Annotated in this window: 88 protein-coding genes and 1 pseudogene (2 of these 89 running past the window's edge); 29 read left to right on the forward strand and 60 right to left on the reverse strand. The window is 73.3% G+C overall.

From position 1 onward, the window contains the following. The 5 genes from GA0070623_RS18695 to GA0070623_RS18715 form a co-directional block, all read right to left on the reverse strand. Window positions 1-698: the 5' end (the start) of a UvrD-helicase domain-containing protein gene (locus GA0070623_RS18695; RefSeq protein ID WP_067301199.1), read on the reverse strand. Its footprint begins 2,497 nt before the window's first position; only the first 698 of its 3,195 coding nucleotides appear in the window; its start codon is at window positions 696-698; its stop codon lies beyond the left edge, outside the window. 127 nt (window positions 699-825) lie between these two features. Then, window positions 826-2,073 carry a metallophosphoesterase gene (locus GA0070623_RS18700; RefSeq protein ID WP_067301196.1) on the reverse strand — a complete coding sequence of 416 codons (1,248 nt, stop codon included), beginning with the start codon at window positions 2,071-2,073 and terminating at the stop codon, window positions 826-828. Window positions 2,074-2,085: 12 nt separating this feature from the next. Beyond that, window positions 2,086-2,331, reverse strand: coding sequence for a MoaD/ThiS family protein (locus GA0070623_RS18705; RefSeq protein ID WP_067301193.1), 246 nt, complete (start codon window positions 2,329-2,331; stop codon window positions 2,086-2,088). A gap of 1 nt (window position 2,332) precedes the next feature. Then, window positions 2,333-3,346 carry a GTP 3',8-cyclase MoaA gene (gene moaA / locus GA0070623_RS18710; RefSeq protein ID WP_067301190.1) on the reverse strand — a complete coding sequence of 338 codons (1,014 nt, stop codon included), beginning with the start codon at window positions 3,344-3,346 and terminating at the stop codon, window positions 2,333-2,335. Continuing rightward, the gene (locus GA0070623_RS18715) at window positions 3,343-4,257 is read right to left on the reverse strand and encodes a fructosamine kinase family protein (RefSeq protein WP_067301187.1); all 915 of its coding nucleotides are present in this window, start codon (window positions 4,255-4,257) and stop codon (window positions 3,343-3,345) included. The genes moaA and GA0070623_RS18715 overlap by 4 nt, the downstream gene beginning before the upstream one ends. Before the next feature lie 153 nt (window positions 4,258-4,410). On the opposite strand from GA0070623_RS18715, the gene GA0070623_RS18720 reads away from it, so the two are divergent. Then, window positions 4,411-5,457, forward strand: coding sequence for a DUF4192 domain-containing protein (locus GA0070623_RS18720; protein ID WP_067301184.1), 1,047 nt, complete (start codon window positions 4,411-4,413; stop codon window positions 5,455-5,457). 559 nt (window positions 5,458-6,016) lie between these two features. On the opposite strand, the gene GA0070623_RS18725 is transcribed toward GA0070623_RS18720, so the two are convergent. The 4 genes from GA0070623_RS18725 to GA0070623_RS18740 all read right to left on the reverse strand — a co-directional run bounded on the left by GA0070623_RS18725 (window position 6,017) and on the right by GA0070623_RS18740 (window position 8,155). After that, on the reverse strand, window positions 6,017-6,718 hold the full coding sequence (locus GA0070623_RS18725; protein ID WP_231932467.1) for an Abi family protein: 702 nt from the start codon (window positions 6,716-6,718) through the stop codon (window positions 6,017-6,019). A 305-nt stretch (window positions 6,719-7,023) separates the two neighbouring features. Further along, window positions 7,024-7,215: a DUF397 domain-containing protein gene (locus GA0070623_RS18730; protein WP_084260998.1), complete on the reverse strand. Its 192-nt coding sequence runs from the start codon at window positions 7,213-7,215 to the stop codon at window positions 7,024-7,026. An 11-nt stretch (window positions 7,216-7,226) separates the two neighbouring features. Continuing rightward, window positions 7,227-7,421 (reverse strand): DUF397 domain-containing protein, encoded by a 195-nt coding sequence (locus GA0070623_RS18735; protein WP_084260997.1) that lies wholly within the window; start codon window positions 7,419-7,421, stop codon window positions 7,227-7,229. After that, complete coding sequence (locus GA0070623_RS18740; protein WP_067301182.1) at window positions 7,409-8,155, reverse strand: helix-turn-helix domain-containing protein; 747 nt, start codon at window positions 8,153-8,155, stop codon at window positions 7,409-7,411. The genes GA0070623_RS18735 and GA0070623_RS18740 overlap by 13 nt, the downstream gene beginning before the upstream one ends. Before the next feature lie 381 nt (window positions 8,156-8,536). Between GA0070623_RS18740 and GA0070623_RS18745 the strand changes: the two are divergent. Then, a pseudogene (locus GA0070623_RS18745) lies at window positions 8,537-8,824 on the forward strand (hypothetical protein); the annotation flags it as partial. A 143-nt stretch (window positions 8,825-8,967) separates the two neighbouring features. Then, window positions 8,968-9,222 (forward strand): flavin reductase, encoded by a 255-nt coding sequence (locus GA0070623_RS18750; RefSeq protein ID WP_089004334.1) that lies wholly within the window; start codon window positions 8,968-8,970, stop codon window positions 9,220-9,222. A 199-nt stretch (window positions 9,223-9,421) separates the two neighbouring features. Here GA0070623_RS18750 and fdhD read toward each other — a convergent pair whose 3' ends face one another. Further along, window positions 9,422-10,276, reverse strand: a complete 855-nt coding sequence (gene fdhD / locus GA0070623_RS18755) for a formate dehydrogenase accessory sulfurtransferase FdhD (RefSeq protein ID WP_067301179.1) — start codon at window positions 10,274-10,276, stop codon at window positions 9,422-9,424. Window positions 10,277-10,523: 247 nt separating this feature from the next. Here fdhD and mobA point away from each other — a divergent pair, with 247 nt between their 5' ends. The 3 genes from mobA to GA0070623_RS18770 all read left to right on the forward strand — a co-directional run bounded on the left by mobA (window position 10,524) and on the right by GA0070623_RS18770 (window position 12,645). Next, window positions 10,524-11,141, forward strand: coding sequence for a molybdenum cofactor guanylyltransferase (mobA, locus tag GA0070623_RS18760; RefSeq protein WP_067301176.1), 618 nt, complete (start codon window positions 10,524-10,526; stop codon window positions 11,139-11,141). Further along, complete coding sequence (locus GA0070623_RS18765; RefSeq protein WP_067301270.1) at window positions 11,138-11,398, forward strand: DUF6457 domain-containing protein; 261 nt, start codon at window positions 11,138-11,140, stop codon at window positions 11,396-11,398. Before mobA ends, GA0070623_RS18765 begins: the two co-directional genes overlap by 4 nt. Window positions 11,399-11,532: 134 nt before the next feature. After that, the gene (locus GA0070623_RS18770) at window positions 11,533-12,645 is read left to right on the forward strand and encodes a T3SS (YopN, CesT) and YbjN peptide-binding chaperone 1 (protein WP_067301173.1); all 1,113 of its coding nucleotides are present in this window, start codon (window positions 11,533-11,535) and stop codon (window positions 12,643-12,645) included. Between the two features lie 54 nt (window positions 12,646-12,699). Here GA0070623_RS18770 and GA0070623_RS18775 read toward each other — a convergent pair whose 3' ends face one another. After that, the gene (locus GA0070623_RS18775) at window positions 12,700-13,158 is read right to left on the reverse strand and encodes an Lrp/AsnC family transcriptional regulator (RefSeq protein ID WP_067301170.1); all 459 of its coding nucleotides are present in this window, start codon (window positions 13,156-13,158) and stop codon (window positions 12,700-12,702) included. 107 nt (window positions 13,159-13,265) lie between these two features. Here GA0070623_RS18775 and ddaH point away from each other — a divergent pair, with 107 nt between their 5' ends. Continuing rightward, on the forward strand, window positions 13,266-14,051 hold the full coding sequence (gene ddaH, locus GA0070623_RS18780) for a dimethylargininase (RefSeq protein ID WP_067301167.1): 786 nt from the start codon (window positions 13,266-13,268) through the stop codon (window positions 14,049-14,051). Window positions 14,052-14,087: 36 nt separating this feature from the next. On the opposite strand, the gene GA0070623_RS18785 is transcribed toward ddaH, so the two are convergent. Both GA0070623_RS18785 and GA0070623_RS18790 read right to left on the reverse strand, forming a co-directional pair. Next, the gene (locus GA0070623_RS18785) at window positions 14,088-15,302 is read right to left on the reverse strand and encodes an ABC transporter substrate-binding protein (protein WP_067301164.1); all 1,215 of its coding nucleotides are present in this window, start codon (window positions 15,300-15,302) and stop codon (window positions 14,088-14,090) included. A 30-nt stretch (window positions 15,303-15,332) separates the two neighbouring features. Continuing rightward, on the reverse strand, window positions 15,333-16,178 hold the full coding sequence (locus GA0070623_RS18790; RefSeq protein WP_067301161.1) for an alpha/beta hydrolase family protein: 846 nt from the start codon (window positions 16,176-16,178) through the stop codon (window positions 15,333-15,335). Between the two features lie 147 nt (window positions 16,179-16,325). Between GA0070623_RS18790 and GA0070623_RS18795 the strand changes: the two genes are divergently transcribed. Beyond that, window positions 16,326-16,925 carry a bacterial proteasome activator family protein gene (locus GA0070623_RS18795; RefSeq protein ID WP_067301158.1) on the forward strand — a complete coding sequence of 200 codons (600 nt, stop codon included), beginning with the start codon at window positions 16,326-16,328 and terminating at the stop codon, window positions 16,923-16,925. Between the two features lie 93 nt (window positions 16,926-17,018). Here GA0070623_RS18795 and GA0070623_RS18800 read toward each other — a convergent pair whose 3' ends face one another. The 3 genes from GA0070623_RS18800 to GA0070623_RS18810 all read right to left on the reverse strand — a co-directional run bounded on the left by GA0070623_RS18800 (window position 17,019) and on the right by GA0070623_RS18810 (window position 19,511). Continuing rightward, the gene (locus GA0070623_RS18800; protein ID WP_067301156.1) at window positions 17,019-17,831 is read right to left on the reverse strand and encodes an HAD family hydrolase; all 813 of its coding nucleotides are present in this window, start codon (window positions 17,829-17,831) and stop codon (window positions 17,019-17,021) included. Next, window positions 17,831-18,652 (reverse strand): HAD-IIB family hydrolase, encoded by an 822-nt coding sequence (locus GA0070623_RS18805; protein ID WP_067301153.1) that lies wholly within the window; start codon window positions 18,650-18,652, stop codon window positions 17,831-17,833. Before GA0070623_RS18805 ends, GA0070623_RS18800 begins: the two co-directional genes overlap by 1 nt. A gap of 163 nt (window positions 18,653-18,815) precedes the next feature. Continuing rightward, window positions 18,816-19,511, reverse strand: a complete 696-nt coding sequence (locus GA0070623_RS18810) for a hypothetical protein (RefSeq protein WP_067301150.1) — start codon at window positions 19,509-19,511, stop codon at window positions 18,816-18,818. Window positions 19,512-19,742: 231 nt separating this feature from the next. Between GA0070623_RS18810 and GA0070623_RS18815 the strand changes: the two genes are divergently transcribed. The 3 genes from GA0070623_RS18815 (at window position 19,743) to GA0070623_RS18825 (ending at window position 21,551) form a co-directional block, all read left to right on the forward strand. Then, on the forward strand, window positions 19,743-20,174 hold the full coding sequence (locus GA0070623_RS18815; RefSeq protein WP_067301147.1) for an OsmC family protein: 432 nt from the start codon (window positions 19,743-19,745) through the stop codon (window positions 20,172-20,174). A 151-nt stretch (window positions 20,175-20,325) separates the two neighbouring features. After that, entirely contained in the window at window positions 20,326-20,670 is a 345-nt protein-coding gene (locus GA0070623_RS18820) for a metallopeptidase family protein (RefSeq protein ID WP_172898531.1), read from the forward strand. 161 nt (window positions 20,671-20,831) lie between these two features. Further along, complete coding sequence (locus GA0070623_RS18825; protein ID WP_067301144.1) at window positions 20,832-21,551, forward strand: AIM24 family protein; 720 nt, start codon at window positions 20,832-20,834, stop codon at window positions 21,549-21,551. 80 nt (window positions 21,552-21,631) lie between these two features. On the opposite strand, the gene pheA is transcribed toward GA0070623_RS18825, so the two are convergent. The 4 genes from pheA to GA0070623_RS18845 form a co-directional block, all read right to left on the reverse strand. Beyond that, window positions 21,632-22,588 (reverse strand): prephenate dehydratase, encoded by a 957-nt coding sequence (pheA, locus tag GA0070623_RS18830; protein WP_067301140.1) that lies wholly within the window; start codon window positions 22,586-22,588, stop codon window positions 21,632-21,634. Between the two features lie 10 nt (window positions 22,589-22,598). Further along, entirely contained in the window at window positions 22,599-23,153 is a 555-nt protein-coding gene (locus GA0070623_RS18835; RefSeq protein WP_067301137.1) for a hypothetical protein, read from the reverse strand. A gap of 29 nt (window positions 23,154-23,182) precedes the next feature. Then, window positions 23,183-23,641, reverse strand: coding sequence for a hypothetical protein (locus GA0070623_RS18840; RefSeq protein WP_067301134.1), 459 nt, complete (start codon window positions 23,639-23,641; stop codon window positions 23,183-23,185). Between the two features lie 178 nt (window positions 23,642-23,819). Then, window positions 23,820-24,557 (reverse strand): hypothetical protein, encoded by a 738-nt coding sequence (locus GA0070623_RS18845; protein ID WP_067301264.1) that lies wholly within the window; start codon window positions 24,555-24,557, stop codon window positions 23,820-23,822. 164 nt (window positions 24,558-24,721) lie between these two features. On the opposite strand from GA0070623_RS18845, the gene GA0070623_RS18850 reads away from it, so the two are divergent. Further along, on the forward strand, window positions 24,722-25,939 hold the full coding sequence (locus GA0070623_RS18850; protein WP_067301131.1) for an arginine deiminase: 1,218 nt from the start codon (window positions 24,722-24,724) through the stop codon (window positions 25,937-25,939). 39 nt (window positions 25,940-25,978) lie between these two features. On the opposite strand, the gene GA0070623_RS18855 is transcribed toward GA0070623_RS18850, so the two are convergent. The 12 genes from GA0070623_RS18855 to GA0070623_RS18910 all read right to left on the reverse strand — a co-directional run bounded on the left by GA0070623_RS18855 (window position 25,979) and on the right by GA0070623_RS18910 (window position 38,246). After that, the gene (locus GA0070623_RS18855) at window positions 25,979-26,860 is read right to left on the reverse strand and encodes a DUF5926 family protein (protein WP_067301128.1); all 882 of its coding nucleotides are present in this window, start codon (window positions 26,858-26,860) and stop codon (window positions 25,979-25,981) included. A 197-nt stretch (window positions 26,861-27,057) separates the two neighbouring features. After that, a complete protein-coding gene (locus GA0070623_RS18860; RefSeq protein ID WP_231932847.1) occupies window positions 27,058-27,471 on the reverse strand; it encodes an ATP-binding protein in 414 nt (137 codons plus the stop codon). An 89-nt stretch (window positions 27,472-27,560) separates the two neighbouring features. Then, on the reverse strand, window positions 27,561-29,018 hold the full coding sequence (locus GA0070623_RS18865; protein ID WP_067301260.1) for an ATP-binding protein: 1,458 nt from the start codon (window positions 29,016-29,018) through the stop codon (window positions 27,561-27,563). A 116-nt stretch (window positions 29,019-29,134) separates the two neighbouring features. Then, window positions 29,135-29,926 carry a glycerophosphodiester phosphodiesterase gene (locus tag GA0070623_RS18870; RefSeq protein ID WP_067301122.1) on the reverse strand — a complete coding sequence of 264 codons (792 nt, stop codon included), beginning with the start codon at window positions 29,924-29,926 and terminating at the stop codon, window positions 29,135-29,137. Between the two features lie 10 nt (window positions 29,927-29,936). Continuing rightward, window positions 29,937-30,272, reverse strand: a complete 336-nt coding sequence (locus tag GA0070623_RS18875) for a rhodanese-like domain-containing protein (RefSeq protein WP_067301257.1) — start codon at window positions 30,270-30,272, stop codon at window positions 29,937-29,939. A gap of 148 nt (window positions 30,273-30,420) precedes the next feature. Continuing rightward, window positions 30,421-31,389, reverse strand: a complete 969-nt coding sequence (locus tag GA0070623_RS18880; protein WP_456320054.1) for an LCP family protein — start codon at window positions 31,387-31,389, stop codon at window positions 30,421-30,423. Window positions 31,390-31,564: 175 nt separating this feature from the next. Then, on the reverse strand, window positions 31,565-32,773 hold the full coding sequence (locus tag GA0070623_RS18885) for an LCP family protein (RefSeq protein ID WP_067301119.1): 1,209 nt from the start codon (window positions 32,771-32,773) through the stop codon (window positions 31,565-31,567). 290 nt (window positions 32,774-33,063) lie between these two features. After that, entirely contained in the window at window positions 33,064-34,299 is a 1,236-nt protein-coding gene (locus tag GA0070623_RS18890; RefSeq protein WP_067301116.1) for an LCP family protein, read from the reverse strand. 77 nt (window positions 34,300-34,376) lie between these two features. Next, window positions 34,377-35,354 carry an NAD-dependent epimerase/dehydratase family protein gene (locus tag GA0070623_RS18895; protein ID WP_067301113.1) on the reverse strand — a complete coding sequence of 326 codons (978 nt, stop codon included), beginning with the start codon at window positions 35,352-35,354 and terminating at the stop codon, window positions 34,377-34,379. Between the two features lie 73 nt (window positions 35,355-35,427). After that, a complete protein-coding gene (locus tag GA0070623_RS18900) occupies window positions 35,428-37,101 on the reverse strand; it encodes a solute symporter family protein (RefSeq protein WP_067301110.1) in 1,674 nt (557 codons plus the stop codon). Next, a complete protein-coding gene (locus GA0070623_RS18905; protein WP_067301107.1) occupies window positions 37,079-37,450 on the reverse strand; it encodes a DUF485 domain-containing protein in 372 nt (123 codons plus the stop codon). Before GA0070623_RS18905 ends, GA0070623_RS18900 begins: the two co-directional genes overlap by 23 nt. A gap of 265 nt (window positions 37,451-37,715) precedes the next feature. Beyond that, window positions 37,716-38,246, reverse strand: a complete 531-nt coding sequence (locus tag GA0070623_RS18910) for a flavin reductase family protein (RefSeq protein ID WP_067301104.1) — start codon at window positions 38,244-38,246, stop codon at window positions 37,716-37,718. Between the two features lie 259 nt (window positions 38,247-38,505). On the opposite strand from GA0070623_RS18910, the gene queC reads away from it, so the two are divergent. The 4 genes from queC (at window position 38,506) to GA0070623_RS18930 (ending at window position 41,808) form a co-directional block, all read left to right on the forward strand. After that, complete coding sequence (gene queC / locus GA0070623_RS18915; protein ID WP_067301100.1) at window positions 38,506-39,210, forward strand: 7-cyano-7-deazaguanine synthase QueC; 705 nt, start codon at window positions 38,506-38,508, stop codon at window positions 39,208-39,210. Between the two features lie 5 nt (window positions 39,211-39,215). Then, window positions 39,216-39,854 carry a 7-carboxy-7-deazaguanine synthase gene (gene queE / locus GA0070623_RS18920; RefSeq protein WP_067301252.1) on the forward strand — a complete coding sequence of 213 codons (639 nt, stop codon included), beginning with the start codon at window positions 39,216-39,218 and terminating at the stop codon, window positions 39,852-39,854. After that, window positions 39,854-40,210: a 6-carboxytetrahydropterin synthase QueD gene (queD, locus tag GA0070623_RS18925; RefSeq protein ID WP_067301097.1), complete on the forward strand. Its 357-nt coding sequence runs from the start codon at window positions 39,854-39,856 to the stop codon at window positions 40,208-40,210. Before queE ends, queD begins: the two co-directional genes overlap by 1 nt. Before the next feature lie 275 nt (window positions 40,211-40,485). Then, a complete protein-coding gene (locus GA0070623_RS18930) occupies window positions 40,486-41,808 on the forward strand; it encodes an ATP-grasp domain-containing protein (RefSeq protein WP_067301093.1) in 1,323 nt (440 codons plus the stop codon). Between the two features lie 46 nt (window positions 41,809-41,854). Here GA0070623_RS18930 and GA0070623_RS18935 read toward each other — a convergent pair whose 3' ends face one another. Then, the gene (locus GA0070623_RS18935; protein ID WP_067301089.1) at window positions 41,855-42,637 is read right to left on the reverse strand and encodes a thioesterase II family protein; all 783 of its coding nucleotides are present in this window, start codon (window positions 42,635-42,637) and stop codon (window positions 41,855-41,857) included. Between the two features lie 497 nt (window positions 42,638-43,134). On the opposite strand from GA0070623_RS18935, the gene GA0070623_RS18940 reads away from it, so the two are divergent. The 9 genes from GA0070623_RS18940 (at window position 43,135) to GA0070623_RS18980 (ending at window position 55,545) form a co-directional block, all read left to right on the forward strand. Further along, complete coding sequence (locus GA0070623_RS18940) at window positions 43,135-46,224, forward strand: non-ribosomal peptide synthetase (protein WP_172898425.1); 3,090 nt, start codon at window positions 43,135-43,137, stop codon at window positions 46,222-46,224. Continuing rightward, window positions 46,211-48,004 (forward strand): 2-isopropylmalate synthase, encoded by a 1,794-nt coding sequence (locus tag GA0070623_RS18945; RefSeq protein ID WP_084260993.1) that lies wholly within the window; start codon window positions 46,211-46,213, stop codon window positions 48,002-48,004. The genes GA0070623_RS18940 and GA0070623_RS18945 overlap by 14 nt, the downstream gene beginning before the upstream one ends. A 119-nt stretch (window positions 48,005-48,123) precedes the next feature. Next, window positions 48,124-48,357, forward strand: coding sequence for a phosphopantetheine-binding protein (locus GA0070623_RS30410; RefSeq protein ID WP_067301082.1), 234 nt, complete (start codon window positions 48,124-48,126; stop codon window positions 48,355-48,357). Further along, window positions 48,354-49,571, forward strand: coding sequence for a class-II aminoacyl-tRNA synthetase family protein (locus GA0070623_RS30415; protein ID WP_067301078.1), 1,218 nt, complete (start codon window positions 48,354-48,356; stop codon window positions 49,569-49,571). The genes GA0070623_RS30410 and GA0070623_RS30415 overlap by 4 nt, the downstream gene beginning before the upstream one ends. Further along, a complete protein-coding gene (locus tag GA0070623_RS30050) occupies window positions 49,568-50,752 on the forward strand; it encodes an acyl-CoA dehydrogenase family protein (RefSeq protein WP_067301075.1) in 1,185 nt (394 codons plus the stop codon). Before GA0070623_RS30415 ends, GA0070623_RS30050 begins: the two co-directional genes overlap by 4 nt. A 5-nt stretch (window positions 50,753-50,757) precedes the next feature. Continuing rightward, on the forward strand, window positions 50,758-51,888 hold the full coding sequence (locus GA0070623_RS18965) for an arginine deiminase family protein (RefSeq protein ID WP_067301071.1): 1,131 nt from the start codon (window positions 50,758-50,760) through the stop codon (window positions 51,886-51,888). A gap of 4 nt (window positions 51,889-51,892) precedes the next feature. Further along, on the forward strand, window positions 51,893-53,599 hold the full coding sequence (locus GA0070623_RS18970) for a carbamoyltransferase family protein (protein ID WP_067301068.1): 1,707 nt from the start codon (window positions 51,893-51,895) through the stop codon (window positions 53,597-53,599). Between the two features lie 19 nt (window positions 53,600-53,618). Next, on the forward strand, window positions 53,619-54,644 hold the full coding sequence (locus GA0070623_RS18975; RefSeq protein ID WP_197699997.1) for a tRNA-guanine transglycosylase: 1,026 nt from the start codon (window positions 53,619-53,621) through the stop codon (window positions 54,642-54,644). Beyond that, window positions 54,637-55,545, forward strand: coding sequence for a hypothetical protein (locus GA0070623_RS18980; protein WP_067301062.1), 909 nt, complete (start codon window positions 54,637-54,639; stop codon window positions 55,543-55,545). The genes GA0070623_RS18975 and GA0070623_RS18980 overlap by 8 nt, the downstream gene beginning before the upstream one ends. 24 nt (window positions 55,546-55,569) lie before the next feature. Here GA0070623_RS18980 and GA0070623_RS18985 read toward each other — a convergent pair whose 3' ends face one another. The 12 genes from GA0070623_RS18985 to GA0070623_RS19040 all read right to left on the reverse strand — a co-directional run bounded on the left by GA0070623_RS18985 (window position 55,570) and on the right by GA0070623_RS19040 (window position 88,330). Then, window positions 55,570-56,436, reverse strand: coding sequence for a 3-hydroxyacyl-CoA dehydrogenase family protein (locus GA0070623_RS18985; RefSeq protein ID WP_067301058.1), 867 nt, complete (start codon window positions 56,434-56,436; stop codon window positions 55,570-55,572). Next, on the reverse strand, window positions 56,436-57,443 hold the full coding sequence (locus tag GA0070623_RS18990) for an isopenicillin N synthase family dioxygenase (RefSeq protein ID WP_067301055.1): 1,008 nt from the start codon (window positions 57,441-57,443) through the stop codon (window positions 56,436-56,438). The genes GA0070623_RS18985 and GA0070623_RS18990 overlap by 1 nt, the downstream gene beginning before the upstream one ends. Beyond that, the gene (locus tag GA0070623_RS18995) at window positions 57,440-58,468 is read right to left on the reverse strand and encodes a 2-oxoglutarate and iron-dependent oxygenase domain-containing protein (RefSeq protein WP_067301052.1); all 1,029 of its coding nucleotides are present in this window, start codon (window positions 58,466-58,468) and stop codon (window positions 57,440-57,442) included. Before GA0070623_RS18995 ends, GA0070623_RS18990 begins: the two co-directional genes overlap by 4 nt. Beyond that, window positions 58,465-64,515 carry a type I polyketide synthase gene (locus GA0070623_RS19000; RefSeq protein ID WP_067301049.1) on the reverse strand — a complete coding sequence of 2,017 codons (6,051 nt, stop codon included), beginning with the start codon at window positions 64,513-64,515 and terminating at the stop codon, window positions 58,465-58,467. Before GA0070623_RS19000 ends, GA0070623_RS18995 begins: the two co-directional genes overlap by 4 nt. Before the next feature lies 1 nt (window position 64,516). Next, entirely contained in the window at window positions 64,517-70,687 is a 6,171-nt protein-coding gene (locus GA0070623_RS19005) for a type I polyketide synthase (protein ID WP_067301046.1), read from the reverse strand. A gap of 57 nt (window positions 70,688-70,744) precedes the next feature. After that, the gene (locus GA0070623_RS19010; protein ID WP_067301042.1) at window positions 70,745-75,175 is read right to left on the reverse strand and encodes a type I polyketide synthase; all 4,431 of its coding nucleotides are present in this window, start codon (window positions 75,173-75,175) and stop codon (window positions 70,745-70,747) included. Further along, entirely contained in the window at window positions 75,172-82,485 is a 7,314-nt protein-coding gene (locus GA0070623_RS19015; protein ID WP_084260989.1) for a type I polyketide synthase, read from the reverse strand. The genes GA0070623_RS19010 and GA0070623_RS19015 overlap by 4 nt, the downstream gene beginning before the upstream one ends. 39 nt (window positions 82,486-82,524) lie before the next feature. Next, window positions 82,525-83,688: a YqcI/YcgG family protein gene (locus GA0070623_RS19020; RefSeq protein ID WP_089004116.1), complete on the reverse strand. Its 1,164-nt coding sequence runs from the start codon at window positions 83,686-83,688 to the stop codon at window positions 82,525-82,527. Window positions 83,689-83,746: 58 nt separating this feature from the next. Next, window positions 83,747-84,589 carry an ABC transporter permease gene (locus GA0070623_RS19025; protein ID WP_067301031.1) on the reverse strand — a complete coding sequence of 281 codons (843 nt, stop codon included), beginning with the start codon at window positions 84,587-84,589 and terminating at the stop codon, window positions 83,747-83,749. Further along, window positions 84,586-85,407: an ABC transporter permease gene (locus GA0070623_RS19030; protein WP_089004117.1), complete on the reverse strand. Its 822-nt coding sequence runs from the start codon at window positions 85,405-85,407 to the stop codon at window positions 84,586-84,588. Before GA0070623_RS19030 ends, GA0070623_RS19025 begins: the two co-directional genes overlap by 4 nt. 2 nt (window positions 85,408-85,409) lie before the next feature. Beyond that, a complete protein-coding gene (locus GA0070623_RS19035) occupies window positions 85,410-86,351 on the reverse strand; it encodes an ABC transporter ATP-binding protein (protein ID WP_067301024.1) in 942 nt (313 codons plus the stop codon). 494 nt (window positions 86,352-86,845) lie between these two features. Beyond that, window positions 86,846-88,330 (reverse strand): endo-1,4-beta-xylanase, encoded by a 1,485-nt coding sequence (locus GA0070623_RS19040; protein ID WP_089004118.1) that lies wholly within the window; start codon window positions 88,328-88,330, stop codon window positions 86,846-86,848. A gap of 367 nt (window positions 88,331-88,697) precedes the next feature. On the opposite strand from GA0070623_RS19040, the gene GA0070623_RS19045 reads away from it, so the two are divergent. After that, entirely contained in the window at window positions 88,698-90,611 is a 1,914-nt protein-coding gene (locus tag GA0070623_RS19045; RefSeq protein ID WP_067304544.1) for a glycosyl hydrolase, read from the forward strand. Between the two features lie 91 nt (window positions 90,612-90,702). On the opposite strand, the gene GA0070623_RS19050 is transcribed toward GA0070623_RS19045, so the two are convergent. Both GA0070623_RS19050 and GA0070623_RS19055 read right to left on the reverse strand, forming a co-directional pair. Then, the gene (locus tag GA0070623_RS19050) at window positions 90,703-91,266 is read right to left on the reverse strand and encodes an SWIM zinc finger family protein (RefSeq protein WP_067304542.1); all 564 of its coding nucleotides are present in this window, start codon (window positions 91,264-91,266) and stop codon (window positions 90,703-90,705) included. Then, complete coding sequence (locus GA0070623_RS19055) at window positions 91,263-93,116, reverse strand: DEAD/DEAH box helicase (protein ID WP_084261150.1); 1,854 nt, start codon at window positions 93,114-93,116, stop codon at window positions 91,263-91,265. Before GA0070623_RS19055 ends, GA0070623_RS19050 begins: the two co-directional genes overlap by 4 nt. Before the next feature lie 179 nt (window positions 93,117-93,295). Between GA0070623_RS19055 and GA0070623_RS19060 the strand changes: the two genes are divergently transcribed. Beyond that, window positions 93,296-93,799: a MarR family winged helix-turn-helix transcriptional regulator gene (locus GA0070623_RS19060; RefSeq protein WP_067304539.1), complete on the forward strand. Its 504-nt coding sequence runs from the start codon at window positions 93,296-93,298 to the stop codon at window positions 93,797-93,799. Between the two features lie 132 nt (window positions 93,800-93,931). Continuing rightward, window positions 93,932-95,089, forward strand: a complete 1,158-nt coding sequence (locus GA0070623_RS19065) for a cytochrome P450 (RefSeq protein WP_157746983.1) — start codon at window positions 93,932-93,934, stop codon at window positions 95,087-95,089. A gap of 493 nt (window positions 95,090-95,582) precedes the next feature. On the opposite strand, the gene GA0070623_RS19075 is transcribed toward GA0070623_RS19065, so the two are convergent. The 13 genes from GA0070623_RS19075 to GA0070623_RS19135 all read right to left on the reverse strand — a co-directional run bounded on the left by GA0070623_RS19075 (window position 95,583) and on the right by GA0070623_RS19135 (window position 113,406). After that, window positions 95,583-96,239 carry a 4Fe-4S single cluster domain-containing protein gene (locus GA0070623_RS19075; protein WP_067304528.1) on the reverse strand — a complete coding sequence of 219 codons (657 nt, stop codon included), beginning with the start codon at window positions 96,237-96,239 and terminating at the stop codon, window positions 95,583-95,585. Next, window positions 96,236-97,435 (reverse strand): hypothetical protein, encoded by a 1,200-nt coding sequence (locus tag GA0070623_RS19080; RefSeq protein WP_067304524.1) that lies wholly within the window; start codon window positions 97,433-97,435, stop codon window positions 96,236-96,238. The genes GA0070623_RS19075 and GA0070623_RS19080 overlap by 4 nt, the downstream gene beginning before the upstream one ends. Continuing rightward, the gene (locus GA0070623_RS19085; protein ID WP_067304521.1) at window positions 97,432-98,046 is read right to left on the reverse strand and encodes an FHA domain-containing protein; all 615 of its coding nucleotides are present in this window, start codon (window positions 98,044-98,046) and stop codon (window positions 97,432-97,434) included. The genes GA0070623_RS19080 and GA0070623_RS19085 overlap by 4 nt, the downstream gene beginning before the upstream one ends. Continuing rightward, window positions 98,043-99,989 carry an AAA family ATPase gene (locus GA0070623_RS19090; RefSeq protein WP_067304517.1) on the reverse strand — a complete coding sequence of 649 codons (1,947 nt, stop codon included), beginning with the start codon at window positions 99,987-99,989 and terminating at the stop codon, window positions 98,043-98,045. Before GA0070623_RS19090 ends, GA0070623_RS19085 begins: the two co-directional genes overlap by 4 nt. Then, window positions 99,986-101,329 (reverse strand): hypothetical protein, encoded by a 1,344-nt coding sequence (locus GA0070623_RS19095; RefSeq protein WP_067304514.1) that lies wholly within the window; start codon window positions 101,327-101,329, stop codon window positions 99,986-99,988. Before GA0070623_RS19095 ends, GA0070623_RS19090 begins: the two co-directional genes overlap by 4 nt. A 45-nt stretch (window positions 101,330-101,374) precedes the next feature. Then, complete coding sequence (locus GA0070623_RS19100) at window positions 101,375-103,678, reverse strand: serine/threonine protein kinase (protein WP_067304511.1); 2,304 nt, start codon at window positions 103,676-103,678, stop codon at window positions 101,375-101,377. Continuing rightward, a complete protein-coding gene (locus tag GA0070623_RS19105; RefSeq protein WP_067304508.1) occupies window positions 103,675-104,871 on the reverse strand; it encodes an OmpA family protein in 1,197 nt (398 codons plus the stop codon). Before GA0070623_RS19105 ends, GA0070623_RS19100 begins: the two co-directional genes overlap by 4 nt. After that, window positions 104,871-105,698, reverse strand: coding sequence for a hypothetical protein (locus tag GA0070623_RS19110; RefSeq protein ID WP_067304505.1), 828 nt, complete (start codon window positions 105,696-105,698; stop codon window positions 104,871-104,873). The genes GA0070623_RS19105 and GA0070623_RS19110 overlap by 1 nt, the downstream gene beginning before the upstream one ends. Before the next feature lie 2 nt (window positions 105,699-105,700). Then, window positions 105,701-106,132, reverse strand: a complete 432-nt coding sequence (locus GA0070623_RS19115; RefSeq protein ID WP_067304502.1) for a hypothetical protein — start codon at window positions 106,130-106,132, stop codon at window positions 105,701-105,703. After that, window positions 106,116-106,904, reverse strand: a complete 789-nt coding sequence (locus GA0070623_RS19120) for a hypothetical protein (protein WP_067304499.1) — start codon at window positions 106,902-106,904, stop codon at window positions 106,116-106,118. The genes GA0070623_RS19115 and GA0070623_RS19120 overlap by 17 nt, the downstream gene beginning before the upstream one ends. Before the next feature lie 156 nt (window positions 106,905-107,060). Beyond that, the gene (locus GA0070623_RS19125) at window positions 107,061-110,144 is read right to left on the reverse strand and encodes a CHAT domain-containing protein (RefSeq protein WP_157517481.1); all 3,084 of its coding nucleotides are present in this window, start codon (window positions 110,142-110,144) and stop codon (window positions 107,061-107,063) included. 20 nt (window positions 110,145-110,164) lie between these two features. Continuing rightward, complete coding sequence (locus GA0070623_RS19130; RefSeq protein ID WP_067304492.1) at window positions 110,165-113,083, reverse strand: CHAT domain-containing protein; 2,919 nt, start codon at window positions 113,081-113,083, stop codon at window positions 110,165-110,167. Between the two features lie 128 nt (window positions 113,084-113,211). Beyond that, the gene (locus GA0070623_RS19135) at window positions 113,212-113,406 is read right to left on the reverse strand and encodes a hypothetical protein (RefSeq protein ID WP_067304489.1); all 195 of its coding nucleotides are present in this window, start codon (window positions 113,404-113,406) and stop codon (window positions 113,212-113,214) included. Window positions 113,407-113,802: 396 nt separating this feature from the next. On the opposite strand from GA0070623_RS19135, the gene GA0070623_RS19140 reads away from it, so the two are divergent. Next, window positions 113,803-115,343 carry the 5' portion of a helix-turn-helix transcriptional regulator gene (locus GA0070623_RS19140; RefSeq protein ID WP_172898426.1) on the forward strand. Its footprint extends 1,390 nt past the window's final position, so only the first 1,541 of its 2,931 coding nucleotides appear in the window; its start codon is at window positions 113,803-113,805; its stop codon lies beyond the right edge, outside the window.

Genomic DNA, 115,343 nt, shown 5'->3' on the forward strand with positions numbered 1-115,343 from the left:
TAGCGGTCCAGGCTGCCGACCCGCCAGTTCATCGCCGGGTCGGAGGAGAGCCCGGTCTCCACCGCGAAGACGTGCCCGGCCAGGTCGGCGTAGCAGTCGGCGATCGCGTCGAAGCCGGACTTCGAGCCGAGCGCGGAGAACCACGGCGTCCAGATGTGCGCCGGCACCAGGTAGCCGTCTTCGCTGGCGTCGAGGGTGATCTCCAGCAGGTCCCGGGAGTCCAGGCCGAGGATCGGCCGGCCGTCCGAGCCGAGGTTGCCGATCCGGCCCAGCGCGGTGTTGAACCGGGCCACCGCGTCCAGGTCGGGCAGGTAGATCAGGTGGTGCACCTTGCGGGTCCGGTCGTCCCGCTTGTAGATGGTGGAGATCTCCACGCTCAGCATGAACCGGACCGGGTCGGCCTCCGCGGCGTCGGCCAGCCGGGGCGGCAGCCGCCGGGCGATGTCCGCCTCGGCCTCCGGGCCGAGCCGGTACAGGCCGGGCTCGGCCGGTTGCAGGGTCTCCCGCAGGTGGTCGTACCAGGCGGGATGGGTGAAGTCCCCGGTGCCGAGCACGCCGATGCCCTTGCGTCTGGCCCACCAACCGAGGTTGGGCAGGGTGAGATCGCGGCTGCACGCGCGGGAGTACTTCGAGTGGATGTGCAGGTCCGCGACGAACGGCGGGACGCCACCAGGGGGAGCGGCGTTGAACGGAGGCACGCCGCATCCTGTCACGGCCGGTCCACTACCCGCCTGCCGCCACGCGTACGCGTGAGGAGGGCAATCCGGTGCTGGACTCCACCCGCCGGACGCGCTATAAGTCGGGCTCTGCACCCGCCGGGGCAGGTCACGGGGCGCGCAGCTCGACCAGGGTCACCTGCGGCGGTGCGCCGACGCGGACCGGTGGCCCCCAGAAACCGGCCCCGTTGGTGACGTAGACCTTGGTGCCGTCGACCTCGCCGAGCCCGGAGACCACCGGCTGCTGGAGCTTGACGGCCAGGTTGAACGGGGCGAGCTGACCGCCGTGGGTGTGCCCGGACAGTTGCAGGTCGACGCCGAACGTGGCCGCCTCGCGGGCGGCGATCGGCTGGTGGGCGAGCAGCACCACCGGGCGGCTGACGTCCCGGCCGCCGAGCGCGGCGGTGAAGTCGGCGGGGCCGGCGATGCCGGTGCCGTCGGCGGTGACGTCGTTGATCCCGGCCAGGTCGAGCACCCCGCCCCGGGCCCGGATCTCCTGCCGCTCGTTCTGCAGCACCCGCAGGCCGAGCCGGTCGACCTCGGCCACCCACTCCTCGACCCCGGAGTAGTACTCGTGGTTGCCGGTGACGAAGAAGTTGCCGTACCGGGAACGCAGGTCACGCAGCGGCTCGGCGGCCTCGCCCAACTCGGCGACCGAGCCGTCGACCAGGTCACCGACGACGGCCACCAGGTCGGCGTCCAGCCGGTTGATCATCGCGACGATCCGCTCGGTGTGCCCCCGACCGCGCAGCGGGCCGAGGTGGATGTCCGAGACGGTGGCGATGCGCAGGCCGTCCATGCTGCGGGGGAGCTTCGCCAGCGGGATACGTACCCGGTCGAGCTGTGGCGGACCGAGTGCGGTGCGGACCCCGTACCCGGTGATGCCGGCGGCGGTGAGCCCGGCGAAGATCGCCGCCCCCCGGGCGAGCAGCAACCGGCGGGACTCGTCGTGGTCGGGACGGTCCACCGCCTCGGCGGCCGGCGGGTCGGCGCTGCCGGCCGCACCGACCAGCGCCGGTTCCGGGGCGGCGGCGGTCGCCTCGGCGGCGGCGCTGCGGCGACGCAGCACCAGCCGGGTCACCGCCATCGGCACCTCCAGCGCCAGCAGCACGATCAGCAGGTAGAACATCACCGCGAGCCAGAGGTAACCGGGCCAGGCCAGCCAGAACGCCCCGGCGACCTGGGTGCCGGCCATCGTCGCCGGGACGAGCACCGCCAGCACCAGCGCGACGACCGTGCCGACCCGCCGCCACCGGCCCGGGCCGGTGGTGTCCTTGACCAGCCGCTTCCACAGGTAGAAGTGGATCAGCCCGGTGATCAGCGCGAGCGTGCCCACGAAACCCAGAATCGCCAACACGGCAGCCCTCTCTCAGCCGCCCGCGAAGGGAGGCAGCACGTCGATCGTGGCCCCGGCCGGCAACGGTGTCTGACGATCATGGCAGGCCACCCCGTCGACCAGGAAACTCGCCACCTGGAGCACCGCGGCCAGCCGGGGGCCGTGCCGGTGCGCGAGTTCGCCGAGGAGTTCGTCCAGCGGGCGACCGGCGGATGCGGTCTCCTCGCTGCGGCCGGCGGCGGCCCGCGCCCCGGCGAAGTACCGGACGGTGAGGTGCACCTCAGCCTCCGATCGCCGACATGGGCCGGACGGGTTGCAGGAAGGTCGGGTCGTCGATGCCGTGGCCGGCCCGTTTGACCACCGTGGCGGCCTGCCAGCGGCGGGCGAGTTCGGCGTCGTCCGCGCCGGCCCGTAGCGCGCCGCGCAGGTCGGACTCCTCAGTGGCGAACAGGCAGTTGCGGAGCTGCCCGTCGGCGGTGAGCCGGGTCCGGTCGCAGTCGCCGCAGAACGGCCGGGTCACCGTGCCGATCACGCCGACCCGGGCCGGGCCGCCGCCGACCAGCCAGGTCTCGGCCGGGGCCGCACCCCGCTCGGCCGGGTCGGGGGTGAGCGGGAACTCGGCGGCCAGCGACGCCAGGATCTCGTCGGCGGTGACCATCGTGGCCCGGTCCCAACCGTGCTGGGCGTCCAGCGGCATCTGCTCGATGAACCGCAGCTCGTAGCCGTGGTCGAGGGCGAACCGCAGCAGCGCCGGTGCCTCGTCGTCGTTCACCCCGCGCATCAGCACCGCGTTGACCTTGATCGGGGTGAGCCCGGCGGCGGCGGCCCCGGCCAGCCCGGCGAGCACGTCGGGCAGCCGGTCCCGCCGGGTCAGCGCGGCGAACCGGGCCGGGTCCAGGGTGTCCAGCGACACGTTCACCCGGTCCAGCCCGGCGTCGCGCAGCGCCGGGGCGAGCCGGTCCAGCCCGAGACCGTTGGTGGTCAGCGAGATCCGGGGTCGGGGGGTGAGGGCGGCCACGGCGGCGACGATGCCGACCAGCCCCGGCCGGATCAGCGGCTCGCCACCGGTGAACCGCACCTCGGTCACCCCGAGCCGCTGCACCGCGACCCGGACCAGCCGGACGATCTCCGCGTCGGTGAGCAGTTGCGGCCCGGCCAGCCAGGGCAGCCCCTCGGCCGGCATGCAGTAGGTGCAGCGCAGGTTGCACTTGTCGGTCAGCGACACGCGTAGGTCCCGGGCGATCCGGCCGTACCGGTCGACGAGGACGCCGGCGGTCGTCGGGGCGGCGGTCACTCGTCGACCGTAGCGCGGCCGACGCCCCGCAGCGCCGCTCGGGCGGCACCGACGACCGCATCGCGGTACGCCCCACCGAACAGGGCGGTGTGCACCAGCAGGAGCTGGAGCTGGTGCAGCGGCACCCGTTCCCGCCAGCCGTCGGCCAGCGGCCACGCCTCCCGGTAGCCGGCCATGATCCGCTCGTGGTGCGGCGGGCCGCCGAAGAGCGCCAGCTGGGCCAGGTCGGTCTCCCGGTGCCCGCCGTGCGCCGCCGGGTCGACCAGCCACACCCGCTCGTCCGCGCCCCAGAGCAGGTTGCCCGGCCACAGGTCGCCGTGCAGCCGGGCCGCCGGCTCGTCGCCGCCGAACTCGTCGATCCGCGCGACCACCTGCTCGACCAGCGTGGCGTCCGCGCCGTCGAGCGCCCCGCCGTCGACCGACATCCGCAGGTACGGCAGGAGCCGCCGCCGGGCGAACCACTGCGGCCACGGTCCCTCGTCGGGCGTGTTGTCCTGGTCGAGCGTGCCGATGAACCCGGGCCAGGCCGCCCCGAACCCGGCAGCGCCGGCCCGGTGGGTGTCGGCCAGCTCCCGACCGAACCGCTCGGCCGCCCCGGGCGTCGGCTCGCCCGGGTCCACCCAGTCGAGCGCCAACAGCCCGGGCAGCGCCACCACCACCTCCGGTACGGCCACCGCGCCGGCCTCGCGCAGCCAGCGCAGACCGGCGGCCTCGGTGGCGAAGAAGCCCGCCGGCACTGGGCGGCCGGCCCGCTCCGGCCAGGTCTTGGTGAAGACCGAGTGGCCGTCGTCCAGGGTCAGCCGGGAGGCCGCGCAGCTGTCCCCGCCCGCCACCGGGGTCTCCCGGATTCGCTGGTGGGTCAGGAAGGTGGGCAGGTGCTCCGGGTGCGCCCGCAGGTACGCCAGGTCCATGAGCGCAAGGTAGCCGCTCGGACCGACGCGGGTGGGGCGCCTCGGCTCCGGAAACGCGGCCACCTGCGCCAATACTCTCCGTATCTGTGGATAACCCGAGTGTCATCCACAGGGCCTGTCCCGGGTGTCCCGCCCGGCCGCAGGCTGCCGGACATGAACGCGACCGACCGCCCCCGGCTCACCGTCCGCTCTCCCGCCGACCTGATCGCCGCCGTGCCGTACCTGCTCGGTTTCCACCCCGTCGACAGCATCGTGGTGGTGGCGATGCGCGGCCGGCGGATCGTCTTCGCCGCCCGCGCCGACCTGCCCGAACCGGGCACCGACCCGCTGCTGCCGGCGGGACATCTCGGCGACGTCATCGCCCGGCAGCACGCCGACGCCGCCACCGTCGTCGGGTTCGGCCCGCCCGAACGGGTCACCCCGACGTTGGACGCCGTCCGTTCGGCGCTGGCGGACCTCGGCCTGCCCGTGCTCGACGCGCTGCGGGTCACCGGTCGCCGCTACTGGTCGTACCTCTGCGAAGCGCCGGACTGCTGCCCGCCCGACGGCACCCCGTACGACCCGGACGCCAGCCAGGTCGCCGCCGCCGCCGTCTACGCCGGTCAGGTGGCACTGCCCGACCGGGCGGCACTCACCGCCCAGGTCGCTCCGGCCGAGGGCATCGACGGGGCTGCGCTGCGCCTGGCCGGCGACCGGGCCGAACGACGCCTGCTGGAGCTGCTGGAAGCGGCCCCCGCCGACGACGAGTTCGGCGAGCGGACGATCCGCCGGGCCGGCGTGGCAGCGGTACGCCGGTCCCAGCGTCGGCACCGACACGGCGAACGGCTCACCGACGACGAGGTGGCCTGGCTGACCCTGCTCCTGACCCACCTACCGGTACGCGACCACGCGTGGGAGCACACCGACGGGCGGGAGGAGGACATCGCCCTGTGGGGCGAGGTGCTGCGCCGCGCCGAGGACGAGGTGGTCCCCGCCCCGGCCTGCCTGCTCGCCTTCGCCGCCTGGCGGGCCGGTCAGGGCGCGCTCGCCGCCGTGGCGCTGGAACGGGCGCTGACCCTCCGCCCCGACTACACCCTCGCCCTCATCCTCGACGACCTGTTGCGGCGTGGGGTGCCGCCGTCCGACCTGGACGGCTGGCCGACGGTGACCGACCCGCGAGTGCTGCGCCGTCGTCGTCGCCGGCCCCGACGCCCCCGCTGACCGGCTGTGCTGGCTTCCTTGACCTGCTCTGCGCCGATGCGCTTCCGGCCGGCCCGGGTCTGCCGCGCAGCCGGCTGCGCCGTCGCTGACCGGCTGCCTCTTCGAGCGCCACGTCGTCGCGTGGGCTGCGGGCTACGGCTTGGGGCTGCCTGCGGGCTGCGGCTCACGGCTGAGGCTGCGGCCTACGGCTGCGGGCTGCGCCTTCCGGGCTGCGCCTTCCGGGCTGCGCCTTCCGGGGAGTCGGGGCGCAGCGATCGGTCGGTGAAGAGAGCCACCGTGTGCGGGGTGACAGTCGGTCACGTTCGGGTTAAGGGGCGGGGGTATGTGTTCCCCGAGGTGAGTATGCCCAGCAGTCATATTCATGCCTGAGCGGCATAAGGCTGTCGGCGGAATGTTGTCAGGTCGACCTGCCGACGCGTCCTCAACGCGAGGTGCCTGCCCCCGAACCGGGGCAGGCGCTTCGTCGAGGCAGTTCGGTCAGGCGCGAGCGGCCAACCCGGTCGCGGCATCTGTCGCGTGTCTTTGCTGACCGCTCGCGGCGGGCGGCGGGCGGTGTAGGTCAGCGCTGGGCCGGACGGTGCTGTCCCCGCCGTTGCGGCGGCGCGAGAGCGGCACGCACGGTCCAGGGCCGGGCCTGTAGGACGGTGAGCACCTGGCATCGCGATCCGATCCAGTCTCCGGTGGCGGGACATGTCCAGTAGGCCAGGTCCAGCGCCTTGGTCTGCAACTCCTTGAGCGGTCGGTTGAAGATCGGCTCATGATGGCCGATCCGGTTGCGCAGCTCGTGTAGGTCGGCCAGGGGACCGTGGACATCTCGACGCAGCCGTCGGCTCGGCCAGACGCCGCGTAGATGCGGCCAGAGTGACCGGTCGTAGGCGCGGGTGAGCAGGAAGGGCCAGAACCCGAAGGTGAGTTCGGCGACGACCCGCCCAGGAGTCTCCTGCCGGCTGTCTCGGGTGGCCTGCTCGCGGGCCTTGGCGATCTGCTGATGGCGGCGCTCGTCCAGGACCCGACCAGGATCGAGGTACCAGCGGGGCTCTCGGTAGGTCCGGGTGGACCATTCGGTCAACTGCTGGTGCATGGCATTGCGGATCAGCACCTCGACATGGCCCAGCGTGATCCAGAAAGCGCCACTCATGGTGGCGTTCCACTCGTACAGCGCCACGGCCTGGTCAAGATCGCCGCCGACCGCAGCCTGGTAGGTGCCCAGCCGTTCTGCGGAGAACCGTTGTCGCAGTAGCTGTGCTGTCGCCTCAGACACGCATCCCACTCCACTGACGGGGGCCAGGTGCCCGAATTCTTGTGCTGCCGCAGCGTATGGCGTGGTGGACGGCCAGCGCGCCAGGCATGCCGGTGGGGCGAGGCGAAAAATGAATGGCACCCGCCCGATCCCCGGGTGGGTGCCATTCATGGGTGAAGCCAGAACTCTGGTGGCCCGAGGGCGCCCAGAGCGTTCATCGCCAACCCTACTACAGACGCCGCCTACGGCGGTGCGCGTAGTTCCGGGCAGCTGGCGTGAGGTGCCTGCCCCGGAACCCGGAGCAGACACCTCACCGGGCAGGTCGGTCAGGCGCGAGCGGCCAACCCGGCGACGAACGTGCGCCACGAGGTCGGGGCGAACATCAGGGCCGGCCCGTCCGGGTCCTTGGAGTCTCGTATAGCGACCGTGCCGGGAAGGTTGTCGGCAACCTCGACACAGTTTCCGTCGCTCGCACCACTGCGGGTGGACTTCCGCCAGCGCGCATCAGTCAGGTTCATTGTTCCGCCGGTCAAGCTTGATCGATCAGCCCGGCGACGAACATGTGCCACGATGTAGGTGTGAACGTCAGGGCTGGCCCATGAGGATCCTTTGAGTCACGGACCGCGACCGTTCCCGGAAGGTTGTCGGCGACCTCGACACAAGCTCCACCATTGGAACTGCTGCGGCTACTCTTGCGCCATCGCGCGCCGGTCAGCTCATCCATGATCGTGCCCTCAGGAATTCGATGGTCTGGTCGCGCGGCAGCGCTACCGACCTGACTGTATCCCAGACCTCCCAAAGGGAGGCAACGTCCTTGGTGATGCGTCCCGCGGCCTGATCGTCCAGGTAGCCGACCTCCTCACCGTCCGGTGTGCTCGCAATGATGAACGGTCCTGCCTGACCTGGGTGCAGCCCGGCGCGTAGCGGCAGGACATGGACCATCAGATTCGGTCGCTTGGCTAGCTCTACCAGGTGATCCAACTGGGGAGTCATGACGTCGGGGGTTCCCCGGTGCAGGGCTGCCTCGTCGATCACGAACACGAGCAACGGCGGCCGTGCTCGGTCGAGGACGGCCGCCTGCCGCTGTAGGCGGGATTCCACATGATCCTCTGCATCGGCGGCGAGCGGACCGCTGGCGATGATGGCGCGTGCGTAGTCGGGGGTCTGGAGTACGCCCGGCAGTACGGCGCTCTCGAACCATCGCAGACCGGATGCCTCCCGCTCGATCTCGGCCCACGGTCTGAACCATGCCGGCTCGCGCTTCTTCAGAATGTCCGGCCAAAGTTCCTCAATGTCCTTGCCCAGGATCTCGGCAACCTTGGCACGGTGGCGAGTTTGGGGAATCCGTCCCTGGTTCACCCACCGGGCCGCTGTCTTCGGATCAACTCCGATCTGAGATGCGAGGCTTTCGGCGGTCTCACCGATCGCAGCCATCGCTCTCTGAACTGCCCGATTCACCCACGCTCCTCCGAATGAACGTCCCGAATGTCTGCGGTACACAATGCTACGCGGTGTCACTGGTCCGCAACCCTGGGCAAGGTTTGCCTAGGGCGGCGCTGTCGGTAGTGGTCGAGAGCTGGCGACGGCGTCTGCCGGAGGGGCCGTCCGCGGAAGGGAGGTCGGCCCCTCCTCTACACCAACGCGGACACACCGATGCAGAGGAGACGCCGTGCCCAGGGAGAAGCCAAAGCCCGAGAAAAGCCCGAGGCCCGCGCCCAGTCCGGAGCCCGCCCCTGACCCCGGGCCGCCCGCGCGCCCGATCGTGCCCGGACCTATCGGGCCGTTCGTTCCGCCGTACCGCGGGCCGGGGCGGATGTTCGGCGTCGTGCCGGCGCATCGATGGGTGTCCAGCCGGAACCAGGGGCCACGGTGACCACGCCGCAGGTCAAGTCGGGAGAGGTGCTGTACCTGTCGCGCGCCGCCAGCGTGCAGTTCATCCGGCCGATCACGGTCCGGGTCATCCGGGTGCTGACCGACTGGCACACGTACGACGGGTGGGTGTGGATCGACGCGTACCAGCTGAATGCTGCCGGCGACGCGGTACGGCGGCGGACCCTCTTCCTGATGCCGGCGGGTGTGCGCCGGCCCGCCCCGCCGCCGGGACGCGTGGCCACCCGGCGAGCCCCGCCGCCGCCGGAACGCGTCGCCATCCGGGCCGTCCCGGCTGGCCCGGCCGGGCGGGGTGGGGCGACGATCCCACCGCGGGGGGCGGCCGTCCCGCTGGGCGTTCGGTCCGGTCGGGGGCGGGCGTGCAGGTCGGCGGGGACGCGGTGACCGGGCCGCTGCCGGGCCGGCACTCGCCGGTGCGGCCGATCTGGCTGTGCCGGGTCGATGCGAACCCGTGGCCGTGCGGGGAGGCGAAACTCGCCCTCCTCGCCAGGTACGACGGCGACCGGCCCGGACTGCTCGCCCTGCTGGCCAGCTTGTCGGCGGAGGCGACCGAACACCTGACGCAGCTCGACAACGGTCGTCGGATCGACCTGACCGACCGTTTCCTGGCCTGGGTCCGCCCGGCGGATCACTGATCTCCCAGCCCGGGCCGACGTGTCCCCGCTGGCCGCGGCAGTGCCTGCCGGTGGATTGTGGAGAGTTGTTGCCGTCAGGGCGGCAACAACTCTCCACAATCCACGCCGACTCTCCCGGTCCGGGCGGGCGTGGTCTCCACCATCCGCGCCGACCGTCCGGCGTCAGGACCAGGGTGCGGGGTCAGACTGGGGTGCGGGGTCAGGAGGTGACGCGCTGCGGGCGGGTGTAGACGTTCATGGTGCGGCCACGGAGGAAGCCGACCAGGGTCATTCCCGCCTCGTCGGCCAGGTCGGCGGCGAGGGTGCTCGGTGCGGAGACCGCCGCCAGCAGCGGCAGCCCGGCCATCCACGCCTTCTGGGTCAGCTCGAAGCTCGCCCGACCGGACACCAGCAGCAGGTGACCCGCAAGTGGCAGCCGTCGTTGCCGGACCGCCCAGCCGACCACCTTGTCCACCGCGTTGTGCCGGCCGACGTCCTCGCGCAGCACCACCAGTTCGCCGTCCGGGGTGAACAGGCCCGCCGCGTGCAGGCCGCCGGTGCGGTCGAAGGCGCGCTGCGCGACGCGCAGCCGGTCGGGTAGCTCGGCCAGCAGCTTCGCCGGTACGGTGAGCGGGTCGTCCGCGACGGTGAAGCGGGACCGGGTACGCACCGCGTCGATGCTGGCCTTGCCGCACACCCCGCAGGAACTGGTCGTGTAGAAGTTGCGCGCCGGATCGACCGCCGGTGCCGGCACGCCGGGTGCGAGCACCACGTCGACCACGTTGTACGTGTTCGGTGTCTCCGCCCCGGAACAGAGCTGGGCGGTCTGCACGTCGGCGTCGGTGCGGATCAGCCCCTCGGTCAGCAGGAAGCCGATGGCCAGGTCGAGGTCGTCACCGGGGGTACGCATGGTCACCGCCAGTGGCCGGCGTCGACCCGGGCCGCCCGGCCCGACCCGGATCTCCAGCGGCTCCTCCACGGCGAGCGTGTCCGGTCGGCGCAGCGCCACCCGGGCGTCGTCCGCCGCGTCGAGGTCGATCCGGAGCACGCTCCGCCGGTCAGTGGCCCGTCCCATCCCGCCATCCTGCCCCGCCCACCCGATCCCCCGCACGGTGACGGCCCCGCACGCTCGCTTCCCGCACGGTGACGGCCCCGCACGCCCGATCCCCCGCGCGGCGACGGCCCTGCGCGCTCGCTTCCCGCACGGTGACGGCCCCGCCCGCTCCCCGCACGTGGGGACCGGGCGTGACCGGGGCGCGGCGATGCCCGGCCCGGTCGGTTGACGGCCCCGCCCGGAGGGACCGGCCGGCTACCGTGACCGGATGACGGAGTACGCGGCGGTGGTGCTGGCCGGTGGGGCGGCCCGCCGGATGGGCGGGCGGGACAAGCCGGCGGTGCCGGTGCACGGGCGGCCGATGCGGGACCGGGTGCTCGCCGCCGTCGCCGACGCCGTGCCCCGGGTGCTGGTCGGGCCGGGCGGGTCGCTCCCGCCCGACGTGCTGGTGACCCGGGAGGAGCCGGCCGGTGGTGGTCCGGTGGCCGCCACGGCGGCCGGGCTGGCCCTGCTTCATCCTGATACGGCCGTCGTCGCCCTGCTCGCCGCCGACCTGCCGCTGCTCAGCCGCCCGGCCGTCGGCGTGCTGCTCGACGCGCTCGCCACCGGGGCCGGCCCGGGGGTTTCGGACGGCGTCTGCCTCCTCGACGACGGTGGGCGGCGGCAGCCGTTGTGCGGGGTGTGGCGGGTGCCGCCGTTGCGCGCCGCGCTGGACCGGGTGGCCGCCCGCCGGGCGGAAGGCACCGGGCTGGCCGGGGCGTCGATGCGGGAACTGCTGGGCGAGCTGAGCGTGCGCGAGCTGTCCTGGTCCGCTGCCGGTCCGCCACCGTGGTTCGACTGCGACACTGACTCCGACGTACGCCGGGCGGAGGAGTGGACGCGATGACCGTGCTGGACGACTGGGTGACGGCGGCCTGCGCCGAGCTGGGCCTCGATCCGGCCGAGGTGTCGGTGCCGACCGTGCTGGACCTGGCCCGGGACGTCGCCCACCAGGTGCTGCGACCGGGTGCGCCGGTCACCGCGTACCTGCTGGGGGTGGCGGTCGGGCGTGGGGCGGACCCGGCTGCGGCGGCGGCCCGGCTCAGCGGGCTGGCCGCCGGGTGGCCGGTCGAGCTGGGCGGTCCGCGCCCCGACGCCCCCTGATCGGCCGGGGTCCGGCGCGGGACATCGGATCGCCCTGTCGACCGTGCGGTGCCGCCACGGTGTCCGATGCCGGTCGTGGTGGATTCGTACGCCGGCCCGCCTGGGTAGGGTGACCTTGACGGACGGAGGCGATCATGACGGCGAAGCACCCCTCGAAGCCGACCGGTGATCGGCCCGGCACCTCGCCGGCGCACCACGATCACCACGATTCGGTCCTGCTGGACGAGCCGAGCACGGCCGACCTGCGGGCCAAGGTCACCGAGGCGTGGCGGGAGTTCGCGCGGGCACTGGCCGCCCGGCTGCGCGAGCTGCCCACCGGGGCGCAGCTCGAACTGACCCTGGACCCGACCGCCTCCGGAACGGGTGACGCGGTCTACTCGATCAGCGTGGCCGTTGGTGAGCAGGGCCGGATCTCCGCACGGGCGGTCGGCAACGCCACACTGCCGCAGGGCTTCCGGCTGGACCGCGCCGCGGTGGCCGACATGATCGCGCTCGGCTGGTCGCCGCCCGGCGTGGTGGCGGGTTCCGGCGAGCACTTCGGCCTGGACGGGTCGGCCGACGACGCCAGCAAGCTCGCCGGGCTGCTCTCCCGCACCCTGCGGGATGTGTACGGCGCCCCGCACCCGGCCTTCCTGGTCTACCTCAGCCAGGACGCCGAGGGCGAGTCGTTGCCGATCGAGGCGCTCGGCACCGCGCGTAGCGAGTTCGGCCCCGACCAGGACGTCGAGGCCGACCTGGACGAGGCGCTGGCCGCGGCGGCGAGCGCCCAGAACGGCGACCAGGAGGTGCTGGACCTGCCGGAACGGGTCCGGACGGTGGTGTCGACCATGCTGAAGTCGACCTCCGACCACCTTCAGATCGACTCTGACGGGGACATCAACATCCGGGCCGGGTCGGCGATGGTCTTCGTCCGTGTCCGGGACAATCCGCCGCTGGTCGACGTGTTCTCGCCGGTGTTGACCGAGGTCGAGCCGACGGAACGGTTGTACGTGAAGCTCTCCGAGCTGACCAACCGGATGCCGATCGGCCGGCTGTACTGCGCCGATGACACCGTCTGGGCGTCCATCCCGGTCTTCGGCCGCAACTTCCAGGCCACCCACCTGATGCTGGCGGTGCAGGTGATGACCGGGCTCGCCGACGAGTTGGACGACCGGTTGCACGGCGAGTTCGGCGGGAAGCGGTTCTTCGGCGAGGGCGACAAGCCGGGCCGGGGCGACAGTGGGCACCGCACCGGCATGTACCTCTGATCCACCGCCCGGAGGCCGGCACGGGGATCCACCGCCGTGGAGGCCGGCCCCGGATCAGGGGGTGGACGGGCCGACGCCGGGCGACTCGACCAGCCGGGAGAGCACGATGGTGCTCCGGCTGGAGGTGACGAACGGTTCCGCCCGGAGCCGTTCCAGCGCCTCCTCCAGGTGGGAGATGTCGGCGGCGCGCAGGTGCACGAGCGCGTCGGCCTCCCCGGAGACGGTGTAGGCACCGACCACCTCGGGGTGCCGCCGGGCGGCCAGCGCCAGCTGGGTGGGCGTGGTCCGGCCGGCGCAGAACAGCTCCACGAACGCCTCGGTGGTCCAGCCGACGGCGGCCGGGTCCACCACGGCGGTGAAGCCCCGGATCACCCCGGTGGCCCGGAGCCGGTCCACCCGGCGTTTGACCGCCGGCGCGGACAGTGACACCCGGGAGCCGATGTCGGCGTACGAGGTCCGGGCGTCCGCCACGAGCAACGCAATGATTCGCTGGTCTACCGCGTCTATCTGCAACGATCCGCCTCTGGGAAGCAATATTTCTGGCTGTTACCAAACTTCTACGCTACCTACCCTTGGTCACCGTGGACCAGCAGCGCTTGCCGCGAAAGCGGACATATCTCATGTGCTCCCCGGAGCACTTCGCGGTCGAGTACGCCATCAACCCGTGGATGGACGTCACCACCGACGTCGACACCGCGTTGGCGGTCGAGCAGTGGGACCGGCTGCGGGGCACGCTGGTGGGTCTCGGCCACGAGGTGCACCTGCTGACCCCGGCGGCGGGGCTGCCGGACATGGTATTCGCGGCCAACGGGGCCTTCGTGGTGGACGGGACGGTCTACGGCGCACAGTTCAAGCACGAGCAGCGGGCCGCCGAGGCCGCCGCGCACCGGACGTTCTACCAGGACCACGGCTGGCACGTCATCGCCCCGGGCGAGACCAACGAGGGCGAGGGTGACTTCGCCTACCTGCCGGAGGCGCACGGCGGGCTGATCCTGGCCGGGTACGGCTTCCGTACCGAGCTGTCGGCGCACGCCGAGGCGCAGGAGGCGCTGGGCCGGCCGGTGGTGTCGCTGCGCCTGGTCGACCCGCGCTTCTACCACCTGGACGTGGCGCTCGCCTCGATCGACGACGGCAACGTCGCGTACTTCCCGGGGGCCTTCTCGGCGGCCAGCCAGCGGGTGCTCGCCCAGCTCTTTCCGGACGCGGTGCTCGCCGACGACGAGGACGCGCTGGCCTTCGGCCTGAACCTGGTCAGCGACGGGGCGAACGTGGTGCTCAACAGCGACGCGACCCGGCTGGCCGGGAAGCTGAAGGCAGCCGGGTACACCCCGGTGCCGGTCGAGCTGGCCGAGCTGAAGAAGGGCGGCGGCAGCGTCAAGTGCTGCATCGCCGAGCTGCGCCCCTGACCGACCCGGAGCCCGCCACAAGCGAAGCGGGTGCCCTCAGCCGAGGGTGGCGATCTCGTTGATCAGGACGTTGGAGAGCAGTCGGCCGTCGAACTGCACCTTGCGCAGGTACCACTTCTGCTGCGGGGTACGCGGCTGGTTGAACTGCCACGGCCCGCGCGGGCTGTCGATCTGGCCGATCTTGCCCAGCGCCAGGTTGACCTGCTGCGGGGTGGGCTCCGCGCCGGCCAGTCGGATCGCCTTGTCGAGCACCTGCGCGGCGTCGTAGGAGGCCATCGCGTAGGTGCTGGGGGAGACGTTGTAGGTCTTGCGGTACGCCGAGGCGAACGTCCGGTTGGCGGTGTTGTTGAGGTCGGCCGAGTAGTTCAGCGCGGTCTGGATGGTGCCGGCCTTGAGGCTGTCGTCCGCGTTGACCAGGGTCGAGCGCAGGTCGGAGAGGATGTTGCCCTCGGTCAGGAAGCCGGGCGCGTAGATGTCACCGAACCAGCGGCTGCGGCGTAGCTGCCGAATGAACTGTTCGCCCGCGGCGCCGGAGTAGAAGCAGAAGATCCCGTCCGGCTGACGGCTGAGCGCCTCGCTGATCTGCGCGCCGTACTCGTTCTCGCCCGGGGCGGGGTTGGCGGTGGTGAGGATGGGCTCGCCGACGATCCGCGGGTCGTCGGTGCCGAAGCCGTCGCGGAACCCCTTGATCACGTCGAGGCTGGCGGTGCCCTCCGGCGCGACGATGGCGAGCCGGCTGTCGGTGGGCAGTGTTCGCCGCAGGTACGACCCGAGCGCCCGGCCCGGCTCGTCCAGCACGTACGACGTCCGCCAGATGTAGACGACGCTCTGCAGGCTGGGCGGGGAGGCGTTGGAGCCGATCAGCGGCACCCGGGCCTTCTCCACCGCGTCCCGGATGCCGGACATCACCGTCGAGTTGACCACGCCGGTCATGGCGAGCACGTTCTGGCCGAGCAGCTTGTCGACGGCGGCCTGGCCGCTCTTGGCGTTGTCGCCCTCGTCGACCGTCACCACGGTCGCCGGATGCCCGCCGAGCTGCTGCCCGTTCATCGCCAGGAAGAGCTGGAAGCCGTTCTCGATGTCCTCGCCGATCGCCTTGCCGTCACCGTTCTCCGGCCTGATCAGGCCGATCTTGACGGGGCTGCCGACGGGCGGCGTCTCGGTGTCGTCCGTGCCGCAGGCGGCGGCCAGTCCGGTGGTACCGAGCGCGGCCAGCAGCTGGAGGGCCCGCCTGCGGTTCATCTGCGACACCGAAAATCCTTCCGGGAGCATTGCCGGGCGTCACCGCCCCTCCGGCGTTCTACCTGGTGGGCGACGCTGCGTCAATGGATCTTGATCTTCAAGCAGGGACTGCAACGCAGCCCTTACCTGCGGCCAGGCCGCCGAGAGTGGATCGATCAACCCGAAGTGCTCGCATTCCGGCAGCTCAACGAGGGTGACCGGGGCTCCGGCGGCCTGTGCGGTGGCAGCATATGACCTGCTCAGCGACACCGGGACCTGCCGGTCCCGCCCACCGTGCACGATGACGGTGCGTGTCCGCGGTGACACCGATCTGCATGGATCAGCCACCGCGTAGCGGTCCGGGTGGTCGGCCGGGCCGCCGCCGAGCAACGCGGCCACCGCCCCCGAGTCCAGATCCAGCCGGTACGCCTCGGCGAGGTCGGCGACCGGCGCGAGCGCCAGCACCCCCGCCACGTGCTGCGGGGCGTGGGCCGCGACGTGCAGGGCGAGCTGCCCACCCGCCGAGTGCCCCAGCAGCACCGGCGGCCCCGGGGCGACCTGCCCCGGCAGGGCGTCCGCCGCCAACCCGGGCAGCGCCGCCACCCCCGCCCGGACGTCGGCGAGGGTGTTCGGCCAGCCCCCGCCCGGCTGACCGGTACGCCGGTACTCCAGCTGCGCCACCGGCCAGCCCAGGTCGGCCAGCGCGGCGGCGAGCGGGCCGGTGTGGGTGCGGTCGTACCCGGCCCGCCAGAAGCCGCCGTGCAGCACGGCGACCAGCGGACGGACCGGCCCGTCCCCGACCGGTCGGCGCAGGTCGACGAGCTGTTCCGGCTCCCCGCCGTAGCGCAGGGTCAGGTCCGGCGGCGGAGCGGGCCGGGTGAGCACCGCACGCGGGTCGACGGTCATGCCGGCGACGGTAGCGCGACCACGGCGGCGACGGCCGCCCCGCCGGTGGTCCGGCCTGCCGCTGATCCGGGCCGGCGGTGGTCCGGCCTGCCGCTGATCCGGGCCGGCGGTGGTCCGGGCGCGTGCGGCCGGAGCGGGTGGGTAAAGATGGGTGCCATGACCGAAGCGCACTCCACTGGACAAGATGACGAACCGGGCCGCGCGGACGGGCAGTCGGGCACCGTGGTGGTGGTCGGACCGGACGGCCGTCCGGTCGGCACCGTGCAGACCGACGAGGCCGGCGAGGACCCGACCCGGCTGGTCGAGCAGCCGGCCAAGGTGATGCGGATCGGCAGCATGATCAAGCAGCTGCTGGAGGAGGTCAAGGCCGCCCCGCTCGACGACGCCAGCCGGCACCGGATGCGGGAGATCCACGAGCGGTCGATCGTCGAGCTGAAGGACGGCCTCGCCCCCGAGCTGCGCGAGGAGCTGGAACGCCTCTCCCTGCCGTTCACCGAGGACCAGGCGCCCAGCGAGGGCGAGCTGCGGATCGCCCACGCCCAGCTGGTCGGCTGGCTGGAGGGGCTGTTCCACGGCATCCAGGCCACCCTGGTGGCCCAGCAGATGGCCGCCCGGATGCAGCTGGAGCAGATGCGCTCCGGTGGCCGCCCCGCCCTGCCCAGCGGCCCCGGCGCGATGATCCCCGGCATGCCCGGCATGGGCCAGCAGCCCGGCGGCGAGGGCCACAACACCGGCCAGTACCTCTGACCGCGCGCGGGCGCGGGCGGGCCACCCGGCCCGTCCGACCCACCCGCTGACCGACGGGTCCGGGCGTCGCCACACGGCGGCGCTCCGGGCCGCTCAGGCCACCCCGAAGACCTTCTCCAGGTACGCCGCCACCCCGTCGGCGGTGTTCGCCCCGGTCACCTCGTCGGCGATCTCCAGGACGGCGGGGTGCGCGTTGGCCACCGCCACCGCCCGCCCGGCCCAGGTCAGCATCGGCACGTCGTTGGGCATGTCACCGAAGGCGAGCACGTCGGCCTGCCGTACGCCGATCCGCTCCGCGTACCAGGCCAGCCCGGCCGCCTTGGTCACCCCGGCGGCGGAGATCTCCACCAGCCCGCTGTACGACGAGTGGGTCGCCTCGGCCAGCCCCTCCAGCGCCCCGGCCACCACCTGCACGAAGGCGTCCGGGTCCTGGGTGCCGGCGCGGGCCAGCAGCTTCACCGCCGGCACCGAGGCCAGCTCCTCCGGCGACTCGACGGCGCGGATGGCCTCGTGGTCGGCGTCCCAGCGCAGCGGATAGTGCGCCTCGTGGCGCATCTCCCGGCTGTCCACGATCTCCACCGCGAAGCTGACCTCCGGCACCGCCGCCCGCAGCCGCCGGGCCACCTCGGCGAGCAGCTCCGGGGCGAGCGGGTCGGCCCGCAGCACCTGGTCGGTGTCCGGGTCGTAGACCACCGCGCCGTTGGCGCAGACCGCCGGCAGCGGTGTGGAGAGCTGGTCGTACACCAGCTGGAGCCAGCGGATCGGGCGGCCGGTGACCAGCACGACCGGCGTGCCCGCCGCGGCGATCCGCGTCAGCACCGCCCCGGTGCGGGCGCTGAGCCGCCGGTCGTCGCCGAGCAGGGTGCCGTCGATGTCGGTGGCGACCAGCCGTGGTGTCTCTCCCATCACCGGGAGAGTAGTCGGTCCAGGTAGACCGCCACCCCGTCGTCGTCGTTGCGCAGGGTCACCTCGTCGGCGGCCGACCGCACCAGCGGGTGGGCGTTGGACACGGCCACCCGGGACCAGCCGGCCCAGGCGAACATCGGCAGGTCGTTGGGCATGTCCCCGAAGACCAGCACGTCCGCCGGGTCGACGCCGAGCCGCTCGGCGACCACGCTCAGCCCGCTGGCCTTGTCCACCCCCGGCGGGCAGATCTCCACGAAACCGAGGCCGGCCTGGGTGAGGCTGGCCACCTGCGGCCCGACGATCCGCCGGGCGGTCTCCAGCAGCTCGTCCACGTGGTGGTCGGCGGTCCGGACGAACGCCTTGATCACGTCGTGGGAGAGGCACTCGGCGCGGCTGCGCGCCTCGAACCGGTCCTGGTAGGGCCAGGCCGGGTGGTAGTCGCCCCACAGCGGCGCGTCGTGTTCGTCGGACCCCTCGACCATGACGGTCAGCGGGCCGACCACGGCCTCCAGGTCGGTGAGCAGGCTGGCCAGCACCTCGGCGGACAGCCGCTCGTCGCGCAGCACCACCGGGCCGGCCGGGTCGCTCTGGTCCACCACGCAGCCGCCACCGGCCATCACCAGGTAGTCGGCGGCCCGGATGTCGTTGCGGGTGAGTTCCTTCAACCGGGGGCCGCGACCGGTCGCGCCGACCACCGGGATACCGGCGGCCCGCACCCGGTCGAGCACCCCATGGGTGTACGCCGAGACGGTGTCGTCGCTGCGTACCAGCGTGCCGTCGAGGTCGGTGGCGATGAGCTTGGGCAGTCCCGGGCGGGTCATCGTTCCTCCTTGCCCGCCGCCGTCCGTACCGGTCGTCCGACCCGGTGTGACGGCGGGCAGCAACCGTACCTCGCCGGGCAGGTCGCAACCATGGCTTCCCGGCGAACCGGTCGCCAACGCCCGATGGCCGGCGATCCGCCGGCCGACGGTCGGGCCGGGGCGCTCAGGCGTCGGGTTCGCGGCGGGCGAACGGAACGGTCGGGGCGACGGTCAGGTCGGCGGGCGCGGCCGGTCGGTCGTGGTCCCGGCCGGGATCGACCCCGACCGGCCCGTCCCCAACCCGGTCGTCCGGTGGCCGGCCGGTGCTGAGCAGCGCCGCTCCGACCAGCGCCACGGCGACGAAGGCCATCACCAGCCCTCGACCGTGGTCCACCCGGAACCCGTCCTCCGAGGAGTAGAACAGCGCCCGTTGCCCGGAGTCGTCCAGCGAGAAGGCGGTGACGGTGAGCAGGACCAGCAGGGCGCCCGCCACCGCCAGACCGGCCGTCCGGGCGTCGTGCCCGGTGGCCGGACGCCCACGCAGGGCCAGCGCCACCGCGACGCTGAGCAGCAGCAGCCCCACCAGGTACGCGACACCGAAGGCGCCCACCTCGGCCACCCCACCGGGCACCCGGATGGTGCCACTGCCCTCGGGGCCGCCGTTCGGCACGGTCATCACCAGCCACTCCCCGGCCATCGACGCCGTGGCGGCGACCGCGCCGAGCAGGACCAGCACCGGGGGCAGCCGTCGGTCCTGACGCAGCGCGGCGGGCCACTGCCCGAACCGTCGGCTCGTCGCCCGCCCGGCGGCACCCCACTCCGGCACTGAGGTGTCGTCCGAGCGGTCGTCCTGTCTCGGGATGGGGAGATCCTGGGACATCGGCCACCTTCCGCGTCGCGGGCCTGACCCGCATCATCCCACGGCGGTGACGTCGACACCCGGAAGCGGCGTACCGGGGTGGCCGGCGGTCCCGCGTCGACGACCTGCGGCGTCGGGGGCGGGTGACGTATCGACCCGCCGCCGACGGCCGTGCGGGGGCGGGTCGGCCGCTGCCGGTCGCCTCGCCCGGGTCGGTCGCCGTGGGCCGTGGTTTCGACTAGCGTTCGGGGTATGCCTATCCGTACCGCTTCCGCACGTTGGCAGGGCAACCTCACCGAGGGTGCCGGGACCGTCCGCACCGGCAAGGGCGGGCTGGAGGGGAACTACTCCTTCAAGTCGCGCTTCGAGGAGGGCGAGGGGACGAACCCCGAGGAGCTCATCGGCGCCGCCCACGCGGGTTGCTTCTCGATGGCGCTCTCCAAGCAGCTCGCCGATGCCGGCGCGACCGGCACCTCGGTGGAGACCACCGCCAAGGTGCACTTCGACAAGACCGACGCGGGGATGACCGTCACCCGGATCGAGCTGGAGACGGTCGGCCAGGCTCCGAGCCTGGACGAGGCCGAGTTCGCCAAGCTGGCCGAGGCCGCCAAGGAGAACTGCCCGATCTCCCGGCTGCTCTCCCCCGGCGCGCAGATCAGCCTCACCGCCCGCCTCGCCTCCTGACCCGTTCCACCCGCTGGACCGTTCACCCCCACCGCCCCGTCCGGCACGCCGCGACCCCGTGGCGGCCCGGCGGGGCGGTGGCGTGGCGGGGCGGTGGAGGTGAACGGGGCGGGTGATGGGCGGCGGGTCGGGCACAATGGGTGGGGTGCCCGTGGAGATGAGCCGTGAACGCTTCGAGGAGCTGGTCGGCGAGGCCCTCGACGAGGTGCCCGAGGAGTTGCTCCGGCTGATGAGCAACGTGGTCATCCTGGTCGAGGACGACCCACCCGCCGGCGAGGACCTGCTCGGCCTCTACGAGGGGCACGCGCTGACCGAACGCGGCTGGAGCTACTCGGGCGTACTCCCCGACCGGATCTTCATCTACCGCCGGCCCATCCTGCGGATCTGCGCCACCGAGGACGACGTCATCGACGAGGTGGCGGTGACCGTGGTGCACGAGATCGCCCATCACTTCGGCATCGACGACGAGCGGTTGCACGCGTTGGGCTGGGGCTGAGCGCCCCGCCCGCCCCACGTCTGCTGCTCCGGTCGGTCGTCTGCGTACCCCTGCCCGGTTCCGTGCGCGGAGCCGGGCCTGCGCTCCGCTCGGCTGATGCGGCCGGTTGCGGGGGCTGCCTACCGTTGGGGTAGCACACCCCTAATCAGGAGGAAAACCCAATGCGCAGCGCGCTGTTCTCCGCAGAAAACCTGGAGAAGGAGTCCGCCCAGCCCGGCATGCGGCTGCAGAACTCCAAGATGTTGAAGATCGAACTCAACGGCGAGGCGATGGCCCGGGTCGGGTCGATGGTCGCCTACCAGGGGCAGGTGCAGTTCCAGGCGCTCGGCTCGGGCGGCATCGGCAAGTTCATCAAGCAGCGGCTCACCGGTGAGGGAGTGCCGCTGATGAAGCTCAGCGGTCACGGCGACGTCTTCCTCGCCGAGCTGGCCAAGGATGTGCACATCATCGACCTGGAGCCGGGCGACGCCCTGTCGATCAACGGGTCCAGCGTGCTGGCCTTCGACTCGACCCTGTCGTACGACATCAAGATGGTCGGCGGCGCGGGGATGGCCTCGTCCGGCCTGTTCAACTGCGTGTTCAGCGGCCACGGCCGGATCGCCATCACCACCAAGGGCACCCCGGTGGTGCTCAACGTCGACGCGCCCACCTACGTCGACCCGCAGGCCGCCGTCTGCTGGTCGGCCAACCTCCAGACCGGCTACCACCGGGCGGAGCAGCTCGGCCTGGGCACCCTGCTCGGCCGCAGCACCGGTGAGGCGTTCACCATGAGCTTCGCCGGCCAGGGGTTCGTCGTGGTCCAGCCGTCGGAGGAGCCGCCGGTCCAGGGCAGCGGCGGCCAGCAGCAGCAACAGGGCCTGCTCGGCGGCCTGCTCAGCTGATCTTCGCCGTGGGTGGGGGCGGTCCCGGACGGGACCGCCCCCACCCGTCCGCGTGCCGTCGGGCGCTGCGGCAGGCGGGGTCAGCTCAGTTCGCCGGAGCGCAGCCGGGCCAGCCAGGCCGCCGCGTCGGTGTAGTCGGTGTCCGACAGGCCGGCGGGGGCCGGGACCGGCCGGTCACCCGCCGCGTCGGTCCACCGGTGCCGGGGGTACGACCCGAGGAACCGCACCTCGGCGCAGACCCGGCGCAGCCCCTGCAACGCCTCGCCCAGCCGGGCGTCCGCGACGTGACCGGTGCAGTCGAGGAAGAAGACGTACCGGCCGAGCGCCTCCCCGGTGGGGCGGGACTCGATCCGGGTCAGGTTGACCCCGCGCACGGCCAGCTCCATCAGCACCGACAGCAGGGCACCCACCCGGTCGTGGGCGATGTAGACGACCAGCGAGGTGACGTCGTCCCCGGTGGGCGGCGGCGGCGGACCGGGGCGGGACAGCAGCGCGAAGCGGGTCACCGCGTCCGGATGATCGGCGATCTTGTCGGAGAGCAGCGTCAACCGGTGCCGGGCGGCGCCGATCGGGGCGCAGATCGCCGCGTCGTACTCGCCGTTCGCCGCGCCGGCCGCCGCCGCGCCGTTGGAGAGCACGTCGATCACCGTCGCGTCGGGCAGGTGGGCGCGCAGCCAGTTGCGGCACTGGGTGGACGCCTGCGGGTGGGCGGCCACGCTGCGTACCCCGTCGAGCTGGGTGCCGGGCCGGGCACCGAGCACGAACTCCACCGGCAGGATCACCTCCCGGGTGATCACCAGCGGATCCCCCTCGGCCAGCTCGTCCAGGGTCACCCCGACCGCGCCGCCGATCGAGTTCTCCAGCGGCACCAGCGCGGCGTCCGCCTCGGCGGCCCGTACGCTTTCCAGCGCCTCGCCGACGCTGCGGGCGGGCGTACGGCTGCCGTGTTCGGCGGCCGGGAGGGTACGCAACGCCTGTTCGGCGAAGGTGCCCTCGGGGCCCAGGTAGGCGTAGCGGGTCGGCGGGGTTCCGGGCATGTCGACCAGCCTACGCACCCGGTGGCACCCCGGTCCCGGCGTCGCAGGCCAACGTCCGGATGGCGGGCGGCGCGGCGGCCTTCACCTCGATCGAGCAGACGTCCGTACCGGCGGTGACCAGCACCACCGCGCCGCCCGGCTCCCCCCGGCTCACCGCCTGCAACTGCTCGTGCCCGCTGACCGCCAGCACCGTGTAGTGCCAACCGTCGGCGCAGAGCGGCCCCTGCACCGCGCGCACCGACACGTTCCGGGGCAGCACGTCGTCGCGGAGCAGGCCGATCACCCGCTCGGTGGAGGGCCGGCCGGCGCAGGGCACCGCGACCGTGGCGGCGGTGGGGGTGGCGGCGGGCGGCGTGGTGGTCGGCGGCAGGGTGGGGAGCACCGCCAGGGCGGTGGGCGGCGTGGTCGGCGGCACGACCGGTGTCGGCGGGGCGACGGGGACAGCGACCCGGCGTTCCGGCGGAGCGGCGCACCCGGCGAACGGCAGCACGGCGAGGACGGCCACGACGAGCCGGGCCACGACGGGCCGGCGACGCGGCGGACGGGGTGCGGGAGTGGGCGGCACGGGCCGGTCCTCGGGGGATTCGGGCGTGGTCAGATCGCGGAGAAGAAGGTGAGTGAGCCGGAGACCGACCCCTCGGTGAGCACCGGCGTGGAGATGGCGTCCACTGTCGCGTAGGTGCTGTCGTCCCCGGCGGGCTGCACCCTGAGCAGCCCCCGGGCCAGCCGGCCGGAGTGCAGGGCGAGCAGCGGGGGGATCTTGTCGGTCTCCTGCTCCGGCAGCTCGTGCCGGGCGGCGGTGAAGTCGAGCAGCCGCAGGCCCCCTTCGAGCAGCGGCAGCCCGACGACGGCCTCGGGAGCGCCGAGGCAGAGCAGCTCGCAGCCGGCGGCCGAGATGGCCACCACCCGGGTGCCGGCGTCGATGAGCAGGCAGGGCTCGTCGGCGTGCGAGACGGTGGCCGACCACGTCCCGACGTTGTCGCCCCCCGGCTCTGTCGGCGTGCGTGCGGCCGGCACGAACACGTCCGAGAGCGAGAGTTCGACGTGGGCCACCGCGCCTCCTAGGTACACCGACGGTCTGTCCACGCTAGCCGGTCTTCGTGACGGTCGCCGACCGCGCTGGAGTCACCAGCCGCCGGTGGGTGGTGGTGCGGGTGCCCGGGTGGGCGGCCGGCGACGGCGCGGACCGGAGTGTCGCGGGGACCGGTGCCGCGGGGCGTCGTCGGTGACGTTACCGGCGACCCGCCTGCTTGTCAGCGGCCGTTCGGCCCTCGTCGTACCACCGGTAGTCGCCGGCGGGACGGTAGGTGCCGTTGTGCCAGGTCTGTGGTGCCTGGGCGACCCGGGAGAGCTTCTCGGCGGTGGCCGGGCTGATCCGGTTGCCACCGGCGACGAGGAGGCGGTCCAGCTCCCGGTGGGTCGCCATCATGCAGTCCTTCGGCAGGCCGTAGACGCTGATGACGCCGGAGCCGACGAAGGTCAGCACCGGGGTCACCGGGATCGGCAGGCCGACGGCCTCGGTGAGGGCCTTGCTCGCCCGCTTGGCGTCCCGTCGGGCCTCGGCCACGTACGGCGGGCGCTTGCCGTTGATCTGTACCACGTCCCCGGCGACCAGCACCCGGGCTCGGCCGTGGTCGGCGATGCTGACCGCGAAGAGCCCGCTGGGACCGATGGCGAGGAAACCGGCGCGGTCCTCCTGCCCGTGGTCGCGCAGCATGTCCGAGACGTCGGTGCGGGGCCACTCGACCACGTGCCACGCGGGACCGAGGTGGTCGAGCTGACCGAGCGCCCGGGCACCGGCGGCCTCCAGCCGGCGGGCACCCCGCTCGGCCCGGCGACGACGGGCCCACTCCAGCGGGGTCGGCCGGGCCGGGTCGAGTGTCGCCGACCCGTCGGGACGGGGGTGCGGCACCGCCACGGGCGGCAGTGCCCGGGTGGGTACGGCTCGACGAGCGGGAAAGACAGTCATCGCGACCTCCGGCAAAAGGTCCCTCGAAAGTTATGTTCTCACTACCCTACGTCGCCACTGTGGGGGTACGGCAAGTTGGAGCGCCGGAATGAGTGCGGATGAATGCCATATTCATCCCCGATTCTTCCGCTGAACACCCTTCACCACTGCCCTACGCTGCGGGGGTGACCCACTACGTGGACAGCGAGGTCGGTCGACTCGGCACGGTGCTGTTGCACCGGCCGGGCCCGGAACTTGCCCGCCTCACCCCCCGCAACAACGACTCGTTGCTCTTCGACGCTATCCCATGGGTCGGCCGGGCACAGGAGGAGCACGACGCCTTCGCGGCCGAGCTGCGCGGGCGCGGCGTCGAGGTGCTCTACCTCGCCACCCTGCTCGCCGAGACGCTCGCCGTCGCCGAGGCCCGCGCGGAGCTCACCGAGCAGGTGCTCAGCTCGCCCCGGCTGGGCGACACCCTGCGCCGGCGGGTCGCCGACCACCTCGCCTACCTCGATCCCGCCGCCCTCGCCGACGTGCTCACCGCCGGCCTGGCCCACGAGGAGCTGCGGATCAGCCCCGAGCGCCCCGGCGGTCTGGTCTGGACGATGATGGACCGGCACGACTTCGTCATCGACCCGCTGCCCAACCTGCTCTTCACCCGGGACTCGTCACTGTGGATCGGCGACCGGGTCGGGGTGACCAGCCTCGCCATGCCGGCCCGTCGCCGGGAGACCACGCTGACCGACGCGATCTACCGCTACCATCCGCGCTTCGTCGGCACCCGGACCGTCTACCACCCCGGCCTGGAGCACCTCGAAGGCGGCGACGTGCTGCTGCTCGCCCCCGGGGTGCTCGCCGTGGGGGTGGGTGAGCGGACCACCCCGGCGGGTGCCGAACGACTGGCCCGGCAGGTCTTCGCCGCCGGCCTCGTGCACACCATGCTGGTGGTGCCCATCGCCCAGGAACGGGCCACCATGCACCTCGACACCGTCTGCACCATGGTCGACGTCGACGCGGTGCTGATGTACCCCAACGTGGCCAGCACGCTGTCGGCGTACACGGTGGTCGCCGGCCCGGACGGCGAGCCCCGGGTGGACGGCCCCGCGCCGTTCCTGCGCGCGGCGGCCGACGCGATGGACCTCGACCAGCTCCGGGTCATCGACACCGGGCTGGACCCGGTGACCGCCGAACGTGAGCAGTGGGACGACGGCAACAACACCCTCGCCCTGGCCCCCCGGCTCTGCGTCGGCTACGAACGCAACGTGGAGACCAACGCCCAGCTCGAACGCGCCGGCATCGAGGTCATCCCGATCGCGGGTTCGGAGCTCGGCTCCGGCCGGGGTGGCCCCCGCTGCATGTCCTGTCCGCTGGTCCGCGAGCCACTACGCCCACCGGCCGCCTGAGCCGGCGGCGGCCGCACCGCCCGGGCGGCCCGCCGGCGCTCAGCGCAGGGTGAGCTGGCGGCCGAGCAGCCCCTGCCGCGCCCGGCGCCCGGCGGCGTCCAGCGGCTCCTTCTCGGTCAGCGCGTCGGCGTACCGCTCGGCGAACGCGGCGACCGGCTCCTCCCACTCGGCGGCCGGGGTGTCCTCGGGCAGGTCCCAGACCGGCACCAGACGGCCGTGCGCCCGGAACATGCCGGCGAACCTCGTGCCCTCGCCCAGGGTGAGCGCACCCGAGGCGGAGAGCCGGGAGAGCGTGTCCAACGCGGCGTCCTCGTCGTCGCCGAGCACCCAGCGCACGTGTGCCTTCTCCGGCACCCGGCACCAGTAGGCGGCCCGCGCCGCGGCCAGCCTGACGGTCGGGTAGATCGCCGCGTTCGCCCGTTCCAGGGACGCCTGCACGGTCGGGTCGTCGGCCGCGCCGGGGTCGAGCCAGAAGTCGAAACCCTCGTGCATGGTGACGTCCAGCGGGGCGTCGACCAGGATGTCCTGGAGGCGGGGGCCGGGGCCGGGCAGCGGCGGCACCGTCACCTGCCCGCCCGGCTCGGTGCGCAACGCGCAGAGCAGCGCCTCGGCCAGGTCCCGGGAGACGTCGCCGGACTGCTGGTGCCGCTGGAGACCGATGAACACCCGACCGTCCGGCTTGGTCATCGCCGGGGCGGCCATCGGCAGCACGGTGGCCAGGGTGACCGGCCGGTCGCCGTGCTCCTCGACCAGTTCGGGGGTGAGCCGCAGCGGCGCGGAGGCGGCCGGCACGAGTTCGCGCAGGGCGATCCACTCCGGTTCGTCCGCCAACCCCTCGAACGGACGGGGGACGAAGACGTCCCGGATCTTCTCCCGGCGGGGAGCGGCCTCGACGCGCTGGTTCTTTCGACGCTTGCTCACGGCGAGACAGCCTAGAGCCCGACCGTCGACCGTGGGGGCAGGACCCGCCCCACGGCCCGGCCAGGACCCGCCCCACGGCCCGGCCAGGACCCGCCCCACGGCCCGGGCAGGACCCGCCCCACGGCCCGGCCCGGGCGGGCTCAGGCCCGGCCGGATGGGATCACGCCCGGCCGAGCGGGCTCGGATCTGGTCTGCGGTCAGCCGGCGGGGATCAGGTCCGGCCGGCAGTCGGCCGGGTCGAACTCGGCCCAGACGCTCTGCCCCAGACCGTCCCGGTCGACCCCCCAGCGGCTGGCCAGCCCGGCGACGATGTGCAGACCCCGCCCGTCGACGGCGTCCGTCCCGGCGGCCCGCATCCGTGGTCCGGCCTCGGCGCCGCCGTCGGTCACCCGGACCGACAGGAGCGGACCCGTCCGGCCGGGCCGCAACCGCCAGGCGACCCGGACCACCCCGCCGGGCAGCGGGTCGGCGTGCCGGACCGCGTTGCCGACCAGCTCGGCCAGGACGGCCACCAGGTCGGCGAGGAGCGCCGGGGGGACCAGTCCGGCGAGTTCGTCGGCGAGCCGGTGCCGGGCCAGCCGCGCTCCGGTGGCGTGGTGGGGGACCACCACGCACCACGAACGATCGACTCGTCCTGTCGACACCCCGGCTCCTTCTCGGCCCGTGCCCGCCGGCGCGTCACCGGCCCACCCCGGGCAGGTCACCGGCGCGGCAGCCGCACCTCTGCGACGGTACCGCCACCGTCTCGTGGACGTAGGGATACCCATCCATTTTGCTGTTCAACGATCCGGCGGACGAGATAGAGGCCGAGTCCGGCACCCGGATAGCCCCGGCGGTCCCCGGACTCGCCCTGCCAGAACCGGTCGAAGGCGCGTTCGGCGTGTTCCGGCCGGATCCCCACCCCCCGGTCGGCCACCCGGAACGCCACGGTCCGGCTGTCAGCCGTCGCCACCACCTCGATGGGGGAGTCGGTCGGCGACCACTTTCCCGCGTTGGTGCACAGCTCGGTCAGCACGGTGGTCAGCCGGTGCCGGTCCCCGAGGGTCTTGGGCAGGTCGGCCGGGATGCTCAGCAGCAGCCGGCGGCGCAGGTCGCCGGGGAGGTCCAGGACCGCCGCGTGCAGCGCCTCGCCGAGGTCGAACGGGACGGCCGGCCCGTCGCTGGGGCGCACGTCGGTGGCCGAGGTGAGCAGCCGGTCGACCAGCCGGGCCAGTTCGTTGGCCCGTTGACCGATCACCCGGGCCGCCTGCCGCCGGTCGTGGTCGGTCAGCGACTCCCAGTGGTCGGTGAGGGTGTCCGCGTACCCCTTGATGACGGTGACCGGGGTGCGCAGCTCGTGGCTGGTGACCGCGACGAAGAGGTCGCGGTCGGAGTCGCGGCGCTGCTGGTCGGTGATGTCGCGGAAGGTGACCACCCGGAGCATGCCCGGGCCGGCCAGCTCGCCGGCGGTGATCCGCAGCCACTGCCCGTCCGCGAGCTGGTGGTCGAGCACCTGGCCGGCGGCCGGGAGCGGGAACGGCAGCGGCCGGTTCATCGCCTCGCCGGCGGTGCGGCCGGTGACCTCGACGGCCGCGGGGTTCCACAGCCGGACCCGGCCGTCCCGGTCGACCACGGCCAGGCCGTCGGCGAGCGCCGCGACCACCGGGCCGTCGCCGTGCACCGGCAGGCCGCTCTGGTCGCCGTACATGTGGGCGATGCAGGAGGCGAGGTAGCCGAGGGTGGCGTGCTGGACCCGGTTCTCGGACTCGTCGTCGTCGGGGTAGAGGGCGTGCAGGCTGCCGACGGTGAGCCCGTTGAGTTCGGCGCGGGCGACGACCATGCGGCGCAGGCCGCGGGCGGCCAATTCCCCGGCGAGCGGGCCGTCCAGGTGGTCCAGCCGGGTCTGGCGGACCCGGGGGCCGGTGAGCAGGCAGACGGTGGCCGGGTCGGAGGCGGGCAGTGGGCGGCCGATGGCCCATTCGGCGCAGCCGCTGGCGGCGATCACCTGGCCGCCGGTGGGGGTGAACTCGACGAACGCCACGCAGGCCGCGCCGAGCGCGGGCCGGGCCGCCTGGAGCAGCGCGGTGAGCACCGGCAGCCCGGCCTCACCCGAATTGATCATCTCGATCACCGCGCCGTGGTCGGCGATGAGGGCGGCGAGATCGGGGCGTTCCGGCATGCCCCGAGTGTGCCCCGTGCGACGCCCTTCGGGCACCCCCCGGGGGTCGGTCCGCTCCGGCATCCGGTGCCGACCCGACCGGTCGGTGCCGGCCTGGTCCGGCCGGGAGTCGGGCGTCACCGGCCGAGCCGGGCCAGGGTGTGCGCGGGCCGGTCGGTGATCACCCCGTCCACCCCGGCGTCGAGGACCAGCGCCAGGTCGGTCGGTTCGTTGACCGTCCAGACGTACACCTGGTGGCCGGCGGCCCGCAGCGCGGGGACCAGCTCCGGGCGGGACCGGACCAGGCCGATGCCCGGCCCGGCGATCCGTGCCCCGAACGGCAGCCGCCCGAGCCGCAGCCAGCGGGGCAGCACCTCCAGCAGCAGCACCGTCGGCAGCGCCGGGGCCAGCTCGCGGACCCGGCGGACCGCCAGCGGGGAGAAGGACATCACGGTGACCTGGACCGGCTCGTCGGGGGCCGGCTCGGCCAGCCCGTGCCGACGCAGCAGGGTGACCAGCCGGCGCTCGACGTCCCCCCGGTAGCGGGACGGGTGCTTGGTCTCCACCAGCAGCCGGACCGGGCGGCCGGCGGCCCGGACGGCGGTCAGCAGCCGGTCCAGGGTGAGCAGCCGGGTGTGCGCGTCGTCCGGCGACCCGTCGCCGTCGGCCGGCGTGCACCCGGGGTGCCAGGAGCCGAAGTCCAGCGCCTCCAGCTCGGCCAGGGTGCGGGCGCTGACCAGGCCGTGACCGTTGCTGGTCCGGTTCAACCGCCGGTCGTGTACGCAGACCAGGTGCCCGTCGCGGGTCAGCCGGACGTCGCACTCCAGCCCGTCGGCGCCCTCGTCGAGCGCCCGCAGGTAGGCCGCCAGGGTGTGCTCGGGAAGGTCGGCCGACGCGCCACGGTGCGCGAAGACCAGGGGATCGCCCATCTGCCGACGCTCAGATGACCTGGCCGGGCTGCCCGTCCCCGGTGACCACCGGCCGACCGACGGCCACCCACTGCCGCATGCCGCCGTCGGCGTTGCGCACCTGCTCCCAGCCGTTGCCGAGCAGGTAACCGACCACCTGGGCGGAGCGCCCGCCGGAGCGGCAGATCACCGCGACCTCGCGGTCGGTGGGCACCTCGGCGAGCCGGGCCGGCAGCTCCATCATCGGCACGTGGTGGGCACCGGGCGCGTGGCCCGCCGCCCACTCGTCGTCCTCGCGGACGTCGAGCAGGTAGGTGTCGTCGTCGATCGCGGTCACGGGGACGCTGGGAACCTGGGATCCGAACACGGTCACCAAGCCTAGATCCTCGGTGCCGGCGACGGCATCCCGGCGGTCGGCGTGGCGGCGGTGGAGGTGCCGTCGGCGGGTCGGGCCGGCGGTGGGGCAGGCGCGCAGCGCGCCGGGCCGACGGTGGGGACGGCGACCGGGGTGGCGGTCACAGCTGGTTGACCCAGCGGGGGTTGGCCCGGGACCAGTCGGGCAGCCGGTCGGTGCGGACGGCGTCGAAGAGCCCGCCGCCACCCTGGTCGAGCACCACGTACGAGATGCCGTCGATGGTCTGCGGATACGACGGCAGCTGCACCCCGTGCAGCGCGTCGGCGGGCAGCGAGCGCAGGGCGAAGAGCAGTTCGTCCAGGGGTACGCCGTTGGTGTCGACGGTGAGCGAGCCGCCGACCGCCCGCAGCACCCGGTCCAGCTGCACCGGATCGCTGCGCAGGTGGGACTGGGCGGCCCGGTCCAGCATCGCCCGCAGCATCTGCTGCTGGTGCCGTTGCCGGTCGTAGTCGCCGTTCGGGAGGTCGTAGCGCTGCCGGGCGTAGTCCAGCGCCTTGGCGCCGTCCATCTGCTGGCAGCCGACCGGGAAGGTGGTCCCGGTGTGGATCGACCGGACCTCGGTGTCGACGCACATCCGGACGCCGCCCAGCAGGTCGATGACCTTCCGGAAGCCGGCGAAGTCGACGAGCGCGGCACCGTCGAAGCGGATGCCGGTGAGCCGGGTCAGGGTGGCCGAGAGCAGGCGGGTGCCACCCTCCCCGCCGCCGCCGTGCTCGTACGCCGCGTTGATCTTGTCTTGCCCCCCGCCGTAGCCGGCGCCGTCGGGCGGAATGGCGACCAGCAGGTCGCGGGGAACGGAGATCAGGTACGCCTGCCGCAGGCCGGGCGGAAGGTGCACGATGAGGATGGTGTCGGAACGCTGGTCCGCCTGCTGCGCTCCGGCGCGACGGTCGGAGCCGACGACCAGGTAGTTCAGGCCGGCGTCCAGCTCGGTGCGGGCCTGCCGGGAGTCCGGGGCGAGCAGTTGCTCCCTGCTGACCGTCCGGTCGTAGCGGTGGGCGAGCAGCCGTACCCCGACCACGGCGAGGCCGGCGAGCAGCACCAGGGCCAGGCCGACGCCGAGCAGCACCCGCGACCAGCGGGGGCGGACCCCGCGCCGGCCGGGGGACGGGGTGCCCCGCCCTCGGTCGGACCGTGCTGACCTGGCCGTGACGTCCTCCCCGTGGCTCAACGTGAATAGTTCTCACGTCAGGCTACGGCGGGGCGGCCGAGCGCCGGGCCGGTTCGCCGGGACTACCGGCGGGTCACTTGCGGGTGGACAGCACGCTCGGGTTGGCGTAGACGAACTCGGCCAGCTTGTCTTCCTTGATCGCCTGGAACATGTCCAGGGTCTGCTGGCTGAGCGCCTCCCGGTTGTTGGCGTTGCCGTTGAACGTGCCGCCGTTGGTGCGCAGCATGGTCAACTCGTTGGCGGTCACCCCGCGCATGGTGAAGACCAGGTCCGCGACCGGCACGCCGCCGGTGTCCAGGATGAACGCCTTGCCGGCCGCCTTGATCAGCTGGTTGACCTTCACCGGGTTGGTCAGCATGCCCTTGTCGGTCGCCTTGCGGGCCATCGCCTTGATCAGCTGCTGCTGGTTCTGCTGCCGGTCGTAGTCGCTGTTCGGCAGGCCGTAGCGCTGCCGCGAGTAGTCGAGCGCCTGGAGGCCGTTCATCTCCCGGCAGCCCTTCTTGTAGACCACCGGGGTCATCGGCCGGCCGGTCTTCTTGGCGTCGGCGTTCCACATCTGCTTGCCGTCCACGATCATCATGTGGTGCGACTTCACCTCGTGGCTGACGCAGATACGCACCGTGCCGAGGGTGTCGATGACGTTCTTGAAGCCACCGAAGTTGATGATCGCGGCACCGTCGAAGCTGACCCCGGTCATGTTCTTGATGGTCTGGGCCATCAGCTGCGCGCCGCCCTCCCAGCCGCCGCCGTTGCGGGCGCCGGCCTGGAACGCCGCGTTGATCTTGTCGGTGCCGCCCTTGAAACCGCTCTTCTTGAACGCCGGGATCTGCGCCTCGGTGTCCCGGGGGATCGAGATCAGGTACGCCTGGTCGTGGCTGGCCGGGATGTGCAGCACGATGATGCTGTCCGACCGGACGTCGTCGGCGGCCCAGCGCTCCCGGGCGTCCACGCCGAGCAGCAGCATGTCGATCGGGCCGTCCAGGTTGGCACCGCCCTCGGCCTCGGTCTTGCCCGCCCCGCCGAGCAGGTTGCGCTGGGCGATGTTGCCGGTGGCCTGGCTGATCAGCGCCTTGCTGCCGACGATCGCCACGCCGCTGGTCAGCATCAGCACCGCGCCGAAGACCACGGTCAGCCGCGCCCAGAGCGGATCCTTGCGCCGGGTGCGCTTGCGGGCCGTCGTGGAGGGCCGACCGCCGCGACCGCCCGGTGAGGGGACGGCGGCCGACGCCCGGTAGGGGTCGGCGCTCAGCGACGTGGGGCGGGGGCTGGTCTGAACCGGCATGCGTGCTCCAGCTCGCGTGATCGGGGGGCGGGACCACTTTACGTACCGCTTCCCGGCTAGGCGAGGTCGTCACACGCACAAATCCCAGGGAAACCGACCTTTACCTTCGGAATTCATCCTTTCGGGTCATGCTGTCCGCCCGGACGGCCGTTGGCGTTCGATGATCAAGCGGTCGGGAAATGACCTCTGATGACGTTCGTCGACATCTGCCGGACACATCGGCATCGACGCCGACCCGTTCCCCGCACCGGCAGGGTGAACCGTCAGGGCCGTCCCCACCCCGGCGGCGGTCAGTTCCCGGTGCCCGTGGCGCCCTTCTTCTGGTTGTTGGCCGCCACCCAGTCCGCCATGGTGTCGGCGGACATCGCCTGGTACATCGCCAGCGCCTTCGTCCGGTCGGACACCACCACCGACTCCCCGTTGATGGTGTCGCTGCCGGTGTTCGGGCTGGTGAGGAAGGTCAGGTTCTCGCCGCGCAGATTGCGGAACTGGATGGCCATGTCGGCGAGGGAGAAGTCGTTGTCCACGGTCACCGCGTCGGTCACCGACTGGAGGAACGCGTTCAGCTTCTTGGGGTTGGTCAGGGTGCCGGTGCTCGCCGCCTTGTCCAGCAGCGCCCGCAGGAACTCCTGCTGGTGCCGCATCCGGGCGAAGTCGCCCTGGGGGAACTGCTTGCGCTGCCGGATCCAGTCCAGCGCGGTGGCGCCGTCCATGTGCATGGTGCCCTTGGTGAACTTCCGGTACGGCTTGTGGATCGAGGTGATGCTCTGCTCCACCTTCAGGTCGACCCCGCCCACCGCGTCGGTGACCTCCTTGAAGCCACCGAAGTCGATCGCCATCACGTTGTCGATCCGGACGTCGGTGAAGCACTCCACGGTGCGTACCGCCAGCGGCAGGCCACCGAAGGCGAACGCGGCGTTGATCTTGGCGCGCCGACCGGAGTCGCAGGCCGCGCCCGCGCTCTCGGGAATCGGCACGTACAGGTCACGCGGGACGGAGACCAGGTAGGCCTCCTTGTGGTCGGCCGGGATGTGCATGACGATCAGCGTGTCCGCCCGCCACTCGCCCGGCTTGTCGACCGCGGCGTCCGGATCCCGCGAGTCCGTGCCGACCAGCAGGATGTTGAGCGCCCCCTCGACCGGCTTCGCGGGTCGACCGCCGGTGATCTCCGAGAACGGGTCGGTGCGGGCCAGGTCGTCGTTGAGGTTGCGGGTGTAGAACCAGGCCCCGATCCCGCCGAGCAACGCCACCACCAGCACCGTCACGCCGGCCACCAGGGCGATCCGGCCCCAGCGCGGACGCGGCCCGCGCCGGCCGTAGTTCCCCGGCCCACCCGGCCCGGCGGGTGTGCCGGGGCCGCCCGGTCCGCCCGACCGGGGCTGGTCGTCCTGGTACGACGGGTACCACTGCGCGTCGGACTGCCGGGTGCGCCCGGTGGCGCCCCGGTCGGAGCCGGGCACCGGGGCACGGCCCGCGCTGCGGTGGAGGTACGGGAGCGAGGCGCCGGCTGACGAGGTCGCTGACATGCGTTTCAGCGTACGTAGGCGGGTCGAGCGTTCGCTGAAGGTGAAGCGCGCCCGGTGCCCCGCGTGGCGTGGGGGAGCTACCCTAGCCGGTCGCGGAAATGGTCGATGGTGCGTCGCAGGCCGTCTTCGGGCGAGACCGTCGGCTGGTATCCCAGCAGGTCCCGGGCGAGGGTCAGGTCGGGGCGGCGCATCTCCGGGTCGTCCGAGCTGCGGGTGACGTAGGTCACCTGCGAGGTGCTGCCGGAGAGTGACACGATCGTCTCGGCGAGTTGCCGCATGGTCAGCTCGTGTTCGGTGCCGCAGTTGATCGGGCCGGTCTCCGTCGAGTCGAGCAGCAGCAGGATGCCGCGCACCAGATCGTCGACGTAGCAGATCGACCGGGTCTGCTCACCGGTGCCGTGCACGGTGATCGGCTCGCCGCGCAGCGCCTGGGAGATGAAGGTCGGGATGGCCCGGCCGTCGTCCGGGCGCATCCGGGGGCCGTAGGTGTTGAAGATCCGGACGATCGCCGCGTCCAGCCCCCGGCTGCGGTGGTACGCCATGGTGGCCGCCTCGGAGAAGCGCTTCGCCTCGTCGTAGACGCTGCGCACCCCGATCGGGTTGACGTTGCCCCAGTACGTCTCCCGCTGCGGGTGCTCCTTCGGATCCCCGTACGCCTCGGAGGTGGAGGCCATCAGGAAGCGGGCCGCGTCGGCCGTCGCCCGGTCGAGCAGGTGCAGGGTGCCCACCGACCCGACCCGGAGGATCTCCACCGGCAGCTTCGCGAAGTCGGTCGGGCTGGCCGGGGACGCCATGTGCAGGATCGCGTCGAACCGCGCGGCCAACGCCGGGTGGTGGGTGGGCAGGCCGTCGGAGATGTCCGCCTCGACCAGGGTGAAGCGCGGGTGCTCCGCCAGGTGGGCGACGTTGTCCTTGGAGCCGGTGACGAAGTTGTCCAGCGCGACCACCGTGCACCCGCGCCCGATCAGGGCGTCCACCAGGTGCGACGGCACGAACCCGGCGCCGCCGGTGACGAGGACGCGGTGACCGCTTCCGAACCGCTGGGCAACCTTCATGGCGGCCAGCCTACTCAGCGGCGGGGACCCCCGCCGCGACAGGTCGCGGCGGGGGCCTCCTGGTGCCGGTCGGTCAGTGCGCTCCCGCGCCGGTGAGGGCGCGCACCTCCAACTCGGCGTACTTGTCCTCGTCGTGCTCCTTGGAGATGAGCGTGCCGATCCAGCCGCAGAGGAACCCGAACGGGATGGACAGCAGGCCCGGGTTCGACAGCGGGAACCACTGCCAGTCGTGGTCCGGGAACATCGAGGTCGGCGCGCCGGAGACGACCGGCGAGAAGAACACCAGGAACACGGCGGAGACCAGGCCACCGTAGATCGCCCAGACCGCGCCCGAGGTGTTGAACCGCTTCCAGAACAGGCTGTAGAGGATCGCCGGCAGGTTGCCCGAGGCGGCCACCGCGAACGCCAGCGCCACCAGGAAGGCCACGTTCAGGCTCTGCGCGTAGATCGACAGGGCGATCGAGACCGCGCCGATGACCAGGGCCGAGATCCGGGCCACCCGGACCTCCTGGCGTTCGGAGGTCTGCCCCTTCTTGATGACGTTGGCATAGAAGTCGTGCGCCAGGCTGGACGACGACGCCAGGGTCAGCCCGGCGACCACCGCGAGGATGGTGGCGAAGGCCACCGCCGCGATGATCGCCAGCAGGGTCGCCCCGCCCAGGTCGCCGCCGAGGAACGACCTGCCCAGTTCCTCGGCGAGCTGTGGCGCGGCGGTGTTGCCGGCCTTGTCCTGCGCGACGATCTCCTTGCCGCCGACCAGCGCCGCCGCGCCGAAGCCCAGGGCCAGGGTCAACAGGTAGAAGGTGCCGATGATGCCGATCGCCCAGAGCACGCTCTTGCGGGCCGCCTTGGCGGTCGGCACGGTGTAGAAGCGGATCAGGATGTGCGGCAGGCCGGCGGTGCCGAGCACCAGGGCGATGCCCAGCGACAGCAGGTCCATCTTGTTGTAGAAGGTCTGGGTGGCGTTGCCGGCCACCTCGACGCCGTACCGCAGCCCGGGTTCGAGGAACGCGTCGCCCTTGCCCGACGTGGCGGCGGCGTCACCGAGCAGCGCCGACAGGTTGAAGTTGTACTTCGCCAGCACCAGCACGGTCATCACCAGCGCGCCGGTCATCAGCAGGAACGCCTTGACGATCTGGACGTACGTGGTGCCCTTCATGCCACCCACGGTCACGTAGATGATCATCAGGGCGCCGACCATGATGATGGTGGCCACCTTGGCGGTGTCGGCGTCCATGCCCAGGAAGGTGGTGCCCGGCTTGATCCCGAGCAGCAGCGCGACCAGGGCGCCCGCGCCGACCATCTGGGCCAGCAGGTAGAAGATCGACACGGTGATGGTCGACACCGCCGCCGCCGTACGCACCGGGCGCTGGCGCATCCGGAACGCCAGCACGTCGGCCATCGTGTACCGGCCGGAGTTGCGCAACAGCTCGGCGACCAGCAGCAACGCCACCAGCCAGGCGACCAGGAAGCCGATCGAGTAGAGGAAGCCGTCGTAGCCGTACAGCGCGATGATGCCGGCGATGCCGAGGAACGACGCGGCCGACATGTAGTCGCCGCCGATCGCCATGCCGTTCTGGAAACCGGAGAAGGACCGGCCGCCGGCGTAGAAGTCGGTGGCCGTCTTGGTCTGCCGGCTGGCCCAGATGGTGATCGCCAGGGTCACCGCCACGAAGACCAGGAACAGCGTGATGGTCAGGTTGCGGGCGGTGCCGCCACCCGCCTCAGCCGCGAGGACCGTGTTCATGGGTCACCTCCCCCATCTCGGCGCGGATCCGGTCGGCGGTCGGGTCGAGCTTCCGGTCGGCGTACCGCGAGTAGAGCCAGGCGATGAGGAACGTCGAGACGAACTGGAGCAGGCCGAAGACCAGCGCCACGTTGATGTTGCTGCCGAAGAGCTTCGTGCCCATGAAGTCCCGCGCGTAGGCGGAGAGGATCACGTAGAGCGCGTACCACAGGAAGAACGCGACGGTCATCGGGAAGACGAAGCTGCGCAGCGCGCGACGCAACCCGGCGAACTCGTCCGACCGTTGTACGGCCAGGTAACGCTCCGCCACCGACTCGGCGGGGGCGGGCGGGGGTGTGTCCGTGGACATCTGTGGATCACCACCTTCACAGGCATTGGGGGTTTCGCGCACCGTAGATAGCCCACTGCCTGCCGGGAAAGGTCGAGATCGATCCCGGCAGCCCGCTGCGCCGAACGGTCCCCCGCCTGCGCCCAGTGACCCGCGTCACCCCGCTCACCGGGCGGACCGCACGTTGATCCACCCACCTGGGCCGAGGTTGCGGTATCCGCCGGCCAGGATGCCGCTGTATCGGTGACACTGCGACGCCACCCCGGCCCCGCGCGGGCGGGGCCGGTCAGGGAAGCTGGTGGTAGCGGCCCCGGTGGTGCAGGAGGGGCGGGGTGTCGGTGACGATCTCGACCGTCTCGATGGTCGCCTCGACCAGGAGTGCCCAGCCGTACTCCCGGGCGGTGTCGAGGCGGCAGCCGGCCCAGCTTCCGGCGTCGGCGGGCACCGGCCCGTAGGGCGTGTCGGTCCACGCGTCGGTGGCGAACAGTCCACCCGGCGAGGGGAAGAGCCCGGCGAACCGGTCCGCGAGCTGCCGGTGGGGCGGCCCGAGCGGGGCCACCGCGAACCGGCCGGCGTCCTCGATCGCCGTCCACAGGTCGGCCTCGGGGTCGACCAGCCCGAGCAGCCGGTCCGGCTCCCCCTCGGCGACCAGGGTTGACGACACGGTCAGCCCGGCCGGCCCGGGAGCCGTCCAGAGCGTCACCGACGCGGCCAGCCGGCCGCGCAGCCGGCGTGCCGGTGAACGCTGGTCGGCCGGCACCGCGAACGGGTCGGTGTGGTGGATCTCGGCGCCCGGGTTTGGATTCACGTGAAACATTGTGGCTCCGCCGTCCCGTCGGGTGCGGCAGGTCCGCCCCGGGGTCGTGGCGGCGGTCCCGGCCCGGTCCCGGCCCGGGGTCGGGTCGGCGGTCCCGGCCGTGGGCCACGGCCGCGACGGTCGTCCGGAGCCGAGCCCAGTACTCTTGCCCGTGGTCAGTTGCGTAGAGTAGCCGGGTTCGGGGGTGCTTCCCCGCGACAGGGCTTCGGAAGTGGGCGGCACGGTGCCGCCGACGCGAGGGGAAGGCGGAGGCCGGCAGATGTCTGCGGCGAAGCGCAAGGCTGTGGTGCTGCTCAGCGGAGGGCTCGACTCCGCCACGGTGCTCGCGATGGCGGTGCACGAGGGTTACGAGGCCTACGCGTTGAGCTTCCGTTACGGTCAGCGACACACGGTGGAGCTCGACGCCGCCCGGCGGGTGGCGGAGCGGCTCGGCGCGGCCCGGCACGTGATCGCCGACATCGACCTGCGCGTGTTCGGCGGCTCGGCGCTGACCGACGACGCGCTCGCGGTGCCGCACCACGACAGCGCGGACGACCTCGGCACCGACATCCCGGTCACCTACGTGCCGGCGCGGAACACGATCTTCCTCTCGTTCGCCCTGGCGTGGGCGGAGACCCTGGACGCCTCGGACGTGTTCATCGGGGTGAGCGCGCTCGACTACAGCGGCTACCCCGACTGCCGGCCGGAGTACATCGCCGCCTACGAGCAGATGGCCAACCTGGCGACGAAGGCGGGCGTCGAGGGCCGCCAGCGGCTGCGGGTGCACACCCCGCTGATCCAGTTGACCAAGGCCGAGACGATTCGTCGGGGCCTGGAGCTGGGCGTGGACTACGCCTGGACGCACAGCTGCTACGACCCGGTCGAGGGGCGCGCGTGCGGGACGTGCGACTCGTGCCTGCTGCGCGCCCGTGGCTTCGCCGAGCTCGGCCTGGTTGATCCGGCGCTGACCCCGGCGGGCGGGTGAACCCGGTGTACCGGGTCAAGGAGATCTTCTACACGTTGCAGGGTGAGGGCACCCACGCCGGTCGGCCGGCGGTGTTCTGCCGGTTCACCAGCTGCAATCTCTGGACCGGGCGGGAGGAGGACCGGCACCGGGCCGTCTGCCAGTTCTGCGACACCGACTTCGTCGGCACGGACGGCCCCGGCGGGGGTCGTTTCCGTTCGGCGGCCGAGCTGGCCGGTGCGGTGGCGGCGGCGTGGCAGGGGCAGCGGCACCCGCGCAGCCGCCCGTACGTGGTGTGCACCGGTGGTGAGCCGCTGCTGCAACTCGACGAGGCGGCCGTGCAGGCCCTGCACGACGAGGGTTTCGAGGTCGCGGTGGAGACCAACGGCACCCGGCCCGCCCCGGCCGGACTCGACTGGATCTGTGTGAGCCCGAAGGCGGGGGCCGACCTCGTGCTCACTCGCGGGCACGACCTCAAGTTGGTGTATCCGCAGGTCGGTGCCGAGCCGACCCGGTTCGAGGAGTTGGACTTCGCGCACTTCCTGTTGCAGCCCATGGACGGTCCGGACCGGGTGGCCAACACCGAGGCCACGGTGCGGTACTGCCTCGACCATCCGCAGTGGCAGTTGAGTCTGCAGACACACAAGTACCTAGGAATCGCCTGATGGAAATCTTCCGGGAGTTCACCTTCGAGGCCGCGCACCGCCTGCCGCACGTGCCCGCCGGGCACAAGTGCGCCCGGCTGCACGGCCACTCGTACCGGGTGCAGGTGCACGTCGAGGGCGACGTCGACCCGGTGGCGGGGTGGGTGATGGACTTCGGCGATCTCAAGAAGGCCTTCGCGCCGCTGCGCGACCAGCTCGACCACCACTACCTCAACGAGGTGCCCGGTCTGGAGAACCCCACTAGCGAGGTGCTTGCCCGCTGGATCTGGGACCGGCTGGCCGATCAGGTCCCGCTCTCGGCGGTGATGGTCCGCGAGACCTGCACCTCCGGCTGCGTCTACCGGGGAGAGCGGTGACGCCGGCCCGCTGCGGTGCGGTGTTCGCCGACCCGGCCACCCGGCCCGGCCGCCCGACGAGCATCGAGGATGCCGCCCCGGGACAGGCGGGGTAGGCTCGTCGCCGAACGGGGAACGGCGGCAGTGCCGCGTCGAGGTCGGCACGCACCTCTCCTCCCGCCCTGTCTCCCGCGCCTGTGCGCCGCCGCCGCCGACTCGTTCGTCCCACGCCGCCGATTCCCGGCCGCATGTGTCCGGCGGGCGGGTTCGTGACTGTTCGTTGAGAGGTGACCTCAATGCCTGCGGGTACCAGCGCTCCGCGCTACTACGTCGAACTCACCCTGCCCGGCCTGGAGATGTGGCCGGAGCTCCACCTGCGGATGCAGCAGATGCGCAAGCTGGGGCACCGCATCCTGGTGCTCTCGACCGCCGAGGCCGCGCCCCTGCTCGCCGACGCGGCGGACGAGGTGGTGGTCTGCGAGGACGTCTTCTCGGCGGACGCGCTCGCCGCGGCACTCGCGCCGTACGCCGCGGACGGTCTGCGCTTCTCCATCATCGGGGACCGGACGTGGTCCGCGCAGTTCGGTGCCGCACAGCGGCTGGGCCTGCCGTTCCCCGGCATGGTGGGCCAGCTGAACTGCCGGATCAAGCCGAGGCTGCGCCGGGTCCTCGCCGACACCATGCCGTTGCGGGCCACGGTGTTCTCCGCGGACGAGGCCACCCCGGAACGGATCGACGCGCTGGTGGCGGAGATCGGTCTGCCCTTCGTGGTGAAGCCGATCTGGGGTGCGGCCAGCAGCTACGTCGGGTTCGTCCAGGACCGGGAGGCCGCGCACGAGGTGATCGGCGGCACCTTCGCGGCGCTCGCCGAGGACCAGGACCTCAACCCCGTCGACGACGGCGACCAGGTGTGGGATCCGAGGCGGCAGATCCTGGTCGAGGAGTTCATCACCGAGGGCCGGGAGCTGTCGTACGAGGCGTTCGTCCAGCACGGCCGGCTGGTGCCCCTGCTGATCCAGGAGAAGTACAAGTTCAACCGGGAGGGCAACTTCCACTTCGAGACGGCGAACCTGTGCCCCACCCCGTTCGTGTCCGCCGAGGAGGAGACGGAGATCCATCGCCAGCTCCAGGAGGCGATGACGAAGCTGGAGGTGGACGACACCTTCATCCACGTCGAGTGCAAGTGGGACGGTCAACGGGTCCGGATCATCGAGGTGAACTCCCGCATCGGCGGGGGCAGCGTGCCGAAGATGCTGAACCTGTTCCTCGGGATCGATCCCCGGGAGATGACGCTCAAGCTCGCGTTGGGCGAGACGCTGCCGACCGACTACCCGCGTAAGGGTGGCTTCCTGCTCGGCGTGTTCGTCAACGCCCACGAGGCGGGCGAGTTCGTCGGCTTCGAGGGGCTGGAGTGGGGCCGGGAGCGGCCGGAGTTCTCGTTCGACCTGGAGTATCTGCAGCCCGGGACGATCGTGCCGCCGCGTGACGTCCAGAGTGGCCGGGAGCGCTGGCTGTTCTGCTACGACGTCTTCTACCACTGCAACGACCAGGCCGAGATCCCCTATCTCTACGAGGAGACGCTGCGCCGGGTCCGGTTGCGGTTCGCCGAAGCCGGCTGACCGGGCACCGCGGAGGGTGGTCGGAGCGGGCCACCAGGCAGGGTCGTCAGGTCGTCGGGCGTACGTCGAGCAGGCGGCTCCGGACGAGGTCGGCGACCTGCGCCTGGTGGCCCGGATCCGAGAAGTAGAAGTGCCCGCCCGGCATCCGGTGCAGCTCGAAGGGGCCGGTGGTCACCTCCGCCCACGCCTCGGCGGCCGGTAGGTCGACCCAGTGGTCGTCGGTGCCGTGGATGGCGGTCACCGGGAGCCGCAACGGCGTCCGGGGGCGCTCCCGGTAGAGCTCCACGGCCCGGCTGTCCGAGCGGAGGATCGGCAGGAGGAGTTCCCGCATCCCCGGGTCGTCGAGCAGGGCGGCGTCGGTGCCGCCCAGGGATTTCAGGTCCGCGATGATGGTGTCGTCGGTGGTCCGTACGGCGGCCGTGCCGTGCAGGGTGCTGGGTGCCCGGCAGGACGACGCGAAGAGGTGCCGCGCCGGGTGGGCCTTGCCCGCCAGCAGGCTCGCGGTCTCGTAGCCGACGAGGGAGCCCATGCTGTGGCCGAAGAACGCCAGCGGCAGGTCGGTCAGCTCGTGCTCGACCAGCGCCGTGGTCAACTGCCTGGCGAGCTCCTCGATGTCCCCGACGAGCGGCTCGGCGTGCCGTTCCATCCGGCCCGGGTACTGCACGGTGAGCACGTCGATGTCGCCCGCGAGGAGCTGCGCGAAGCCGTAGAAGTAGCTCGCCGAACCGCCCGCGTGCGGTAGCAGCAGCAATCGACAGGTCGGGTCGTCGGACGAGGCGTGGTAGCGCCGCAGCCACTTGCCGGCGGGCGTCCTGACGAACGAGGTCACGCCCGCCACCGACCTGACGCAGGAGCGGACAACACCATGGACAGGAACATCGCCACCCCCGGGTGAGTCTGCGGACCCGTGTGAGATCTGCCGATCGCGCAGATGCGGTCGCCGACGGCGGGGACGACGCCCCGCCGCGCTGCCGCTGAATCACAGCCGACGCCGCTCGAACGTACAGCGCCACGGCAGGTGCTGCAACCGATCGCAGCCGCCCCGGCCGGGGCGGCCGGTGATGCCCGTGACCTGGGCCGGACGGGTCCGCGCCGACCGGATCGACACTCGCCGTCGAGCTGCCCGAACGTCCCCGCGGACGTGATTGACACTCATCTGACGGCTGTGGCATGGTCCAACTGGTTCGCCGAAGAACGATCTTGTCCACGGATAGCTGGTCGTCAAACCGCCGTCGTGGTTCCACAGCCGTTGCGGTGGGTGCCTCTCGAAACCCCACGGGGTTGATTGGAGGAGTCTCCACTTTGAGGTACGGGGGAACGCCTCTCGTGGACGGCGCCGTGTGGGGCCGTCCGGAAACGAAGGCCGATGTCGTCAGTGGCGCGGTCCGCCTCGACATGGTCGAGGCCCGACGACGGGCCAGGGCACTGGCCGGCACGTTGCTCGCGCGGGGGCTGGATCCGTCGGCCGAGTCGCCGGTGGCCGTCTGCCTGCCCCGGTCGGCCGACCTGGTGGTCGCCTATCTGGCGGTCGCGATGGCCGGCGGTGTCATCGCGCCGATCGATCCGACCCTTCCCGAGCTGCGCCGACGGGACATCCTGCGCCAGTTGCGGCCGGCGTTCGCGATCGCCGCGCCGACCGTGGCGGACGCCTTCGCCGTCGACTGCGCGGTCCTCGCGCCGGACGCCTGGTCGGGCGTGACCGCGGCGGACGTCGAGGCCGCCCGGTCCGCGCTGGACGTCCCCGCCCCGGACGACCGCGCCCTCTACATGATCTTCACGTCCGGCACCACCGGCGTGCCGAAGGGGGTCGTCTGCACCGCGGCGAACCTCGAACACCTGCTGCGCTGGAGCCTCGACGACCACGACTTCGGCGACGGCGCGCGGATCTCGGTGACCGTCTCACCCGGGTTCGACGTCTCCATCTGGGAGCACTTCGTGGCGTTCGCCGCGGACGCCTCGCTGCACGTGGTCGACGACGAACTCCGCCTCGACCCGCAGGCGCTGCGCGCGGCGTGGGCCCGGCACGACGTGACGCACTCCTTCGTGTCCCCGCAGTTGGCCGAGGAACTCGTCGCCCTGGACTGGACCGACCAGCCGACCAGCCTGCGCGAGCTGTACGCGGGCGGGGACCGGCTCCGCAAGCGGCCCCCGGCCACCCTGCCGTTCCCCCTGGTCAACCTGTACGGGCCGACCGAGTGCACGGTGATCTCGACCGGTGGCGTGGTGCGGCCCGCCGACGACACGAACGCCGACACCTACCCCGACATCGGGGTCGGGCTGCCCGGGCTGTCCATCGCCGTGGTCGACGACGAGCTGCGGCCGGTGCCGGCGGGCACCCGTGGCCAGTTGTGCATCGGTGGGCCGCAGGTGACCCGGGGTTACCTGAACGACGACGAGCTGACCGCAGAGAAGTTCCGGCTGCTCGCCGGGCCGGACGGCGTCACCCGGCGGTACTACTGCACCGGTGACCAGGTCACCGAGAACCCGGACGGCACCCTCCAGTTCCACGGTCGCACCGACGGCCAGATCAAGGTCGGCGGCGTCCGGCTCGAGATCGGCGAGATCGAGGCCGCGCTCACCGCCCACCCCGCGGTGGACCGCGCCGTGGCGCTGACGGTCACCCATCCCAGGTCGGGCAACCTGCGGGTCGCGTCCACCGTGGTGACCGCCACCGGGATCACGGCACGGGAGATCAAGGACTGGCTGGCGGCACGGTTGCCGCGGGCCGCGGTGCCCGCGTCGGTGCTGTTCCGCGACCGGATGCCGCTGACGCACAACGGCAAGACGGACATGCGTGCGTTGCGCGCCGAGCACGAGGCGGCCCTGCGGGACGCGGTGGCGACGCTGGACGAGGCGGTCGACGGCGGCACCGACACCGACGACCACGCCTACGTCTTCCCCGTCAACCAGGAGCAACGCAGCCTGTGGTTTCTCTGGCACGTCGCGCCGAGGTCGCCCCGGTACAACGTCACGGCCGCCTTCGTGGTCGAGGGCGCCCTCGACGAGGCACGGCTGCGGACGGCTGTCGGGTCCGTGGTGCGGGCGCACCCCTCCGTCGTCGCGTCGTTCCGGGAGGGCCGGGACGGCGCGCTGGAACTGGTCGCCGAGGCGAAGGCCCGTCACGCCGGCGGCGACCTGGTGCAGGTCTTCGACCCGGTGGCCAGCCTGGCGGCAGCGGTGCGGACCGCGGACGAGCAGTACAACGAGCCGTTCGACCTGCTCACCGGGCCGCTGATGCGGGTGGCGTTGATCCCGGTGGCGCAGACGGACACCGCCGTCCTGCAACTCGTCCTGCACCACACGGTCGCCGACGGCGTGTCGATCCAGGGCCTCCTGGAGAAGATCACCGAGAGTTACCACGGCCGGACGCTGCCCGCCCGGCCGGCACGGGTCGACGGGCAGCCGCCGGGCGTCGACACCCCGCCCGGGGTCGTCGCGTTCTGGGAGGGCCGGCGCGACACGTACCGGCCGCTCCGGCTGCGCCGCGAGTTCGACCCGGAGCTGGCCGACGGCAGCGCCGTCGAGATCCGCAGCACCGGCCGGCTGGGTGAGCGGCTCCGGGAGGCGGCGGCCCGCGCGCACACCACGCCGTTCCGGCTCATGCTGACGGCCTGGATGATCGCTGCCGGCCGGTGGGCCGGTCAGGACGCGCTGACCGTCGGCGTGCCCGCGCACGGGCGGTCCAGCAGCGACGCCTCGTCGGTCGGCATGTACGTCAACACGTTGCCGGTGACCGTGCCGCTGCGGGACCTGGACTTCGCCGACGTCCTGGCGGCGGTCGAGACCGAGCTGGCGCTGACCGACGAGCACCACGCGCCGTTCAGCGTGATCGCCCGCGCCGGACGCAGCGCGTCGCCGCTCGCGTTCGACATCGTGAACAGCACCTTCAGCCTGGAGCTGCCGCTGCGGTTGGGCATCGGCGACCGGGCCACCCGGCTGCAGCCGCGACTCGACTCGTGCCCGTACCCGTTGAGTGTCTTCGCCGATCCGCTCAGCGGCGACGAGGTGAACGTGTTCGCCCAGTTCGGCCGGGGCTGCGTCGACGCGGCGGAGGTGCGGGGGATGGTCGCGGCCTTCCTGGCGCAGCTCGCCCACCAGGCCGACGCCACGCCCGACCGCCCCGGGGTGGCGGCCCGGCCCCGGCGGATCGAGGACGAGGCCCCGGCGGCGGCGCCGGTGGGGCCGTCGACGGCGGCGCTCGCCGCGGTCACCCAGGCCTGGGAGAGCGTCCTCGGGCTCGCCAACCTGCCGCCGGAGGCGGACTTCTTCGAGCTGGGCGGTGACTCGCTGGCCGCGCTGCGGATCGTCGGCCAGCTCTCCGCCGCCGGCTATCCGCTGTCACTCGCCGACTTCTTCCGCTGTCCGAGCATTGCTGAGCAGGCCTCGACGATGGGAGCGGACGATGGGCACCGGTGACGCGGGGAACACCGGGGCGGCCGTGGCCGGGCGGCCGTTCTGGCAGCGCCAGCGGCCCAGCGGCATGCCCCACCAGAAGTACCGGCCCGGCGGCGACCCCGGAGTGCGGCTGGGGGTCGGGCGGTCCTGGCCGGACCGCGAGATCACCGAGGCGCCGCTGTGGGTGCCGGTCGACCTGCGGGACGGCAACCAGGCCCTGGTCGAGCCGATGACGCCGGAGCGCAAGCTCCGGATGTTCGAGCTGATGGTCCGGATGGGCTACAAGGAGATCGAGGTCGGCTACCCCGCCGCGAGTGAGCTCGACTTCCGGTTCGTCCGGGTGCTGGCGGAGCGGGACCTCATCCCGGACGACGTCACGATCGTGGTGTTCACGCCCGCGCGGGAGGACGCCATCGAGCGGACGATCGACTCGCTGGAGGGGGTCCGGTCGGCGGTCGTGCACCTCTGCGTGGCGACCGCGCCGCTGTGGCGGGAGATCGTGCTGCGCCGTGACCGCGAGGAGCTGCTCGAACTGGTCGCCTCTTCGGCACGGCAGGTGGAGAAGCAGTCGCAGGGCCGGTACCGGTTCCAGTTCTCGCCCGAGGCGTTCACCTCCACCGAGGTCGACTTCGCGGTCGAGGTGTGCAACCTGGTGACCGGCATCTGGGAGGCGTCGCCGGAGCGGCCGGTCGTGCTGAACCTGCCCGCGACGGTGGAGGTCACCGGGCCGCACCACTTCGCCGACCGGATCGAGTACGTGCACCGCGCGCTCGACCGGCGGGACGGGGTGATCCTCTCCCTGCACCCGCACAACGACCGGGGCACCGGTGTCGCCGCCGCCGAGCTGGGCCTCCTGGCCGGGGCGCAGCGGGTGGAGGGCTGCCTCTTCGGCAACGGCGAGCGGACCGGCAACGTCTGCCTGGTCACCCTGGCGCTCAACCTCTTCTCCCGGGGGGTCGATCCGATGATCGACTTCTCGGAGCTGGACCACGCGCGGCGGGTCGTCGAGGAGTGCACCGGCATTCCGGTGCACCCACGGCACCCGTACGGCGGCGACCTCGTCTTCACCGCGTTCTCCGGCACCCACCAGGACGCGATCCGCAAGGGCCTCGACGCCCAGTTGACGCCGGCCGAGCCGGGGCAGGTCAAGCCGTGGCAGGTGCCGTACGTCCCGGTCGACCCGGCCGACCTCGGCCGACCGTACGACCGGCTGATCCGGGTCAACAGCCAGTCGGGCAAGTCCGGGATCGCGCACGTGCTCCGTTCGGTCAGCGGGCTGTTCCCCCCGCCCGACCTCCAGCGGGACTTCGCCGCGGCGGTGCAGGTGGTGGCCGAGGCGCACGGGGAGATCCCGCCGCCGGTGCTGTGGACGGCCTTCCGGGAGCTGTACTTCTTCGACGAGCCGGACAACCGGGTCGAGGAGTGGGTCGCGGGCGACGACGGGGCCTACGAGGCCCGGCTGCGGCTCGGTGGCGTCCCGGTCACCACGCGGGTGTCCGCCACCGATCCGGCGGCCGACGCCGTCGAGCTGATCGCCCGGGCCACCGGTGCGACGGGCCTGGTCCGGCGGACCGCGCAGCAGGTCGCCGAGGTGGCGGGCCGGACCGTGCAGGCGTGTTACGCCGAGGTCGCGGTCGGTGACCGTACCGGCTGGGGATGCGCCACCAGCGGGGACTCCGTACAGTCGATCTTCCTGGCCGTGCTCGCCGCGCACCGGTCGCTGCGACGGGAGCCGGAGGCGGCGGGCAGCGGTGCCGACGTGGTCCTCGCAGCGCTGCGACGACACCCGGGTCGGGGCTGAGCCGCACGACCGTCGACGGTGGAGCCGCCCTCCGGGTACCGCCACGGGTACGAACTGTCAGAGGCGAACCCGCAGGTGTGTCTGCGGGTTGCCGCCGGATTCCACATCGGGAGAGATGCGTGGATCGCACAGCCCAGATTCGCCAGTTCCTGGCCGAGCACATCGCCGAGCCGGTGGCCGACGAGGACGACATCTTCGCCCTGGGGCTGGTGAACTCGATGTTCGTCGTCCAGCTGGTGGCGTTCCTCGAGGAGACCTTCGACCTCCAGATCGACGGTGACGACCTCGTGTTCGAGAACTTCCGGTCGGTGAAGGACATCGACGCCCTCGTGCTCCGGCTGACCGGGCCGTGACCGTGACGCCACCCGCCCTGACGGACCCGACCGTCCGCGTTCCGCTGTCCCGGCCACTGCCGGTGCGGCTCGAGGCCGAGTTGGGCAAGCGGATCCACTTCATCAGCCCGGACGTCCGGGACTTCGCGTTCGTGCGCGGCGACGAGGGTGTCGAGGCGCTGGAGCTGACGCTCGTCCCGGATCCGACGGACACCGTCGCGCACCTCACCGACAAGATCAACCGGGTGGTGGAGCGGGAGGTGCGGGTCCAGCGCAGCTGGCGGCCCAAGGTGCTGTGGACCTCCGCGCGACGCGGCGGACAGTGGCCGGATCCGCTGCCGGAGATGGTGCGGGCCGGCCTCGTGCACGCGCCCGGACCAGGCACGATGACCTTCGGTGACCTGATGATCAGGCTGGTCGACCACCTGGACCGGCAGGTGCGGGCCATCGCGCTGGGCATGCCGGACAGCACCGAGTACCGCTATCCGACGCTGCTCCCGCTGGAGGTGCTCGAACGGCAGCACTACTTCGAGTCGTTCCCGCACTTCGTCATGTTCGTCTCGCGCCTGCACAACGACGCGGACAACTACGAGACGTTCCTGCGCCGCTACCGCGAGGCCGGGCGGCGCATCACGCCGGAGATCTTCAGCCTGTGCCGGGACGACCGGTACTGCCTCCCGCCGACCATGTGCTACCACACCTTCAACCAGCTCGCCGGCACCTCGGTGGACCAGCGGGTGGTGACCTCGCGCGGCAAGAGCTTCCGGTTCGAGTCCCGCTACGAGTCGGGGCTGGACCGGCTCTGGGACTTCACCATCCGGGAGACGGTGTTCCTCGGCTCCGAGGAGTACGTCGTCGAGTCCCGGCGGCGGTTCCTGGAGGCGGCGTTCGCGCTGGTGGACCAGTTGGGGCTCGCCGCCCGCTGCGAGGTCGCCAACGACCACTTCTTCGGCGACGCCTCCAAGGACAGCGTGCTCTCGCAGCGGCTGATGGAGCTCAAGTACGAGCTGGTGGCCGACGTCGCCGACGGGCGCAGCATCGCGGTGGGCTCGTTCAACCTGCACGGCAGCCACTTCGGCGAGGTGTTCGACATCACCCGGGCCGGTGCTGGCGGCCCCGGGCACACCGGCTGCGTCGGCTTCGGCCTGGAACGCCTGGCGTACGCGTTCGTCACGCAGCACGGGTTCGAGCCGCGGAACTGGCCGGAGGCGGTCCGGGTGGGGGTTGCGCAGTGAGCGTCGACGTGGACGGGCCGCAGGCCGACGTGCTGCGGCAGAGCCGGGAGCTGCTGGACCGGGTGGTGACGCCGAACGCCGGGGCGTGGGACCGGGCACAGGAGATGGACGAGAAGGTCGCCGGGCTGCTCGGTGCCCAGGGCCTGCTGGTGCCGTCGCTGCCGGAGCAGGCCGGCGGCCGGGGCTTCGACGCCGACCGGCTCGGACGGTTCAACGAGCAGGCGGGTCGCGCGTGCGGCTCCGTCCGCAACCTGATCGGCGTGCAGGGCATGGTGGCGCACGCCCTGCACCGGTGGGCGAAACCGCCGGTGCGGGACCGCTGGGTGCCGCGGCTGGCCGCCGGTGACGTGTACGGGTCGTTCGCGCTCACCGAGCCGCACTCCGGCAGCGACGCCCGCGCGGCGGCCACGGTCGCCGAACGGCGGGGCGGAGCCGTGGTGCTCAACGGGGAGAAGTCGTGGATCAGCTTCGCCGCCCGGGCCGGCGTCTTCCTGGTCTTCGCCCGGCTGGACGGGCACGTGGCGGCGATCGTGGTGGAACGTGACACCCCCGGGGTGCACGTCACGCCGCAGGTCGATCTGCTGGGCCTGCGCGCCTCCCACCTCGCGGCGGTCCGCTTCGACGACTGTGTGGTCCCCGCCGAGCACGTCGTCGCCCAGGGGCCGTTGGCCTTCGACGCGGTGGCGACCGCCGCGTTGGACCACGGCCGGTTCAGCACCGCCTGGGGCAGCGTCGGCCTGGCGGCGGCCTGCCTCGACGCGGCCCTCGACCGGGCGGTCACGCGCCAGCAGTTCGGGGCGCCCATCGGGGACCACCAGCTCGTCGCCCGGATGGTCACCCGGATGGTGTGCGCGGTCGACGCCGCACGCATGCAGTGCGAGGCGGCGACCCGGGCGCGGAGTTCGGGGGACCGGGACGCGGTGCGCCGGACGCTGATCGCCAAGTACGTCGCGTCGGAGAACGCCTTCGCGGTGGCCTCCGACGCGGTGCAGGTGCACGGTGCCTACGGGTGCTCGGCGCAGAGCAGCGTCGAGCGGCACCTCCGGGACGCCAAGATCCAGTGCGTCATCGAGGGCACCTCGCAGATTCAGGAGACACAGATCAGCCAGCTGACACTGACGTCCTGGCGGGCCGCCCAGCGCCGATCGGAAGCCCTGGGGCCCTCGGACAACGGAAGGTGACAGTCATGACCACAGCAGTTCCCCCGCTGGTGAACGCCTGGAACGAGTGGGATCCGCTGGAGGAGATCATCGTCGGCCGCGCCGACGGGGCTGCCTTCGAGCCCGTGGAGCCCGGTTCCCGCCCCCAGCTGCGGGACGGTTCGGGTGGTCCCTTCCCCACCGGTCCGAAGCCCGACGACATGGTCAAGGGCGCGAACGAGGAGCTGGACCACCTGGCCGAGGTGCTCAAGGGGTACGGCGTCACGGTCCGCCGCCCCGAGGCGTTCGACTACACGACCTCCGTGAAGGCGCCGACCTTCGAGGTGTCGAACCAGTACTGCGGGGTCTGCCCCCGGGACGTGCTGATCACCATCGGCAACGAGATCATCGAGGCCACCATGTCCCGCCGGGCGCGGTTCTTCGAGTACCTGCCGTACCGGCCGTTGATCTACCACTACTGGAACAACGACCCGAAGATGGTGTGGACGGCCGCGCCGAAGCCGTCGATGGCCGACGACATGTACCGGCAGGAGTTCTGGGACTGGCCGCTGGAGAAGCGGCACGCCGAGATGCACAACTTCGAGTTCTGCGTCACCCAGGACGAGGTCGTCTTCGACGCCGCGGACATGAGCCGGTTCGGCCGGGACGTGATCGTCCAGGAGTCGATGACGACGAACCGGCAGGGCATCAACTGGCTCCGCCGGCACCTGGAGCCCAAGGGCCTGCGGGTGCACACCGTCCACTTCCCGCTGGACTTCTTCCCGTCGCACATCGACTGCACCTTCGTGCCGCTGCGGCCCGGCCTGATCCTGACCAACCCGGACCGCCCGCTGCGCGAGGGCGAGGAGCGGCTGTTCCTGGACAACGGCTGGGAGCTGCTGGACGCCCCCACGCCGAGCACCGACAACCACGAGATGCCGCTGTACTGCCAGTCGTCGAAGTGGCTGTCGATGAACGTGCTGAGCATCGCGCCGGACGTGGTGGTGTGCGAGGAGCAGGAGAAGCCCATGCACGACCTGCTGGAGGAACGCGGCTTCGAGGTGGTCAAGGTGCCGTTCCGCAAGGTCTACGAGTACGGCGGCTCGCTGCACTGCGCGACCTGGGACGTGCGGCGCACCGGCGGGGCCGAGGACTACTTCCCGAACGTGAAGGGGTGAGACCGTGTACCTACTCGGTGTCAACAGCGTCTACCACGAGTCGTCCGCGGCGCTGCTGAAGGACGGCGTGCTGCTGGCCACCGCCGAGGAAGAGCGGTTCAACCGGGTCAAGCACGGCAAGCAGGCCCGCTCGGACAATCCGCACGAGCTGCCGATGCAGGCCATCGGCTACGTCCTCGGTCACGCCGGCATCACCCTGGCCGACGTCGACATGGCGACCTGCGCGGCCGACCTGGACGAGATGCGGCGGGTCCACGAGCAGGGGCTGCCCTCGGCGTGGAACGACGCCGGCGACCGCGCCCGGTTCCTGGCGAACGTGCCGAAGATCCCGGAGGTGCTGGCCGAGCACGGGTTCCGGGGCGACTTCCGCTGGGTGCCGCACCACACCGCGCACGCCGCCTCCACGTTCCTCGCCTCGCCGTACCGGGACGCGGCCGTCCTGGTGGTGGACGCGCTGGGCGACGACGCCTGGTCGACCCGGCTGTACCACGGGCGGGACCGGTCCCTGGAGTCGCTGCTCGACGTGCGGTACCCCGCCTCGCTGGGCTACCTGTGGGAGACCATCTCGGTGCTGCTCGGCTTCGGGGTGTACGACGCCGCGAAGGTGATGGGGCTGGCCGCGTACGGCGACCCCGCCGTGTTCCGGGCGGCCTTCGACCGGCTGGCCTGGCCGACGCCGGACGGCGGGTTCGACATGGACGCCGATGCGCTCCGCTTCGCCGAGATCATGTACTACCCGCCGAGCGCCTACCACGACCGGCTGGTCGAGCTGTTCGGGATCCCGCCGCGGCGGCCGGGCGACGACATCGAGCCGGTGCACGAGCACATCGCGGCGGCGCTCCAGGCCAAGACCAACGAGATCATGCTGCACCTCGCCGACCACCTGCGGCGACGCACCGGTTCGGCGAACCTCTGCCTGGCCGGTGGGGTGGCGCTCAACTGCGTGACAAACACCCTGCTGCTCGCCGAGTCCGGGTTCGAGAGCGTCTACGTGCAGCCGGCGGCGAACGACGCCGGGCTGGCGGTGGGCTCGGCGCTGTACGTGTGGAACGGCGAACTCGACCGGCCCCGGACAGCGCCGATGACGCACGCGTACTGGGGACCGGAGTTCTCGGACGAGGAGATCCGGGCGGAGCTGGACCGGCGCGAGCTGTCCTACACGGTCCCGGACGACATCGACGCCACGGTGGCGCGGCTGGTCGCCGAGGGCCGGGTGGTCGGCTACTTCCAGGGCCGGATGGAGCTGGGGCCGCGGGCGTTGGGCTGTCGCAGCATCGTGGCCGACCCGCGGGACCGCGCGATGCGCGAGATCCTCAACCAGAAGGTGAAGCACCGCGAGTACTTCCGGCCGCTCGCGCCGAGCGTGCTCGCGGAGGACGTCGCCGACTGGATGGAGGTGCCGGGGGACACCCTGGCGGCCGACATGATGCTGGTGACCTACCGGGCCAAGGAGGACAAGAAGCCGCTGATGGGGGCGGTGCTGCACGTCGACGACACCTGCCGGCTCCAGGCGGTGAGCGCGGCCACCAACCCCCGGTACCACCGGATGATCTCCGAGTTCAAGAAGATCACCGGGGTGCCGATGGTGCTCAACACGTCGTTCAACGACCAGGAGCCCATCATCTGCACGCCCGCGGACGCCATCGCCACGTTCGAGAAGACCCAGATCGACTATCTGGCTGCTGGTAGCTTTCTGGTCGCCAAGGTGTGAGGCCGACGAAGGTGACCTGATGTTCTCGCGTGAGCTTGTGATCAACAACGGGCGGAAGTTCGAGTTGCCGATCTTCCTCCCGGTCTACCAGCCACACCGGATGCAGGCCCTGCGGTCGGCGTGGTCGGAAGGACCGGAGATCGAGGGTTGCATCGTCAACTCGTACTTCCTCTACAAGCAGCGCGAACTGCGGCAACAGCTCGTCGAGGGCCCCGGACTGCACGACTACCTGGGCTTCGACGGGCTGGTCACCACCGACTCCGGGGCGTTCCAGGGCCTGACCCGGCAGCTCTACCTCAACAACGCCGACATCGTCCGGTTCCAGGACCGGATCGGCAGCGACATCGTCTCCCCGCTGGACCTCATCACCCCACCCGGCGACAAGAAGGCCGTCGCCGAGGCGAAGCTCGTCTCGACCGAGAAGCGCATCGTCAAGGCGATGGGCCTCGTCGAACGCGGCATCCTGGTCGGGGTCCAGCAGGGGGGACGCTACGCCGACCTCCGCAGACGCAGCGTCGAGTTCCTGCGGGACCTGGGCGTGCGGTACCTCGCCCTCGGCTCGCTGGTGCCCTTCTTCAACCGCAACCACGACCTCCGGTTCGTCGGCCGGACCTCGGCCGAGGCGCGGGAGATCATCGGCCCGGACGTCCCGATGCACGTCTACGGCGCCGGTGACCCGGTGGAGCTGCCCTTCCTGGTCGCCTGCGGCGTGAACGTCTTCGACTCCGCCTCGTACGGGCACTACGCCCAGACCGGGTGGTACATGACCCCGTACGGCGCGCTCCAGGACCTGGACAAGCTCGCGGCCGGCGAGTTCGTCTGCGCCTGCCCGGTCTGCCAGGGCGAGCCGCCCCGGGTCATGCCCGACACCGAGCAGCTCATCGTGCACAACCTGTGGACGATCCTGGTCACGATCCAGACGATCCGGACGCACCTCGCCGGCGGCACCCTGCCCGGATACCTCGACGACGTGCTCAAACTGCACGACGAGTGGTTCCCCACCAGTGCCCTGCACAGCTCGTGGCGGGAGATCGACCTTGTCTGAGCAGGGCAGCCGGATCCTGGCGGACCTCGCCGCCGACCTCGCCGCCGACGTGGTCCGGCGCTACCGGATCGACGAGCAGCGGGCGGTCGAGGTGATCCTCGATGAGTGGCGTCGCAACCCGAAACTGCTGGCCGTGGTCGACTCCGCCGGCTCGGCGAAGGAGGCGCAGCGCACCCGGGTCTACAAGGACGCCGCCACCCTCACCAAGAAGACGATCTACCACCGGTTGCGGGCCTACCGGTCCGAGCCGGCCGCCTTCGACACCGCGCTCCGGACCCTGGTCGAGCTGCCCGCGGACGCCCCGGCCCGGCAGGTCGACGAGGCCGCGACGGCGATCGCCGCCGCCCACGTCAGCACGGCGGAGCGGCTCGGCCACCGCGACGAGTTCCTCCGGGTGCTCGAAACGACCAACCCGCCCGACAGCCGGGTCGTCGTGGACGTCGGCGCGGGCGTGCTGCCCACCCTGCTCGGCGCGGACTGGCTCCGGCAGCGGGGTATCACCCAGTACTGGGCGCCCGACAAGGACGCCAGCGCGGTCGCCGCCGTCGAGGCGTACGCGGCGAGGGTGCCGGCGGGGCTCGTCCGGCCGGCACAGTGGAACGTGGCCGACGGCTGGGCCGCGCTGCACCGGCGCGGGCTGCCGGCGACCTGCGACGTGGCCTGGCTGCTCAAGGTGGTGCCGGTCGTGCTCCGGCAGGAACCGCAGCTCGCCCCGGTGCTCGCCGCGGCCCCCGCGGACCAGCTCCTGATCAGCGGTTCACGGGTGGCGATGGCCAAGCGGCAGAACATCGAGGCGCGGGAACGCCGGGTGGTCCAGCGGTTCTGTGCCGACCACGGGCTGCGCATCGTCGACGACCAGGCCACCGAGGACGAGTTCTTCCTGCTGGCCGAGCGCGGTTGACCCACCGCGCCCGGCCGGCAGGGATCAGTAGCGGTAGAAGCCCCGGCCCGCCTTGCGGCCCACCTCGCCGTCGGCGACCTTCTGTTCCAGCAGCCCGCAGGGCTCGTACCGGTCCTCGTGGGTGCTCTCCCGCAGGTGCCGCAGGGTGAGCACGACGGTGTCCAGGCCGATCAGGTCGGCGGTCTCCAGCGGACCCATGGTGTGCCCGAAACAGCGCTTGAACACCTGGTCCACGACCGTCGGCTCGACCCCCTCCTCCTGCACCAGCCGGGCCGCCTCGTTGAAGAAGACGTGCGAGATGCGGTTGCTGACGAACCCCGGGAAGTCGCCCACCACGATCGCCTGCTTGCCGAGGGAACGCACCAGCTCCTCGACGTACGCCAGGCAGTCGTCCGACGTGTTCGCGCCCCGCATCACCTCGACCGCCTCGGTGGCGTAGGCGGGGTTCATGAAGTGGATACCGACGATCCACTCCGGCCGGGTCGTCTCGGCCGCCAGCCGCTGGATCGAGATGCTTGACGTGTTCACCCCGATGCCCACCTGCGGTGGCAGCGCCGCGTCGAGCCGGGCGTACAGGTCCCGCTTGACCGCCCAGTCCTCGGTGACGTTCTCCACCACGAACTCGCAGCCGGCCAGCTCACCGAGGTCGACGACGTACCGGGCGCGCTCGGCCAGCTCGGCGCGGGACAACCGGCGCAGGCCCGGCCGCAGCATCGGCGCGAACCGGACCCCCTCGGCCACCTTCCTCGCCGCCTCGGCCAGGGTCCGCTCGTCGCGGTCCACGAAGACGACCTCGAAGCCGTGCAACAGGAAGTCGGCCCCGACGCTGGTGCCGATCGCGCCCGCCCCCACCACGCCGACGCGCCGCCGCGCCGCTGCCGAGTCGCCCATCACGCCTGGTCTTCCTTGTTGTCGTACGCGGTGGAGAACTGCTCGACGACCCAGGTGCCGAACTGCACCGGCTCGTAGCGTGGCGGGTCGTCCGTGCCGCAGCACTCCGGCACCGGGGCGATCACCGCGTCGAAGGCGGGCTCGAAGAAGAACGGCATCGAGTACCGGTGCCGCCCGCCCGGGAACCGCACCCGGTGCCAGGTGGCGGTGTAGCGGTCGTTCGTCCAGCGCTGCATCATCAGGCCGATGTTCACCAGCAGCGTGCCCGGGATGTGCGGCGCGTTGACCCACTCGCCGTCCGGGTTACGGACCTCCAGGCCGTCCACCCCGTCCTGCTGGACGATCGCGAGGAACCCGTAGTCGACGTGGGCGCCCATGCCGAACTCCACGTCGTCGAGGCTGCGGTCCGGCTGGAACGGTGGATAGTGCGACAGCCGCAGGTCGCACAGCTCGTCGCCGGCGTACTTCTGGAAGAACCCGGCGTCGAGGCCCAGGCTCAGCGCCATCCCGGCGGCGAGCTGCTCGCCGAGCCGGGTGAGCGCGCTCCACGCCTCCATCATCACCGGCCGGAACTCCGGCAGCGCCGCCGGCCACTGGTCCGGATCGTCGAGCGGGTGCCGGCCCTGGCGGGCCAGCTTCGCCGCCGCGATGGTCTCCGCGTCCCGACCGGACAGCGGCTGGAGGTCGAGACACTCGTGGTAGTCCCGCTTGGTGGCGGTCACCTCGGCGAGCATCGGGATGTAGCCCCGGAACTGGCTCGTCTGACCGAGCCGGAGCTTCATCTTCTCCTCGATCGGCAGGTCGAAGAAGGCCCGGGTCTGCGCCATCATCCGCTCGGACAGCCCGTCGGGCAGACCGTGGTTGCGCACGTACAGGAATCCGACGTCCCGGCAGGCGTCGCCGATGCGGCGCACCGTCTCGTCGAGGGCCTGCGGGTCCGGATCCGGGACCACCAGGGCACCCACGTCGATCACCGGGACCTCGTGGAACGTCTGCTGCCTGCTCACTTCGTCACCTCCTGCTCGTCGCGGGGGAAGATCTCGTGCACCCGGGCCCACTCCCGCTCGCCGACCACGAACGGCTCGACGGCGTCGCCCCGCTCGCCGGGACGCAGCCACGGGTTGTCCGCCGCGACCGCGACCGCCGCGTCGGTGCCCTCCGCCGCGACCGCCTCCGCCGGGTCGATCGGACGCAGCACGCTGCCCAGCTCCGGGATGAAGAAGGAGATCACCGACACCCGGTCACCGCGCAGGTTGTCGGCGTGCACCCGGTGCCGGCAGGCCGGGTAGTAGCCACCGCTCCACAGCCCCATCAGCTCGCCGGTGAAGACGACGCAGGCGCCCGGCGGCGGCGACACCAGCAGCCACTCGCCGTCCTGGGTACGCACCTCCAGGCCGTCGGAGTCCTGGATGCTCACGGTGAGCATGCCGCTGTCGGTGTGCTCGCCGAGGCGGACGTCCTCCCCCCGGTACTCGTCGCTGTCCCGGTAGTAGATGAGCCGGGAGAACCAGTGCAGGTCCTCGCCGAAGGCCGAGTCGGGCTTACCGAGGACGTCGTGCTGCCCCATCGACCGGGCGAGCGCCTCGACGACGGTCCGGCCGACCTGCGACACCCACTCCGTGTAGCGGTCCACGGTCGGCCGGAACCCGGGCAGCCGGGCCGGGTCGGGCCACTGGTTGCCGCCGTACATGACGAACCAGTCCTGTGGCTCGGCGTCCGGTGGCGGGGTCGCCTCCCGGCCGAACTCCCAGGACTCCTTCAGGTCCGCGGTGCCGTTCGTCGACTCCTCCCGTGGCGCGACGAAGCCCCGGTAGTGCGGGGAGTGCCGGACGCTGATCGCCGACTTGACCTCGGGGGCGGCGTGGAAGAACCGGCGCGTCTCGACGAACAGCTCGTCGAAGGTCTCCGCGCCGATCCCGGGCCGCAGGTCGAGGTAGAAGAGGCCGATCTGCCTCGTCGCCTGCCGTACCGCCGCGATGGCGGCCGGGTCGTGAGCGGCCAGCGCACCGATGTGCACGGTCGGAATCCTCATGACGTCACCTCCTTGATCTCGCGTAGCGAAGTGTGCGGACCGGCCACGACGGCCCGTACCGTCGCGACGAAACGGTCCGCCCAGTCGGCCACCTGCCCGGCGTCGTGCACGCTGGTGCGGTAGTCGACGGTCAACCGCAGGTGGTCGTCCGACTCGATCAGGTCGAGCCGGAGGTCGACCAGGGCGGCCCGGGCCGGCACCGGGCGGAACCGCGCGGACAGCCCCGCGAACCGGGGCGCGGGCACCGCGTGGTCGAGGTTGAATACGGTCCGTAGCGGGAAGGCCCCGTCACCGCCCAACAGGTCGGCCACGTCGGCGAGCGGCACCTGGTGGGCCAGACCGGCGAGCATCGACTGCCGCAGGGCGCGGTGGTAGTCCTGGACCGTGCCGGCAGCGTCCAGCCGGCTGCGGATCGGCAGCATCTCGGCGCAGTAGCCGACCACGGAGACGCCCCGTGGATAGTCGCGCCCGGCCACCGGAACCCCGATGACGAGGTCGTCGGTGTCGAACCGGTGGTGTGCCAGCAGCCCGTGCGCGGTGAGCAGGACCTGGAACGGCGTGCTGCCGTACTCCCGGGCCGCCTTGTGCACCGCCGCGGTCAGCTCGGCGTCGAGGATCCCGAAATGCCGGTCACCCGCGTCCCGCTGCCCGGCCGGCGCGGTGTACGGGGGCACCCCGGCGAGGGCGGTCCGCCAGTACTCCCGCCCGCCCGCGACGTCCCGCAGCGCGAGCCGGGCCAGGTGGTCGGTGTACTGCAGGGCCGGCTCGGTCGGGCCGGTGCCGTCGTAGCCGGCCGCCAACTCGTCGAGCAGCACGGTCATCGAGATGCCGTCGGAGACCAGGTGGTGGGCGTACAACACCAGGTGCTGCTCCCGGTCACCCGACCGGACCAGGAAGAACCGGGTCAGCGGCCCGGTGGCGAGGTCGAACGGCTCGGCGAGCCGCTGCTGCCACCACTGCTGGTAGGACAGCCCGGTCCCGTCGAGGTCGACGACCTCCAGCTCCGGTGGCGCACCGCGCTCCGGCCGACCGTCGCGGAACACCACCCGCAGCGCCTCGTGCCGGTCCACGACGCCGGCGACCGCCCGCCGCAGCGCCGCCACGTCGACCGGACCGGACAGCTCCACGTCCTCGGCCACCGTCCAGTCGGGATCCTGCGGCGCGGCGGCGGAGCGGGCCAGCAACGCCGCCTGGGCCGGGGCGACCCGGGGCGGGACCTCGTCGGTGAGGAACCCGCCGTCCCGCATGGCCAGGACCGCCTCGGTGGCGGCGGTGACCACCCGCTCCACGTCCGCCCGGGTGTGCGCGGTCGACAGGAAGCAGGTCCGGCCCTCCCACAGGTAGATGCCGCGCAGCAGCAGGTGGAAGTGGAACACCTCCATCGCCAGCGGTTGGTAGGCGTAGCTGGCGTTGCCCTTCCAGGTGAACCGGAACAGCGAGCCGTAGTGCAGCACCCGGATCGGCGCACCCTCCCGGCGGAACATCGTGTTCAACGTGGTGACCAGGTAGTCGGTCTCCGCGTTCAACCGGTCCTGGAGGGCGCCACCCTGCTCGCGGAGGTGGTGCAGCATCGCCAGCGTCCCCGCCACGGTGGCCGGGTGGTTCTCGAAGGTGCTGCCGATGTAGGTGGTCTCCGGCACCGCCTGGCCTGGGCCGTCCTGCCAGCCGCCGCCGTCCACGGCGTCCAGGTAACGGGCCGCACCGGCGACCACGCCCACCGGGTGACCGCCGCCGATGCACTTGCCGTACGCGGCGATGTCGGCCTCCACGCCGAACCACTCCTGCGCGCCGCCCAGCTTGACCCGGAACCCGGTGATCACCTCGTCGAAGATCAGCGGGACGCCGGTCCGGGCGGTGATCTCGCGCAGCCGGCGCAGGAACGCGCCGGGGCGTACCCCGGGGTTGCGGCTCTGCACGGCCTCGACCAGCACGCCGCCCAGCTCGTGCGCGTGCTCCTCGATGATGCTCAGCGACCGTTCGCTGTCGTAGGGCAGGATCAGCGCGTCCGCGGCGGCCGACGGTGAGATGCCGGGGGCCATCGGTACCGAGACGAGCGGGTCGCCGTGCACGTCGGGCAGGGCCAGCACCCGGTCGTCCTGACCGTGGTACGACCCGGCGAACATCACGAACCGGGACCGGCCGGTCGCCGCGGCGGCCACCCGGAGCGCGCCCCGGACCGCGTCGGTGCCGCTGACCGTGAAGAAGGCCCGCTCCTTGCCGGTGAGCTCGCAGAACAACCGGGCCACCTGGTCGGTGCCGTCGACCACCGGCCCCACCGAGATCCCCCGGGTGGCCTGCTCGGCGACGGCCTCGGCGACGAAGGCCGGGTCGTGCCCGCAGAGCAGCACCCCGAAGCCCATCGCCAGGTCGACGTAGTCGTTGCCGTCGATGTCGGTCAGGTGGGCGCCGGCGGCGCTGCCCGCGACGATCGGGTAGCAGGCCCGCCGGGTCTCCGGGCGGACCGTCCGCATCCGGGTGTCCACCCGGTACGCCCGGTGCGTCCGCGCCCGTTCGAGCGATCCGGCTGTCCGGGCGGTGAACGCGTCGAGCAGCCCGTCGAGGTGGTGGCGTTGCCGGTCGGTGAGGTCGGTCAGCGCGGCCTTCGCCACGGTCGGCACCCCGTCGGCGACCGGCGGCCCGGACGCCCCGGCCCGGGTCGGCGTCCGGTCGCCCGGCACCGGTGCCGGGCGGGTGGTCGACGAACCCGGCACCGGTGCCGTCCGGCTGGCCGACGAACCCGGGACCGGTGGCGTGCTGGTGGCCGGTGGACCCGGGACGGGTGCCGCGCCGAGCAGGTCGAGCTGCCGGTTCATCAGCGCGATCTGCGCCTGGACCAGCTCGCGCAGCCCGCCGTCCCCGTCCGGCTGTGCCGCCGGCCCGGCCGGCAGCGCCGGAACCGGCTGTCCGGCGGGCAGTGTCGACCCGGCGGGCAGCGCCGGAACGGGCGGTGGCGGGGTGGGCGGGCGGCCGTGCGCCCGGAGGTCACCGGCCAGGGCGGCGACGCTGTCCAGCCCTTCGAAGAGCTGGCCCACGTTGAGCCGTACCCCGTACCGGTCGTTGACGTCCTGGACCAGCCGGGCCATCACCAGCGAGTCGGCCCCCAGCTCCAGGAACGAGGCGGTCGGTGACAGCAGGTCCGGCTCGGTCTCCAGGTACTCGGCGAGCTGCCCGGCGACGAACCGGGCCGGATCGTCCACCGGCTCCGGCCCGACGGCCACCGCCACAGCTGGCTCCGGTTCCGGTCCGGCGGCCACCGTCGTCGGCCCGGCCACCGTCGCCGGCCCGGCCACCGTCGTCGGTTCCGGCGTCGCGGTCGGCACCGGGTGGGCACCGGGTGCGGCGTCCGCCGGGGGGCGGACCGGTGCCGGTTCCACCCAGTGCCGGGTGTGCTGGAACGGGTATCCGGGCATGCTCACCGGGCTCCTCCCTGGTCCGTGCAGGCCGTGCCGGTCGAGGTCGACGCCGACGGTGTACAGCTCCACGGCGGCGGCGGCCAGCTGCTTGCCGTCGTCGACGTTCTGGACCAGCGACGAGGCCCAGACGATGGGCGTGCCGGTCCAGTTCTGCCGGCCGAGCAGCGTCAGCACCGGCGCCGCGCTCACGTCCAGGGCCACGTCGCAGCCGTGCTCGGCCAGCGACCGCACGCTGTCGGTGAACCTGACCGGCTCGCGGAGCTGCCGGCACCAGTAGTCGGCATCGATCCGGTGCACCACGCCACCGGTCACGTTCGAGATCAGCGGCACGGTGGGATCCGCGTACGTCAGGCCGGCGGCGAAGGCCCGGAACTCGTCGGTGACCGCGTCGACCATCGGCGAGTGGGGCGCGTGCGGCACCGTCACCGGACGGTGCTGCAGGCCCCGCTCACCGCAGGCGACCAGGGCGGCGGCCACCTCGTCCCGGGGGCCGGCGACGAGCGTCTCCCGGGGGCCGTTCCAGGCCGCCACGGTGACCCCGGCGATGCCGGCGATGGCCGCCTCGACCTCGGCGGCGGGGGCGAAGACGGCAGCGGTACGGCCCCGGCCCCCGGTGGCGGAGTCGATCAGCCGCGCCCGGTGCGCCACCAGGGCCAACCCGTCGGTGAGCCCGAGCACCCCGGCCACGTGCGCCGCGGCGAACTCACCGGTGGAGTGGCCCAGCACCACTGATGGCCGTACCCCCCGCGACTGCCACACCCGGGCCAGCGCGCACTCCACCGCGTACACGGCGGGCTGCGCGTAGCGGGTCTCGTCCAGCCGGGCGTCCGGCTCGGCGGCGTAGAGCAGGTCGAGCAGCCGGACCTCCCAGCCGGCGTGCTCGGCCAACCACCTGTCGCAGGTCTCGATGGTGTCCCGGAACACCGGGTCGTCGGCGTACAGCCCGCGACCCATCCCCGGGTACTGCGACCCCTGCCCGCCGAACAGGAACGCGACCACCGGGCGGCGCTTCGCCTCCCGCTGCCGGACCCGGACCCTGCGGCCCTCGAGGTGCCCGCCGAGCTGCTCCGCGGCGGCGGCGCCACCGGTCGCGGCGAGCGCCAGCCGGTGCTGGTCACCGGCGTACGCGGCGGAGGCGGCGCAGACGTCGGCGAAGGCCTCCGGGGTCCGCGCGGCGGCCAGCACCGGCACCACCGCGCCCGCGAGTGCGTGCAACGCCTCCGGGGTACGGGCGGACAGGGTCAGCACCCGGTGCCCGCCGCCCGGGGCGACCGGCGTCGCGCGCTGGGGTGCCCGGCCCACCACCACGTGGGCGTTGGTGCCGCTGAACCCGAAGGAACTCACCCCGGCCAGCTCGCCGACCAGGCCGGTCGGCCCGGTGGGCACGGTGACCGGCGTGGACTCCCAGTCGACGTGCGGGTTGAGCCGGCGCAGGTGGGTGGCGGGCGGGACCTCCCCGTGCCGGAGCACCAGGATCGTCTTGATCAACCCGGCGATGCCCGCCGCCGCCTCCAGGTGCCCGATGGTGGCCTTGAGCGCGCCGACCGGCAACGGCCGCGACCGCTCGCCGAAGACGGCGGTGAGCGCGTCCGCCTCCACCGGATCCCCCAGGGCGGTGCCGGTGCCGTGCGTCTCGACGTAGGCGATCTCGTCCGGGGTCGCGCCCGCGTTCGCCAGCGCCGAGCGGATCACCGACTGCTGGGCGAGCCCGCTGGGCGCGGTCAGGCCGTTGGTCCGGCCGTCCTGCTCCACCGCGCTGCCCCGGATCACCGCCAGGATCTCCTCGCCGTCGGCGAGCGCCTCGTCCAGCCGGCGCAGGACCAGCACACCGCAGCCCTCACCCCGGCCGTAGCCGTCGGCGGCGGCGTCGAACGCCTTGCACACCCCGTCCGGGGCCAGCGCGCCACCGTCCATGAAGGCGGTGAACGTGTCCGGCAGCAGGAGCGCGTTGACGCCGCCGACCACCGCGAGGTCGGACTCGCCGGACCGCAGGCTGGACACCGCCAGGTGCACCGCGCTCAGCGACGACGAACACGCGGTGTCGACGGAGAGGTTGGGGCCGCGCAACCCCAGGTGGTACGAGATCCGTCCGCCCGCCACGCTGCACGCGTTGCCGGTGACGCCGTACATCGCCGCGCTGCCGGCGCCCTGCCGCTCGGCCAACCGGGCGTACTCCGACTCGGCGATCCCGACGAACACCCCGGTCCGGGTGCCGGCCAGCGTCCTCGGATCCCGGCCGGACGACTCCAGCGCGTGCCAGCTGACCTCCAGCAGCAGGCGCTGCTGGGGATCCATCTGCCGGGCCTCCCGCGGTGAGACGTTGAAGAAGTGGTGGTCGAAGCCGTCCAGGTCCGGCAGGAAACCGCCGCGGGCCCGCCACGGCCGGCCCTGCGCGTCCACCGGCGGGGTGTCCCAGCGCCCGGCGGGCACCTCCCCGATCGCGCTGCGGCCGTGCCGTACCAGCTCCCAGAACTGCTCGACGTCGGCCGCGCCCGGGAAGCGGCAGGCCATCCCCACGACGGCGACGGGCCGGGTCGCGGCGGCCTTCAGTTCGGCGACGGACGCCCGCAGGGTGCGGATCGTCTGGGCCGCCCGGCGCAGCCGGTCGAGGTCGTCGGAGTTCTCGGTCGACAACTCACTCCATCCCTTCGTCGAGTTCCCCGAGCTCCTCGTCGAGGATGCGGCGTAGGTCGTCCGCGTCCGCCTCGTCGAGGTCCCGGCGGGGCGGCCGGTGGGTGTCCGGTGTCGCGGGCGCGGACGGCGGGGGTGCCAGCAGGGCCAGCAGGTGACCGGCCATCTCCCCCAGTGACGGGTGGTCGAAGACCGTCGACGCGGGCACCGACACCGCCAGGTCCCGCTGGATCCGCTGGCGGAACTCGATGAGGACCAGCGAGTCCACCCCGACGTCGACGAAGAGCGTCCGGTCGTCCAGCGCGACCCGGGCCGGCAGCCCGGTGAGCCGGCGGACCACACCCGCCAGGTAGTCCGTCATCGCCGCCGGGGTGCGCGGTCGGTCCACCGGCGCGGGCGGGGTGTCGGCGGCCGGCGCGGCCCCGGCGGTCCGCCCGGCGGCCGGGATCGTGTCCCGGTTCGGATCGACCACGATGGTGGCGGGTGCCGCGGTGCCGGCGGTGAGGAGCCGCTGCAGCACGGCGGTCCCGACGTCCGGGTCGATCTTGCGGACTCCGGCCAGGTCCGCGGCCATGCCCCCGCCGGCCCACGGCCCCCAGGCGACCGAGAGCCCCGGCAGGCCGTCGGCCCGGCGGCGGGCGACCAGCCCGTCGAGGTACGCGTTCGCCGCGCCGTACGCCCCCTGCCCGCCGCGCTCCTCGACGGCGGTGACCGACGAGAAGACCACGAAGAACGCCGGGCGGTGTTCCCGGGCGACCCGGTCCAGCACGGCCCCGCCGTACACCTTGGGGCGCAGGACGGTGGCGAACCGCCCGGCGGTCTGGCCGCGCAGGACACCGTCGTCGAGGGCACCGGCGGCGTGCACGATCCCGCCCAGCGTGCCGGTACGCGCGACGGCCCGCCGTACGTCCGCCTCCACGGCGACGTCGCCCCGGACGAACTCCACCTCGACGCCCCGCCCGCGCAGCTCGTCGAGCACCTGGTCGGACGGGGTGCCCCGGCCCATCAGGACGATCCGTCGCGCCCCCGCGTCGGCCAGCATCCGGGCCGCCCGCCGGCCCAGCGCGCCGGTGCCGCCGGTCACCAGCACCCCCGCCGCCGCGACGTCCACCGGCGTCGGCGGCACCAGCACCAGCTTGCCGGTGTGCCGGGCCCGCTGCATGTACCGGTACGCCTCGGCGGCCCCGGTCATCGGGAAGGCGCGCAGCGGCAGCGGGGACAGCTCGCCGGTGGCGAACCGGGGCAGCAACGCGGCGAACAGCCGGGCGACCAGGCCCGGATCCCGCTCCGCGACGTCACCGAAGTCGAACCGGTGGTACCGCACGTCGGGGCGGACCCGACGGGCCTGGTCGGCGGTCCAGACCCCCACCCGGCCGAGTTCGACGAACCGGCCGCCGTCGGCCAGGGACCGCATGCCGGCGGCGATGCTCTCGCCGTTGAGGCTGTTGAGCACCACGTCCACGCCCCGCCCACCGGTGAGTTCCAGGACGCGGTCGGCGAACCCGGTGCTCCGGGAGTCCAGCACGTGGTCGACACCGATCCGCCGCAGGACGTCGTGCTTCGGCGCGCTCGCCGTGCCGAACACCTCCGCGCCCCTGGCCCTGGCCAGCGCCACGGCGGCCTGCCCGACCCCGCCGGCCGCGGCGTGGATCAGCACCCGCTCCCCGGCGCGCAGCCCGGCCAGCTCGTGCAGGGCGTACTCCGCGGTGAGGAACGCCAGCGGCAGGGTCGCGCCCTCGGCGTGACCCATCCCGGCGGGCAGCGGCGCGGTGTGCTCCACCCGGACGGTGACGTGCGTGCCGAAGGCGTGCTCGGTGTACGCGATCACGTCGTCGCCGACGGCCCGGTCGGTGACCCCGGGCCCCACCGCCAGCACGACCCCCGCGCACTCGAAGCCGAGCGGGACCTCGTCGGCCCGGGTGATGCCCCGGTCCTCGGCGTAGTGCGCGGCGAGCATGCCGAGGGAGACGAGCACGTCGCGGAAGTTCAGCCCGGCCGCGCGGACCGCGATCTCCACCTCGCCGGGTCCGGGCGGCCGGCGCTCCAGCGGGACCGTCGTCAGGGCGTCCGGGCTGCCGTACGCGCCCAGGACGAGCCGCGTCGGCCCGGTCGGGCCGGGCGGGTCCGTCCCGGTGAACGCCTCCCGGTAGGCCTGGCCGGCGCGGACCACCAGCCGGTCACCGGAGCCCGGGTCGGCGATCCGGGCCGCCGCCTCGGCCAGGTCCGCCTCGTCCGCCACGTCGATCGCCCGGCAGCCCAGGTCCGGGTACTCGGCGGCGACGGTGCGCGCGAAGGCCCAGACCGCGGTCTGCGACGGTGCCACCACGGTGGCGTCGACGGGCTGCCCGCCCCGGGTCAGCAGCGTCAACCGGGGCGGCCGGCCGCGCTCGCCCAGCCGGCGCACCAGGCGGAGCAGGATGTCGAGGAAGCGGCTGGTCGCGTCGGCGTCGTCGCCCGTCGGCGCGGACGCGACCACGACGTGGGTGACCCCGTCGACCGCCCCCTCGTCGAGGTCGGCGTCGAGGTCACGCCGGGGGCAGTCGAGCGCGCCGGCCACCGCCGCCGCCCACGCGGTGTCGTCGGCGAGCAGCAGCGGACGCTCCGGCCGGGCGGGGGTGGCCGCGCCGACCGGCCGCCACTCCTGCCGGGCGAACCACCCGCGGTCCGGGGTGTCCCGGTCGACGGCCCGGTCCCGGAAGGCGTCGAGGACACCGACCGGCTCCCCGTCCGGGTCGAGGACCGTCAGGTGCCAGCCGCCGTCGCCGGCCCGTCGGGCGTGGACGTACCGGGCCCGGTGCAGGGCCGGCCCGTCGAGGGTGAGCCGGCCCAGCGCGAACGGCAGCCGGGCCACCGTGTCCGTCGCGGACCGGACCGCCTCGGTGAGCTGGAAACAGGCGTCGAGCAGCCCCGGATGCACGCTCTCCGGGTGTGCTCCCGGCGGGTGCGGCTGCGGCGTCAGCTCGGCGAACGCCTCGTCGGTGCCGACCCGTACCGCCGTGAGCCAGCGGAACGCCGGCCCGAGGTCGACACCGCCCGAGGCGAGCCGCCGGTACAGGGCGGCCGGGTCGACGTCCCGGTCGAGCCGGGACCGGATCGCGGCCGGATCGTGCCGTTCCCCCAGGGCGGGCACGTCGGCCACCCGTACCTGCCCGACGGCGTGGGCGACCGCCCCGTCGTCGGTGACCGTCTCCAGGGTGCACTCCCGCTGGTCCGCAGGGCCGTGCAGCCGCACCCGGATCCGCGCCGAGCCCTCGGCCGGCACCGCGAGCGGGGCGGGGAAGACCAGGTCGACCAGGTCGACGTGCCGACCCCCGGCCCCGGCGCGGGCCGCGTCCAGGACGACCGCCAGATGGAACGCGGCGGGTGCCACCACGTCGCCGTGGATCCGGTGCTCGGCCAGGGCCGCGGTCGCCGGGGTGAGCCGGGTCTGGGCCACCAGCGAGCCGTCCCCGGTGTCCTCGACGAGATCGGTGAACACCCCGTGCCGGGCGTCGGTGGCCGGCGGCGGCTCGGGCAGCCAGTACCGTTCCCGCTCGAACGGGTAGGTGGGCGCGGCGACGCGTGCCGTGTCGTGGTCGGCCTCGAACGCCCGCCAGTCGACGTCGACCCCGTGCTCGTAGCACTCCGCCAGGCCGGCGGCCAGGGTGGACCACTCCTGCCCGGGCCGGATGCTCGGCACGAAGCCCACGCCCTCCCGGTCGGCCAGGCAGTCCCGGGCGAACCCCAGCAGCACCGGCTTCGGGCCGATCTCGACCAGGAGGTCGGCCCCCGCGTCGGCGGCGTGCCGGATGCCGTCGGCGAATCGCACCGGGCTCACCAGGTGGTCGGCCCAGTACCCCGGGCGGGTCAGCAGCTCCCCGTCGGCGACGCCGGGCACGTTGGCGACGATCGGCAGCCTCGGCCGGTGCAGCGGCACCTGCGCGACGACCTCGGCGAACGCGGCGGCGGCCGGTGCCATCAGCGGCGAGTGGAAGGCGTTCGACACCGCGAGCCGACGCACCCGTACCCCGTCGGCCCGCAGTCGCTCCTCCGCCTGCCCGATCTGGTCCGCCGGCCCGGAGAGCACCGTCTCGTGGGGACTGTTCACCGCGGCCACGGCCGTCCGGTCGAGGTCGCTGACGGCGGCGGCGGCGGTCTTCTCGTCTGCGGCGACGGCCGTCATCACTCCGGCCCCCGGCCCGCCCGCCATGAGTCGGCCCCGGGCGACGACCAGGCGCAACGCGTCGGGCACCGCGACCGTGCCGGCCACGCAGGCGGCGGTCAGCTCGCCGACGCTGTGCCCGACGAGGATCGCCGGGGTGACCCCCCACGACTGCCACAGGCGGGCCAGGCCGAGGCCGAGCACGAAGAGGGCGGGCTGGGTCCAGGTGGTGTCCGACAGGTCCGCGTCCGCGCCGTCGAACATCACGGTACGGATGTCGACGCCGGTCAGCTCCCGGATCACCGGCACGCACTCGTCCACCGCCGCCCGGAACACCGGCGCGGTGTCGTACAACTGCGCGCCCATGCCCACCCACTGCGCCCCCTGGCCGGTGAACAGGAAGGCGACAGTCGGTTTCCGGGCCGGGGCGGCCGGTCGGGTGGCCCGGCGCTCCGCCAACCGCTCGACGAGTTCGGCGACCGTCCCGCCGGTGACCGCCGCCCGGACCAGCAGGTGCGCCCGGCCGGTGGCGGCGGTGAGGCACAGCGCCGTGGCGTCGACACCGTCGCGCAGGGCGTCGGCGTACCGGTCGAGCAGGACACCCAGGGCGGCCGGGGTACGCGCCGACACGGGCAGCACCCGGACCGGACGCCGGGGCTCGGCGGTCGCCTCCCGGGGCGGGGGCGGACCGAGCACCAGGTGCGCGTTGGTGCCGCTCATCCCGAACGAGCTGACCCCCGCGCAGCGGCGGTCCGCCGGCCAGGGCTGGTTGTCCGACGGTACCGAGAACGGCGACGCCGCCCAGTCGACGTGCGGGTTCGGCGGTTCGGCGTGCAGGCTGCGCGGGACGAGCCCGTGCGCGATGGCCAGCACCGTCTTGATCACCGACGCCGCGCCGGCCGCGCCCTCGGTGTGCCCGATGTTCGACTTCACCGAGCCGAGCCAGACCGGCCCCTCGACCGCGCCGAAGACCGAGGCGAGCGCGTCGACCTCGATGGGGTCGCCGAGCAGGGTGCCGGTGCCGTGGGCCTCCACGTAGCCGATCTCGTGCGGGCCGACGCCCGCCCGGCGCAGCGCCGTGTCGATCAGCGCCGCCTGGGCGGCCCCGTTCGGCGCGGTCAGGCCGCTGGCGGGACCGTCGTGGTTGACCGCGCTGCCCCGGACCATGGCGAGCACCGGATCCCGGTCGGCCAGGGCGTCGGCCAGCCGCTTGAGCACGACCATCCCGCAGCCCTCGCTGCGCCCGAACCCGTCGGCCGCGGCGGAGAAGGTCTTGCACCGTCCGTCGGGCGACAGCGCGCCCGTCCGGGCGAGCGCCAGCGTGGTCTCCGGCGCGAGCCGCAGGTGCACCCCGCCGGCGAGCGCCACGTCGCACTCGCCCGCCCGCAGCGCCCCGATCGCCTGGTGCATGGCGACCAGCGCGCTGGAGCACCCCGTGTCGACCGCCAGGTTGGGGCCGTGCAGACCCAGCACGTGCGAGATCCGGCCGGAGGCGAAGCAGGCGCCCGTGCCGGTGGCGTCGTACGGGTCGACCATGCCGCTGCGTCCGGTGAGCCGGTCGACCAGCTTCGCGTAGTCGTTCTCGGCGTACCCGACGTAGACCCCCGTGCGGGAGCCGCGCAGCGCCTGGGGTGACTGCCCGGCGTGCTCCAACGCCTCCCAGCTGACTTCGAGCAGCATCCTGGCCTGCGGATCCGTGCGGGTGGCCTCCCGAGGCGACATGCCGAAGAAGGCGGCGTCGAAGGTGTCGACGTCGGCCACGAAGCCGCCCCGCCGGCTGTACATCTTGCCCGGCGCGGCCCGGTCCGGGTCGTAGTAGCGGTCGACGTCCCACCGGTCGGCGGGGATGTCGCCGATGGCGTCCACCCCGTCGACGAGCAGCCGCCAGTACGCGTCGAGGTCCGGTGCTCCCGGGAAGCGGCACGCCATCCCCACCACGGCGACCGGCTGCTCCGCCCGCTCCAGGCGGCGTTCGAGCGAGTCGATGACCGCGACCGACCGTCGTAACGCCTCACGCAGCTCAGCCTCGTTCACGTACTCCCCCTCCGGCGTCGGTCCGCGGTGCCTGCTGCTGTGCCCGGAACCGGGTCATCACATGCCCTGGATCTCTCGGTAGCCGCGGTCGACGCGGGCGAGCAGCGCGGCCAGCTCGTCGTCCGCGTCCGGGGCGGTGACCGTCGGCGGGTCGGCCGGCGTGGTGGCCCGGGTCGGCGTGGTGGCCCGGGTCGGCGCGGTGCCCTGGGCCGGCGCGGTGGGCGGGAGCGGGGCGGTGGCCTGGGCCGGCGTGGTGGGCGGGGGCGGGGCGGCGTCGGACAGGCCCAGGTCGGCACTGAGGCGTTCGACGAGCCGGTCCACCGTCGGGAAGGTGAAGGCCACCGTGGAGGGCAGCCGGACGCCCAGCTCCGCCTGCAGCCGGGTGCGTAGCTCCAGGACGGTGAGCGAGTCGAAGCCCATGTCGAAGAAGCCCTCGTGGTCGTCGACCGGCCCGCCGATGCGCAGGACGTCGCGTACCACCTCCACCACGTGTTCGCGCAGCGCCGCGACGTCCCCGATCCGTACCGGCGGCGCGGCCGGCGACCCGGCGGCGTCCGCCGGAGCGGCCAGCGCGTCGAACGTCCCGGGCGGGGCGGCCTCGGCGAGCGCCTCGCGCACCCGCGCCCAGTCGGCCGGCGCGACCACCACCCGGGCCGGCACGTCGCAGGCGGCCAGCAGGGCGATCAGCGTGGCGGTGCCCGCCGCCGGGTCGATCATCCGCAGGCCGGTCGCCTCGTGCAGGGCGGCCTCGCCGGCCGCCATCCCCGGCCCGGCCCAGGGCCCCCAGGCCACCGAGAGCGCGGGCAGGCCCGCCGCGCGGCGGGCGGCCAGCAGGCCGTCGAGGTACGCGTTCGCCGCCCCGTACCCGCCGGACCCCCGGGTCGGCAGCACCGCGGCGAGCGACGAGTAGGCGACGAAGAACCGGGGCGACAGCGGGCGGCTCAACCGGTCCAGCAGGTGCCCGCCGTGCACCTTGACCCGCAGCACCGCGGCGAGCCGCTGCGGGCTCTGTTCCGCCAGCGGTCCGTCGTCCAGCACCCCGGCGGCGTGGACGACCCCGGCGAGCGGGGTGGCCTCGTCGAGTGCCCGCTGGACGTCCTGCTCCACCGTGACGTCACCACGGACGAGCCGGACGTCCACCCCGGCGTCCCGGAGCCGGTCCACGACCATCCGGGCGGCCTCCGACGGCGCGCTGCGGCCGAACAGCACCAGCTGTCGTACGCCGGCCGTGGCCAGCTCCTGTGCGAGCCGCAGGCCGAGCGCGCCCAGGCCGCCGGTGACGAGCACGGCCCCGGGCGGCGGCTGCCAGGACGGACCGGCGGGGACCGGCAGCGGCACCAGGGTGGGCGTCAGCCGTCGCCCGTCGGCCAGCCGGACGAACCGGTGCCCCGCCGGGGCGGTGAGTTCGGCCGCGAGCAGGTCGGACGGTGCGCCGTCGCCGGCCGACGTGAGGTCGACGACGAGGCAGTCGAGAGCCGGGTGTTCGGCCTGCACGGTGCGGACCAGGCCCCAGAGGGCGCTCTGCCCGGGGTCGGGCGCGTCGGCGGCGGCGTCGCGGGTCACCACGACCAGGCGGGGCGGGGTGGGTCGCGCGGCGAGGTCCCGGGCGACCGACAGGAGTTCGGTGCAGGCGGCGGCCGTCCGCTCGGGATCCCCGTCGGTGGCCGGGGCGGCGTAGACGACGTCACTGACCCGGATGTCCGGCGTCAGCCGACCGGTACGGCACGGCAGGGTCACCGCCCCGGCCAGCTGTTCGGCGTCCGGGCCGACGACCAGGGCGTCGAACCGGCGCGGCGGTCCGGCCGGCAGCGGTGTGGCGGCCCAGCCGACGTGGACCACGTCGAGCGGGCCGGTCGGTCGCTCCGCAGCGGTGCCGCCGGTCAACGCCCAGTGGCGTTCCCGCTGGAACGGGTACGTCGGTGCGGCGACGAACCGCCGGCCGGCGGCGCGCTGCCGGGTGACCGCGGCCCAGTCGATGTCGGCGCCGCTGTCGTAGAGCCGGGCCAGGCTGTCCAGCAGGGTCAGGTGTTCCCGTCCGGCGCGCAGGCTGGGCAGCCGCCGCGCCTCCGGCCAGTCCTGGCCGGCCAGGCCCAGCAGCACCGGCTCCGGACCCAGCTCGACCAGGGTGTCCACCCCCGCCTCGCGCAGCGCCCGCACCCCGCGCTGGAACTGCACGGGCCGCAGGGCGTGCTCCCGCCAGTAGTCGGCGTCGATCGGCGTGCCGACCGTGCCGGTGAGGTTCGACACCAGGGGGATCCCGGCCGGGCGGTGGGTGACGCCCCGGGCGAACGCGGTGAACGGCTCGGCGAAGTCGGCGAGCAGCGGCGAGTGGAACGCGTGCGACACGGTGAGCCGCCGGTGCGTCACCCCCCGGTCGGCCAGCGCGTCGAGGATTGGCCGTAGCTCCTCCTCCGGCCCGGCCAGCACCGTGCTCTCCGCCCCGTTGACCGCGGCGACGGCCGACCGGGACGCCCCGGCCAGCAGCGGTTCGACCTGGTCGACGCCGCACCGGACGGCGACCATCGCCCCGGGCGGACACTGCTGCATGAGGCGGGCCCGCTCGGCGACCAGGCGTAGGGCGTCGGGCAGCGTCAGGATGCCGGCCACGCAGGCCGCGGTGTACTCCCCGACGCTGTGCCCCAGGACGTACTCGGGGTGGACGCCCCAGTCCCGCCACAGCCGGGACAGCGCGTAACCGACGGCGACCAGCGCGGGCTGGGTGAAGCGGGTCTCGTCGAGGCGTTCACCGGCGTCGAACAGCAGCGTGGTCAGGGGTACCGGGAGCACCGGGTCGAGGATTCCGGCGCACTCCTCGATGGCGGCGCGGAACACCGGTTCGGCCCGGAACAACTCGGCGGTCATCCCCGGCCGTTGCGCGCCCTGGCCGGTGAACAGGAATGCCACCCTGGGTCGTTGCCCGACGGGGCCGGCGGGGCCGGGCCGCCGCAGGGCGGCGTCGAGGTCGTCGACGGTCGCCCCGACGGCGCACCGACGCCAGGGCAGGTGGCTGCGGCCGACGGCGGCGACCAGGGCGAGCGCCGCCGGGTCGGCCGCCGTGCGGAGCCGCCGGGCGTAGGCGTCGGCCAGGTCGGCGAGGGCCTGCGGGTGCCGCGCCGACAGCGGCAGCAGCAGCGGCCCGTCGGCGGCGGGGACCGGCGCGGTGGGCGTCGGATCGGCGGGTGGCGGCGGGGCGGCGACGACCAGGTGGGCGTTGGTGCCGCTGAAGCCGAAGGAGCTGACCCCGGCGATCCGGCGGGTGTCGTCCGGCCACGGTTCGCGGGTGGACGGCACCCGGACCGGGATGTCGTCCCAGTCGATACGGGGATTGGGCTTGGTCACCAGGGGGGTCGGGGGCAGCACCCCGTGCCGCAGCATGAGCAGCACCTTGAGCAGGCCGGCGATACCGGCGGCGGACTCGGTGTGCCCGATGGCGGCCTTGACCGAGCCGATCGGCAGCGGCTCCCGGCGAGCGGCGAAGACGGCGCCGAGCGCGTTGACCTCGATCGGGTCACCGAGGGCGGTGCCGGTGCCGTGCGCCTCCAGGTATCCCACGGCGTCCGGCTCCACCCCGGCGTCGCGCAGCGCCGCGCGGATCACCTCCTGCTGGGAGGGGCCGTGCGGCACGGTGAGGCCGCTGCTCCGGCCGTCCTGGTTGACGGCGCTGCCGAGGACCAGGCCGAGGACCCGGTCGTGCGGGCCGACGTCCGACGCCCGCTTGAGCACCACCAGGCCGCCGCCCTCGGCGCGGACGTAGCCGTCGGCGGCGGCGTCGAACGGCAGGCAGCGCCCGGTGGGCGAGAGCATGCCGGCCCGGGTCAGGCTGCGGCTCTCGTGCGGCGTGACCATCCGGTTGACCCCGCCGGCCAGGGCCAGGTCGCAGCTGCCGTCCCGGAGGTGCCGGACCGCGAGGTCGACCGAGACCAGCGAGGACGAACACGCCGTGTCCACCGACAGGGCCGGTCCCCGGGTGCCGAAGACGTACGCGAGCCGTCCGCTGGCCGTGCTGGGGGTGGCGCCGGAGGAGAAGTACCCGTCGATGTCGTCCTCGTGGGTCATCCCCTCGCGGTAGTCGATGTTGCTGATGCCGACGAAGACACCGGTCGACTCCGGCACCGACCGGCCCGGGACACCGGCGTCCTCGAACGCCTCCCAGGCCAGCTCCAGCAGCAGCCGTTGCTGCGGGTCGAGGGTTGCCGCCTCCCGTCCGGAGATCCCGAAGAACCGGGCGTCGAAGTCCCGCAGGTCGCCGACGAAGCCGCCCGCGTCGACGAAACTCCCGTCCACCGGCCAGCGGGCGTCCGGCACCGGACCCAGCGCGCACCTCCCCTCGGACAGCAGGTCCCAGTACGCCGCCGGATCCGGTGCGCCGGGCAGCCGGCAGGCCATGCCCACCACGGCGATCGGCTCGTGCCGGCGGGCCGCGGCGGCCTCCAGCTCGTCGATGCGGGCCAGCGCCCGGCGCAGCAGCGGGCCGTAGTCGGTGCTCATCGGTTCCCGAGCCTCTCCGCCAGCAACGCGGCCACCTCGTCGATCGACTGTTCCTCCGGCGGCGGCCCGTCGGTCGGCCCGCCTCCGTGCCCCTCGGCCGACCCGCCGCTGTGCCCCTCGGCCGGCCCGCCACCGTGCCCCTCGGCCGGCCCGCTACCGTGCCCGTCGGTCGGCCCGCCGGTCGGCAGGTCGAGGACGGCGAGCAGGTGCCCGGCCAGCCCCGCCACCGTCGGGTGGTCGAAGACCACCGTCTGGCCGAGCCGGACGGCGAACGCGCTCTGCAACCGGTTCCGCAGCTCCAGCGAGGCCAGCGAGTCCAGGCCGAGGGAGAAGAGCCCGGTGTCAGTCTCCAGGTGGGCTACGCCGAGCACGTCCGCGGTGATGTCGTGGACGTACCCGTCGGCGAGCTTGCGTCGCTGGTCGGGGGTCGCCTCGCGGAGCCGGTCGGCCAGCCCGGCGGTGTCCGGGCGTCCCGCCGGTGCGGCGGGCAGCAGGTCGCGCACCGGAGCCGGTGGGGTGTTGTGGTGTGCGGCGTACCGCGGCCAGGTGTGCGCCAGGACGGCCACCACCCCGTCGTCCGGCGGGGTGGCCAGGATGGCCCGGAGCGCCCCGGTGGCGTCGTCCAACGGCAGCACGCCCTCACCGAGCCGGTCGAGCCGTTCGGCGATGCCGGCCCGGGCCGTCATACCCGTCTCCGCCCACGATCCCCACTGGATGGACACCGCGGGCAGGCCGGCGGCCCGGCGGGCCGCGGCGAGGCCGTCGAGGTAGCTGTTGGCCGCCGCGTAGTTGCCCTGCCCGGCGGTGCCGAGCAGCCCGGACGACGACGAGAACAGCACGAAGTGTGTCAGCGGGAGGTGGGCCGTGGCCCGGTGCAGGGCGAACGCACCGCCCGCCTTGGCGGCCCACGCCTCGTCGAAACGCCCGGGGGTCTGCGACTCCAGCAGGCCGTCGGCGAGTGCGCCGGCGAGGTGGTGCACCCCGGCCAGCGGGGGCAGGTCCCGGCCGAGCACGGCCATGAGCGCGGCGACCTGCTCGTCGTCGCCGACGTCGGCGGTGTACGTCCGCACCTCGGCTCCCGTGGCGGCGAGGGCGGCGATCCGTTCCCGCGCGGGTCCGCCGGGTTCGTGGCGGCCGACCAGGGCGAGGTGGCGGGCACCGGCGGCGACCAGCGTCGCGGCCACCTCCAGGCCCAGCCCGCCCAGGCCACCGGTGACGAGGTGGGTGCCGTCCGGGCTGATCGTCAGGTCGTCCGGCCGGTCGGTGTCCGGCCGCAGCCGCAGCACCCGGCGTCGCCCGTCGTGCAGCGTCACCTCGTCGGCGGTCCGGGCCGCCGTCTCCGCGACGATCGCGTCCGGGTCGCCGCCCTGCGCGGGCAGGTCGATCAGGGCCGGCAGGCTGTCGGGCCGTTCCTGACCGAGGACCCGGGTGAGACCCCAGAGCGCGGCCTGCGCCGGCTGCGGTGCACCGCCCCAGGCCTGCCGGGTGAGCACCGTGACCGACGGTGTGGACGGCAGGTCCAGCAGGCTCCGGAAGGAGTCCAGCAGCGTCAGCGTCAGGTCCCGGGCCGCACCGGCGTCGGCCCCCGGGTCGGCACGTTCGGCGGGCCAGGCGAGCAGCACGGCGTCCGGCTGCTCCCGGGAGACGGCCCCGGCCAGGTCGGCGGGATCGACGACCCGGCAGCGGATCCCCTGCCGCTCGGCCGCCTCCGCGATCGAGCGGGCCAGGTCGGCGCCGACGACGAGCCACGAGCCGGCCGGGGTGCCCGGCGGCAGGGCCTGCTCCACCCACTCCGGCCGGTACAGCCGGCGTCGCCAGCGGGCGGCGTCGGCGTCCCCGGCCATCGCCCCGGCGGTCGCCTGCCGCAGCAGCACGCCCGCCATGACGACCAGGACCCGCCCGTCGTCGTCGTAGAGGGTGATGTCGCCGACCAGCGAACGGGGATCCGGGTCGTCGGTCGGCCGCAGCTCGGCGTGACACCAGGCGCTGTCCGTCGTCCCGGCCCGGTGCAGGGTGACCCGCTGGGCGCCGACCGGGAGGTACGTCCGGTCGGCGAACGGCCGCGGGTAGGTCACCGTGAGGGCGAGCAGGCAGGCCTCCAGCAGGATGGGGTGCACCGCGTGCAGGTGGGCCGCCGAGGTCACCCGGGGAGGCAGCTCGATGCGGGACAGGCAGCCCGTACCGTCGCGCCACAGCTCCCGGGTGACCTGGAACCACTCGCCGAGGTCGATGAGCCGACCGCGTTCGCCCCGGTAGATCTCCTCGGGCGGCACCGGCGTGCCGAACCGGCGGCGCAGCGACGCCAGCTCGGCGACCGGCGACGCGGTACCGGCCGTCAGGGTGCCGGTGGCGTGCAGGGTCCACGGCCCCGACTCGGCCTCGGACCGGGAGTGGATCTCCACCGCGTGGCCGTCCGGCACCGGCTTCAGCACCACGTGCAGGTCCCGGGTCTCGGTGTCGTCGGCGAACCGCATCGCCTGGTGGATGAGGAAGTCGTCGAGGGCGGGCCGGAGCAGGCCGAGTTCCCCGGCGGCGGCGAAGGCGAGATCCTGGTACGCGACCCCGGGCATCACCACCCGCCGGAAGATGCGGTGCTGCGTCAGCCACCGGGGGTGGTCCGGGTCGACCCGGGAGACGAACCGGATCTCACTGCTGCCCGGCTGGTCCACCCGTCCACCGAGGAAGACCACGCCGGCCCGGCCCGCCCCGGCCCGGGTCGGCCGCCCGGTGGGCTCGATCCAGTGCCGGGTGCGCTGCCACGGGTAGGCGGGCAGCGCGACCGGCCCGCCACGCCCCCGGTACACCCCGGACCAGGTCACCTGCCGGCCGTCGAGGTAGAGCCGGCGCAGCGAGTCCACCAGCTGGGCGTGGCCGGCGCCCTCGCGCAGGGAGGGCACCACCAGCACCCCCTCGCGGGCGGCGAACCGGACCAGGGTCGGCTTCGGCGAAACCTCGACGATCGTGGTGACCCCGTGCTCGGCGACCGCGCTGTCCACGCAGCGGGCGAACTGGACGGTGTCCCGGGCATGCCGCACCCAGTGCTCGGCGTCGAAGGCGGACACGGCCCGGCCGGTGCGGTTGGCGAGCACCGGGATCCGGGGCGGCCGGTGCTCGACCCGCTCGGCCACCGCGCGGAACTCGTCGAGCACCGGGTCCATCAGCGCCGAGTGGAAGGCGTGCGAGACGCGCAGCCGGTGCGACCGCCAGCCGCGCCGGTCCGCCTCGACGACGACCCGGTCGACCAGCGCGGCGGCACCGGAGAGCACCACCGAGTCGTGGTCGTTGACCGCCGCCACGCTCACCTCGACGCCCATCGCGTCGAGCAGGTCGGTGACGGCGTCGGGCGGGGCGAGCAGCGACACCATCGCCCCGCCGTCGGGCAGCGCGTCCATCAGGCGACCCCGGGCCAGCACGAGGCGCAGCGCGTCGGGGAGGGACAGCACGTCGGCGAGGCAGGCCGCCACGAACTCACCCACACTGTGGCCGGTCAGCACGTCCGGCTGCACGCCCCAGGACTGCCAGAGCCGGGCGAGCGCGTACTGCACCGCGAACAGGGCGGGCTGCGCCCAGGCCGTCCGGTCCAGCTCGCCGCCGACCCCGTCGAAGACGAGTTCACGCAGGTCGGTGCCGGTGGCCCGGCGGACCTCCGCGGCGCACTCGTCGAGCGCCGACCGGAACACCGGGTAGCCGGCGTACAGGTCCGCACCCATCCCGACCCACTGGGCGCCCTGGCCGGCGAAGACGAAGGCGACCGCCCCCTCGGGTCGCGGCTCGTGCACGGTCGCCCGCCCGAGCTGCTCGGCCGCCTCCCGGGCGTCGGTGGCGAGCACCGCGATCCGGTACGGGTGGTGGGTGCGCCCGAGCGCCGCCGCCCGGGCGATGCCGGCGAGGTCGGCCCCGTCCTCGCTGAGCAGGGCCTGGTAGCGGCCGGCCAACGCGCGGGCCGCCGCCGGGGCGCGGGCGCTGATCGGCAGCAGCACCGGCCCGTCCCCCGTACCGGCCGGGTCGGGCTCGGCCGCGCCGGCCGGAGTTGGCTCGGCCGCGCCGGCCGGAGCGGGTTCTGCGGCACCGGTCGGGGCGGGTTCCGCCGGGCGCTCGGGGGCCTGGGTGAGGACGAGGTGGCTGTTGGTGCCGCCCATGCCGTGCGAGCTGACGGCCGCCACCCGACGCCGCCCCGCCGGCCAGCTCTCGGTGCCGGTCGGCACCCGTAGCGCGCTCGACCCGAAGTCGATCTCCGGGTTCGGGGTGCGGAAGTGCAGACTCGCCGGGATCACCCCGTGGTGGACGGCGAGCGCGGCCTTGATCAGTCCGGCGATGCCGGCGGCCTCGTCGAGGTGGCCGATGTTGCTCTTGACCGAGCCGACCGCGACACTGCCCTGCGGTGCGCCGCCGACCGCCCGCAGGGCCTGGTCGAGCCCGGCCACCTCGATCGGGTCGCCGAGCGGCGTGCCGGTGCCGTGCGCCTCCAGGTAACCGAGTTCGGACGCGCGGATCCCGGCGTCGGTCAGGGCGGCGGCCACCACCTCGGCCTGCCGGGTGGCGCTCGGCGCGGTGAACCCGAGCTTGTCGACGCCGTCGTTGTTGACGGCGGAACCGGCGACCACCGCGTAGATGCGGTTGCCGTCGGCGAGCGCCGCCGAGAGCCGTTTGAGCAGCACCACGCCGCACCCGTTGCTGAAGATGGTGCCGGACGCCTCGGCGTCGAAGACCCGGCTCCGGCCGTCCCGCGAGCGGATCAGGCCGTCCTCGTACAGGTAGCCGGCGGACTGCGGCACCACCACCGAGACGCCCCCGGCGAGGGCGAGGTCGCACTCGCCGGCCAGCAGTGCCCGGCGGGCCAGGTGCACGGCGACCAGCGAGCTGGAGCAGGCCGACTGCACGCTGATGCTCGGCCCGCCGAGGTCGAGCCGGTAGGAGACCCGGGTCGGCAGGTAGTTGCGGTCGTTGCCCAGCTTCACCATGAACTGCTGGGTGTCGGCCTCGGTGAGCGGTCGGTCCCCGGTGTAGCCGAAGTGCGGCACGAGGTTGTTCACCAGGTAGGTGCTGATGCTGCTGGAGGCGTACACCCCGGTGCGCGTGCCGGCCGGCACCTCACCGGCGTCCTCGAACGCGTCGACCGCGCACTCCAGGAAGATCCGGTGCTGCGGGTCCATCAGCGCGGCTTCCTTGGCGTTGATCCCGAAGTACGCCGCGTCGAAGTACTCGGGGTCGGCGAGCGGACCCGCCATCCGGACGAAGTCCGGGTCGGCCAGCAGCGCCGGGTCCTGGGAGCGGACGTCGTCGTCGGCGCACTCCACGATCGCGTCCACGCCGTCGCACAGGTTGCGCCAGAAGGTCGCCAGGTCGGGGGCGGCCGGGAACCGGCCGGCCATGCCGACGATGGCCACCCGGTCGTCGTCGGTGCCGCCGGTGGGCCGCACGGTGACCGGCGCGGCCCCGGTGACGGCGGGGTCGTCCCCACCGAGGTGTCGGGCCAGTGCCCGGACGGTCGGGTACTCGACCAGGTCGGTCGCGCCGACCCGCAGCCCCAGTTCGGTGGTGAGCCGCTGCCGCACGGTGAGCAGCTGCGCGGAGACCCCGCCGAGGTCGAAGAAGTTGTCCCGGACCCCGACGTGGTCGAGCCCCAGCACCTCCCGCCAGACGTCGGCGATCCGGCGTTCCAGCTCGCCGCGGGGCAGGTCGGTGGTGGCCGGGGTCGCGCGGACCAGCCGGTGCGGCGGTCGCAGCCGGTTGCGGGCCGTCTTGCCGCTCGCGGTGAGCGGCAGCTCGGCGACCACCGCGTAGCCGTACGGGTGCACGGCGGCGGGCAGCCGTCCCGCGACGTGGCCGGGCACCTCGCGCAGCACGTCCGAGGCGTCCACGTCGTCGCGGAGCACCAGGTGGACGACCAGCCGGGGCCGGCCGTCGATCTCGTGCAGCGCCGCGGCGGCCTGCCGGACGCCGGGGTGGACGCAGGCGGCGGCCTCCACCTCGGCCGGCTCGATCCGGACCCCGTTGACCTTGAGCTGGGCGTCCACCCGGCCCTGGTGTTCCAGCCCCGCCTCGGTGAGTCGGGCCAGGTCACCGGTGCGGTACCACCGGCCGGACAGCCCCGGGGGAGTGGTGAACCGCTCGGCGGTGAGCGCCGGCTGGTGGCGGTACCCGGCGGCGACGCCGGCCCCGCCGACGTACAGCTCACCCGGCTCTCCGGCGGGGACCGGCCGGTGCTGCCCGTCGAGGAGCGCGACCTCGACGTTGTCGATGGGCCAGCCGATCGGGGCGATCAGCGGCCACCGGGTCACGTCGTCGGGCAGCGTCGCCACCGTCGCGTCCTGGAACTCGGTCGCGCCGTAGTGGTTGTGCACCCGGACGCCGGTGCGGGCGGCGAGGACCCGCAGCGGTTCGGTGAGCCGCAACTGTTCGCCGGTGGTGACGATGTGCCGCAGCGCCGGTGGCTCGGGCAGTTGGGTGGCGGCCTCGGCGAACTGGGTCAGCGCCGGGACGGGAAGGAAGACCCGCTCCACCCGCTGGGCCACGGTGAAGGCGGCCAGCGCGTACGGGTCGCGTCGGAGGTCGTCGCCGGCGACGACCAGGGTGCCGCCGAGGCACAGCGCGGAGTAGATCTCGTGGAAGGAGAAGTCGAAGCTGACCGCGCAGGCCTGGAGGGTCCGGGACCGGTGCCCGCCGGGGCGGGCGCCCTCGTGCCAGCGGAGCAGGTTGACCAGGGCGCGGTGGGGCATCGCCACGCCCTTGGGGCGTCCCGTCGACCCCGAGGTGTAGAGCAGGTAGGCGACCGCGTCGGGGTCGTCGTGGTCGGGTGCGCGCCCGGTGTCGGCCGGCGTCCACCAGGCGGCGTCGAGGCGGTGCACCCGGCCGTCGCCCAGGGCGGACGCCAGGCTGTCGTGGCCCGGCCCGGGGTCGTCGTCCGGCACGAGCAGCACCGCCGGGTCGGCGTCGGTGAGCAGGTGGCGGTGGCGTTCGGCCGGGTCGGCCGGGTCGAGCGGCAGGTAGCCGGCGCCGGTGGCCATGATGCCCAGCTCGGTGGCGAAGAGCGCGGCCCCGCGGGGCATCCGGACGGCGACCACGTCGCCGGGACCGACACCGAGCCGGCGCAGCCGGTCGGTGCTGGCGGCGGCGAGCCGACGGAGTTCCGCGTAGCTGGTCTCACCGGTGGCGTCGACGACCGCGACGTCCTGCGGGTGCCGCCCGGCGACCTCGGCGAACATCCCGTGCACGGTCTCCCCGGCACGGGGCACCGCCGGTCCGCTGAGGCTCCGGCCCGCCCCGGTGTGGCCGCCAGCGGTGGACGTCTGGTTCCTGGCACCGCTCATGGTTCTCCCCCCGATTCGTACCGAGCGCTCAGTACCCGCTCATGGGATGTCAGTGGGTGTCTCGTACCACCGCACCGGCGGATCCCCGGCGCGCAGCGGGAGGAGGAAACGGTCGGCCTCCCGGTCGGCCAGCGCGTACGGCTGGAACCCGTCCCGGAAGCGCTCACGGATCGCGGCGGAGCGTGAGCCGTAGTCGGCGACGGTGAGTTGTCTCAGGATGGCCTTCTCCGGCTGCAACATGAACAACATCCATCCTTGCACGCCGTGCAGGTAGCGGGAGTGGTCGTGCGGGTAGCAGGGCGCGAAGACGCTGACGAAGCACTCCTCACCCGCCAGCACCAGGTACCACTGCGGATCCGTCACGTCGGTCACCTCCAGGCCGCCCGGTGCCGCGCTGGTCATCGTGCGGACGAGGTGGTCGACGAACGCGCGGAACAGCCGGCCGAGGTCGTCGATGGACTCGCCGAAGACGTCGGTCGGGAAGGCGAAGACGAACCCGTCGAGGACGTCCCCGTCGAGCACCCGGACGAAGCGGTGCACCCAGGGCAGGGCGGCGGTCATGTTCTCCGCGAAGGACAGCGTCCGGTCGTACGGCGGCGGACCCCACAGGAACGACTTCTGGGCGAACGGGCAGTACGTCTGGTCCTGGACGGGACGGATGAGCCGCACCGACTCGGCACAGGACGGATCGAACTCCACCGTGACGTCCCCGCTCGGCCGCCGTGCCGCCCGTAGTCGCGTGGTGAGCCGGTCGGCCAGGTCGTCCGCGGAGTCGAACCCGGCACAGGCCAGGCGGATCAGCTCCGGCAGCACCGCGTGCAGCCCGACGACGTCCGGCCGGGTGCCGGGCGGGACGTCGGAGCGGTAGTACGCCAGCGTCTGCACGACCGTCTGCGCCGGTTGCCGGATCCGGTCGGGCAGGTCGGCGGTGCTCGCCTGGGCGATCAGGTCCGCCAGGTCGGCGCTGCCCGACGTGCTGGTGAGCGGGTGCTGGAGCACACAGCCGTACTGGTTGGCCAGGCACAGTGCGACCACGACGATCTCGGTGAGCGGATCCCGGCGGGCCGCCGCGTCCGGTGCGTCGGCGACCGCCCGCACCTGGGCGGCCAGGTGGTCGCCGGGCAGCCCGGGCGCCCAGCATTCGCCGGTGTCGACGACCATCCGACGGAAAGCGTCCTGGAGGCGCTGGACGTGCAACTTCATCGGTTGTCCCTTCGCTGGAAGGTCGAGACGGGGAGTCCGCCGATCCGGTGCCGTTCCGTCAGCCCAGGAACATGCTCCGGAGACGGACGCGGGCCAGGGTCAGCCCGCCCAGGGCCAGCACGACGAGGTACGCGGTGTGCAGCAACGCGGCCGGAGCGGGCGTGCCGAGGAAGAACATCCGGGCCAGTTCGACCCCGTGGTACAGCGGCGACAGCTGCACCAGCCACTGCACCGCCGCCGGGTAGCTGGACAGCGGGAAGAAGGTGGTCGAGAAGAGGAACATCGCGGTCGAGGCCAGGGTCACGTAGTCCAGCTGGGCGTTGGAGCGCAACGTGGTGGCCCAGGCCATCCCCACCGCGGCGAAGGCGAAGGAGACCAGCAGCCCCACCGGGACCAGCACGACGGCCCAGGGGGTCGTGACCAGCCCGAGTGCGGCCAGCACCCCGAGGAAGACGGTGCCGTAGAAGCCGCCGCGCAGGACCGCCCAGCCCACCTCGCCGAGGACGATGTCGAGCGGGCCGACGGGGGTGGTGAGCATGGCTTCGTACAGCTTGTCGTAGCGCAGCTTGAAGTAGATGCTCAGCGTCTCGGAGATCGCCCCGTTCATGGCCGAGGCGGCCAGCAGCGCGGGCGCGACGAAATCCACGTAGGGCACCGTGCTGCCGTCGGCCAGCGTCACGGTCGGCACCAGCGAGCGGAAGCCGACGGTGACCGCGAGCAGGTAGAACAGCGGCTCGACGACGCCGGAGATCAGCACCGCCCAGGCGCGCAGGTAGAGCCGGGCCGAGCGCTCGACGATGACCCGGGCCAGGCCGGCGTACTCGTCGACGGGCAGCATCCGGCGCAGTGCGCCGCGCCGCTGGTGCGGGAGTCCCGGGCGGCGGGTCTGGGTGGTCGTCATACGACCAGCCGCCGGTGGAACGTGCGCCGGGCCGCGACGACACCGACGGTGAGCAGCGCGCCGAGGAACGTGACGTGCAGGGCGGCGGCCGGTGCCGTCAGCCCGCCGAGCGTCAGGCCACGGGCCAGTTCGTTGCCGTGCCACAGCGGGGAGATCCAGGCGAGCGGGCGCACCGCGAGCGGCAGCGCCGAGATCGGGAAGAACGTGCCGGCGAAGAGGGTCATCGGCAGCACGACGAACCGGTTGATGGCGACCAGGCCGTGCCCGTCCCCGCGTACCGTGGCCGCGTAGGCCGCGACCGGCGCGGCGCAGGCCGCCCCGGTGAGGACGGCGACCGGCACCGCGAGCACGGCCCACCCGTCGGCCCAGCCGCCGAGCAGGATCCCGATCAGCAGGAAGATGACGGCTCCGATGAGGAGCCGGAGCGTGATCCAGAGCAGTTGCCCGGCGAGGAGCTGGCCCGGGGTGACCGGGGTGGCGGTCACCGCGATGAAGTCCCGTTGCCACTGGAAACTCGACAGGACCGGCTTGCCTGCCTCGGCGACGGCCGTGGTGAGGACCGTGCTCACCAGCAGTGCCGGCGCGATGTACTGCACGTAGGGGTGGCCGTCGGTCGCCGGGCCGGGCCGCACCTGCGAGCCGAAGCAGAGCCCCATCGCGCCGAGGAACAGCAACGGCTGGAGCACGGAGGCCTGCAGGGTGGTACGCCAGCTGCGCCGGTACCACCGCCAGCAGGCCTCGACCCGGAGGGTGGCCGCCCGCCAGACACCGACCACCCGGCCGGTGGCCCTCGGGGTGGCCGCCGTGATGTCCGTCATCGTCAGTCCACCAGTTCCCGACCGGTGAGCCGGAGGAAGACGTCCTCCAGGGAGCCCCGGCGGACGAGGCTGGAGACGGGCTGGACACCGGCGGCGGAGACCCGTTCGAGGAGACGTTCGCCGCTCTCGGCGTACAGCAGGAAACGGTCCGGCAGCGCCTCCACCCGGTCGGCGAGCCCTTCGAGGACCGCCCGCTCCATCGGCCGGTCGGCGGGGAAGCGGAGTTCGAGCACCTCGCGGCTGGAGTACCGGGAGATGAGGTCCGCGGGGGAACCCTCCGCGACGATGCGACCACCGTCCATGACGACCAGACGGTCGCAGAGCTGCTCCGCCTCGTCCATGTAGTGGGTGGTGATGATGAGGGTCACGCCGGCCTGCTTGAGCTGGTAGAGCCGCTCCCAGAGCAGGTGCCGGGCCTGCGGGTCGAGGCCGGTGGTGGGCTCGTCCAGCAGCACCAGCTCGGGGTCGTTGACCAGCGCGCGGGCGATCGTGAGGCGACGCTTCATGCCGCCGGACAACGGCTCCACGTGGTCGTCGGCCCGTTCGGAGAGCCGGGCGAACGCCATCAGCTCGGTGGCCTTGCGCGCCACGTGCGCCCGGGACAGGCCGAAGTAGCGCCCGTAGACGACCAGGTTCTCCCGGACGGTGAGTTCGTTGTCGAGGTTGTCCTGCTGGGGCACGACGCCGATGCGGGCCCGGATGTGCGGCCCCTGGGCCTGCGGGTCCATGCCGAGGATCCGCAGCTCACCGCCGGAACGGGGGGAGATGCAGGAGATCATCCGCATGGTCGAGGACTTGCCCGCGCCGTTGGGTCCGAGGAACCCGAACACCTCGCCGCGCTGGACCTCGAAATCGATCCCGCGGACGGCCTCGAAGGTCCCGAAGCGTTTCGCCAGAGCCTTCGCCGACACGACGGGTGACGTCGGAAAAGCAGCATCAATCATGACGTTGGGAACATCCTCGGCTCGGTCGCTCCGTGATCAGCCGTCGAGCTGGCTCAGCAGGACGGGCTGGCTTCGGGTTGTCGTCCTACCCGGGTGTCGACGGGCCGGAAACGTGGCTGTCGCGGATCTGCCCCACGCGCGGTGGCTCTGCCTACCGATGCTCGTCACCCCCCCTGTGCTGGCGTCGCCACGCTACTACAGGCTTCTGTTCCCCCGCAAGGAAGATCATAAATGAACTCGCAGCTAGGAGCCCTGGTGGCGTGGGGTGCTGAGCCCCGTCGATATGGCTCGGGGCCGGGTCCTCGAGGCCCCGGGGAGGCGGCCGGCACGCCCCGACGGACGGGCTGTCGCCGGACGGTCGACGGGCTGTCGCCGGTCGGTGAACGGGAACAGCCACGGCGCCCGCGAGGGCCACCGTGGCTGTTCCCGTCGACCCGGCCCCCTGCCGGCCACCCGGGCGGGTCGCGGGGCGGGGGACGCCGACGTCGCGCCGGTCAGGAACTGGTGCAGGAGAGGTTGCCGGGTGGGGTGCTGCTGTTGCCGTTGACCAGGAAACCGATGGTGGTCGAGGCGTTCGGGGCGATGACGCCGTTGTAGGCGGCGTTGCGGATGCTGACCGTGCCGCTGGTGCCGGTGCCGCTGCCGTTCCAGATGTTGGCGATGGTCTGCCCGCTGGCCATCGTGAGCTGCACGGTCCAGCCGCTGGTGGTGGTGGAGCCGGTGTTGGTCACCGTGACCTCACCCTGGAAGCCGCCGTTCCAACTGCTGACCGTGCGGTACGCCGCGGTGCAGCCGCCCGGTTGTCCGGTGGGTGGCGGCGTGGTCGGCGGCTCGCTGGTCGGCGGGGTGGTGGGCGGGGTGGTCGGTGGGGTGGTCGGCGGAGCGCTGGTCGGCGGCGTGGTGGGCGGCGGGGTGGTCGTCCCCGGCACCGTGGTGGAGGCCGCGTTGAGGGCGTTGAGGACTGAGGTGTACGCCGGCTTCGGGTTGCTGTTGCGGTCGAACAGCAGCGGGTTCTCGTTGCCCCGCCAGGAGTCGCTGTCCCGGATGCCCCAGGTGGTGATGCCGACGCAGCGCGGGACGTTCATGCAGGCCTGGGTCAGCCCGGCGTACTGGGTGGTCGAGGCGTTGGTGACGTCCGCCTCGGTCAGCGCCACGTCCACCCCGAGGGCGGCGAAGCTGGACAGCGTGGTCTGGAAGTTGCCCGGCAGCGAGCTGCCGCCGGTGAAGTGGGTCTGCAGACCGACGCAGTCGATCGGCACGCCGCGCGCCTTGAAGTCCTTGATCATGTTGTAGACGCCCTGCGTCTTGGCGTACGTCCAGTTCTCGATGTTGTAGTCGTTGTAGCAGAGCTTCACCGACGGGTCGGCGGCCCGCGCGGTGCGGAACGCCACCTCGATCCAGTCGTTGCCGGTGGACTGGAGGTTCGACGACCGGCGGGTGCCGTTCTCGGCGTACGCCTCGTTCACCACGTCCCAGGCGTAGAGCTTGCCCTTGTAGTGGGCCATCACGCCGTTGATGTGGCTGATCATCGCCTGCCGCAGCGCGCTGCCGCTCAGGCTGCCCCAGAACCGCGGCTGCTGGGCGTGCCAGGCCAGGGTGTGGCCCCGGAACCGCATGCCGCGCTGGGTGGCCCAGTTGTAGATCGCGTCACCCCTGCTGAAGTCGAACTGCCCGGGGTTGGGCTCGGTCGCGTCGGGCTTCATCTCGTTGACGGCCGTCATCATGTCGAACTCGCGGCTGGCGATGTTCAGGAAGCCGGAGTCGTTGAGGCGGTCCGACCCCATGGCGGCCCCGAAGTACCGGCCGCTCCGCTCGGCGGCGGCCTTCAGGGTGGTCCCCGGTGGGCCGCTGAGGTCGGCGTGGGCGAAGGTGGCCATGGTCACCGAGGACGCGGTGACCATCAGGGCGCAGACGCCGCCGACGAGCAGCCGGACACGGCTGCGGGTACGGCGTCTCGCAGGTGCTGGTACGTCGTTCATGTAGGTGTTTCCTCCTCGGCCTCCGGCGGGAGGCGTTGCCGTGGGTGGCCCGTCCGGTCGGTGCCGTCCGACGGCTGCCGGCCGGTCGTCCGGGGCGTCTACCGGTCCGGGATCCCGCCGACCATGCCGCCTGTGCGCTGTCCGGGTCGGTCCCTGCGCTGCCCCGAACCGGTTCCGGAAGCGGGCAGGGTGCGCCCCCCCGGACACTATATCGATTTACATCTATCAGCAACGGGTCGCCCGGTGGACGGCGGCGGGGCGCCCCGGCCTCAAGCGGGACTCGACGCATCGACCCGGCCGCCTTCGAGTCCGGCCTGACACCCTCCGATCCGAGGAACCGGCCCGGCCCGGCCGCGATGGGAACTCGGTGCTGCGCATCGAGGGGCTGTACCGCTTCGACTGGGCCACCCTGCGCAAGGGCACCAACCCGGAGAGCCCGGCCGGGTACGACCTCCCCGGCGGACTGGGGCGTCGGATCCGGCACGACTACTACCGGACGCTCAACGAGCTGTACGCCGACCACCACGTCGGGCCGTTGACCCGCTGGGCCAACAGCCGGGGGCTGAGCTACCGGGCGCAGCCGTACGGCAACACGATCGACCACGTCGAGGTGGCCGGTGCCGTCCAGGTACCGGAGAGCGAGGACCTGGTCAACTGGATCGCCGCCGGTGGCATGACCGACGGCGTCGCCGCGTACGACCGGGCCGTCGACTTCCATCGGGGCATCGCCTCCGGCGCGCACATGCGGGGCGCTCCCGTGGTCTCGTTGGAGTGCTGCGCGGTGCTCGACGCCGACTACCAGACCGGCCTGGCCGAGCTGAAGCGGCACGTCGACGTCGCGTTCAGCGGCGGGGTGAACCAGCTGGTGCTGCACGGGTTCCCCTACTCCGACGTCCCCGGCGCGGCCTGGCCCGGCTGGGCGCCGTTCTCCAACGACAGCTCCCCGGCGGTGTCCGACGCCTGGGGGCCGCGCCAGCCGATGTGGCGGCACATGCGGGCGTTCACCGACTACCTGGCCCGGGCGGCGGCCGTGCTCCGGACCGGCCTGCCCCGCGTCGACGTGGCCTTCTACCGGCAGGCGTACTGGTGTCTCTCCTGGCCGGAGGTGACCGCCGGCAACCTCGCCGACGCCGGCTACACCTGGGGCTTCCTCAGCCCGAGCCTGCTCACCGCCGACGCCGCCGTGGTCCGCGGGGGGCGGCTGGCCCCCGACCACGCCGGCTACCGCGCCCTGGTGATCGACGACGAGCCGGCGATCGAACCCGAGGCCCTGGCCCGGCTGCACACCCTGGCCGCGGAGGTCCTGCCGGTCGTCGTCGTCGGCACACCCCCGCACCGCGCCCGGGGTTTCCACCAGGCCCCCCGCACCGACGCGGCCGTCGCGCACCGCGCCGCCGACCTGCTCGCCCTGCCCAACGTCCGCCGGGTGGCCACCCAGGACGGCGTCCTGGCCGCGTTGCGGCACCTCGGCGTGCAGCCCGACGCCCGGTTGCGGGACGCGACCGGTGTGCTGCCGGTGCACCGGCAGGACGACTCCGGCGACTACTACCACCTGTTCAACTCGGGGCGTTCCCGGGCGCGCTTCACCGCCGCCCTGCGCGGTCGCGGCGCGGCGCGGATCCTCGACCTCTGGGCCGGGACCTCGCACCCCGTCGACAGCACCGGGGACGACGACCGCCGTACCGTGGCGCTCGACCTGGCCCCGGGCGAGGCGACCGTGGTGTTCCTCGGGACGGGGCCCGGGCTGGACGCCGTGCCGGTCACCGTCCCGGCTCCCACCGTGCCGACCCGGCAGCGGTGGTCGCGGGAGCTGACCCGGTGGGATCTCGTCGTGCAGGACTGGCAGCCGGGGGGAGTACGGACCCGTCGGCTGGGCGACCACCCGACCGGGGACTGGCGGACGACCCGCGACCTCGGGGACGTCGCGGGGGTCGGGACCTACCGCACCACCCTCGACGACGACGCCGATCACGACGTCGACGCGGTGCTGCTCGACCTCGGCCAGGTCGGGGGCACCGTCCAGGTCGAGGTCAACGGCCGGCGGGTGGCCGGTGACTGCGTCGGGGCCGGGGCCCGCAACGTGCTCCCCGACCTGCGCCGTGGCGTCAACACCATCACCGTCGAGGTCGCCACGACGCTGGGCAACCGGCTGGTCGCCCTGAGCCGGACGGAGGCGGACACCTACGGGCGGTTCGCGTCCCGGAGCCCCGGCCGGTCTCATCGGCCCGGTACGCCTACGCGGCGTCTCGGTCTGACCCGACCCGCCCCGGTCCGGGGCTGATCTGGCAGCGCCCGCAGCCCCGGGGGCACCGGCCGCCACCGCCCGGGGCTGACCCGCCCCGGGCCTGGGTGTCGGCGGGTGCCGGCGGCGTTCAGCCACCGTAGAAGGTGTCCGGGTCGAGCCGGGTCAGCGGGATCCAGTCCGGGTCCGGTGGCGGGGCGATCTCGGTGGGCGACATACGCAGCTCGATGGCGAGTTCCGGCCGCTCGTCGACCCGCTGGGACAGCGTGTAGATGGTGGCCAGCACGTGCACGCAGGGGCGCCGCCGGCTCCGGCAGTCGCACTCGGACACCAGGTCGTCGAGCCGGATGCCGATGCTGATGCCGTGGTGCCGGAACTCGGCGTCGAGGGTGTCCGGGAGGTCGCCCGGGGCCAGGCCCCGGTTGTCAGCCATCGCCTTGGCGATCAGGCGTTTCGCCTCCTCCTGGACGTCGGCGGGCCAGGGCGGCAGCTCGATGCGGACCCGGTTGCCCACCCCGGACACCACCACGTCGGCTTCGAGGTGGCCGCCGGTGGCCGACAGGGTGACCGCGTGGTTGCGGGCCAGGCTCCGGGCCTTCGGCAGCAGGGCGTTGGGGCCGGCCGAGGCCGTCGAGGCGGCCGTACGCACCCAGGCCCGGCCCCAGGGGGTGGCACCGAACTCTGCCGGGATCAATGGAACGCTCCCAGGTCGAGGTCGAGCACCTCGTGCAGCTCGTCGTCGGACAACTTGGCGAGGGCGGCCTCGGTGTCCCCCGAGACGATCTCCGCGAGCCCCCGCTTGCTGTCGTGCATCTGGGCGATGTGGTCCTCGATGGTGCCGCCGGTGACCAGGGTGTAGACGTTCAGGGTGCGCTGCTGGCCGATCCGGTGGGCGCGGTCGGTCGCCTGCTCCTCGACAGCCGGGTTCCACCAGCGGTCGTAGTGCATGACGTGGGTGGCCCGGGTGAGGTTGAGGCCGAACCCGGCCGCCCGGAGGCTGAGCAGCAGCACCGGCGGGGCGTCGTCGTCCTCCTGGAAGGCGTGCACGAGCCGGTCACGCTGGGCGGCGGAGAGGCCGCCGTGCAGGAACGGGACGGGGCCCACGCCCAGGCTGTCGGCCAGGTGGCCGGAGAGCAGCTCGCCCATGGCCCGGTACTGGGTGAAGACGAGCGCCCGATCGCTCTCGTCGACGATCTCGGCGAGCATCTCGGTGGCCCGGTCGAACTTGCCGGACCGTCCCGGCTGGGCGGGACCGTCGCGCAGGTACTGGGCGGGGTGGTTGCAGATCTGCTTGAGGGCGGTCAGCAACGCGAGGACCCGTCCGCTGCGCTCGATGCCGGCGCCGAGGCCGTCGGAGAACGCGCGGTCCACCGCCTCCCGGTAGAGCCGGGCCTGCTCGTCGGTCAGCGTGCAGATCATCGTCGAGTACTGCTTCGGGGGCAGCTCGGCTGCCACCTCGGCCTTCGTCCGGCGGAGCAGGTGCGGCTGGACGATGGTGTTGAGGGCGGCGGCGGCGGTGGCCGAGCGCCGTTGCTCGATCGGGGTCACGAAGCGCTGCCGGAAGCGGGCGCGGGTGCCCAGCAGGCCGGGGTTGGTCACGTTGAGGATGGCCCAGAGTTCGTCCAGCCGGTTCTCCACCGGGGTGCCGGTCATGGCGATCCGCGACTGGGCGGACAGCGCGGACGCCGCCCGGCTGGCCAGCGCCTCCGGGTTCTTGATCTGCTGTGCCTCGTCGAAGACGACCACGTCCCAGTCGGTCTTCATCAGCGGTTCGTCCCGGCGCAGCACCGGATAGCTGGTGATCACCACGGTCCCGGGCTGGTAGGTGTCCGGGAGCCGCCGGCCGGCACCGTGGTAGCTGATCGTCGGGGTGCCCGGTGCGAATCGGGCGATCTCCCGCCGCCAGTTGCCGATCAGGGACGTCGGGCAGACCACCAGGTGCGGTGCGGTCGAGACGCGGGTGGCGAGCAGGCAGATGGCCTGGAGGGTCTTGCCCAGCCCCATCTCGTCGGCGAGCACGCCGCCGTGGCCGAGGCCGGGCCGGGCGCTGAGCCAGGCCACCCCGTGCACCTGGTACGGCCGCAGGGTCGCCTGGATGGCGGTGCCGTGCAGGGCGGCCCGGGTGGTCACCGCCTGCCGGAACTGGGTGAGCAGGGCGGACGCGGCGGTGATGGCGGTGCCCTCGCCGTTGAGCACGGCGTGGGCGGCGGCCGGCATCCGGGCGCCCAGCGTCGTGTAGCCCTCGTCGTCGCCCTCCGGCAGGGTGGCCGCGTCCCGCCAGGCCCGCACGGACGCGCCGACCTCCGCCCGGGGGTCGAGCGTGCGCAGGGCGGGCAGCGCCGCGTCCAGCTCCGCCAGCAGCACCGGCACGCTGGCCCCGGTGACCTGACCCGCCACGGGCAGGGCCAGCCGGCAGGTGCCGGGGCGGCCCGGGGGCAGCTCGTGCGCCCGGACGGCCTCGGTGAGCTGCTCGACGCCCCACCAGGCGATCGCGTCCTCGGCGGGGACGAAGGTGGCCTGCAGGGTGCCGGGTAGCTCGGTCATCGGGCGCCCCGCTGACGGCAGGGGCGCGGGGCGGGCGGTGGACGGTGCATCGGCACGGGGGACGAGCTGGGCAAGACCCACTCCTAGGACGGGGGGTGACATGATGGTTGTGGGACAGAACAGTTGCGTCACGCAATGATAAGAGGAATTATGCCCTACGCACCGGGCCGGGCCTGACCATGCGGGAGAAGACACCGCCACCGCACGCGGTCACCGGGTCACTCGCCGACGAGGTGGTACGCCGGCTACCGGACTGGATCACCCATCTGATCCAGATCAACAGCCTGGTCGCGGCCCGGATGGGCGTGGTGGTGACCGACTTCCACTGCCTGCACGCCCTCCAGCAGCACGGCTCGACCACGGCCGGGGTGCTCGCCAAGCGGGTCGGCCTCACCCCGGGCTCGGCCTCCCGGATGATCGACCGGCTCGCGGACGCCGGGTGCGTCCGCCGGGTGCCCGACCCGCACGACCGGCGTCGCATCCTCATCGAGCCGACCGACGAGGGGCTCGGCCGGATCACCGCGTACTACGCGGGGCTGACCGCGCGGACCCTCGACGACCTGGCCGCCTTCGACGACGACCAGCTCCGCACGCTGCTGCGGTTCATCGAGGTGTTCCAGGCGAGCGCGGCGGCGGAGGTCGACCGGCTACGCTCCACCGCCGGTCCCGCGCCCACCCCCTGAGACGGCAGCAGGGTCCACCAGCCTTCCAGGGCCTTACGAGGCCGCTCCGTTGTGATGCCCCCACAGGTCTCCGTCCGCCATGTGAGGGGTCGATCAATGGGTGGTCCGCACGTTCCCGAGAAGATGCGAGACATGCTCGCTCGGTACCGGACGAAGCGGCAGAGCGAACCGGTCAGCCTGGACGAGGCGTCCGGGCGGTGGCAGGTGTTCAGGTACCGGGACGGGGTCACCGTCGCCACCGACGCGAAGCGGTTCTCCAACGACCTGAGCGCCTTCATCCCCGACCACGAGGAACTCCGCACCTTCACCAAGGGCAACTTCCAGGCCATGGACGACCCCCGGCACCGGCAGATGCGCAGCCTGGTCAGCCAGGGCTTCACCCCGAAGTTCGTACAGGGCCTGGCCCCCCGGATCGAACAGGTCGCCGCCGAACTGCTCGACCGGATCGCCGACCGGGGCGGGGACCGCATCGACCTGGTCGCCGACCTGGCGCACCCGCTGCCGGTCACCGTCATCGCCGAGGTGATGGGCCTGCCGGTCGCCGACCGTCACCTGTTCCGCCGGTGGGCGGACGCGCTGCTCGTCGACAACGGGGTGGACGCCCTGTTCAGCGAGGAGGGCGTGGCCGCGATGGCGCCGTCGATCCGGGAGATGAACCAGTACCTGCTCAGCCACGTCCGGGAGTACCGCGCCTCCGACCGGGCGGGCCTGATCCGCGCGCTCGTCGAGGCGGAGACCGACGGCCGACGCCTCGACGACCAGGAGATCGTGGGCTTCCTGGCCCTGCTGCTGATCGCCGGGCACCTCACCACCAGCACGATGTTCACCAACGCGATCCTCTCCCTCGACGAGAACCCCGGGGCCGTGAAGGAGATCCGGGCCGACCGCGGTCTCATCCCGCAGATGCTCGAAGAGGTGCTGCGGTACCGGTCGCCACTGGTCTGGCTCGACCGGCGGGCCACCGAGGAGGTCGAACTCGGCGGACAGCGGATCCCCGAGGGTTCCCTGGTGAGCGTCTCGCTCGTCTCCGTCGGCCGGGACGAGAGCGAGTTCACCGACCCGGACACCTTCGACATCCACCGCGCCCAGATCCGGCACCTGGCCTTCGGGATGGGCCTGCACTTCTGCCTGGGTGCGCCGTTGGCCCGGATGGAGGTCAGGATCGCGCTGAACGCGATGCTGGACCGGTACGACGACTTCCGGATCCCGACCGACGCGCCGATCGTGTTCCACGATCCGAAGGACTTCAACGGCACCCGGCAGCTCCCGCTCGACCTGACGGTCCGCTGAGGTGGGCGCGGAGCAGGGCGGGCCGGTGGTCACCTCCACCGGGGACCGGACCACGGTGGGACCGGTGACCATCCGGCCGGGCGACCCGCGGTACCTGGAGCTGACCACCGCCGCGAACGGCAGGTTCCGCTGCCGGCCCCGGCAGGTCCGGGTCGTCGGGTCCACGGCCCAGGTCGTCGAGGCCGTCCAGGACGCGGTACGGGGCGGGATGCGGGTGGTGGCGCGCAGCGGCGGGCACTGCCTGGAGGACTTCGTCGACTTATTGCGGCCGGGCTGTGCGGTGTCCGGGGGAGCCGGCGGCCCCGGTCGGCGACCCTGGCCACCCCGCACTCCGATCGCGTCGGCCGGGCGGCCCGGGTGACCCGGTGCCCGGCTTCCGGCCGCCGCCCGGGCCACCGGGAGACGACCCGGCGGTCGGCTATTCGTGGCGTCCGTGGCATTCCCGCCAGTATCCCGTCGACAATGGGTCTCGACCCCGCTGGACGGCCTCCGGTTATTCCGGCCGCCAGGTCACCGCCTCCGGGCCGAGCCCCCGGTGGCGCAGTCCACGTTCGAGCCGGGACAGCGTGCCCCGACGCGGCGTACCGATGATCCGGACGCCGGCCGGGTCCGGCTCCACCTGCAGGGGCGTCCGGTCCGGTGTCAGGTCGACGAGCGAGGCGTACCGCCGCCGGCCGAGGTCGGTCTGCAGCACCATGCGCTGGTTCGCCGAGCCGCGCCAGAGCAGCCGGGTCGGCTGTCCGGCCAGGAAGCGTCCGGTGACGAGGACGTCCGCGAGGGCGGCGGCCGCCCGCTGGGCGTCGTTCAACTCGGTGAGTTCGTAACCGGTGTAGAGCAGGATGTCCGGCGCGGGCCGGAGATCGGAGCGGGTACTGTCGACCGCCGTCAGGAAGTCGCGTAGCGGTCCCGGCTGCGCCAGCGGCTCCCCGCCGCTGACCGTGATGCCCCCGGCCCCCCGCGCCAGGGCGTCGGCCCACCGGTCGAGCAGGTCGGCCACCGTCACCTCCGCACCGGTGTCGGCATCCCAGGTGTCGAGGGACATGCAGCCGGCGCAGGCCAGCGGGCAGCCCTGCACCCACACGCCGAACCGGGTTCCGGGGCCGAGGGCGGTCACCGGGAAGTGCGTCCGGTTGACCCGGATCGTGCTCACGCCAGCTCGCCGACGGTGGGGCGACGCCCGCGGCGTTGCTGGACGGCCTCGGTGAAGGCGGGGTCGCCGACGGTACGCGCCAGCGCCGCGAAGTAGGCCTCCTCGGCCGCCGCGTACGAGGCGCGGACCGACCGTTCCTGCTCGGCCAGGTGCGCCTCGCTCTCCTGGTAGGCCGGGTGGATCCGCTGTGCCATCGCGCTCCACATGCTGTCCAGCCGGTTGCGCCGGTCACGCTGGCGGACGTACGCCTCCTGGAACGGATGCCGTCGGGAGAGCCCGAGCATGAACGCCATGACGCCGATGACCAGCATCACCGCGACGAACATGACGACCACCGTGACGGGCGTCAGGTGCAGTCGTTGCAACCGGGCCGGATCCGCCTCGAAGATCACGCCGCGGAGCAGCCCGAGCAGGACCGCCACCGTCAGCCAGGGTGCGGCCAGGGCGAGGACCGCCAGCCCGAGCCGACGTTCACCGCCGGTGGCCTGGCGGGCCCGCAGCAGCACCGCGGCCACGTGCGGGCCGAGCACCAGCAGCAGCGACGTCGACACCGCGAGCGGCAGGGTCAGGTCAGGTATGCCCGACACCCCGGTCAGGAAGTAGCCGTACACCGCGAGCTGCACCGGAAGCTCGGCCGCGACCAGGCCGAGGAGGATGAGGATCCGCCAGAACGGGCCGAGGGTTCGCGTCTCCCCCTCCCAGAGGGTGTCCTCCAGCGGCACCGCCGGAAGGTCCGCCACGTCGACCCCGGCCCGGTGCTGCCGCCGCCGGACGGTGCGGGCCTCCAGCTCGGCTTCGCGGACGGCGACGTCGCGCATCCGGGCACGGGCCGCGCCCATCAGGTCGTCGGCCTCGTCCCGCCACCGCCGGACGTGCACCGCCCGGGATTCGGTGACGGCCTGCTGTTCACGGAGGGTGGCGACCGCGACCTCGCACTCCTGTCGCAGGATCCGTACGTAGCCGGGGTCGAGCGCGTCGGAGCCGGGGACGTCCGGGCCGCCGAAGGACCAGCTGTCCAGCATGCCCGTCGCGGCATCCGCCGCGCCGCGCGCCTCGGCCCGGCTGACCAGGCTGGCGGTGCTGGTGCGGGGGTCGACCAGGGGCGGCGGCAGGGGCGTGACGATGCCGGTCTCCAGGCCACGGATCGCGGCCAGGGCGGCCCGTAGCCGCTCCGCAAGGCGTCGGAGGAGGTTCATTCGGGGGTCCTGTTCCGCTGCCGGGGAAAGAGGGTGACCGTGCCCTCGGCGTCGAGCGCGAGGCGGATCCGGTCCCCGGACGCCAGGAACCGCTGCACCGCGGGGATCTCGTCACCGTTGACGAAGGTGCCGTTCGGGGTGGGCACGGGAGTGATCCAGGCCCGCCCGTCCGGATCCACCCCCAGCACGGCGTGCCGGCGGGAGACGTTCGGGTACGACCGGAAGAGCCGCCGGTCCGTGCCGTGTCTGCCCAGCTCGACCTGCCCGCCCGGGGCGATCTCGACCTGCCCGTACGCGAAGACGACGAGCATCCCGGGCGGGGTGAGCGGTCGGCGACAGTCGGGGGCGAGGCACTCGGTGCTGGTCGGGCTCGCCGGTGGCGTCCCGCAGTTCCAGCACGCGGTGACCGGTCCGCCCGGCCCCGCACCGGCCCCGCCGGGCTGGTGGGCGGTGTCGCCCGGTCCGGGCTCGTGGGCGGTGTCGCCCGGTCCGGGCTGGTGGGCGGTGTCGCCCGGTCCGGGCGTGTGGGGGACCAGCTCGCAGAGGTGTTCCGGGCAGAGCGGCACCTCGGGGCCGTGCAGTTCCCCGCCCACCGTGCACCGCTGGGTCATCGCAGGCCCGCCCTGGTGACGGTCGCCCGCACCGTGGGCAGGACGGTGTCGTCACCCTGGCTGACGCCGGTGACCCGGACGGCGCTGGCCGGCGGCAGGTCCTGCGCGAACAGGAAACGGGCCAGCGGGTTGATGAGGTTGCTCTCCAGGAGGTTCCCGATCCCCCGGCCGCCGTTGTCCCGGTCGGCGGTGCAGAGGTCGCTCAACTCCTCGCGGGCCTGGTCGGTGAGTTCCAGGTCGATCTGCAGCTCCTGCTCGACCCGTTCCACGACGTTCGCCAGTTGGAGGTCGAAGATCTCGCGGGCGATCTCCGGGCTGATGAAGTCGAAGACGACGATGTTGTCGCCGAGCCGGTTGAGCAGCTCCGGTCGGCCGATCCGCACGGTGAAGTGGTCGCGGATCGCCGCCTTCACCTTCGCCTCGAGGTCCTGGTAGGGCATTCCCGGATGGACGATCTGCTCCTTCTGCCCGGTCTGCGGGTCGGTCACCAGGATCCCGAGGTTGGAGGTGAAGATGAGCACGCACCCGGTGAAGTGCGTGGTCACCCCCTGCCCGTCGGTGAGCCGGCCGTCCTCCAGGATCTGCAGGAACTTGTCCATGACCAGCGGGTGCGCCTTCTCGATCTCGTCGAAGAGGACCACCTGGAACGGCTTGCGCCGGACCGCCCCGGTCAGCTCGCCGCCGGCCTCGAAGCCCACGTAGCCCGGTGGCGCACCGACCAGTCGGTCGGCCGCCTGGTCGGCGGCGAACTCGCTCATGTCGAACCGCAGGTACGCGTCGGAGTCCCCGAAGAGGATGTCGGCGACCTGCTTGGCCAGCTCCGTCTTGCCGACGCCGGTCGGTCCGGCGAAGAACAGGACCCCACGCGGGCGGGTGCCGGTGCTGGTCGCCTGCGCGCCGGAGAGGCCCAACGCGGCCCGCTTGAGGATGTCGAGCGTCTTGCCGATGGCCCGGTCCTGGCCCTTGATCCGCTGACCGATCATGCGCTCGCCCCGGGTGATCTGCTCCCGTACGCTGCTGCGACGCCAGGGGTCGTCGTCCACCCCGAGCTTGTAGATCCGGACGGCGTCGGCGATCCGGTCGGGGCCGATGCGGCGGTCCCGCGCCAGCTTGACGATCGCCATCATCGACCGCAGGGTCATCCGGTCGGTCCGCTTGGCGAAGGTGTCGGCGAACTCCTGCGGGTCGGGCACCGCCGGCGGCGTCGCCGGCAGCGTCGGGGCCAGCAGCCGGGCGAGGTCGGTCCGCTCCTCCAGCGTCGGCATGCCGACCGCGATCGAGCGGATCGGCTCGACCCCGGCGGTGAACCAGGCCGGCAGGTCCCGCTCCCCGTCCGTCAGCCAGATGACCGGATTGAACAGCGGGGTGGGTCGCGGGCCGGGAAGGGGAAACGGCTTCGCGACGAGCGCCAGCCGGTGACAGAAGAGAAAGAAGTCCCGCTCCACCGGATCGAGCTGGCCGGGCACCCGGACGATGCGCGCCGCGTAGTCGATCACGAAGGCGACCCGGGCCGTCGGGGTGCCGACGGCCCGGCTGCCCGGCGTCGCCGAACCCTCGCCGTCGAGGGGCGGCTGCTCGGGTACGCCGACGACCCGGGCCAGATGGGTACGGAGCTTCTCCAGGGGCTGCCGGTGCCCGACCGTCCGGGGCGCGAGCAGGCTCTCCGCCACCGGGGAGCTCTCCTCGGGGTAGGCGGTGATTCCGTAGACCGGGTCGTAGCAGATCAGGCTCTGGAAACCACTCGGCTGCAGCGCGGACCAGAGCACCGCGAGCATCGACGCCGGGCGCGCCGTCGGTCCGGACGACCGGATCAGGAACTGGTCACGCACGTTGCCGTGCAGGACGTACTGGGCGTGCACCGCCAGCGTCCCGGCGAGTTCGTTGGCGAAGGCCGGGAAGCCCGGCAGGAACGCGTCGCGTCGTGCTGCCTCGTCGTTGGTCATCGGCCGGCGTCCCGGGTCCTGTTCTCGGCTGCGGTCGACCGGGCCGTCGAGGTGTCGAAGGCCGCCGCGTCCCGCTGGCGGTGTTCGGGCCGGTGACCACGCTGCACGGAGACCTCGGCCGTGCCGGTCCCGGTGTCGAGCCGGTCGGCGAGTACGGCGAGGTGGTCGGCGAACTCGTCGCAGCGGGACCGGTCCCGCAACTCCGCCTCGTCACCGGCCGCGGTGAGTTCCCGCAGCACCCGACCGTGGATCGTGCCGGCCTCGTCCACCCAGACGTCCGCGGTGTGCTCCCCGTGCCAGTCGGCGCGGCTGACCCGCAGCCCGGCGGTGTGTCGCGTGTCGACCTCGGCGTCGACCGTGTAGCCCTCCTCGCGCAGCAGCCGCAGCACCAGGTTGCGGGTGAACCGTTGGCGCACCATCTCCCCGGCCCAGGTCACCAGCTCGGTGCCCTCGCGGCGTAGCTGCGGGGTCAGCTCCGCGTCGCCGTCCACCACGGCCCGCAGCCTGGCGGCCGTGCCGCGTAGCGGGGCCGGCGGACCGTTGTGGACCAGCGCGACGGCCACGTCACGGTCCTCCAGGGTGGTCAGCCACTGCGCCGCGAGCCGGCGTCGGGCGACCCTCGCGTTGAGGTCCCGGACCGTGCCGCGCAGCGCACGCAGATAGCTGGCGCTCTCCGTCGGGTGGGCGGCGACCAGCGCGGCTCCCGCCAGCGCCGCGGCCCGCTCGTCGGCGTTGGCGTCCGGGTCGAGCCCGGCGAGCACCCCCTCGACCTGCTGGCCGGCGCGGCGGGAGTCGACCGGCTCGGGACGCTCCTCGGGGGCACGTCGCCGCGCCAGCGCCTCCCGGTAGGCCCGGACCGCGGTGATCGTGTCCGGCGTGGCGGCGGCCGGTGGCAGGGCGGCCACCAGCGCGGCCAGTTCCCGCTGCGCCACTGCCGCGTCCAGTTCGCGTTGCGCCGCCAGCAGGGCCTGTTCCGTCTCCCGCATCCGCTGTCTGATCTGGTCGATCGTGCCGCCGCTCAGGGCGACCGGAGGCGGGACGTCCAGGTCCGGGCCGCCGCCCGCCGCCCGTCGTTCCAGCAACCGGATCCGGGCGTTGAGCCCGACTACGTCGGCGGCCACGCACTGCCAGCGGGCGGCCTTCGCCTCGGCCTCGGCCAGGGCCGCCAACTCCGCTTCGAGCCGCTCGCCGTAGTCCCCGACGGCGCGCAGCGCGCCCTCGGCCGCCGCTCCGGCCGCGTTGACCAGCAGCACGGCCGTGCCGGCTGCCGTGAGCACCACGGCCGCGCCGGCGGCGGCCACGACCGCGACCGGCAGGATGACGATGCCACCTGAACTCATCGGAACCCCCTCACGGCTGTACCTGACGGACGGCCCGGTCACCGGTCACGACCCGGCCGCCGCGATGTCGGCCCGCTCCCGGGCCACCTCGTCGAGCCAGGCCAGGTAGCGACCGATGGTCCAGACCACCATCAGGACGGCCACCGCCACCGGCGTGACGACCGGCAGGTACGCGGTGAGCAGCCCGGCCCCGCCGAGCACTCCGCCGACCACCGTCAGCGCCGCCCACCGCCCGGTCACCCGCCGGGCCAGCCGGCCGACGGTCACCGCCGTGGAGACCAGCAGGGAGTACGCCCGGAACCGCCCGCCGATCGTCCAGGCGAGCAGCGACTCGACGGTGAGCGCGACGCCGGTCGCGGCGACGACCGCGAACCAGGCGTCGACGATCGTGGCGTCGGGGGCCACGTCGACGGCGTCGCCGATGCCGACCATCGCCGCCAGCACGACGACCAGGGCGCAGACACCGCCGACGGCCAGCGCCAGCGCCCGGGGCCGGTTCTGCCGCCGGGACCACTCCCGGATCGCCTCGGTCCGCCGCAGCCACTCCCGGCGGGCGCGGGCGGCCTCCTCCTCGGCCGCCTTCCGCTCGGCGGTGCTCTCGGCGAACGGCGCCAGCGCGTACGCCAGCCACAGGTGTCGCGGCTGGGCGACGAGCGTGGTGAACCAGGGCTCCTCGGCCTGCCGCGCGCGTTGCGTCAGGTCCCGCCGGACGGCGTGGCGTTGGTCGTCGGTCGCCACGGCGGCCAGCAGGGTCAGGGCGTGGAACCGGGGCGCCTCGTCCCGGAGCAGCCGCCGTAGTTCCGCGCGGGCCTCGGTGTCGGCGACCGCGGACAGCGACGCGGGGGAGGTCAGGTGCCGGTGCTCCCGGCGCCAGCGGTCGCGGACCTCCCGCAGGCCCTGGCCACCGCTGAGACCCGGTGCCGGCGAGCCGGCGGAGAGCACCGGCAGCAGGTCGAAGGTCCAGAGGTCAGCCACGACGTCCGCGCTGCTGCCGACGCTGTTCAGCGCCTGGCCGGCGAGGCCGTAGAGCCGGTCGACGGCGATGTTCTCGTTGCGGTAGACCGGCGGGCGGGCCGGGTCGATCGCCTGCAACCGGGTCAGCAGCCGGACGTCCCGACTCGGCCGGCGACCCCTGGTCCGCGTCTTCGGGCGGTCCGGGAACTGCCGTAGCCACTCGCCGAGCCGCTGGTCGGGTGTCGGATCCGCACCGAAGAGCAGTGCGCTGGCGGTCTGCCAGGTCTCCGTCAGGGCCATGGCGAGCTCCGGCCGGTACCAGTAGTCGACGTCGAGGTAGCGGTAGGGCCGCTCGGCGGCGTGCGGTGTGCCCGGTGCGGGTGTCGTCGACGTCGCGGCGACCGACGGCGAGTCGCCGGCCAGCCAGCTCCGGATCTGGTCGGTGCCCCAGCGGCGGTCGGGGGCGGGCGTGAGGAGCCCCCGGCAGAGCAGCCGGAACCGTTCGTCGGCGACGGCGGAGACGTCGAGCACGCCGGTGGTGTACCGGACGTTCAGCGCCACGTCGTCGCCCAGCCCCGCCAGGATCTGCCCGCCGGTGGCCAGCTCGAAGAGGGTGATCCCCAGCGACCACCAGTCGTACGCGGGCGAGATGACGCCGCCGGCGATGAACTCGGGCGGCCGGTACCGGATCGTGCCGGTGTCCCGGTTGCGGGTGAGCGCCTCGACGTCGTCGACGTACCGGCTGATGCCGATGTCGACGAGCACGATCTCGACCGGGTCGAGGGTCCGTACCAGCAGGTTGGACGGTTTCAGGTCCCGGTGGACGATGCCGGCGGCGTGCAGCTCGGTCAGCGCCTCGGTGATCTGGCCCAGCAGGGTGGTCAGCAGCGCCGGGTCCAGCCCGCCCGGGTGGCGTCGGCGTAGCTCGGCCGCGGTGTGCCCGGCCAGGTACTCCATGATCTCGTAGTGGTGACCGTCGGCGGTGTCGGCCTCGAACAGCTCGACGATGTGGCGGCTGCGCCGGGACTCCCGCACGTACCCGGTGACCTGCGGGTCCGGGCCGGCACCCGCCCGGTAGAGCTTCAGTACCCGGTCGAGCCCGGTCGCCCGCTCCTGGACCACGTAGAGGTCGCCCTCGCCGCCGGTGGAGAGTTCGCGCAGCACCTGGAACCGGGTGCCCAACCGGTCGGGGAGCCGCCGGCCCCAGGGCGGCACGTCCCGGCTGCCGGGCCGCACCCGCCCCGGATCCAGCTCCGTCGCCGGTTCCCGGTCGTCCGGCCGCACCCGCCCGGGGTCCAGCTGCGTCGCCGGCCCGTCGGCGGAACGGTCCCACCCGGCCCCGCCCCGGCCGGGGTCCAGCCGGGTCTCCTCCCCGGGCGGGTGCGGTCCGGTCACGACCGAGGGCAGGTCAGCTCGACGACCACGGCCCGGTTGCGGGCCGCGGCCGCGGGGATGAGGACGCCCTCGCCGGTGACGTCCCGGGTGAAGTACCTGCCGCCCGGCCCGTCCCCCCGGATCCTGATCCGGCCGGCGTCGACCCCGAGCTTGACCAGCTCCGTCCGGATCGCCGCGGCCCGGTCCTGCGACAGCTTCACGTTACGCGCGCGGCCGCCCTCGCTGGAGGTGACGCCGACCAGCAGGATCCGTTGATCACCGGCGTTGAGCTGGTCGGCGAGCTGCCGCAGCACCTTGCGGCCCTCCTCGGGCTCGCGGAGCCGGGCGGTGTCGACGACGAAACCCACCGAGTTGCTGTCGGCCAGGACGGTCGTGCCGCAGCGCTCGGGCGGTCGCGGTGGTGCCGGCAGGGCGACCACCGACACCGGGACCGGGCGGTCGACCGCGGTCCGCCGCGAGTCGGCGGCCAGCGTGTCGACGCAGGTCGCCCCCGCGTCCCTGGCCACGGCCTCCCAGATGGCGGTGACCCGGCCGCGGAGCTTCCCGTTCAGCACCGGCTGGGGGTCGGCGGTGTTGCCGAGGCCGACGAAGACCACCGTCCGGCCGGACAGCCCCGGCATCAGCTCCTCCTTGCGCAGGAAGGCGGAGACGTCGGCCGGCTCGGCGCTGAACATCGCCACGTCGGTGAAGCTCAGCGCGCCCGCGGTGGAGAGCCCGGAGTCGAGGAAGACCACGAGGCCCCCCTCCGGGGTGATCCGTCCGGCCTCGGCCAGCGCGGCCAGCCCGTCGGCCTCGGCCACCTTCGGCTCCAGCTTCTGGACCACGCCCAGCGTCCGCTTCATGAAGTCGTCGAGTTTGCTGTCGTTACGGGCGTCGTTCTTCTGGTTGCTCTCGAACGTCGCGGTGAGCGCGATGCTCGGCTCACCGTCCAGCCGTACGATCCGGATCTCCTGACCGCCCTTCGCGGCCGACTCCACCAGCCGGCGGACGTCCTTCGGCAGGTCGGGCCGGGGGTTGTTGGCCCGTGCCCCGACGATCAGGGTGACCGCGGCCGGGCCTGCGCCCGGCACGGCCGCCGGGCAGGCGAGCGACGAGGTGACGGGGGGTTCCGGGGCGGGCTCGTCGGCGCACCCGGTGATGGTGAGCGTCAGGGCCGCGACGACCGCGACGACCGACCTCTTCTTCCTGGCCATCAGGCGGTGTCTCCTTCGGGAATCGGGTCCGGGCCGGCCGGGTGCGCCGGCCCCGCGGCGGCCCGCTGCCGGCCGCGGATGGTGTGCAGCAGCGTGCGTGCCTCGCGCTTGAGGCGTTGCGCGAGCGCCTGGTACTCGCCCTCGGTCCGGATCCGCTCCTCCTCCTGGCGTTCCCGCTCGCGGTCGATCGCGCCCTGGATCTCCCGGGCACCGGTGAGCAGCCAGCCGCTCTCGGCCCGTCGCCGGGCGAGTGTCGTCAGTCGCGCCCGGGCCCGGCCGTACTGCTTGGCGGCCGGCTCGAAGCGGAGGAACCCGGCCAGTCCGGAGATCACCCCGGTGCCGAGGTAGAGGGCCAGGAAGAGCAGGGCGGAGAGGGTCTGGGAGTGGTCCTCGGGCGTCTCGGTCAGCGCCTCGACGTCGACGTCGAACGACGCTCCGGCGGCGGACGGCTCGGCGACGACGAGCCGGAACAGGAAGGCCATCAGGCCCAGCCCGGCCCACACCAGCAGGCACAGCCACGCGGTCAGCCGCGCGCCGGGCACGTTGCGGGCGTTCGTGGCCTGCCGGGCCTGGAGGCCGGTGTAGTGGGACAGGGCGATCGCGACCACCACGAAGCCGACCACCGCGGCCCAGATCATCTTCTCGGTCTCGTCGAGCGCGAGGAGCAGCACCTGGTGGAAGGTGACCAGGTCGACCGCTGCCGCCGCGACCAGGACCAGCAGGGTGACCGGGAGCACCCACCGTGGTCGGCCGGCGATCTGGCCGAGATCGCCGTACGTCACGGGACCGCTGGGTGCCGGGTTCGTCGGCCGGTTCTGCTCGTCCATCGTCACCCCTCCGTCCGTCGGCCGGGCAGCGGGTGCCGGTAGGGCGCGTCCTCGTCGACGATCTGGTCGAGGATGTTGCGCACCGCGCCCGCCATGTCCCGCTGCTGGTGCTCGTCGTCGTGGTCGAGCGTGCCGATCCGGTCGACCACCTGCGCCACGGGCACCTGGAGGCGGTCGAGTTCGGCCAGCACCGCCCGGTGCCGCCGCCACGCGGCGCTGCGCCACCCGGCGAGCAGGTCGTCGACGTAGGCGTCGATCTCCGCGGTGATCTCGGCGTCGTCGCGGTCCTCGGCCAGCGCCTTGACCAGCTCGCGGAGGCCCTGGCGGGCCTGCTGGAGGTCGAGCTTCGCAGCGGGACGCCGGTGCAGCTTCCCGAGGGCGGCCTGGACCCGCCTCAGGTCGTACGGTAGGCGTCGGCTACGCCGTAGCTTCACGGTCTTCCCCTTCCTGGCCGTCCCCGGTGTCGGCGGTGGTGATCTGGGTCAGCCGGGACAGCTCCGTCGCGACGTCGCCGGCGCTGCGGCCCACCCACGCCGGCAGCTCCTGCCGGATCCGGGGCAGCAGCACGGCGAACTGGCGGCCCTCGGGGTGGGTCAGGCTGACCGCCTCCCAGAAGGTCGCCGCCCGCAGGGCGTAGTGCTCGCGCAGCCGCGCGACCCGGGCCTGTGCGATGCGGAACTCGCGTTCGATCTCCTGCCGCGCGTCGCCGATGGCGGCCTGCAGGGAGTCGATGACGGCGATCCGCCGCTCGTACTCGGCCGCGGCCACCGCGATCCGGTGTGCCCGCATCGCGGTGCGGCGACTGAGCAGCGCCGCACCGTCCAGGGTCAGTTCCGTCGGGTTGCGGGGCCGCAACTCGTCCTCGGTCAACGGCGCCTTCGCGGCGGCGAGGGCGACCGCGCCCCGCTTCAGGCTCAGTTCGGCGGCCACCAGGTCGTGCCGCAGCCGGACGACCCGCTGCCCGGTCACCGCGACCCGCTTCTCGAAGTCGAGCAGCTCGTCGTGCATCCGGACCAGGCACTGCCGGTTCAGCTTCTCGTGGTGGGGGGCGGTGATCGGGGCGCCCCCGTCGAGGTGCGCGATCAGGTTGCTGTAGCCGGGAGCCCGGCGGCGTCCACTCTGTCGCCCCCGGTGTCGGTCGACGAACCGTTCCCAGCGCGGGTAGGGGAGCGGGGCGGCCAGCTCGGCCTGCTGCGCGGTGCTCATCCGCCCACCCCGGCCCCGGTGGTCCGCCGGGGACGGGCGGACGCCGTGCGGCGGGCGGGGAGCGGCAGCCACCGGAGCGGAGAGGTTCGGTCGACCATGCCGATATCTGACGGACGGATGACCGCAGGGCCCGGGGGCCGGTGGGTTCGGCGCCGGTCACCTGCCCCGATGGCAGAGGGCCGCCCAGTACGCCGGGTCGGCCAGCTCGGTGCCGGCCAGCGCCGCGGCCGTCCCGGGCGGCAGGTACGGGGGCGTGCCCCGGTCCGGGGCCCGCATCCATCGGTGCACCTCGTGCACCGCCATCGCCGGTGGCAGCCCCTCGTCGGTGAGCTTGCCGTGCAGCACGGAGAGCATCAGCGTCGCGACGGGCCCGGGCACCGGCCAGAGCCAACCGATCACGCCGGTCAGGCCGGCGTCCAGCAGCGTGTCGGCGAACCGTACCCAGCGGTCATGGTGGGCGCCGGCGTCGGTCGGCAGGATCGCCAGACCGCCGGACCGCTGCCCCGGGGCGGCAGCGGCCTGGGCGGCGATCCGCGCGACGTCGAGCACGGCCCGCCCGGCCGGGTCGCCGGAACCGTCGGCGTCCCCGGGGTCGGCCAGCTCCAGTCCGGGCGTTCCGGTGGTGCGCAACGTGCATCCGAGGTGCAGCAGAGCTGCGCCGGGACCGGCCGGTCCGGGCAGGTGGGCGAGCACGTCGGCGGGCGTTGCGGCACCGTGGACCAGTTCGGCGGTACGACCGAGGCCGATCGACCGGGGATGGTAGAGCCGGCGCAGGGTCATCACCTCGACCGTCGCGAGGTCCCGGTCGCCTCTCGGATTGGCGACGAACACCACGTCCCCGGTCACCGGCAACGACGCCCGCCGGGCCAGCTCCACCACCTGACGTCCCGACCTGACGTACGAGAAGACCAGATCGCTCGCGGGGTGGCCATCCACACCGGAGCGGATCGCGCACAGCGGCAGCCGGCCCGGTGCCCCGTCGGCGGCGACCAGTACCCGGCGTGGCGCGGATCCGGTGGTGGGCAGGGCACGTAGTGGCTCGACGAGCGCGGCCCAGGCCGGGTCCACCGCACCGGCCGGTGGTACGCCCGCCGGGAGATCGGGTGTGACCGGGTCGGACAGGCCCAGCCGCCCGGTGCTCGCGTCCACCAGCAGCATGCTGACCCGGTGCGGATGCGCCGGTGCCGGGTACAACCGGATCAGGGCGGCGGCACCGATCGTGCGCAGCGCGGCGGCTACCTCGCCGGTCGGCGGCGACCGCTGCGGGTCGACCGCCGGGGCGACCGGACCGAGCAGCACGGTCGCCAGGTCGTACCGGAGCGGATCGTCCCGGTCGAGCGCCCCGAGGGCCGCCGCCAGCCGACCCAGCAGCCGTGATCCGGGTGTGCGGGCGTACCGCGCGGGGGCGCTGGCGACCGCCTCGGCCACCAGCGTGCCGGCGGCCTGCAGGGCGGTCAGGTCCCGGGCGGCCAGGGCCTCGGCGACGGCGACGACGCCGGCGGCGGCCCTCAGCCGGAAGCGCCACGGGTAACTGTCCGGCACCGCCGCGACCAGCGGCGCGAGCGTGGGCGTGCGCTGGGACGAACCGGCGGCCAGTGCGCCGGCCGCCCGGCACAGGCCGCCGACCGCGCGGATCGTCGCGCGGTCGGCCTCGGCCGGTGCCGCGATCCGGGCGGCGGCTCCGGCGGGTGTCGCGGGGTCGGGGGCGTTCCCGCAGTGGGCGGCGAGGACGGCAGCGCTCCAGTCGGCGAAGCTGCGGGCGGCGGGTGTGCTCAGTCCGCGCAGCGGCTGGCGGTCGTCGAGGAACGCGCCCAGCCCGGTGCAGAGCCCGGGTGCGGCCGGATGCTCCGGCGGAAGTGTCCCGGCCGCCCGCAGCAGACCCTCCAGTCCGACGCCGAGGTCGCCACCGCCGTCGTCACCCCGGACGGTGTCGGTCGGGTCCGCGTCGCCCGGGTGGCCGGTACCGTCCGTCTCCGGGGCGGTGTCCTCGTCCCCGCGGGCGCGGAGGAAGAGCGCGGCGGCGAGTACGAACCGGTCGATCCCGGCGGCGGCCGGGTCGGTGACCGCCACCTCGTGCACGACGCTGGTGGCCAGCGCGACGCAGTCGTCGACCGCGTCGATCGGCAACGGTGGAAGGTCCGGACGTAACAGGGCCGCCGCCGACCGGTACGCCTCGGGTCGCTCCACCGCCCGAGCCGCTCCGGCCGCTGCCGCCTCCGCCGGTCCTGTGTCTTCCGCCGGCCCTGCGTTTTCCGCCGGCATGGAACGGACGTCCTGCGCCGCGGCGACCAACTCCGCCAGCTGGTCGGCGAGGGCGACCCGCAGCGGTGTGACGTCGACCGGGACGGCGGCCGGCGTCGGCTGCGGTGGGCCGGGCGACGTGGCCGGCTCCGTTCCGTAGACCACCGTGGTCGGCTGGTCCAGCGGCGACCCGGCGAACGTGGCCCTCAGCAGCGAGCCGAGGACCTGCGGTGGGACGAGGGGCTCGTCGGGCGGGTCGGATGCGCCGGGGGATCCGGCCGCCGCGTCCGCCGCCCCCGACCGGGCCTCGAACGCCTGGGCCGCGGCCAACAACTGCTGCGTCATGCGCTGGTCGAACCCGGTGGTGGCGACGTCCATCATGGCGATCTGGCTCCGTATCGGCTCGGCCGTCCCGATCAGCATCCGGGCCATGAGGGAAAGATCGGCGGTGACCATCGGGGTCTCGGCGACCTGCCGCGCGTACCCGATGGCCAGGTCCACCTCCGCCCGGTACTCCGCCGCCCCGCCCTGCAACATCGCGGCGAGACTGACGGATGCGAGACCGCGCGACACCGCGATCAGGTGAAGTTGACTGAGCATCAGGCGTGCGACCGTCACGGTCACCGGGGCGAGGCCGGTGACGTCGAGCGAGTCGGTCAGGAGTTCGACGGCACGCTTGCGGTCCGGTTCGTTCCCGCTCGCCGTCACCAGGTGTCGAAAGGCCAGCAGCAGGCCCAGGCGTTGGGTGATCGACCCGCGGAACGCATCGAGAAGCCGGGGGTCCGCGTGGACCTCCTCCATGATCGCTATCGCCTCGTCGAAGTCACCGCGATCGGCCGAGGTCTCCAGACCGGCTCGCCAGGCCCGGTCCAGCAAAGCGTGGCTCAGCTCGACGCGGCCACGGATCCGGTCCTGGCCGGAGAGGCCGGCGAGCGCTGCCCGCAGCGTGGCGACCCTGTCCTGCTTCGGCATCGCTTCGGTGGCCTCTCTGCTCGTCACTGTCGTCATGGTCGGTCCGGTCACTGGCCCCAGTGCACGAACCCGGCCCAGGCGACGACCTCGGCCGGGTCGGTCTGTGCCAGGTGCCGGCGCAGCTGCGGGGGCATCCCCTCGGGCGGCTGCCGTTGCGGATCGAGCATCCACAGTTGCGCCCGGCGCAGCGCGTCCCGGGCGGGCCTGCGGCCGGTGGCCAGGAAGTGGTGGAACATGAACATCAGCACCGAGGTGGCCTGATCCGGGATGCTCCACTGGGTGGAGAGGACCGAGCGCGCCCCACCGGCGAGGAACGCGGTGCCGAGGCTGTACGCCTCGTCGTAGCCACGGCTCGAGACGCCGGTCCGGCAGGCGGCGAGCACCACCAGACCGAGCACGCGCTGCGGCACCTCGGCCAGGACGGCGATCAGCTCTTCCGTGGTCAACCGCTCCCGACCGGCGAGCAGCAGGTACGACGCCGTCTCCTCGCCCGCGACCTCGACGACGCCGTGACAGGCCAGATGCAACATGGCGCCGGCGCCGGGCCGGGTGCTGGTGAGCCAGTCGCGGATCTGCGCCGCGGTGCCGGCCCCGGACCGGCTGGGCTGTCCGTCCGGCCGCCGGCCGAGATACCGGCCACCCCGGTAGAACGCCTGGTGCACGGCGTACGCCTCGACCCGGGCCGCGGTGAGCTCTGCGCCGACGCGGCCGGTGTCGGGATCGCCGACCACCAGACCGACCGGTGCGAGCGGCACCCGCGTCCGGACGGCCGACGCGCAGAGAAACCGGGCGGAGGCGGCCTGGGAGAACTCGGCGAGCTGCACGGCGTACGGCCCGTCGGGCCGTCGGGCCGCCTGCCACGGCACGCGGGCCAGGCTGCCCATCGGGACGAGCACCACCCGGGGTGGTCGCCCGGACCCGGCGGCCGGACGGTGGGCGAAGTACTGCTCCAGCAGCGGACCGATCGCCGCCTGCCAGGCCCAACCGCACAGGGTGTCGAGCGTGTCGGCGAACCGGGACTCCACCTGCTGGAGCTCCACCTCCCGGGGGAGCCCCTCCCCGGCCGGGTCGGCCACGCCGCGCGCCTCGGCGGATTCGGCGGGCAGCGGACCGACCGGAAAGCGCGCCGCGTCGCGGTTCGACAGCGCGTACAGGTAGCTGTCGAGGTCCGACCGGTCATCCAGGGTGAGGCCGGGCAGCTCCATCGAGGCCGGTGGACCCTGCGCCGGGGCGATCACCGCGTAACCGGTGTCGCGGGACGTCGCCGGCACCAGGTAGACCAGCGCGTCGGCGTCCAGCGCGGCCAGGGCGGCCCGGATCTCGGGCAGGGTGGGCGGGTCGAGCGGCCCGGCGGCGCCGACCGCCTCCGGGTCCGCTGGTGTGGACAACGCCGTCAGCGCTTCGCGGCGCAGCTCGACCGGCACGGCCTCCGGCTCTCCCGAGGCGGTCGCCAGCAGCCACTGCTCGGCGAGGTCGGCACGGCCCCGGGCGTCGAGGCGGGTGGGGACGTCGTGCAACTCGGTCGCGGCGAACAGGACGAGTGCCCGACCGGCGTCGAGCGCCTGGATGGCCTCGGCCGGCCGGCCTGCCGCCAACAGTTGTCGCGCGACCCTGGTGGCGTCGGAGGTGGCGCCACGGGCGGCAGCCGTGGCCGCCGCCGGGTCCGACTGGAGCAGGACCTTCCAGGCGTGGCGACGCAGGCCGTCCAGCCCGGCCTGGCGGGCACCGGAGTGTGCGCCGAGCGACGCACGGGCGGAGGAGAGGCGCTCGTTGATCTCTGCCCAGAGCATGTTCTCCGGGCCGACGGCCAGCTCACGGGCTTCGACGAGGAGCTGTTCGGCCTCCACCAGGCTGTCGTGTCGACCGGCCACCGTCCACTGCAGGGCCAGGGTGTCGGCGAGCGCCAGCAGGCTCAGCAGGTAGTCGGGGCGGCCGGACCAGCTGACGGCGGTCGAGATCGGCGCGGCTGCCGTGGCTGCGGCCAGTGCCTGCCGTTGGTATCCGACGGCCTGGTCGATCCGGCTCGGGTCGCGATCCCGGGAACCACGTCGCGCTACGGCCGCGCCCAGGTCGCGATAGGAGGTGGCCCGTCTGGCCGGGCCGGCGTCGGGGTGTTCGGCGCGAGCGAGCAGGGCGGCGATCTGTTGGTCGGTGGGCGCGCTGCCCGACCCCTGCCCGATGAGACCCTCCAGCGACCGCAGCCGGGCCGTCGTCGCTCCGGCGGCCGCGGCGAACTCCGGGAAGTTCTCTCCACGGCGGTGCGACGGGACCGCGTCAACCGCGGCCTGGAGCAGTTCGACGGCCTCGGCGACCGGGAGGTTCGACCGCCGTTCCGCGAGCAGGAGGTCGGGCCACCTGCTCGTCACCTCGATCATCGGGGTGAGCTCCGCGCTCACCTCAGGATCGCCGATCTGCGCGCGGAGCCGTTCGAGGTCGGGACCGATGCGGCGCAGGGCCGCCTCGTCGTCGTGCATGGCGTCGTGGACAGACGTCGCCATGGTGTGCACGAGCTGCAGGTGGTGCCCCACCGCCTCGCTGGCCCTCGCCGGGAGGAGTGCCTCCAGCTCACCCAGCTCGGTGAGCAGGGCACGCAGATCAGCGGGCTGGGGACTGTCGCCCGTCGCGAGCGCCGCGATGCGGCCCATCGGGGCCAACGCGCGGGCCAGCATCCTGATGTCGGCCCACTCCGGCCACGGCGGCGGGTCGCGGTCGGCGATCCCCAGCAGAGCGTCGACGTGCTGCACGTGCCGGGGTTCGGCGTGTGGGCCGAGTCGGAGCAGCACCACCACCAGGGCACCGGCCAGCGGGCTCGGGCGCAGGTCGTCGGGAAGGCCGAACAGGTCCGCGAGCGCCGTGTCGAGATCCGTCGCGTCCCCCACGCCGTCGACCAGTCGACCGACGGTGGCACCACAGCGGGTCAGTGCCGCGACGACCACCGGATCGCCGGAGTCAGCTTCGACGGTCATCCCACCCGGTCCCCTCGCCAGGGCTGCGCTCCGCAGCCACCTCTGTCCGGATACTGACGGACCGGTGCGGCCGGTGGCGGGCGAGCGGGGGCGCGTGGTGGTGGGACCGCCCCGGTTGCCGGCGGTCCCTAGTCGGGGTCGGTGGGTTCCCCGAGTGCGGTCAGCATCGCGTCGATCCGGCGCAGCTGCTCCTCCAGCGCGGCCGTCGCCGCGACCGGATCCTCCCCCGGGTGGGCGGCCGGCGGGACCGCCGCGCGCAGCTCGGACATGAGGTAGTCGCGCAGCTCGTCGGGGGTCTGGGCCGAGGCCGGATCGTCACCCATCGTCGCGTTCCCGTCCGCCGGTCGGTGTGGTGTGCGTACGCCAGCATGCCGGGCGTCCGGCTGATCGGCAGTCGTCCGTCCGTTCAGTCGGCGTAACATCCCGGTCACGACGTTCATCCGGATCTGTCGACCTATCGTTTCCCTTCGGTGGCCTGAATCGCTGGTCGCCCACCCCCCTGAGCCGTCCGTCGCCCGGCTGATCGCCAAGGGAAATGACTTTTCGCGCCGTTCACGTTATGCGACTTCATGCGCCATGGTGGGTAACCTTCGTTGGTCCGACTCTTCGGGCGCTTCACCCACGTGGAACACGGGAAAGCGGGACCGCATTGTCGGCAGTTCCTGTGGTGGACCAGCGATGACATCCGCAATCGGTAGAGCCGGGTAAAGGTGGTGCAGGTGCCAGAGGAGTCGGTGTTCGTCGGCCGTGCGGACGAGCTGGGCCTTTTGCGGCGACGCTTGGCGGAGGCCGGGCGCGGCACGGCCCGGACGGTGCTGGTCGGCGGCGAGCCCGGCGTCGGCAAGAGCCGGTTGCTGAGTGAGTTCGCGCTCCAGGCGCGGGGATCCGGCGCTCACGTCCTGGCCGGCACCTGCGAGGAGCGCTTCGGCAGCCCCACGCCGTACGGGCCGCTGCTCGAAGCGCTGGAGATGTTCGGCCGGGAGCACGGTGAGGCACGCGCCGCCGAACTCGGTGGCTCGGCGTACCAGAAGTTGACAGTTTTCTTCGAGCTGGGCAGCGACTCGATGGGGGCGCCCCAGCAGGTTTTCCTCGCGGTGCGTCGGATGCTTGACGAAATTGGCTCCAAAGCGCCGGTGGTTCTTATCCTGGAAGATTTGCACTGGGCCGATCCGTCGACACTCGATCTGGTGCGGCACCTCGGTCAGGCCCGCCCGGAGGGGCGTCGACTACTGCTCGTCGGCAGTTACCGGGCCAATCCTCCGCGCGGTGAACGGCTCTGGCAGCTCTTTGCCGGCACCACGTTCCTGCGCCGTACCGAGCGGTTCGAGCTGGCCCCTTTCACCCTGGCGGAGATGCGCGAACTCCTCGCCGCCGGTGGGGCCGACCGGGTCGACCCGAAACTCGCGGCGCGCTGCCTGCGGTGGTCGGACGGGATTCCCTTCTACGCGGAGCAGCTGCTCGCCGCCGGTGCGCTGACCGGCCGGGACGAGGACGTCGAGCTGCCGCCGGACATCCGGTCGGTGATGCTCGCCCGGCTGAGCGAGCTGAGCGAGGACGCGCTCAGGGTGCTGCGGGTGGCCGCGGTGGCCGGCCGGGCGATGAGCCGACGGCTGCTGCGCACGGTCAGCGGGCTGCCCGCCGAGACACTGCGGGACGCGCTCCAGGAGTGCTTCGACCGGCAGATGCTGGTGGCCGAGCACGAGGACGACGTGTACCGGTTCCGGCATGCGTTGATGCGGGAGGTGGTATACCAGCAGACCGTCCGGGACACCCGGGTCGACCTGCACGTCGCGATGGCCGAGGCGTTGGCCGCCGACTCCCGGCTCTGCCTGTCCGAGGGGTCGGCGGTGGCGGAACAGGCCGGCCACTGGTACCAGGCGGGTAGCTGGCCGCAGGCGCTCGGGTCCGCCGTCCAGGCCGGGCAGATGGCGGCCCGTACCCTGGCGTTCGCCTCGGCCCAGGTGCAGTTCGAGCGTGCGTTGGGCCTGTGGCGGCAGGTCGAGGACCCGCAGACCCGGGCCGGCGTGACGCACCCGCAGCTGCTCGCCGAGGCGGCCGAGGCCGCCCGCTGGTCCGGCCACCTCGACCGGGCGCTGGAACTGGTCGGGCGGGCGATCGACGCACCGGACCACGGGCGTGACCCGGGCCGGCTGGGTGAGCTGCACGAGCGGCGTGCCACCTATCTCTGGGAGGCCGGCAGACGCGCCGAGTACGGCGCGGCGTTCCGGCAGGCGGCCACGCTGCTGGCGGAGCGCCCGGC

Source organism: Micromonospora rifamycinica (genome assembly GCF_900090265.1).
Classification (GTDB): domain Bacteria; phylum Actinomycetota; class Actinomycetes; order Mycobacteriales; family Micromonosporaceae; genus Micromonospora; species Micromonospora rifamycinica.

What these genes read in the sequence shown, in the direction of transcription:
- GA0070623_RS19085 (WP_067304521.1), bottom strand. Translation starts at nt 98,046, where the DNA reads ATGACCCAGCGGTGCACGGTGGGCGGGGAACTGCACGGCCCCGAGGTG.
- GA0070623_RS18795 (WP_067301158.1), top strand. Translation starts at nt 16,326, where the DNA reads ATGGGTGCCATGACCGAAGCGCACTCCACTGGACAAGATGACGAACCG.
- GA0070623_RS19095 (WP_067304514.1), bottom strand. Translation starts at nt 101,329, where the DNA reads ATGAGTTCAGGTGGCATCGTCATCCTGCCGGTCGCGGTCGTGGCCGCC.
- GA0070623_RS18905 (WP_067301107.1), bottom strand. Translation starts at nt 37,450, where the DNA reads ATGTCCACGGACACACCCCCGCCCGCCCCCGCCGAGTCGGTGGCGGAG.
- queD (WP_067301097.1), top strand. Translation starts at nt 39,854, where the DNA reads ATGGAAATCTTCCGGGAGTTCACCTTCGAGGCCGCGCACCGCCTGCCG.
- GA0070623_RS19080 (WP_067304524.1), bottom strand. Translation starts at nt 97,435, where the DNA reads ATGAACCTCCTCCGACGCCTTGCGGAGCGGCTACGGGCCGCCCTGGCC.
- GA0070623_RS18870 (WP_067301122.1), bottom strand. Translation starts at nt 29,926, where the DNA reads ATGGGCGATCCCCTGGTCTTCGCGCACCGTGGCGCGTCGGCCGACCTT.
- GA0070623_RS18765 (WP_067301270.1), top strand. Translation starts at nt 11,138, where the DNA reads ATGACCGTGCTGGACGACTGGGTGACGGCGGCCTGCGCCGAGCTGGGC.
- GA0070623_RS18810 (WP_067301150.1), bottom strand. Translation starts at nt 19,511, where the DNA reads ATGTCCCAGGATCTCCCCATCCCGAGACAGGACGACCGCTCGGACGAC.
- GA0070623_RS18730 (WP_084260998.1), bottom strand. Translation starts at nt 7,215, where the DNA reads ATGAACCTGACTGATGCGCGCTGGCGGAAGTCCACCCGCAGTGGTGCG.
- GA0070623_RS18805 (WP_067301153.1), bottom strand. Translation starts at nt 18,652, where the DNA reads ATGACCCGCCCGGGACTGCCCAAGCTCATCGCCACCGACCTCGACGGC.
- mobA (WP_067301176.1), top strand. Translation starts at nt 10,524, where the DNA reads ATGACGGAGTACGCGGCGGTGGTGCTGGCCGGTGGGGCGGCCCGCCGG.
- GA0070623_RS18770 (WP_067301173.1), top strand. Translation starts at nt 11,533, where the DNA reads ATGACGGCGAAGCACCCCTCGAAGCCGACCGGTGATCGGCCCGGCACC.
- GA0070623_RS19025 (WP_067301031.1), bottom strand. Translation starts at nt 84,589, where the DNA reads ATGACGACCACCCAGACCCGCCGCCCGGGACTCCCGCACCAGCGGCGC.
- GA0070623_RS18890 (WP_067301116.1), bottom strand. Translation starts at nt 34,299, where the DNA reads ATGTCAGCGACCTCGTCAGCCGGCGCCTCGCTCCCGTACCTCCACCGC.
- GA0070623_RS18985 (WP_067301058.1), bottom strand. Translation starts at nt 56,436, where the DNA reads ATGGGCGACTCGGCAGCGGCGCGGCGGCGCGTCGGCGTGGTGGGGGCG.
- GA0070623_RS18720 (WP_067301184.1), top strand. Translation starts at nt 4,411, where the DNA reads ATGAACGCGACCGACCGCCCCCGGCTCACCGTCCGCTCTCCCGCCGAC.
- GA0070623_RS18800 (WP_067301156.1), bottom strand. Translation starts at nt 17,831, where the DNA reads ATGGGAGAGACACCACGGCTGGTCGCCACCGACATCGACGGCACCCTG.
- GA0070623_RS18910 (WP_067301104.1), bottom strand. Translation starts at nt 38,246, where the DNA reads ATGTTTCACGTGAATCCAAACCCGGGCGCCGAGATCCACCACACCGAC.
- GA0070623_RS19120 (WP_067304499.1), bottom strand. Translation starts at nt 106,904, where the DNA reads ATGAGCACCGCGCAGCAGGCCGAGCTGGCCGCCCCGCTCCCCTACCCG.
- GA0070623_RS18895 (WP_067301113.1), bottom strand. Translation starts at nt 35,354, where the DNA reads ATGAAGGTTGCCCAGCGGTTCGGAAGCGGTCACCGCGTCCTCGTCACC.
- GA0070623_RS18845 (WP_067301264.1), bottom strand. Translation starts at nt 24,557, where the DNA reads ATGACTGTCTTTCCCGCTCGTCGAGCCGTACCCACCCGGGCACTGCCG.
- GA0070623_RS18975 (WP_197699997.1), top strand. Translation starts at nt 53,619, where the DNA reads ATGTTCTCGCGTGAGCTTGTGATCAACAACGGGCGGAAGTTCGAGTTG.
- GA0070623_RS19090 (WP_067304517.1), bottom strand. Translation starts at nt 99,989, where the DNA reads ATGACCAACGACGAGGCAGCACGACGCGACGCGTTCCTGCCGGGCTTC.
- GA0070623_RS18815 (WP_067301147.1), top strand. Translation starts at nt 19,743, where the DNA reads ATGCCTATCCGTACCGCTTCCGCACGTTGGCAGGGCAACCTCACCGAG.
- GA0070623_RS18945 (WP_084260993.1), top strand. Translation starts at nt 46,211, where the DNA reads ATGGGCACCGGTGACGCGGGGAACACCGGGGCGGCCGTGGCCGGGCGG.
- GA0070623_RS18900 (WP_067301110.1), bottom strand. Translation starts at nt 37,101, where the DNA reads ATGAACACGGTCCTCGCGGCTGAGGCGGGTGGCGGCACCGCCCGCAAC.
- GA0070623_RS19015 (WP_084260989.1), bottom strand. Translation starts at nt 82,485, where the DNA reads ATGAGCGGTGCCAGGAACCAGACGTCCACCGCTGGCGGCCACACCGGG.
- ddaH (WP_067301167.1), top strand. Translation starts at nt 13,266, where the DNA reads ATGTGCTCCCCGGAGCACTTCGCGGTCGAGTACGCCATCAACCCGTGG.
- GA0070623_RS19135 (WP_067304489.1), bottom strand. Translation starts at nt 113,406, where the DNA reads ATGGGTGACGATCCGGCCTCGGCCCAGACCCCCGACGAGCTGCGCGAC.
- GA0070623_RS18885 (WP_067301119.1), bottom strand. Translation starts at nt 32,773, where the DNA reads ATGCCGGTTCAGACCAGCCCCCGCCCCACGTCGCTGAGCGCCGACCCC.
- GA0070623_RS18735 (WP_084260997.1), bottom strand. Translation starts at nt 7,421, where the DNA reads ATGGATGAGCTGACCGGCGCGCGATGGCGCAAGAGTAGCCGCAGCAGT.
- GA0070623_RS19020 (WP_089004116.1), bottom strand. Translation starts at nt 83,688, where the DNA reads ATGAAGTTGCACGTCCAGCGCCTCCAGGACGCTTTCCGTCGGATGGTC.
- GA0070623_RS19110 (WP_067304505.1), bottom strand. Translation starts at nt 105,698, where the DNA reads ATGGACGAGCAGAACCGGCCGACGAACCCGGCACCCAGCGGTCCCGTG.
- GA0070623_RS18825 (WP_067301144.1), top strand. Translation starts at nt 20,832, where the DNA reads ATGCGCAGCGCGCTGTTCTCCGCAGAAAACCTGGAGAAGGAGTCCGCC.
- GA0070623_RS19035 (WP_067301024.1), bottom strand. Translation starts at nt 86,351, where the DNA reads ATGATTGATGCTGCTTTTCCGACGTCACCCGTCGTGTCGGCGAAGGCT.
- GA0070623_RS19010 (WP_067301042.1), bottom strand. Translation starts at nt 75,175, where the DNA reads ATGAGCACCGACTACGGCCCGCTGCTGCGCCGGGCGCTGGCCCGCATC.
- GA0070623_RS19065 (WP_157746983.1), top strand. Translation starts at nt 93,932, where the DNA reads ATGCTCGCTCGGTACCGGACGAAGCGGCAGAGCGAACCGGTCAGCCTG.
- GA0070623_RS18790 (WP_067301161.1), bottom strand. Translation starts at nt 16,178, where the DNA reads ATGACCGTCGACCCGCGTGCGGTGCTCACCCGGCCCGCTCCGCCGCCG.
- GA0070623_RS18995 (WP_067301052.1), bottom strand. Translation starts at nt 58,468, where the DNA reads ATGAGGATTCCGACCGTGCACATCGGTGCGCTGGCCGCTCACGACCCG.
- GA0070623_RS19060 (WP_067304539.1), top strand. Translation starts at nt 93,296, where the DNA reads ATGCGGGAGAAGACACCGCCACCGCACGCGGTCACCGGGTCACTCGCC.
- GA0070623_RS19040 (WP_089004118.1), bottom strand. Translation starts at nt 88,330, where the DNA reads ATGAACGACGTACCAGCACCTGCGAGACGCCGTACCCGCAGCCGTGTC.
- GA0070623_RS18965 (WP_067301071.1), top strand. Translation starts at nt 50,758, where the DNA reads ATGACCACAGCAGTTCCCCCGCTGGTGAACGCCTGGAACGAGTGGGAT.
- pheA (WP_067301140.1), bottom strand. Translation starts at nt 22,588, where the DNA reads ATGCCCGGAACCCCGCCGACCCGCTACGCCTACCTGGGCCCCGAGGGC.
- GA0070623_RS19130 (WP_067304492.1), bottom strand. Translation starts at nt 113,083, where the DNA reads ATGACCGTCGAAGCTGACTCCGGCGATCCGGTGGTCGTCGCGGCACTG.
- GA0070623_RS18930 (WP_067301093.1), top strand. Translation starts at nt 40,486, where the DNA reads ATGCCTGCGGGTACCAGCGCTCCGCGCTACTACGTCGAACTCACCCTG.
- GA0070623_RS19055 (WP_084261150.1), bottom strand. Translation starts at nt 93,116, where the DNA reads ATGACCGAGCTACCCGGCACCCTGCAGGCCACCTTCGTCCCCGCCGAG.
- queC (WP_067301100.1), top strand. Translation starts at nt 38,506, where the DNA reads ATGTCTGCGGCGAAGCGCAAGGCTGTGGTGCTGCTCAGCGGAGGGCTC.
- GA0070623_RS18715 (WP_067301187.1), bottom strand. Translation starts at nt 4,257, where the DNA reads ATGGACCTGGCGTACCTGCGGGCGCACCCGGAGCACCTGCCCACCTTC.
- fdhD (WP_067301179.1), bottom strand. Translation starts at nt 10,276, where the DNA reads ATGGGACGGGCCACTGACCGGCGGAGCGTGCTCCGGATCGACCTCGAC.
- GA0070623_RS18865 (WP_067301260.1), bottom strand. Translation starts at nt 29,018, where the DNA reads ATGCCGGAACGCCCCGATCTCGCCGCCCTCATCGCCGACCACGGCGCG.
- GA0070623_RS19030 (WP_089004117.1), bottom strand. Translation starts at nt 85,407, where the DNA reads ATGACGGACATCACGGCGGCCACCCCGAGGGCCACCGGCCGGGTGGTC.
- GA0070623_RS19105 (WP_067304508.1), bottom strand. Translation starts at nt 104,871, where the DNA reads ATGGCCAGGAAGAAGAGGTCGGTCGTCGCGGTCGTCGCGGCCCTGACG.